At 64.8% G+C, this 111,498-nt stretch carries 110 protein-coding genes (2 of these 110 cut by a window edge); 55 read left to right on the forward strand and 55 right to left on the reverse strand.

The window, feature by feature from the left end; genetic code table 11:
• The 13 genes in view from K2O51_RS09780 to K2O51_RS09840 are tightly spaced (at most 46 nt apart) and all read left to right on the forward strand, a layout consistent with a single transcriptional unit that may run on beyond the window.
• Positions 1-1,600: the 3' portion of an acetate--CoA ligase family protein gene (locus K2O51_RS09780; RefSeq protein WP_041680260.1), read on the forward strand. 572 nt of this gene lie to the left of the window's left edge; only the last 1,600 of its 2,172 coding nucleotides appear in the window; the start codon falls outside the window, past its left edge; it ends in the stop codon at positions 1,598-1,600.
• Positions 1,601-1,628: 28 nt separating this feature from the next.
• The gene (locus tag K2O51_RS09785; protein ID WP_220630143.1) at positions 1,629-2,816 is read left to right on the forward strand and encodes an acyl-CoA dehydrogenase family protein; all 1,188 of its coding nucleotides are present in this window, start codon (positions 1,629-1,631) and stop codon (positions 2,814-2,816) included.
• A gap of 15 nt (positions 2,817-2,831) precedes the next feature.
• Positions 2,832-3,959, forward strand: coding sequence for an acyl-CoA dehydrogenase family protein (locus K2O51_RS09790; RefSeq protein ID WP_220630144.1), 1,128 nt, complete (start codon positions 2,832-2,834; stop codon positions 3,957-3,959).
• 46 nt (positions 3,960-4,005) lie between these two features.
• Positions 4,006-4,992, forward strand: a complete 987-nt coding sequence (locus K2O51_RS09795; protein ID WP_220630145.1) for a Bug family tripartite tricarboxylate transporter substrate binding protein — start codon at positions 4,006-4,008, stop codon at positions 4,990-4,992.
• Between the two features lie 46 nt (positions 4,993-5,038).
• The gene (locus K2O51_RS09800; protein WP_140948750.1) at positions 5,039-6,202 is read left to right on the forward strand and encodes a thiolase domain-containing protein; all 1,164 of its coding nucleotides are present in this window, start codon (positions 5,039-5,041) and stop codon (positions 6,200-6,202) included.
• 5 nt (positions 6,203-6,207) lie between these two features.
• A complete protein-coding gene (locus tag K2O51_RS09805; RefSeq protein WP_373460796.1) occupies positions 6,208-6,642 on the forward strand; it encodes a Zn-ribbon domain-containing OB-fold protein in 435 nt (144 codons plus the stop codon).
• Positions 6,643-6,660: 18 nt separating this feature from the next.
• Complete coding sequence (locus K2O51_RS09810; RefSeq protein WP_140948748.1) at positions 6,661-7,887, forward strand: CaiB/BaiF CoA transferase family protein; 1,227 nt, start codon at positions 6,661-6,663, stop codon at positions 7,885-7,887.
• 15 nt (positions 7,888-7,902) lie between these two features.
• Complete coding sequence (locus K2O51_RS09815) at positions 7,903-8,901, forward strand: DODA-type extradiol aromatic ring-opening family dioxygenase (RefSeq protein ID WP_011300898.1); 999 nt, start codon at positions 7,903-7,905, stop codon at positions 8,899-8,901.
• 26 nt (positions 8,902-8,927) lie between these two features.
• Positions 8,928-9,590, forward strand: coding sequence for an RraA family protein (locus K2O51_RS09820; RefSeq protein ID WP_011300897.1), 663 nt, complete (start codon positions 8,928-8,930; stop codon positions 9,588-9,590).
• Positions 9,591-9,595: 5 nt separating this feature from the next.
• A complete protein-coding gene (locus tag K2O51_RS09825) occupies positions 9,596-10,258 on the forward strand; it encodes an RraA family protein (RefSeq protein ID WP_011300896.1) in 663 nt (220 codons plus the stop codon).
• Positions 10,259-10,260: 2 nt separating this feature from the next.
• Positions 10,261-10,923 (forward strand): 4-carboxy-4-hydroxy-2-oxoadipate aldolase/oxaloacetate decarboxylase, encoded by a 663-nt coding sequence (locus tag K2O51_RS09830; RefSeq protein ID WP_011300895.1) that lies wholly within the window; start codon positions 10,261-10,263, stop codon positions 10,921-10,923.
• Between the two features lie 16 nt (positions 10,924-10,939).
• Positions 10,940-11,710 carry an enoyl-CoA hydratase/isomerase family protein gene (locus K2O51_RS09835; protein ID WP_011300894.1) on the forward strand — a complete coding sequence of 257 codons (771 nt, stop codon included), beginning with the start codon at positions 10,940-10,942 and terminating at the stop codon, positions 11,708-11,710.
• Between the two features lie 14 nt (positions 11,711-11,724).
• Positions 11,725-12,147, forward strand: coding sequence for a PaaI family thioesterase (locus K2O51_RS09840; protein ID WP_140948747.1), 423 nt, complete (start codon positions 11,725-11,727; stop codon positions 12,145-12,147).
• Between the two features lie 25 nt (positions 12,148-12,172).
• Here K2O51_RS09840 and K2O51_RS09845 read toward each other — a convergent pair whose 3' ends face one another.
• From K2O51_RS09845 to K2O51_RS09945, 21 genes are all read right to left on the reverse strand, one after another.
• A complete protein-coding gene (locus tag K2O51_RS09845; RefSeq protein WP_011300892.1) occupies positions 12,173-13,171 on the reverse strand; it encodes a transketolase family protein in 999 nt (332 codons plus the stop codon).
• Entirely contained in the window at positions 13,168-14,013 is an 846-nt protein-coding gene (locus tag K2O51_RS09850; protein WP_011300891.1) for a transketolase, read from the reverse strand. Before K2O51_RS09850 ends, K2O51_RS09845 begins: the two co-directional genes overlap by 4 nt.
• 58 nt (positions 14,014-14,071) lie before the next feature.
• Positions 14,072-15,400: an MFS transporter gene (locus K2O51_RS09855; RefSeq protein ID WP_011300890.1), complete on the reverse strand. Its 1,329-nt coding sequence runs from the start codon at positions 15,398-15,400 to the stop codon at positions 14,072-14,074.
• Between the two features lie 84 nt (positions 15,401-15,484).
• Positions 15,485-16,234: an SDR family NAD(P)-dependent oxidoreductase gene (locus K2O51_RS09860; protein WP_011300889.1), complete on the reverse strand. Its 750-nt coding sequence runs from the start codon at positions 16,232-16,234 to the stop codon at positions 15,485-15,487.
• Between the two features lie 170 nt (positions 16,235-16,404).
• Entirely contained in the window at positions 16,405-17,295 is an 891-nt protein-coding gene (locus tag K2O51_RS09865; protein ID WP_011300888.1) for a LysR substrate-binding domain-containing protein, read from the reverse strand.
• Between the two features lie 92 nt (positions 17,296-17,387).
• Positions 17,388-18,605 carry a c-type cytochrome biogenesis protein CcmI gene (ccmI, locus tag K2O51_RS09870; RefSeq protein ID WP_140948745.1) on the reverse strand — a complete coding sequence of 406 codons (1,218 nt, stop codon included), beginning with the start codon at positions 18,603-18,605 and terminating at the stop codon, positions 17,388-17,390.
• On the reverse strand, positions 18,602-19,093 hold the full coding sequence (locus K2O51_RS09875; RefSeq protein WP_140948744.1) for a cytochrome c-type biogenesis protein: 492 nt from the start codon (positions 19,091-19,093) through the stop codon (positions 18,602-18,604). Before K2O51_RS09875 ends, ccmI begins: the two co-directional genes overlap by 4 nt.
• Complete coding sequence (locus K2O51_RS09880) at positions 19,086-19,625, reverse strand: DsbE family thiol:disulfide interchange protein (RefSeq protein ID WP_011300885.1); 540 nt, start codon at positions 19,623-19,625, stop codon at positions 19,086-19,088. The genes K2O51_RS09875 and K2O51_RS09880 overlap by 8 nt, the downstream gene beginning before the upstream one ends.
• Positions 19,622-21,643 (reverse strand): heme lyase CcmF/NrfE family subunit, encoded by a 2,022-nt coding sequence (locus tag K2O51_RS09885; protein ID WP_220630146.1) that lies wholly within the window; start codon positions 21,641-21,643, stop codon positions 19,622-19,624. Before K2O51_RS09885 ends, K2O51_RS09880 begins: the two co-directional genes overlap by 4 nt.
• Positions 21,640-22,119 carry a cytochrome c maturation protein CcmE gene (ccmE, locus tag K2O51_RS09890; RefSeq protein ID WP_011300883.1) on the reverse strand — a complete coding sequence of 160 codons (480 nt, stop codon included), beginning with the start codon at positions 22,117-22,119 and terminating at the stop codon, positions 21,640-21,642. Before ccmE ends, K2O51_RS09885 begins: the two co-directional genes overlap by 4 nt.
• On the reverse strand, positions 22,116-22,262 hold the full coding sequence (locus K2O51_RS09895; RefSeq protein ID WP_086004457.1) for a heme exporter protein CcmD: 147 nt from the start codon (positions 22,260-22,262) through the stop codon (positions 22,116-22,118). The genes ccmE and K2O51_RS09895 overlap by 4 nt, the downstream gene beginning before the upstream one ends.
• Complete coding sequence (gene ccmC, locus K2O51_RS09900; RefSeq protein ID WP_011300882.1) at positions 22,259-23,050, reverse strand: heme ABC transporter permease CcmC; 792 nt, start codon at positions 23,048-23,050, stop codon at positions 22,259-22,261. The genes K2O51_RS09895 and ccmC overlap by 4 nt, the downstream gene beginning before the upstream one ends.
• Positions 23,051-23,052: 2 nt before the next feature.
• Positions 23,053-23,721: a heme exporter protein CcmB gene (gene ccmB, locus K2O51_RS09905; RefSeq protein WP_220630147.1), complete on the reverse strand. Its 669-nt coding sequence runs from the start codon at positions 23,719-23,721 to the stop codon at positions 23,053-23,055.
• A gap of 7 nt (positions 23,722-23,728) precedes the next feature.
• On the reverse strand, positions 23,729-24,409 hold the full coding sequence (ccmA, locus tag K2O51_RS09910; protein ID WP_425332967.1) for a cytochrome c biogenesis heme-transporting ATPase CcmA: 681 nt from the start codon (positions 24,407-24,409) through the stop codon (positions 23,729-23,731).
• Positions 24,410-24,412: 3 nt separating this feature from the next.
• Positions 24,413-25,000, reverse strand: coding sequence for a NapC/NirT family cytochrome c (locus K2O51_RS09915; RefSeq protein WP_011300879.1), 588 nt, complete (start codon positions 24,998-25,000; stop codon positions 24,413-24,415).
• A gap of 21 nt (positions 25,001-25,021) precedes the next feature.
• On the reverse strand, positions 25,022-25,528 hold the full coding sequence (locus tag K2O51_RS09920; RefSeq protein ID WP_220630148.1) for a nitrate reductase cytochrome c-type subunit: 507 nt from the start codon (positions 25,526-25,528) through the stop codon (positions 25,022-25,024).
• 31 nt (positions 25,529-25,559) lie between these two features.
• Entirely contained in the window at positions 25,560-28,055 is a 2,496-nt protein-coding gene (gene napA / locus K2O51_RS09925; RefSeq protein ID WP_011300877.1) for a periplasmic nitrate reductase subunit alpha, read from the reverse strand.
• Entirely contained in the window at positions 28,027-28,365 is a 339-nt protein-coding gene (locus K2O51_RS09930) for a chaperone NapD (RefSeq protein WP_220630149.1), read from the reverse strand. Before K2O51_RS09930 ends, napA begins: the two co-directional genes overlap by 29 nt.
• A gap of 92 nt (positions 28,366-28,457) precedes the next feature.
• On the reverse strand, positions 28,458-28,622 hold the full coding sequence (gene napE, locus K2O51_RS09935; RefSeq protein WP_041680544.1) for a periplasmic nitrate reductase, NapE protein: 165 nt from the start codon (positions 28,620-28,622) through the stop codon (positions 28,458-28,460).
• 228 nt (positions 28,623-28,850) lie between these two features.
• A complete protein-coding gene (locus K2O51_RS09940) occupies positions 28,851-29,402 on the reverse strand; it encodes a hypothetical protein (protein ID WP_181184341.1) in 552 nt (183 codons plus the stop codon).
• 155 nt (positions 29,403-29,557) lie between these two features.
• On the reverse strand, positions 29,558-32,299 hold the full coding sequence (locus K2O51_RS09945) for a winged helix-turn-helix domain-containing protein (protein WP_220630150.1): 2,742 nt from the start codon (positions 32,297-32,299) through the stop codon (positions 29,558-29,560).
• A gap of 255 nt (positions 32,300-32,554) precedes the next feature.
• Here K2O51_RS09945 and K2O51_RS09950 point away from each other — a divergent pair, with 255 nt between their 5' ends.
• The 10 genes from K2O51_RS09950 (at position 32,555) to K2O51_RS09995 (ending at position 43,507) form a co-directional block, all read left to right on the forward strand.
• Complete coding sequence (locus K2O51_RS09950; RefSeq protein ID WP_140948737.1) at positions 32,555-34,111, forward strand: long-chain-fatty-acid--CoA ligase; 1,557 nt, start codon at positions 32,555-32,557, stop codon at positions 34,109-34,111.
• A gap of 36 nt (positions 34,112-34,147) precedes the next feature.
• Positions 34,148-35,335, forward strand: a complete 1,188-nt coding sequence (locus K2O51_RS09955) for a lipid-transfer protein (RefSeq protein WP_220630151.1) — start codon at positions 34,148-34,150, stop codon at positions 35,333-35,335.
• A 20-nt stretch (positions 35,336-35,355) separates the two neighbouring features.
• The gene (locus K2O51_RS09960; RefSeq protein ID WP_220630152.1) at positions 35,356-35,799 is read left to right on the forward strand and encodes a MaoC family dehydratase N-terminal domain-containing protein; all 444 of its coding nucleotides are present in this window, start codon (positions 35,356-35,358) and stop codon (positions 35,797-35,799) included.
• A gap of 10 nt (positions 35,800-35,809) precedes the next feature.
• The gene (locus tag K2O51_RS09965; protein ID WP_220630153.1) at positions 35,810-36,226 is read left to right on the forward strand and encodes a MaoC family dehydratase; all 417 of its coding nucleotides are present in this window, start codon (positions 35,810-35,812) and stop codon (positions 36,224-36,226) included.
• A 50-nt stretch (positions 36,227-36,276) separates the two neighbouring features.
• The gene (locus K2O51_RS09970) at positions 36,277-37,107 is read left to right on the forward strand and encodes an SDR family NAD(P)-dependent oxidoreductase (RefSeq protein WP_011300868.1); all 831 of its coding nucleotides are present in this window, start codon (positions 36,277-36,279) and stop codon (positions 37,105-37,107) included.
• Between the two features lie 18 nt (positions 37,108-37,125).
• Positions 37,126-38,274, forward strand: a complete 1,149-nt coding sequence (locus tag K2O51_RS09975) for an acyl-CoA dehydrogenase family protein (RefSeq protein WP_220630154.1) — start codon at positions 37,126-37,128, stop codon at positions 38,272-38,274.
• 99 nt (positions 38,275-38,373) lie between these two features.
• Positions 38,374-39,375 (forward strand): Bug family tripartite tricarboxylate transporter substrate binding protein, encoded by a 1,002-nt coding sequence (locus K2O51_RS09980; RefSeq protein ID WP_011300866.1) that lies wholly within the window; start codon positions 38,374-38,376, stop codon positions 39,373-39,375.
• An 81-nt stretch (positions 39,376-39,456) separates the two neighbouring features.
• Positions 39,457-40,371 (forward strand): TauD/TfdA dioxygenase family protein, encoded by a 915-nt coding sequence (locus tag K2O51_RS09985; RefSeq protein ID WP_140953294.1) that lies wholly within the window; start codon positions 39,457-39,459, stop codon positions 40,369-40,371.
• 30 nt (positions 40,372-40,401) lie between these two features.
• On the forward strand, positions 40,402-41,850 hold the full coding sequence (locus K2O51_RS09990) for an aldehyde dehydrogenase family protein (RefSeq protein WP_220630155.1): 1,449 nt from the start codon (positions 40,402-40,404) through the stop codon (positions 41,848-41,850).
• A gap of 16 nt (positions 41,851-41,866) precedes the next feature.
• Complete coding sequence (locus K2O51_RS09995; RefSeq protein WP_011300863.1) at positions 41,867-43,507, forward strand: GMC family oxidoreductase; 1,641 nt, start codon at positions 41,867-41,869, stop codon at positions 43,505-43,507.
• Positions 43,508-43,580: 73 nt separating this feature from the next.
• Here the strand turns inward: K2O51_RS09995 and K2O51_RS10000 are convergent, their stop codons facing one another.
• The 4 genes from K2O51_RS10000 to K2O51_RS10015 form a co-directional block, all read right to left on the reverse strand.
• Entirely contained in the window at positions 43,581-43,916 is a 336-nt protein-coding gene (locus tag K2O51_RS10000; RefSeq protein WP_049796504.1) for a hypothetical protein, read from the reverse strand.
• Between the two features lie 415 nt (positions 43,917-44,331).
• Entirely contained in the window at positions 44,332-45,552 is a 1,221-nt protein-coding gene (gene serA / locus K2O51_RS10005) for a phosphoglycerate dehydrogenase (RefSeq protein WP_049796503.1), read from the reverse strand.
• Positions 45,553-45,687: 135 nt separating this feature from the next.
• Positions 45,688-46,203, reverse strand: a complete 516-nt coding sequence (locus K2O51_RS10010) for a hypothetical protein (protein WP_011300860.1) — start codon at positions 46,201-46,203, stop codon at positions 45,688-45,690.
• A 93-nt stretch (positions 46,204-46,296) separates the two neighbouring features.
• Positions 46,297-46,752: a universal stress protein gene (locus tag K2O51_RS10015; protein WP_011300859.1), complete on the reverse strand. Its 456-nt coding sequence runs from the start codon at positions 46,750-46,752 to the stop codon at positions 46,297-46,299.
• Between the two features lie 263 nt (positions 46,753-47,015).
• Between K2O51_RS10015 and K2O51_RS10020 the strand changes: the two genes are divergently transcribed.
• Positions 47,016-47,846 carry a universal stress protein gene (locus K2O51_RS10020; RefSeq protein WP_011300858.1) on the forward strand — a complete coding sequence of 277 codons (831 nt, stop codon included), beginning with the start codon at positions 47,016-47,018 and terminating at the stop codon, positions 47,844-47,846.
• A gap of 32 nt (positions 47,847-47,878) precedes the next feature.
• Here the strand turns inward: K2O51_RS10020 and cysK are convergent, their stop codons facing one another.
• Both cysK and K2O51_RS10030 read right to left on the reverse strand, forming a co-directional pair.
• The gene (cysK, locus tag K2O51_RS10025; RefSeq protein ID WP_011300857.1) at positions 47,879-48,796 is read right to left on the reverse strand and encodes a cysteine synthase A; all 918 of its coding nucleotides are present in this window, start codon (positions 48,794-48,796) and stop codon (positions 47,879-47,881) included.
• A 97-nt stretch (positions 48,797-48,893) separates the two neighbouring features.
• Complete coding sequence (locus K2O51_RS10030; RefSeq protein ID WP_011300856.1) at positions 48,894-50,633, reverse strand: cation:proton antiporter domain-containing protein; 1,740 nt, start codon at positions 50,631-50,633, stop codon at positions 48,894-48,896.
• 133 nt (positions 50,634-50,766) lie between these two features.
• On the opposite strand from K2O51_RS10030, the gene K2O51_RS10035 reads away from it, so the two are divergent.
• The 6 genes from K2O51_RS10035 (at position 50,767) to K2O51_RS10060 (ending at position 55,017) form a co-directional block, all read left to right on the forward strand.
• Positions 50,767-50,910: a hypothetical protein gene (locus K2O51_RS10035; RefSeq protein ID WP_166487092.1), complete on the forward strand. Its 144-nt coding sequence runs from the start codon at positions 50,767-50,769 to the stop codon at positions 50,908-50,910.
• 58 nt (positions 50,911-50,968) lie between these two features.
• Positions 50,969-51,565 carry a hypothetical protein gene (locus K2O51_RS10040; RefSeq protein WP_041680257.1) on the forward strand — a complete coding sequence of 199 codons (597 nt, stop codon included), beginning with the start codon at positions 50,969-50,971 and terminating at the stop codon, positions 51,563-51,565.
• Positions 51,566-51,643: 78 nt separating this feature from the next.
• The gene (locus K2O51_RS10045; protein ID WP_011300854.1) at positions 51,644-52,117 is read left to right on the forward strand and encodes an OsmC family protein; all 474 of its coding nucleotides are present in this window, start codon (positions 51,644-51,646) and stop codon (positions 52,115-52,117) included.
• 193 nt (positions 52,118-52,310) lie between these two features.
• Complete coding sequence (locus tag K2O51_RS10050; RefSeq protein WP_011300853.1) at positions 52,311-52,574, forward strand: hypothetical protein; 264 nt, start codon at positions 52,311-52,313, stop codon at positions 52,572-52,574.
• 311 nt (positions 52,575-52,885) lie between these two features.
• Positions 52,886-54,070, forward strand: coding sequence for a thiolase family protein (locus tag K2O51_RS10055; RefSeq protein ID WP_011300852.1), 1,185 nt, complete (start codon positions 52,886-52,888; stop codon positions 54,068-54,070).
• A 14-nt stretch (positions 54,071-54,084) separates the two neighbouring features.
• Positions 54,085-55,017 (forward strand): 2-dehydropantoate 2-reductase, encoded by a 933-nt coding sequence (locus tag K2O51_RS10060; protein ID WP_011300851.1) that lies wholly within the window; start codon positions 54,085-54,087, stop codon positions 55,015-55,017.
• A 208-nt stretch (positions 55,018-55,225) separates the two neighbouring features.
• Here K2O51_RS10060 and K2O51_RS10065 read toward each other — a convergent pair whose 3' ends face one another.
• The 5 genes from K2O51_RS10065 to K2O51_RS10085 all read right to left on the reverse strand — a co-directional run bounded on the left by K2O51_RS10065 (position 55,226) and on the right by K2O51_RS10085 (position 59,983).
• Positions 55,226-56,278, reverse strand: coding sequence for an alpha/beta fold hydrolase (locus K2O51_RS10065; protein WP_011300850.1), 1,053 nt, complete (start codon positions 56,276-56,278; stop codon positions 55,226-55,228).
• 145 nt (positions 56,279-56,423) lie between these two features.
• A complete protein-coding gene (locus K2O51_RS10070) occupies positions 56,424-57,125 on the reverse strand; it encodes a 2OG-Fe(II) oxygenase (RefSeq protein ID WP_373460983.1) in 702 nt (233 codons plus the stop codon).
• Positions 57,126-57,153: 28 nt separating this feature from the next.
• Positions 57,154-58,230, reverse strand: coding sequence for a bifunctional DNA-binding transcriptional regulator/O6-methylguanine-DNA methyltransferase Ada (ada, locus tag K2O51_RS10075; protein ID WP_181184553.1), 1,077 nt, complete (start codon positions 58,228-58,230; stop codon positions 57,154-57,156).
• Between the two features lie 130 nt (positions 58,231-58,360).
• A complete protein-coding gene (locus K2O51_RS10080; protein WP_011300847.1) occupies positions 58,361-58,828 on the reverse strand; it encodes an ABC transporter substrate-binding protein in 468 nt (155 codons plus the stop codon).
• Positions 58,829-58,996: 168 nt separating this feature from the next.
• Positions 58,997-59,983, reverse strand: coding sequence for a zinc-dependent alcohol dehydrogenase family protein (locus K2O51_RS10085; protein WP_011300846.1), 987 nt, complete (start codon positions 59,981-59,983; stop codon positions 58,997-58,999).
• A gap of 93 nt (positions 59,984-60,076) precedes the next feature.
• Between K2O51_RS10085 and K2O51_RS10090 the strand changes: the two genes are divergently transcribed.
• Positions 60,077-60,943: a LysR family transcriptional regulator gene (locus K2O51_RS10090; RefSeq protein WP_140953261.1), complete on the forward strand. Its 867-nt coding sequence runs from the start codon at positions 60,077-60,079 to the stop codon at positions 60,941-60,943.
• Positions 60,944-60,948: 5 nt separating this feature from the next.
• Here the strand turns inward: K2O51_RS10090 and K2O51_RS10095 are convergent, their stop codons facing one another.
• From K2O51_RS10095 to K2O51_RS10110, 4 genes are all read right to left on the reverse strand, one after another.
• Positions 60,949-61,884: a pyridoxamine 5'-phosphate oxidase family protein gene (locus tag K2O51_RS10095; protein ID WP_140953260.1), complete on the reverse strand. Its 936-nt coding sequence runs from the start codon at positions 61,882-61,884 to the stop codon at positions 60,949-60,951.
• A gap of 30 nt (positions 61,885-61,914) precedes the next feature.
• Complete coding sequence (locus K2O51_RS10100; RefSeq protein WP_140953259.1) at positions 61,915-62,526, reverse strand: glutathione S-transferase family protein; 612 nt, start codon at positions 62,524-62,526, stop codon at positions 61,915-61,917.
• A gap of 165 nt (positions 62,527-62,691) precedes the next feature.
• Positions 62,692-63,591 (reverse strand): LysR family transcriptional regulator, encoded by a 900-nt coding sequence (locus K2O51_RS10105; protein ID WP_011300842.1) that lies wholly within the window; start codon positions 63,589-63,591, stop codon positions 62,692-62,694.
• Between the two features lie 97 nt (positions 63,592-63,688).
• A complete protein-coding gene (locus K2O51_RS10110; RefSeq protein WP_011300841.1) occupies positions 63,689-64,387 on the reverse strand; it encodes a hydrolase in 699 nt (232 codons plus the stop codon).
• Positions 64,388-64,733: 346 nt separating this feature from the next.
• Here K2O51_RS10110 and K2O51_RS10115 point away from each other — a divergent pair, with 346 nt between their 5' ends.
• Positions 64,734-65,699 (forward strand): DnaJ C-terminal domain-containing protein, encoded by a 966-nt coding sequence (locus tag K2O51_RS10115; RefSeq protein ID WP_220630156.1) that lies wholly within the window; start codon positions 64,734-64,736, stop codon positions 65,697-65,699.
• Between the two features lie 53 nt (positions 65,700-65,752).
• Here the strand turns inward: K2O51_RS10115 and K2O51_RS10120 are convergent, their stop codons facing one another.
• Both K2O51_RS10120 and K2O51_RS10125 read right to left on the reverse strand, forming a co-directional pair.
• A complete protein-coding gene (locus K2O51_RS10120; RefSeq protein ID WP_011300839.1) occupies positions 65,753-66,493 on the reverse strand; it encodes an SDR family oxidoreductase in 741 nt (246 codons plus the stop codon).
• An 85-nt stretch (positions 66,494-66,578) separates the two neighbouring features.
• Positions 66,579-67,154, reverse strand: coding sequence for a TetR/AcrR family transcriptional regulator (locus K2O51_RS10125; RefSeq protein WP_011300838.1), 576 nt, complete (start codon positions 67,152-67,154; stop codon positions 66,579-66,581).
• Between the two features lie 83 nt (positions 67,155-67,237).
• Between K2O51_RS10125 and K2O51_RS10130 the strand changes: the two genes are divergently transcribed.
• A complete protein-coding gene (locus tag K2O51_RS10130; RefSeq protein WP_220630157.1) occupies positions 67,238-67,828 on the forward strand; it encodes a 2-hydroxychromene-2-carboxylate isomerase in 591 nt (196 codons plus the stop codon).
• 158 nt (positions 67,829-67,986) lie between these two features.
• On the opposite strand, the gene K2O51_RS10135 is transcribed toward K2O51_RS10130, so the two are convergent.
• Genes K2O51_RS10135 through K2O51_RS10150 form a run of 4 tightly spaced genes read right to left on the reverse strand, consistent with a single transcriptional unit; the run spans position 67,987 to position 71,333 of the window.
• Positions 67,987-69,246 carry an NAD(P)/FAD-dependent oxidoreductase gene (locus K2O51_RS10135; protein WP_220630158.1) on the reverse strand — a complete coding sequence of 420 codons (1,260 nt, stop codon included), beginning with the start codon at positions 69,244-69,246 and terminating at the stop codon, positions 67,987-67,989.
• Positions 69,247-69,277: 31 nt separating this feature from the next.
• Positions 69,278-69,592 carry a non-heme iron oxygenase ferredoxin subunit gene (locus K2O51_RS10140; protein WP_220630159.1) on the reverse strand — a complete coding sequence of 105 codons (315 nt, stop codon included), beginning with the start codon at positions 69,590-69,592 and terminating at the stop codon, positions 69,278-69,280.
• Between the two features lie 12 nt (positions 69,593-69,604).
• Entirely contained in the window at positions 69,605-70,075 is a 471-nt protein-coding gene (locus K2O51_RS10145) for an aromatic-ring-hydroxylating dioxygenase subunit beta (RefSeq protein ID WP_220630160.1), read from the reverse strand.
• Positions 70,076-70,079: 4 nt separating this feature from the next.
• Positions 70,080-71,333, reverse strand: coding sequence for an aromatic ring-hydroxylating dioxygenase subunit alpha (locus K2O51_RS10150; protein WP_220630161.1), 1,254 nt, complete (start codon positions 71,331-71,333; stop codon positions 70,080-70,082).
• Between the two features lie 108 nt (positions 71,334-71,441).
• On the opposite strand from K2O51_RS10150, the gene K2O51_RS10155 reads away from it, so the two are divergent.
• Complete coding sequence (locus K2O51_RS10155) at positions 71,442-72,344, forward strand: LysR family transcriptional regulator (protein ID WP_220630162.1); 903 nt, start codon at positions 71,442-71,444, stop codon at positions 72,342-72,344.
• A 54-nt stretch (positions 72,345-72,398) separates the two neighbouring features.
• Here the strand turns inward: K2O51_RS10155 and K2O51_RS10160 are convergent, their stop codons facing one another.
• The 4 genes from K2O51_RS10160 to K2O51_RS10175 all read right to left on the reverse strand — a co-directional run bounded on the left by K2O51_RS10160 (position 72,399) and on the right by K2O51_RS10175 (position 79,142).
• Entirely contained in the window at positions 72,399-75,908 is a 3,510-nt protein-coding gene (locus tag K2O51_RS10160; RefSeq protein WP_220630163.1) for a pyruvate carboxylase, read from the reverse strand.
• A 355-nt stretch (positions 75,909-76,263) separates the two neighbouring features.
• A complete protein-coding gene (locus K2O51_RS10165; RefSeq protein ID WP_011300830.1) occupies positions 76,264-77,535 on the reverse strand; it encodes an MFS transporter in 1,272 nt (423 codons plus the stop codon).
• A gap of 91 nt (positions 77,536-77,626) precedes the next feature.
• Positions 77,627-78,682 carry a beta-keto acid cleavage family enzyme gene (locus tag K2O51_RS10170; RefSeq protein WP_220630164.1) on the reverse strand — a complete coding sequence of 352 codons (1,056 nt, stop codon included), beginning with the start codon at positions 78,680-78,682 and terminating at the stop codon, positions 77,627-77,629.
• Positions 78,683-78,734: 52 nt separating this feature from the next.
• Positions 78,735-79,142, reverse strand: coding sequence for a carboxymuconolactone decarboxylase family protein (locus K2O51_RS10175; protein ID WP_011300828.1), 408 nt, complete (start codon positions 79,140-79,142; stop codon positions 78,735-78,737).
• Positions 79,143-79,308: 166 nt separating this feature from the next.
• Between K2O51_RS10175 and K2O51_RS10180 the strand changes: the two genes are divergently transcribed.
• Positions 79,309-80,346 carry an AraC family transcriptional regulator gene (locus tag K2O51_RS10180; protein ID WP_011300827.1) on the forward strand — a complete coding sequence of 346 codons (1,038 nt, stop codon included), beginning with the start codon at positions 79,309-79,311 and terminating at the stop codon, positions 80,344-80,346.
• Positions 80,347-80,459: 113 nt separating this feature from the next.
• On the opposite strand, the gene K2O51_RS10185 is transcribed toward K2O51_RS10180, so the two are convergent.
• Complete coding sequence (locus K2O51_RS10185; RefSeq protein WP_220630165.1) at positions 80,460-82,262, reverse strand: sulfatase family protein; 1,803 nt, start codon at positions 82,260-82,262, stop codon at positions 80,460-80,462.
• A 496-nt stretch (positions 82,263-82,758) separates the two neighbouring features.
• Between K2O51_RS10185 and K2O51_RS10190 the strand changes: the two genes are divergently transcribed.
• Positions 82,759-83,643, forward strand: a complete 885-nt coding sequence (locus tag K2O51_RS10190; RefSeq protein WP_220630166.1) for a sensor domain-containing diguanylate cyclase — start codon at positions 82,759-82,761, stop codon at positions 83,641-83,643.
• A 31-nt stretch (positions 83,644-83,674) separates the two neighbouring features.
• Here the strand turns inward: K2O51_RS10190 and K2O51_RS10195 are convergent, their stop codons facing one another.
• Positions 83,675-84,670, reverse strand: a complete 996-nt coding sequence (locus K2O51_RS10195; RefSeq protein WP_011300824.1) for a zinc-dependent alcohol dehydrogenase family protein — start codon at positions 84,668-84,670, stop codon at positions 83,675-83,677.
• A 486-nt stretch (positions 84,671-85,156) separates the two neighbouring features.
• On the opposite strand from K2O51_RS10195, the gene K2O51_RS10200 reads away from it, so the two are divergent.
• The 5 genes from K2O51_RS10200 (at position 85,157) to K2O51_RS10220 (ending at position 88,857) form a co-directional block, all read left to right on the forward strand.
• Positions 85,157-85,993: a universal stress protein gene (locus tag K2O51_RS10200; RefSeq protein WP_011300823.1), complete on the forward strand. Its 837-nt coding sequence runs from the start codon at positions 85,157-85,159 to the stop codon at positions 85,991-85,993.
• A gap of 78 nt (positions 85,994-86,071) precedes the next feature.
• Positions 86,072-86,515: a universal stress protein gene (locus K2O51_RS10205; protein WP_011300822.1), complete on the forward strand. Its 444-nt coding sequence runs from the start codon at positions 86,072-86,074 to the stop codon at positions 86,513-86,515.
• Between the two features lie 103 nt (positions 86,516-86,618).
• Positions 86,619-87,215, forward strand: coding sequence for a hypothetical protein (locus K2O51_RS10210; RefSeq protein WP_235679749.1), 597 nt, complete (start codon positions 86,619-86,621; stop codon positions 87,213-87,215).
• Position 87,216: 1 nt separating this feature from the next.
• Positions 87,217-87,861 (forward strand): hypothetical protein, encoded by a 645-nt coding sequence (locus K2O51_RS10215; RefSeq protein ID WP_140951477.1) that lies wholly within the window; start codon positions 87,217-87,219, stop codon positions 87,859-87,861.
• A 201-nt stretch (positions 87,862-88,062) separates the two neighbouring features.
• The gene (locus K2O51_RS10220) at positions 88,063-88,857 is read left to right on the forward strand and encodes a bestrophin-like domain (RefSeq protein WP_041680255.1); all 795 of its coding nucleotides are present in this window, start codon (positions 88,063-88,065) and stop codon (positions 88,855-88,857) included.
• Between the two features lie 72 nt (positions 88,858-88,929).
• Here the strand turns inward: K2O51_RS10220 and K2O51_RS10225 are convergent, their stop codons facing one another.
• Entirely contained in the window at positions 88,930-90,468 is a 1,539-nt protein-coding gene (locus K2O51_RS10225) for a thymidine phosphorylase family protein (protein WP_220630167.1), read from the reverse strand.
• Positions 90,469-91,131: 663 nt separating this feature from the next.
• On the opposite strand from K2O51_RS10225, the gene phaZ reads away from it, so the two are divergent.
• Both phaZ and K2O51_RS10235 read left to right on the forward strand, forming a co-directional pair.
• Positions 91,132-92,466, forward strand: a complete 1,335-nt coding sequence (gene phaZ / locus K2O51_RS10230; RefSeq protein WP_166487090.1) for a polyhydroxyalkanoate depolymerase — start codon at positions 91,132-91,134, stop codon at positions 92,464-92,466.
• A gap of 112 nt (positions 92,467-92,578) precedes the next feature.
• Positions 92,579-92,773, forward strand: coding sequence for a hypothetical protein (locus K2O51_RS10235; protein ID WP_041680253.1), 195 nt, complete (start codon positions 92,579-92,581; stop codon positions 92,771-92,773).
• Between the two features lie 69 nt (positions 92,774-92,842).
• On the opposite strand, the gene K2O51_RS35640 is transcribed toward K2O51_RS10235, so the two are convergent.
• Both K2O51_RS35640 and K2O51_RS10240 read right to left on the reverse strand, forming a co-directional pair.
• A complete protein-coding gene (locus tag K2O51_RS35640) occupies positions 92,843-93,112 on the reverse strand; it encodes a cupredoxin domain-containing protein (RefSeq protein ID WP_342394088.1) in 270 nt (89 codons plus the stop codon).
• Positions 93,113-93,135: 23 nt separating this feature from the next.
• Complete coding sequence (locus K2O51_RS10240) at positions 93,136-93,906, reverse strand: GntR family transcriptional regulator (RefSeq protein ID WP_041680251.1); 771 nt, start codon at positions 93,904-93,906, stop codon at positions 93,136-93,138.
• Between the two features lie 169 nt (positions 93,907-94,075).
• On the opposite strand from K2O51_RS10240, the gene K2O51_RS10245 reads away from it, so the two are divergent.
• The 11 genes from K2O51_RS10245 to K2O51_RS10295 all read left to right on the forward strand — a co-directional run bounded on the left by K2O51_RS10245 (position 94,076) and on the right by K2O51_RS10295 (position 106,767).
• The gene (locus K2O51_RS10245) at positions 94,076-95,572 is read left to right on the forward strand and encodes a class I adenylate-forming enzyme family protein (RefSeq protein ID WP_140951485.1); all 1,497 of its coding nucleotides are present in this window, start codon (positions 94,076-94,078) and stop codon (positions 95,570-95,572) included.
• Positions 95,572-96,351 (forward strand): citryl-CoA lyase, encoded by a 780-nt coding sequence (locus K2O51_RS10250; protein WP_220630686.1) that lies wholly within the window; start codon positions 95,572-95,574, stop codon positions 96,349-96,351. The genes K2O51_RS10245 and K2O51_RS10250 overlap by 1 nt, the downstream gene beginning before the upstream one ends.
• Before the next feature lie 71 nt (positions 96,352-96,422).
• Positions 96,423-97,382, forward strand: a complete 960-nt coding sequence (locus K2O51_RS10255; protein ID WP_011300811.1) for a VOC family protein — start codon at positions 96,423-96,425, stop codon at positions 97,380-97,382.
• A gap of 66 nt (positions 97,383-97,448) precedes the next feature.
• Positions 97,449-98,108: an alpha/beta hydrolase gene (locus tag K2O51_RS10260; protein WP_011300810.1), complete on the forward strand. Its 660-nt coding sequence runs from the start codon at positions 97,449-97,451 to the stop codon at positions 98,106-98,108.
• A 16-nt stretch (positions 98,109-98,124) separates the two neighbouring features.
• Positions 98,125-99,183 carry a maleylacetate reductase gene (locus K2O51_RS10265; protein WP_220630169.1) on the forward strand — a complete coding sequence of 353 codons (1,059 nt, stop codon included), beginning with the start codon at positions 98,125-98,127 and terminating at the stop codon, positions 99,181-99,183.
• A gap of 29 nt (positions 99,184-99,212) precedes the next feature.
• A complete protein-coding gene (locus tag K2O51_RS10270; protein ID WP_011300808.1) occupies positions 99,213-99,560 on the forward strand; it encodes a YciI family protein in 348 nt (115 codons plus the stop codon).
• 379 nt (positions 99,561-99,939) lie between these two features.
• Complete coding sequence (locus K2O51_RS10275) at positions 99,940-100,914, forward strand: WD40/YVTN/BNR-like repeat-containing protein (RefSeq protein WP_220630170.1); 975 nt, start codon at positions 99,940-99,942, stop codon at positions 100,912-100,914.
• 29 nt (positions 100,915-100,943) lie between these two features.
• Positions 100,944-103,337, forward strand: a complete 2,394-nt coding sequence (locus K2O51_RS10280; protein WP_220630171.1) for an efflux RND transporter permease subunit — start codon at positions 100,944-100,946, stop codon at positions 103,335-103,337.
• Between the two features lie 48 nt (positions 103,338-103,385).
• On the forward strand, positions 103,386-104,969 hold the full coding sequence (locus tag K2O51_RS10285) for a DUF1302 family protein (RefSeq protein WP_011300805.1): 1,584 nt from the start codon (positions 103,386-103,388) through the stop codon (positions 104,967-104,969).
• Between the two features lie 14 nt (positions 104,970-104,983).
• The gene (locus K2O51_RS10290; protein WP_011300804.1) at positions 104,984-106,243 is read left to right on the forward strand and encodes a DUF1329 domain-containing protein; all 1,260 of its coding nucleotides are present in this window, start codon (positions 104,984-104,986) and stop codon (positions 106,241-106,243) included.
• 68 nt (positions 106,244-106,311) lie between these two features.
• On the forward strand, positions 106,312-106,767 hold the full coding sequence (locus K2O51_RS10295; protein WP_011300803.1) for a nuclear transport factor 2 family protein: 456 nt from the start codon (positions 106,312-106,314) through the stop codon (positions 106,765-106,767).
• 42 nt (positions 106,768-106,809) lie between these two features.
• On the opposite strand, the gene K2O51_RS10300 is transcribed toward K2O51_RS10295, so the two are convergent.
• From K2O51_RS10300 to K2O51_RS10310, 3 genes are all read right to left on the reverse strand, one after another.
• Positions 106,810-107,487, reverse strand: a complete 678-nt coding sequence (locus tag K2O51_RS10300; protein WP_011300802.1) for a hydrolase — start codon at positions 107,485-107,487, stop codon at positions 106,810-106,812.
• Between the two features lie 95 nt (positions 107,488-107,582).
• On the reverse strand, positions 107,583-108,464 hold the full coding sequence (locus K2O51_RS10305; protein WP_011300801.1) for a pirin family protein: 882 nt from the start codon (positions 108,462-108,464) through the stop codon (positions 107,583-107,585).
• A 191-nt stretch (positions 108,465-108,655) separates the two neighbouring features.
• A complete protein-coding gene (locus K2O51_RS10310) occupies positions 108,656-109,561 on the reverse strand; it encodes a LysR family transcriptional regulator (RefSeq protein ID WP_140951500.1) in 906 nt (301 codons plus the stop codon).
• 150 nt (positions 109,562-109,711) lie between these two features.
• On the opposite strand from K2O51_RS10310, the gene K2O51_RS10315 reads away from it, so the two are divergent.
• Positions 109,712-110,668, forward strand: coding sequence for a LysR family transcriptional regulator (locus K2O51_RS10315; RefSeq protein ID WP_140951502.1), 957 nt, complete (start codon positions 109,712-109,714; stop codon positions 110,666-110,668).
• 28 nt (positions 110,669-110,696) lie between these two features.
• Here K2O51_RS10315 and aceE read toward each other — a convergent pair whose 3' ends face one another.
• A protein-coding gene (gene aceE, locus K2O51_RS10320) for a pyruvate dehydrogenase (acetyl-transferring), homodimeric type (RefSeq protein WP_220630172.1) crosses the window boundary here: on the reverse strand, positions 110,697-111,498 show its 3' portion. It continues 1,874 nt past the right edge of the window; only the last 802 of its 2,676 coding nucleotides appear in the window; its start codon lies off the right edge, out of view — the gene reads right to left on this strand; the stop codon is at positions 110,697-110,699.

Genomic DNA, 111,498 nt, shown 5'->3' on the forward strand with positions numbered 1-111,498 from the left:
TGCCAATATGCGCGATGCCTTCGTCGGCCGCGGCCTGCCGCTGACCGCGGTCGTCTCCACAGGAAATGAGGCATCGCTGGGCGCGGAGGATTTCGTTGCGCACTACATTGACGACCCGCAGACCCGCGTGCTGGCCGTGTACGCCGAACAGGTGCGCCGCCCGCGCACGTTCCTGGCGCTGGCGCGCAAGGCGCGCGAGGCCGGCAAACCGATCGTGATGCTGATGCCTGGCCGCAGCGAGCGCGCCCGCGAAGCGGCCCAGTCCCACACCGGCGCACTGGCTGGCGACCACGCCACAGCTTGTGTGGCGCTGGCACGCGAGGCCGTGGTACTGGTCGATACCCCTGACGAGCTTGTCGACGCTGCAGCCATCCTGCTGCGTTTCCCGGTGCCGCCTGCTGGCGGCCCGGCTTTTATGACCGGGTCCGGCGCGATGAAGAACGTCGCGCTGGACTTCTGCGACGGGCTGGGGTTGGAGCTGCCGCCACTCGGTGCGCAGACAACGGCAAGCCTCAAGGCGATGCTGCCGGACTATGCCGTCGCCGAGAACCCGCTCGACTACACCACCATCGGTGTACGGCAGCCCGGTCTGGTCGGCGAGGTCCTGCTGACCATGCTGTCCGATCCGGCCGTGGGCAGCATCGTTCTCAGCATTCCGGCGGGCCCCGAAGTGGCCCAGCGCGACAAGGCCGAGCACATCGTTCCGGCGCTCGCCCGAGCCGGCAAGCCGGCCGTGCTGGTCGTGACCGGCGACAGCGGCCCGATCGAGCCGTTCTTTGTCGATGCGATCCGCGCCAGCGGCGTACCGTTCTTTCGCTCGCCGGACCGTGCCCTGCGCGCGCTTGCAAGAGTCTCCGCATATGGCGAGGCGCTTCAGCGCGCCGGCCGAGCGACCCAATCCATTCCGGCGGCGGTGCCGCTACCCGGCACCGTTCCGCCTTCGGGGGTGTTCGCGGAATACCAGGGCAAGGCATGGCTGGCTGCTGCGGGACTGACTGTGCCCGAAGGCGCGCTGGCGACGAGCGCCGATGATGCGACCGCGATCGCCGCGCGCATCGGCTACCCCGTCGTCATCAAGGCGCAGGCGAGCGAACTGCCGCACAAGAGCGATGTTGGCGGCGTGATCGTCGGCCTGGCCGATGAAGCGGCGCTGCGTGCGGGCTGGGATCGCCTGCAGCAGAACATCGCCACGCATCGTCCGGGCCTGACGCTGGATGGTGTGCTGGTCGAGGCCATGGGACCGCGCGGGCTGGAGCTGGTAGTCGGCGCGAGGCGTGACGCCGGCTGGGGACCGGTCGTGCTCGTGGGCCTCGGCGGCGTGTGGATCGAGGCGCTCAAGGATGTGCGGCTGATCCCGGCGGATCTTGCCGAAGCCGATGTCGTGCAGGAGCTGGGCCGGCTGAAAGCCGCGTCGCTGCTGCGCGGCATCCGCGGTGCGGCAGCGGTCGACGTGGCGGCGATCGCGCGGGCCGTGACGCTGATCGGCGCGCAGATGCGGGCCAATCCCGCGATCACCGAGATCGACGTCAATCCGCTCGTGGCCTATCCCGACCGCGTGCTCGCGCTCGACGCGTTGGTCGTCTGCGCCCAGGAAGTCTGAAACCCGGCCTGAACCCACGGCATATATCATGAAGCTGACTTTTTCCCCCGCCGACGAGGCGTTCCGCCAGGAGGTGCGTGCGTTCGTCAAGGCGAACCTGCCCGCCGATATCCGGCGCAAGGTCGAACTGGGCCTGCGCCTGGAGCACGCCGACTACGTGACGTGGTTCCGCATTCTCGAAGCGCGCGGCTGGCTCACGCCGGGCTGGCCCGTCGAGCACGGCGGACCGGGCTGGAACCACGTGCAGCGCTATATCTTCGACGAAGAAACCATGCTCGGCGGCGCGCCGCGCATCATCGCCAGCGGCATCCAGATGCTGGGCCCGGTGCTGATCGCATTCGGCACGCCCGAGCAGAAGGCGAAGTACCTGCCCGATATCCGCCAGAGCAATACGTGGTGGGCGCAGGGCTTCTCCGAACCCGGTGCGGGTTCCGATCTGGCGGCGGTGCGGACCACCGCGGTGCTGGACCCGGACGGCAAGCACTTCGTCGTTAACGGCCACAAGGTGTGGACTTCGTATGCGCACTGGTGCTCGATGATGTTCGCGCTGGTGCGTACGGACCCGAACGCGGCCAAGCCGCAGGAGGGCATCTCGTTCCTGCTGATCGACATGAACACGCCGGGCGTGCAGGTGCGGCCCATCCGCATGCTCGAAGGCGGCACCGACCTGAACGAATGCTATCTCGACAATGTGCGCGTGCCGGTGGAGAACCTCGTCGGCGAACTGCACAAGGGCTGGTCCTATGGCAAGTACCTGCTTGGCCATGAGCGCACCGGCATCGCGGGTATCGGCTCATGCAAGCAGCAATTGCAGCGGGCCCGCGAACTGGCCGCCAGCCAGGGGCTGGACGGCGATCCGGTGCTGCAGTCACGGCTTGCGCAATTCGAAATCGAACTGCTGGCGCTCGAGTTCACCGCACTGCGCCTGCTCAGCGCCAACCAGCAGAGCCGCGTCCCGGCGGTGGAAGCGTCGATGCTGAAGGTGCGCGGCACCGAACTGCGCCAGGCCATCTATGAGCTGCTGGTGGAAATCGCGGGCCCTCAGGCGGTGCCGTTCGAAGAAGCGGCGCTGCGCGGCGAACTGGACGAACCTGCCAGCCCGCCCGAACTGTCGGCGCTCGCCGCGAACTACCTCGACGCGCGCAAGCTGTCGATCTACGGCGGCGTCAATGAAGTGCAGCGCAACCTGATCAGCAAGGCCTTCCTCGCCGCCTGACAACGTACCGAGACCATGGACTTTTCCCTTAACGACGAACATATCGCGCTGCGCGACGCGGTGCGCCGCTTCTGCGACGGCGAATACCCGGCGCATCGGCGCGGCGATGCCGAGACCGAAGGCGAGGCCGCCGCTCGCTGGACCGCAATGGCCGACCTGGGCCTGCTAGGCCTGCCGCTTTCGGCAAATGTCGGCGGCAGCGAGCAGGGCCCGACAGAAATGATGCTTGTGGCCCAGGAACTGGGCCGGGCGCTCGGCGGCGGTGCGTGGCTGTCAAGCGTGGTGCTCGCCGGACAACTGCTCGACCAGGCGGGCACGCCCGCGCAACGGCAGCAATGGCTGCGGGCACTGGCAGCGGGGCAAACGCGTCTGGCTCTGGCCATCAACGAGGCCGATGCCCGCTATGACCTGTCTCGCGTCAGCACGCAGGCGCGCCGCGACAGCGAGGGCTGGGTCATCGACGGAACCAAGACGCTGGTGCTCGATGGCGCGCAAGCCGATGCCTTCCTCGTGGCGGCACGCACCGCCGGCGATGTCGCGGATGAACAGGGCGTGACGCTGTTTCTCGTTCCGGCCGATGCGCCCGGACTGTCTGTGCGCGAGTTCGGCACGCTCGATGGCCGCAGCGCGGCGCACCTCACGTTGCGCGAAGTCAGGGCGGACGAAAACGGGGTAGTCGGTCAGCCCGCCGCCGCGCTGCCCGCCATCGTCGCCGCCACCGACCGGGCCAACGCCGCACTGTGCGCGGAAGCCGTCGGCGCGCTGGAGGCACTGCTCGACCTGACCGCCGAGCAACTGAAGACGCGCAAGCAGTTTGGCACGCCGCTGGCAAAGTTTCAGGTGTTGCAGCACCGCGTGGCGGACATGCTGATCGCGCTCGAACAATGCAAGTCGATGGCCTGCGTGGCCGCCATGGCGGTGGCCGACGGCGACCCGGTGCAGCGTCGCCGGCTGGTGTCGGCGGCCAAGGTGATGGTCGGGCAGGCGGGCCGGCAGGTCGGCCAGTGGGCCATCCAGATGCATGGCGCGATGGGCATGACCGACGAATGCCGCGTTGGCCATTACGCCAAGCGCCTCATGGTCATCAACCAGCTGTTCGGCGACGCCGGGCATCACCTGGCTTGTTTTGCCCGGCAGGCCTGACCAGCGCCTGACCGGATCACACAAGAAATACACAGGAGACAAAGACATGGCCCTCATCCGTACCTTCAGATCCGCCTGCGGCGTGCTAGCGCTGGGGCTCGCGTTCGCTTGCGGCGCGCAGGCGCAGGAAAAGCAGCCGATCAAGTTCCTGGTCGGCTTCCCGCCCGGCGGCTCGACCGATACCGTCGCGCGCGTGCTCGCCGAGAAGCTGCAAGGCGAACTCGGGCAGACCGTGATCGTCGACAACCGCCCCGGCGCCGGTGGCCGCGTGGCGACCGGCATACTCAAGCACAGCGCTCCCGATGGACTGACCTACATGGTCGCGCCGAATGCGACCGCGATCTTCCCGACGCTGCTGTATCCGCCGGCCACGCTCAAGTACGACCTGCTGACCGACCTGACACCGGTCGCGGTGGTGATTTCGTATCCGCTGGCGCTGGTGGTCAGCACGCAGACAGGCGTCACAGACATGAAGGGCTTTGTCGAGTGGGTGAAGGCGCATCCCGGCAAGGCCATGTTCGGAACCGCCGGCCTGGGCGGGCAGACGCACTTCACCGGCCTGCAGTTCGGCAAGGCGATCGGCGTGTCGATGAATGTCGTGCCCTACAAGGGCAACGGCCCGCTCATCACCGATCTGCTGGGCGGGCAGCTTGCTGCCGCCGTGATGACCGCCGGCGATATCCTGCCTCACGCCAAGAGCGGCAAGGTTCGAATTCTCGCCGTATTCGGCGCGGCGCGCTCGCCGCTGCTGCCGGGCGTGCCGACCGCGACCGAGCAGGGCGTGGCCGTCGACAGCGGCGAAGCCTGGGCCGGCATCTGGGCACCTGCACGGACGCCGAAGGCAGAGCTTGATCGCATGCAGGCGGCGCTGGGCAAGGTACTGGCCATGCCTGATGTGCGCACCACGCTGCAGCAGCGCGCCACGCTTCATCCCGACTTCCGCCCCGCCGCTGAACTGGATCGCCTGCAGCGCAAGGAACTTGCCTACTGGGGCCCCGTCATCAAGGCCAGCGGCTTTACCCCTGACCAGTAATCCGGGCGCAACGCCAGCCATCTCCACCTAGTTCCTGCCTTTCATCATGACCCTGAACGGATCCGCCTATATCGTGGGGGCCTACGAGCATCCCACGCGCAAAGCCGATGACCTGTCGGTCGCGCGCCTGCATGCCGATGTGGCGCGCGGTGCGCTGGCCGACGCCGGCCTCACCGCCGCCGATGTCGACGGCTACTTCTGTGCCGGCGACGCGCCGGGCCTGGGGACGACCACGATCGTCGAATACCTGGGCCTGAAGCCGCGCCATGTGGATTCCACCGAATGCGGCGGCTCCGCGCCGATCCTGCACGTTGCGCATGCGGCCGAGGCCATTGCCGCGGGGCGCTGCAATGTCGCGCTGATCACGCTGGCCGGACGGCCGCGTGCGGCGGGCGCCGCGTTGGCGCTGCGGGCGCCGGACCCGGATGCGCCCGATGTGGCCTTCGAACTGCCATTCGGCCCGGCCACGCAGAACCTGTACGGCATGGTCGCGAAACGCCATATGTACGAGTTCGGCACCACCAGCGAACAGCTCGCATGGATCAAGGTGGCGGCGTCCCATCACGCCCAGCACAACCCGCACGCGATGCTGCGCAATGTGGTGACCGTCGAAGACGTCGTCAACTCGCCGATGGTGGCCGACCCGCTGCACCGGCTCGACTGCTGCGTGATGAGCGACGGTGGCGGCGCGCTGATCGTCGCGCGACCCGAGATCGCGCGGCAGCTCAAGCGCCCGCTCGTGAAAGTGCGCGGCACCGGCGAAGCGCCCAAGCATGCAATGGGCGGCAATATCGACCTGACCTGGTCGGCCGCTGCATGGTCGGGCCCGGCTGCGTTCGCGGAAGCGGGCGTCACCCCAGCCGACATCAAATACGCGTCGTTGTACGACAGCTTCACGATCACCGTGCTGATGCAGCTGGAAGACCTGGGCTTCTGCAAGAAGGGCGAGGGCGGCAAGTTCGTCGCCGACGGCGGACTGATCTCCGGCGTGGGTCGCCTGCCGTTCAACACCGATGGCGGCGGCCTGTGCAACAACCATCCGGCCAACCGCGGCGGCGTCACCAAGGTGATCGAGGCCGTGCGCCAGCTGCGCGGCGAGGCGCATCCCGCGGTGCAGGTCAGCAATTGCGACCTGGCCCTTGCCAGCGGGATCGGCGGCGCGCTCGCGTCCCGCCATACCGCGGCCACGCTGATTCTTGAAAGGGAATGACCAACATGAGCACACCTGCCACGCCTGCCACCGCCGCCGCCAAGGCGCCGCCCGCCGTCCCGCGCAAGATCGCCGCGCCGCGCACGCTGCCGGAAAGCCAGCCGTTCTGGGATGCCGCTGATGCCGGGCGCCTGCTGCTGAAGGTCTGCCTGGACTGCCACGCGCCGCACTACTACCCGCGCGACATCTGCCCGCACTGCCAGTCCGACCGCACCGAATGGCGCGACGCCAGCGGCTTCGGCACGATCTATTCGTTCAGCACCATGGGCAAAGGCGAGGCGGCCTGGACGCTCGCCTACATCCGGCTCGACGAAGGCGTGACCATGATGAGCAATCTCGTGGACTGCGATCCGCGCGAAGTCGAGATCGGCCAGCGCGTCAGGGTGGTGTTCAAGCCAAGCGACGGCGGCCATGCGGTTCCGATGTTCACCCCGGCATGATGCACTGAGGCAACGACCATGGCAGACATCAGACAAGTCGCGCGCGACGCTGGCGCGCGCAAGGGGCCCCTGTCCCGCTTCACCATTCTTGATGCTTCGCGTGTGCGCGCAGGCCCCACCGCGGTGAGGCTGTTCGCAGACATGGGCGCACGCGTGATCAAGCTCGAGATTCCGGCGGGCGCACCGGGTGGCGACGACATGATCGGCGGACGCGACCATAACCGGGCGGACTACGAGAACCTGCACCGCAACAAGGAAAGTCTCACGCTCAATATGAAGACGCCGGAGGGCGTGAAGATCCTCCACGAGCTGGTGAGCCGCGCCGATGTCTTTATCGAGAACTACCGCCCTGACGTGAAGCACCGGCTCGGCATCGGCCCGGATGCGCTGCGCGCGATCAATCCGCGCTTGGTCTACGCGAGCATATCCGGCTTCGGGCAGGACGGTCCCTACGCGGGCTGGCCCGGGTTTGACTCCATCGCGCAGGGCATGGGCGGCCTGATGAGCGTGACCGGCAAGCCGGGCGAGGGCCCGATGCGCGTCGGCATTCCGCTTGCGGACCTGTGTGCCGGGCACTTCTGCGCGATGGGCATCCTCACTGCATTGCTCGAGCGCGAAGCATCGGGCGAAGGGCAGTGGGTGCAAACGTCACTGCTCGAAGCCCAGATCGCGATGCTCGACTTCCAGGCCGCGCAGTGGCTCGTGGACAAAAAGATCCCGGAGCAGACCGGCAACGAGCATCCGCTGACCGTGCCTACGGGCGTGTTTGCAACGAGCGACGGCTACCTGAACATCGCCGCGATCGGCCAGACCATGTGGAAGCGCCTGTGCGAGGCACTGGACGTGCCGCACCTTATTGACGAGCCTGGCATGGGTTCCGACCCTGAGCGCGTGCGCAGTCGCGACAAGGTCAATGCCGCCATCGAAGCCGCGCTACGCACGCGCACCACCGCCGAGTGGACCGAACGGCTGCTCAAGGCCGGCGTGCCGTGCGGGCCTATCCATCGTGTCGACCAGGTATTCGCCGACGCGCAGGTGAAGCACCTTGGTGTGGCCTGGCCGATGCAGCACGCCGAGCTTGGCGATGTCGCGCTGGTCGGCCAGCCGATGCGCCTGTCGCGCTATCCGCGCGATCTGCCGCCGCAGCCGGCGCCGGAGCAGGGCGCCAACACCGACGACATCCTGCGCGAGCTTGGCTATAGCGCCGGGCAGGTCGAAGCACTGCGCGCCGCCTACATCGTTTGAACGAAGGACATTCCCATGGCAAGACTCGTCGCCGCTTTTGGCTCTTCCCACAGCATCATGCTGGTTTGCCAGCGTGAAGACTGGCAACACGGCTTCCGCCAGGTCGACCCGAAGAACCCGCACTACTTCGACCGGGCGGGCAACCCGACCACCTACGAAGCGCTGCTCGCGATTGCGCCGGACGATGCCGAATCCATGGTGACGCCCGAGCGCATGGGCGAGCGCTACGACCAGGCCGAGGCGGCCATGGACCAACTGCGCGACCGCATCCGCGCCGCGCGGCTCGACGTGCTGCTGGTGGTCGGCGATGACCAGACCGAGCTGTTCCGCACGACCAACAACCCGGCCTTTGCGATCTATTACGGCGACACCATCCGCAACGCGAAGCGCGAGGAAAGCCCGTCCGACGGCTGGTACAAGAAGGCCCGCATGGCGCGCCAGGAGCCTGACGCAGATCGGGACTATCCGGTCAACGCCGACATGGGCCGCTGGATGATCCGCGAACTGTGTGATCGCGACTTCGACATCGCCGCGATGGACGGACTCGAGCGCGGGCAGTTCGAAGGCCATGCGTTCTCGTTCATCCATCGCCGCTACCTGCAGGAGTTGGACCTGCCGGTGGTGCCGGTCATCGTCAACACTTTCGACCCGCCGAACCAGCCCACGCCGCGTCGGTGCATCCAGCTTGGCGCCGCGCTGCGCGAACTGATTGCCGCGTATCCCGAAGACCTGCGCGTGGGCGTACTGGCCTCGGGCGGCCTGAGCCACTTCGTGGTGGATGCCGAACTGGACAACGCGATCATCGACGCGATCCGCAGGAAGGACACCGCCTTCCTGGCCTCGCTCGATCCGCGCCAGCTGCAGGCCGGCAGCTCGGAGATCCGCAACTGGCTGATCGCCGTCGAAGCGGTGCGCGACCTCGATCTGGAATGGACTTCCTACGTGCCGGGCTATCGCACACCCGCCATGACCGGCACCGGGCTGTGCTTTGCTGCCTGGCGCACCCTCGACTGAACTGCTGAAACGAACCCGCAACGACCATGAGTGAAACCGAATCTAACGTACAAAGGCTGCGCCGGCTCGACTGCTGCGCAGTGTCAGACGCGCTCGACAAGCTGCAATTGCCGGGCACCGTCACGGGCTTGCCGCAGCGCTCCGGCGCCGGGCGCATTGCCGGCCGCGCCATCACCGTGAAGCTCGGCACCGGCGCGCCGCCGCCGGGACCGACTCGGCATCTCGGCTGCACGGCCATCGAACAGGCGGGCCCGGACAACATCATCGTCGTCGAGCAGCGCACCGGCGTGGAGGCCGGCAGCTGGGGCGGACTGCTGTCGCTTGGCGCCAAGGTGCGCGGCGTCGCCGGTGTCGTGGCCGATGGCCCGGTGCGCGATATCGATGAAGCGCTCGATTTTGACTTCCCGGTGTTCAGCCGTGCACTGACCGCGTTCACCGCGCGCAGCCGCGTGGTGGAGCAAGGCACAAACGTGCCGGTGCAGATTGGCAACGTGACGGTGGAAGAGGGCGATTACGTCGTCGCGGACCGCAGTGCGGTGATCTTCATCGCCGCGCGCGACATTGCGCGTGTGCTGGAGACCGCTGAAGCGATCGTGCGCAAGGAGGCCGTGATGGCGAAGGCCATCCTGGGCGGCACGCCCATCGGAGATGTCATGGGCGGCAACTACGAACACATGCTGAAGGGTTGAAAGAGATGAGCGAGCAGCAAGATATCAACGTCGCGCGCGCCGCGAAGCTGGACACGGCCACGCTGAGCGACGCGCTGGACAAGCACGGCATTGCAGGGCAGTGCTACCGCATCAAGGCGCGCGGAGAGGGCTTTGCCACGGCAGGCCGCGCCTTTACCCTGTTGTACGGCCCGGCGTCGAATCCGCCGGGCACTGTCGGCGACTACATCGACGACGTGCCGCCGGGCAGCATCCTCGTACTCGACAACGGCGGGCGCGAGAATGCCACGGTGTGGGGCGACATCCTCACCGAGATCGCCCACCGCCGCGGCATTGCCGGTACGGTCATCGACGGCGTATGCCGTGATGTCGCGCTGTGCCGCAAGCTCGGCTATCCGGTGTTCAGCAAGGACCACTGGATGCGCACGGGCAAGGACCGCGTGCAGGTCGAAGCGACCAATGTGGTCGTCAATATCGGCGATGCGCGCGTGCAGCCCGGCGACATCCTGCGTGGCGATGCCGACGGCGTGGTGGTGATTCCACGTGAGCATGAGGCTGCGGTACTCGATACCGCCGAACAGATCGAACACGCCGAGAACGCGATCCGCGAAGCCGTGCGCGGCGGCATGCGCCTGGACGAGGCGCGACGCCAGTTCCGCTATCACCAGCTGCAGACGAAGGGAGCCTGATCATGGCGGAACACGACGCAACCAGCACCACGATCCGCGACTTTGAACGCGTAAGCGCCGGGATCATCAATGACGCACGTGCGCTGCCCACCGCCACGCTGCATGAAGCGGGCGGCAAGATCGGCGTGGTGTCGCCGGCCATCAAGCCCGTCGCACCGGAGTTCCGCATCTGCGGCCCGGCGCTGACGGTCCATTCGCCGGGCGGCGATAACCTGTGGCTGCACCGCGCCATCGACATCGCGCAGCCCGGCGACGTACTCGTGGTGCATGTGAGCGGCGCGTATGACCATGGCTACTGGGGCGAGATCATGACCACCGCGGCCAAGGTGAAGCAACTCGGCGGCCTCATCATAGACGGCTGCGTGCGCGACGGCGTGCTACTTGACGAGATTGGTTTCCCGGTATTCGCACGCGGCCTGTGCATCCGTGGCACGGGCAAGGACTATGGCGCGATCGGCTGGCTCAATGCGCCGGTGCTGATTGGTGGCGCGCGTGTCGAAGCGGGCGACCTGGTCGTGGGCGACCGCGACGGCGTGGTGGTCGTGCCGCGCAAGCGCGCAGCCGAGGTCGTCGGCAAGGCGCAGGACCGCGAGGCGACCGAAGCCGCCATTCTCAAGCGCGTGGAGGCAGGCGAGACCACCATGCGGATCTACGGCTTTCACTGAACCGGAGCCGGATGCCATGAGCGAGACTTCGCAAGGACAGGCGCCTGAACTGACCGTCGGTGGTCACGTCGCCGTCATCACGCTGCGACGCCCAGAGGTGGCGAACCGGCTGGAGCCGGAAGACCTGGACCTGTTGCTCAGTTATCTGGAGACCGTGAACGCGGACAGCCAGATTCGCGTACTGCGCCTCGAAGGACAGGGCCGTCATTTCTGTAGTGGCTTCAACATCGGCCGGCTCGGCGGTGCCGATGTGGGCGAGCGTTTCGAGGCACTCGCCAACGCATGGGAGCACGCGCGGCCGGTGACCATCGCGGTGCTGCATGGCGGTGCGTACGGCGGGGCCACGGATCTCGCGCTCGCTTGTGATTTTCGCTTCGGCGCGGCCGCCACCGAGATGTCGGTACCAGCCGCGCGCCTGGGGCTGCTGTTCTATCGCGGCGGCATGGAGCGTTATGTCACTCGCCTTGGCCTGGCCACGGCCAAGCGCGTGCTGCTGATGGCTGACAAGTTCAACGCGGCCGAGATGCTGGCCTGTGGTTACCTAGACCGTCTGGAAGACAACCCCGAGGCGCTGCGCGCGCTAGTGCAGCGGTGGAGTGCAGAGTTGGCTGGCATGGCGCCGCTGGCACTGCTCGGCATGAAGAAGCACATGAACCGCATTGCGCGCGGTGAACTCGATACCGTCGAACTCGCCCGCGATATCGCCGCGGCCGATGCCTCCGACGATCTGCGCGAGGGTGCGCTGGCCTGGCGGGAAAAGCGCGCGCCGCGTTTCAACGGCCGCTGATGGGAATGTACTGAATGAGCCAAGACAATTATTTTTCCCGCATGCTGCGTGGCGAGGCGCCCGTGCCGGCCGTTGCCGGCACGCTAGGCGGCGTGATCCGCGCGGTCGATCTGGAAGCGGGGTCGCTTGAATCCGACTACGTTGCGACCGACGCGTTCCTCAATCCGGTGGGCCAGGTGCAGGGCGGTATGCTCGGAGCGATGCTCGACGACGTGACGGCAATGCTCGTCACCGCGACGCTCGAAGACGGCGCGTCCTGCTCGACGCTGAACCTGAATCTGTCGTTCCTGCGGCCGGCACAGGCCGGTCCGCTGCGGGGCCGCGCACGGCTCGAGCGGCGGGGACGCAATGTCTGCAACGTGGTGGGCGAACTGAGCCAGGACGGCAAGCTGGTGGCGACGGCCACGGCGACATGCATGGTGGCGCGCCGCGCGTGAGTGCGGCGCGCCACCACGCGGCCGGTTACACCAGCCAGCCTTTGATGTTTGCCGCCATGACTTGTGTCGAGATGCCATAGCGGTCATGCAGCGTGGGCAGGGCGCCGGCATCGAGGAACAGGTCAGGCAGCGCCACCTGACGGAACGGCGGATGCACGCCCGCTTGCATCAGCGCGGTCGCGACGGCTTCGCCGAGGCCGCCGATCACGGTATGGTTCTCCGCGACCACGACCAGCCGGCCTGAACGCCTGGCTTCGCGCACGATGGTCTCGGTGTCGAGCGGCTTGATCGTCGGCACATGCAGCACCGCCACGCCGACGCGATCCTTCTCGAGTGCCTTGGCCACTTCAAGCGCCCGCATGGTCATGATGCCCGACGAGATCACGAGCACATCGGCGCCGTCGCGCAGCAGTTTTGCCTTGCCGAGCTCGAACTTGTAGTCGTACTCGTCGAGTACCACCGGCACATTGCCGCGCAGCAACCGCGCGTACACCGGGCCCGCATGGGCCGCGATGGCGGGAACCATCTGCTCGATGTCGGTGGCGTCGCACGGGTCGATCACCGTCATGTTGGGCATGGCGCGCATGAGCGCCAGGTCTTCGGCGGCCTGATGGCTCGGTCCGTAGCCCGTGGTGAGGCCCGGCAGCGCGCAGACGATCTTCACGTCGAGGTTGTCCTCGGCGATGGTCTGGTGCATGAAGTCATAGGCACGGCGCGTGGCGAACACCGCGTACGTGGTCACGAACGGTTGCGCGCCTTCATGCGCGAAGCCCGCGGCCGCGCCCATCAGCAGCTGCTCGGCCATGCCCATCTGGTAGTAGCGCTCGGGGAATGCCTGCGCCAGGATATGCAGGTCGGTGTATTTGCCGAGGTCGGCAGTCATGCCGATCACGTTGGACTTCTGCTTTGCGAGTTCCACCAGCGCGTGGCCGAACGGGGCCGAACGTGTCGCCTGTCCTTCACCGGCGATCGAGGCGATCATTGCCGAGGTCTTCAGCTTCGGCTTGCCATTGTTGCTGCTCATGCTTGTCTCCCGGCTTCCAGAGCCTGCAGGGCGAGTTGCCATTCGTGGGCATCGACCCGGATGAAGTGATTCTTTTCGCGTTGTTCGAGGAACGGCACGCCGCAACCCATGCGCGTGTCGCAGACGATCATGCGCGGTTGTTCGCCCGGATGCTTGCGTGCGGTATCGAAGGCCGCCGCGACCGCGTCGATGTCGTTGCCGTCGACGCGCTGCGTGAACCAGCCGAAGGCCTGCAGCTTTTCGACCAGCGGCTCGAACGCCATGATCTGGCTGGACGGGCCATCGGCCTGCTGGTTGTTGACGTCGACGATGCCGATCAGGTTGTCGAGCTTCCAGTGGCTGGCCGACTGGATGCCTTCCCAGATCGCGCCTTCATCGAGTTCGCCGTCGGAGAACAGCGTGTAGACGAACGCATCCGATCCCTTGCGCTTGAGGCCGAGGCAGCGGCCCACGGCAATGGTCAGGCCCTGGCCCAGCGAGCCGCCGGACATCTCCATGCCCGGCGTGTAGCTGGCCATGCCGGACATGGGCAGGCGGCTGTCGTCGCTGCCATACGTTTCGAGTTCCTCCATCGGCAGGATGCCGGCTTCGAGCAGCGCGGCGTACAAAGCGATCGCATAGTGCCCGTTGGACAGCAGGAAGCGATCGCGCCCTTCCCAGTCCGGCTCTTCCGCGCGGTAGCGCATGGCGCCGAAGTAGGCGACGGCCAGGACATCGGCGATATCGAGCGCCTGCCCAATGTAGCCTTGTCCCTGCACTTCGCCCATCAGCAGGGCGTTGCGCCGGATGCGGTAGGCGCGTTCGGCGAGGGGCACGGCCACCTCGTTGGTTGCGTAATGCATGTTGTCTCCTGTGGATTGGGTAGTCGGAGCGAAGGGAAAGCCTGTGTACATGGCTGGCTCAGCGGTTGACCGATCTGGCCGGCACGAGGAAGACGAGCAGTGCACCCACGACCACCGTGGCCGAGATGAAAAGCAGGCCCGCGGTCGACTTGCCCGTCAGGTCGTTGAGCCAACCCACGATGGCGGGCGAGAAGAATCCCGCCAGGTTGGCGACGCAGTTGACCGCCGCGATGCCTGCCGCCGCCGACATGCCGCCCAGCAGCGCAGTCGGCAGCGCCCAGAACTGCGAGGACGAGGCCAGGATGCCGGCTGCCGCCACGCACAGGCACAGCAGCGAAGCTTCCACGCCGCCCAGCAGCGGCAGCGTTGCGAAGCCCGCTGCCGACACCAGCATCGGCACAGCCAGATGCAAGCGACGCTCGCGTCGACGGTCCGCGCTTGCGCCGATCAGCGGCAGCGCGACGATGGCGCAGAGATAGGGCAGCGCCGTGAAGATGCCAACCCACAGCGGATCAGCCACGCCGGACTTGCGGATGATCGTCGGCAGCCAGAAGGTCAGCCCATACTGCCCGAGTACGACGCAGAAGTAGATAGCAGCCATCAGCCACAGGCGCCGGTCGGCCAGGAACGCGCGGATCGACAGATGCACGTGCTTCTGTGCGTTGTCCCCTTCGATGTTGCGCTCCAGCAGCGCCTTCTCGGCGTCGGTCAGCCACTTCGCGCTGCGGATGCCGTTGTCGAGGTAGAGCAGGATGGCGACGCCGAGTACCAGCGAGGGCAGCGCCTCGATCAGGAACAGCCACTTCCAGCCATCCATGCCTGCAGTACCCTGGAATGCGTGCAGGATGTAGCCCGAGAGCGGCCCGCCCACGATGCCGGCGAGCGGAATCGCCATGAAGAACATCGACAGTGCCTTGGCGCGCCGCTCGGACGGGAACCAGTACGTCATGTACAGGATCACGCCCGGGGCGAAGCCCGCCTCGGCGACGCCGAGAAGGAAGCGCAGGACGTAGAACTGCGTGGGCGTGCTGACAAAGGCAAAGCTCGCGGAGATCACTGCCCAGGTCAGCATGATGCGGGCCAGCCATTTTTTGGCGCCGACCTTGTGCAGGATGACGTTGCTCGGAACCTCGAAGATGAAGTAGCCGAGGAAGAAGATGCCGGCCCCGAGGCCATAGATGGTCTCGCTGAAGTGCAGGTCGTTGAGCATCTGCAGCTTGGCGAAGCCGACGTTGACCCGGTCCAGATACGCACCGAGGTAGCACAGCATCAGGAACGGTATGAGCCGGCGAACGACCTTGGCGTAGGTGCTGGACTCGAACGTGGCCGCATCGACGTGCGGCGTCGCTTCGCCCGCGATGGGCGAAGTGGCGTACTTGGTCTTCATTGTTGTCTCCTGCCATGTGCGCCGGAAGTCTCCGGCTGCACGGGCGTCTGATGGTCCGCCTCTGTGGGCGGCTTCAATGGAAATTTAGTGGATCAGCATGCCGCCGTTGACATCGAGCGTGATGCCAGTCAGGTAGCTCGACAAGTCGCTCGCGAGGAACAGGCAAGCGTTGGCGACATCGCCGGCATCGCCAAGGCGGCCCAGCGGAATGCCCTTGATGATGTCGGCGCGCATGTCCGCCGTCAGCTTGTCGCCGGTGATGTCGGTCTGGATCAGCCCCGGCGTGATCGAGTTCACGCGGATGCCGTCGCCGCCGAACTCGCGCGCCATGGCCCGCGCCAGGCCCAGCACTCCCGCCTTGGCCGCGCTGTAGTGCGGGCCACCGAAGATCCCGCCGCCGCGCTGCGCCGACACCGAGGACATGCAGACGATGCTTCCGCGCTTCTGCTCCTTCATCTGCGGCAGCACCGCCTGCGACATGTACAGCGTGCCGCGCAGGTTGACGTCGACCACGGCGTCGAAGTTGGCCGCCTGGATGTCGAGCGTGCGTAGCGGCTGCGTGATGCCGGCGTTATTCACGAGGCCGTCGATGCGGCCAAAGCGTTCGACCACCGCCAGCGCGGCGCGCTCGCAAGCGGCCTTGTCCGTGACGTCGCAGGCCAGCCCGAGATGGCGCGGGCCGAGTTCGGCGGCGGCAGACTGGGCCTCTTCGAGCTTGAGGTCGAGGATCACGACATGGGCGCCCTGCGCGGACAGCGCGCGCGCAGTGGCTTTGCCGATGCCGCGCGGGGAAGCGGCCCCAGTGACGATGATGACTTTGTTTTCGACCAGCATTCCTTGTCTCCTGACTGTTGAAATGATGGGTCGAGTTTGGGCGACGGCGAGCGCCCGATCAACGCGGTCCGCCTCAACTATGCCTGAGAAATTTTCAGTTATCGGCTGATCCGGCGGGCATGGGAGGTGGCTCATCAGGCGCACTGGTGCACCTGCCCGAGCCGGTACCGTCACAAGTCGTCGGCGAGCAGTTCGCGGTCGATCCAGGCAAGGAACCGCGCGACGCGGGGCAGGTCGCCGTTCTGCGCGGGATAGACGACGTGATGCGCGCCGACCTCCACTGCGTGGGTCGGGTCCAGCACGGGCACCAGCCGGCCGCTGCGCAGCAGCACCGAAGCCAGCAGCGTGCTTTCGAGGGCCACGCCAAGGCCAAGCGCCGCAGTTTCGAGCGACATGTAGGACCGGTCGAACGAGAAGTCGAAGGTCTTGCGCACATGGTTGATGCCAAACCGCGCGAACCATTGCTGCCATTGAACCAGCGGGGTTTCGGAGCAGATCAGGCGCTGCCCGAGCAGGTCTTGCGGCGTCTGGATGCCGTGCTGGCGCAGGTAATCCGCGGAGGCCAGCGGCGCGATGAATTCCTTGCGCAGCGTCTTGACCTGGAGGTCGCGCCAGTGCGCGTAGCCGTGCCGGATGTCGACATCATAGAAGCCGCTCGTGAACGATATGTCCTCATACGAGCACGACAGGTTCAGCCGGATGTCGCCGTGCTCGGCCTGGAACGACGCCAGCCGCGGCAGCAGCCACATAAGCCCGAAGCTCGGACTCGAATGCACGCGGAGGATTTCCACGTCGGGCTGGCTCGAAGCGCGTTCGGTCGCACGATTCAGGTCGGCCAGCGCGCCAGTCACCTCGCGCAGGTACTGTTCGCCCACCGGCGTCAGCACCAGTCCGCGTCCCTGTCGGAAGAACAGCGGTCGCCCGATCACCGATTCCAGGTTGCTGATCTGATGGCTTACGGCGGAGGCCGTCAGGCCCAGCTCTTCCGCCGCGCGGCTGACGCTCTTGGTTCGTGCAACGCTTTCGAAGGCGATGACGGCCTTCATCGGTGGAATGCGCATGTCTGCAGTACAGGCCCGGAAGGCGGCGATGGTTTCCTGAGGATTGCGGCATTCTACTTCCGCGGCTCGTCAGGCGGCGCGCGACGGCTGCATCAACGTGCATCGGTGCCCATGGCACCGATGACGATGCGCACATCTCCGGTACCGATCCGCACAGGACCCACCTGGCCCACGAGATCCCCCGCCTGCGGCATCGCATTGCCGCTTGCCGAAATGCGCGCCTCCACCATGACTTGTTCCTGTCCCGACAGCTTGCGCTCGGGCGTGAGCGCAAGCGAATCGTCCAGTGTGAAATGCAGCGGCAGGTTGCGAACGGTCCGGCGCAGCACGGCCAGCGGCATGCGCGAACCATCGACGGTGCGCGCATAGACAAAGACTGTTTCATCGGGACCGGGCTTGCGGCTGGCATCGGGCGCGAGTGTGACGGTTCCGCTGATGCTGCCGTGGGTGGCTACGGACGCCCTGGTGTCGCCACGCGCCGCAGCCAGGTTGGCCGCGACCCGTGCGGCGGTCTGCGAATCCGGCGGCAGCAGACGATAGAGGTGTTCCCAATAGCTGATGGCCTGAGCGGTCTCGCCGCGTTCGGCGGCTGCGCTCGCGGCCAGCGCCAGGCCCTTCGGGTCATCAGCATCGAGCGCGAGCGCGCGCTGGATCTGCTCAGTCGCCGGTCCTTCGAGCGAGCCGCCATTGAGGCTGGCGAGCACATCGGCATAGTCGGAGCGCAGTGCCGCCACGTCGGGCGCAAGGACAACCGCCTTTGCGTAAGCCGCGGCGGCATCGTCGTAGCGCTGCAGCGCAGTGTAGGAACGCGCGAGCATGGACCACCCCTCGGGATCCTCAGGCTTGTCGTGCAGGCGTGTCGCGAGCTGGTTCACCATGCCTTCGATCTGCGCGACGCTGAGTTCGTGCTGGCCGTCTTCGATGCCGTGCATGTCGCTGGCATTCCAGAGCGCGACGGGGTTGCCGAGATGCAGGTAGAGCAAGATGGCTGCGCTTGGCAGCACGGCGAGCAAGGCCGCGGCGAGCAACGTGGATGAACGCTGGCTGCGCACCGTGATGGATTGGTCACCCGTGTCGTCGAGCAGGCGGCGAGCAAGCTCGTTGCGCGCGTCCGCATGGCCTGCAGGGCTCAGCGTGCCGGCGCGCAGATCGGTGTCGAGTTCGCTGAGCTGGTCACGGTATATCTCGCGCAACGCCGGGACAGGGCGGTCCGAGACGGTTGTGCCGGAGGAATGGCGCAATAGCGGCCATAACAGACCCGCCATGGTCACGGCCATCAACGCTGCGGCAAGGAACCAGAAGGTCGTCATGGCGGCGATAACGGTGGCAACGTGTCGATCGAACGCGGGGACCGCTGCGGTGGCTGTTCATCAAGCAACTCCGCCAGCCTGCGGCGTTCGGCGTCGTCCAGGGGACCCGCGGGTGCAACGCGGCGCGCGCGGGGGCGCCACAGGGCCGCCAGCACGACGAGCAACAACAGCAGCGGGCCAAACCACAGCAGCCAGGTCAGCGGCTTCAGCGGCGGCTTGTAGAGCACGAAATCGCCGTAGCGCTGCACGAGATACTGCTTCACGGCTTCGTCGCTGGCGCCCTGCCTTAGTTGCTCGCGGATCTGCCGGCGCAGGTCGACGGCTAGCTCTGCGTTGGAGTCGGCCAGCGTCTGGTTCTGGCAGACGAGGCAGCGCAGTTGCTCGGAGAGCGCGTGGACGCGTGCGTCGAGTTCTGCGTCGGTGAGCGGTGCGGCAATGGCACGCAGCGAGAGCGCCAGCACGCAGCACGCGAGCGTCGGCCTACGCATGGCCGTCCCCCTTCTGCAGAGATTCCAGCAACGGGATCAGCTTGCGCTCCAGCACCTCCTGCGTCACCGGACCGACCTGCTTGTAGCGAATCACGCCGGCCTTGTCGATAACAAAGGTCTCCGGCACGCCATACACGCCGAAGTCGATGCCTACGCGCCCGTCGGCATCGACCAGCGACGCCGCATACGGATTGCCCATGCGCCGCAGCCAGTCGCGCGCGGCGCTGTCCTGATCCTTGTAGTTGAGCCCGTACAGCGGCACGCGCGAGCGCGCCGCGAAGTCGACGAGCACCGGATGCTCAGCGCGGCACGCTGTGCACCACGATGCCCAGACATTGAGCAACCACACCTTGCCGCGCAGATCAGCCGCGCCGAGCTTCTGGCCGTCCTCGTCAAGCACCGGCAGCACGAATGCTGGCGCGGGCTTGCCGACCAGTGGCGACGGGAGCTCGCGCGGATCGTGGCGCAAGCCCGCGGCCAGCGCCACAGCGAGCGCCAGGAACACCGCAAGCGGCAGCAGGAAGCGCGTCATGCCTGCGTCTCCTCGCTGCCAGCGAGCGCCAGTGCGGGCGCCTGAGGCTGGGGGACATTCGCTTCCGGTGCCACAGCGCTGGCAGCCTGCCGGTGCAGCCGGTAGCGCCGGTCACAGGCCGCGAGCAGCCCGCCGATCGCCATCAGCACGCACCCGCCCCAGATCCAGTCGACGAACGGCTTGACGTGGATGCGCACGGCCCAGCGGCCTTCGCCGAGCGATTCGCCGAGCGCCACGTAGAGATCGCGTGTGAAGCCGCTGTCGATGGCGGCCTCGGTGGTCGGCATGTCCTGGCTGCGGTAGATGCGGCGTTCGGGCATCAGCGTGGTGATCGTCTTGCCGTGGCGCGACACGCTGATGATGCCGCGCAGCGCTTCGTAGTTCGGGCCCGTGGCGGAACTGACGCCGCCGAAGCGGAAGTCATGATCGCCGACGGCGACGGTCTCGCCGGGCTGCATCGGCAGCTCACGCAGGCTTTCCTGGCTGCTCACGAGCGTCACGCCCGCGATGAACACGCCCACGCCAAGGTGAGCCAGCAGCATGCCGAAATAGCCGGCCGGCAGTTGCCGCAGCGCGGCCAGCCGGCGTCCGCGCTGGTTGCGCAGCCTTGCGGCCACGCTGGCGGCCGCGCTCGCAGCGCACCAGGCCGCGAGTAGCAAGCCAAGTCCGGTCAGTGCCGATGCATTGCGCAGGATCAGCAGCAGGCCGACACCAATGGCGATGCTGGCCGCGGCTGCCCAGCGCAGCCGGCGCGCCATGTCCGGCAAGTCGCCCTGCCGCCAGCGCGCGAGCGGCGCGGCGCCCATCAGCAGCACGGCGGGCGCCATCAGGGGCACGAAGACCTGCTCGAAGTAGGCCGGGCCCACCGAGATCTTGCCGAGACCGAGCACATCGACCAGCAGTGGGTAGAGCGTGCCCAGCAGCACCGTCGCCGCCGCGATGGCCAGCAGCACATTGTTGGCGAGCAGGAAAGTTTCCCGCGACAGCAGGCTGAACGCCGTGCGCCGAGCGAGTCGCGGCGCGCGCCATGCAAACAGCGCGAGCGCCAGGCCGGTCACAAGACCCAGCAGCGCGAGGATGAAGATGCCGCGCTTCGGGTCGACGGCGAACGCGTGGACCGAGGTCAGCACACCCGAGCGGACCAGGAAGGTGCCGAGCAAGCTCAGCGAGAACGTGAAGATCGCGAGCAGCGCGGTCCAGGCGCGGAACGCGCCGCGTTTCTCCGTCACCGCGAGCGAATGCATCAGCGCCGTGCCGGCGAGCCACGGCATGAACGATGCATTCTCGACCGGATCCCAGAACCACCAGCCGCCCCAGCCCAGCTCGTAGTAGGCCCATGCGCTGCCAAGCATGATGCCGAGCGTCAGGAACATCCAGGCCACCGTGGTCCACGGCCGCGCCCAGCGTGCCCACGCGGCGTCGAGGCGCCCTTCGAGCAGCGCCGCGACGGCAAAGGAAAAGGTCACGGCAAAGCCGACGTATCCCATGTAAAGCATGGGCGGATGGAACACCATGCCGGGGTCCTGCAGCAGCGGGTTAAGGTCCCGACCGGCCATTGCCGGCGGCAGCAGGCGGATGAACGGATTGGACGCGAACAGCAGGAACAGCAGCAAGCCACTGCTGATGGCGCCCATCACGCCGAGCACGCGTGCGACCACGGGCAGCGGGAGGCGGCGGCTGAACACCGAGACCGCGAGGGACCACAGCGCCAGCATCAGCGTCCACAGCAGCATCGAGCCCTCATGTCCCCCCCAGACGGCGGCCAGCCGGTAGGCGAGCGGCAGGTCGCTGTTCGAATTTGCGGCGACGTAGCGCACGCTGAAGTCATTGCCCGCGAAGGCCAGCGTCAGTGTCACGTAGGCCAGCACTATCAACGCGCACTGCACGCGCGCTGCAGGCCTGGCGACAGACATCCACGCCGCATTGGCACGCGCCGCGCCGGCCAGCGGCAGCAGAGCCTGCATCATGGCGGCCAACAGCGCCACGATCAATGCAAAGTGTCCGAGTTCCGGGATCATCGCTGCGTCTCCCGTTCGCCTTCCGCTAACTGGCTCGCCATGCGGCGGTTGACCTGTTCCGCCTGCTTCAGCGCATCGGCGGCTTCGGGCGGCATGTAGTTTTCATCGTGCTTGGCCAGTACCTCGCTGGCGACGAAGGTGCCGCTGCGGTCTAGCGTGCCACGCGCGACCACGCCCTTGCCTTCGCGGAACAGGTCCGGCAACAGGCCGCGATAGACCACCGGAACTTCGCGCGCCTTGTCGGTGACGATGAAGCGGACGGTCATGCCGTCGCCTTCACGGCGAATGGAGCCGGGCGCGACGAGACCGCCGAGCCGGAAGCTTCGCGAAGCCGGCGCCTCGTGCGCGGCAACCTGGCTCGGGCTGAAGAAGAACACGAGGTTCGAGCGAAATGCATTGAGCACGAGCGCGAGCGCGATGCCCGCGCAGGCCAGCGCGGCCAGCAGCATGCCCAGGCGGCGCTGGCGCGGCGTCATCGCGGCGTGTGCCGTGTGGCGCTGGCACGGCTACGCCGCGCCAGCAGGACAAGTTCCACGCCGATCAGCGCGAATGCCACGCCGAATGCGCCGGCAATATAGCCTGCGTGGCCGGTCAGCGAAGACAACGTGAATTCGCTCATGGTGCAGTCTTCCGAAGTTCGGCCGGCAGCGTGCCGGCTTCGCCGCGCTCGCGCAGGATGCAACGCACGCGCACCAGCGCCACGGCGATCGTGTACATCCAGCACGCGAGCGTCATCACCAGCATGCCGGCCAGCATGGTCGCGGCCATCGAAGGCGCTGCGGTCAGGCTGATCGACGCGCCCTGGTGCAGCGTGTTCCACCATTGCACGGAAAAATAGATCACCGGAACATTCGCCATGCCGACCAGCGCGAGCACGCCGCAAGCGCGCTCGGCCCGCCGGGTCTCGTCGATGGCGGCCTCCAGCGCGATGAAGCCCAGGTACAGAAACAGCAGGATCAGCTCCGACGTCAGCCGCGCATCCCAGACCCACCACGTGCCCCAGGTCGGCTTTCCCCACAGCGCGCCGGTCCACAGCGCAATCGCGGTGAACAGCGCGCCGGTCGGCGCCAGCGCCGAGGCCATCATGGACGACAGGCGCGTGCGCAGCACCAGCGCCAGCGCGCAATAGCCGGCCATGACCAAGTAGATGAACATCGACATCCATGCGGCCGGCACGTGGATGAAGATGATGCGGTAGACCTCGCCCTGCTGCGCATCGGTGGGCGCCACGACGAAGCCGATCCACAGTCCGCCCACGAGCAACAGCGCGGCGGCGGCAAAGAACCATGGTGCGAGCCTGCCCGCGAGCGGATAGAAGCGCACCGGCGCGGCGAACGCAAGCCAGCGCGATCGCCGCATGCCAGGCCGGTCGGCGACCGCGTGGGTGGGGTGCAGCGGTTGGCCCATGTCTACTCCATGGCGATGCGCAGACCCGCCGCGGTCGCGAGCGGGCACAGGAACAGCGACAGCGCCAGGCATGCGCCCAGCAGCGAGAATTGCGGCATCACATCGAGCCCGGCGTCGGCCGCGACGCCCGCGCTGGCGCCGAACACCAGCACCGGCACGCACAGCGGCAGCACCAGGACGCACAGCAGCACCGCACTGCCGCGCACGCCCAGCGTTAGCGCGGCGCCGACCGCGCCAATCAGGCTCAGCGCCGGCGTGCCGACCAGCAGCGATGCCGACAGCAGCAGCGCGGACCCGGCGGGCAGGCTGTACTGCTGCGCCAGCAACGGCGTGAGCAGCAGCAACGGCAGCCCGCTGGTCAGCCAGTGCGCGCAGATCTTCGCCAGCACCAGCAAGGCCAGCGGTTGCGGCGAAAGCAGCAGTTGGTCGAGGCTGCCATCGGCGTACTCCTGAGCGAACAGCCGCGACAGCGACAACATCGATGCGAGCAGCGCCGCCACCCACAGGATGCCCGGCGCGAGCGCGCGCAGTTGCTGCGGCTCGGGGCCGATCGCAAGCGGGAACAGGCTCGCGGCGATGACGAAGAACACCACGCTGCCGAGCAGGCTGCCGCGCCGCCGCCAGGCGAGCGACAGGTCGTGCATGACGATGGCGCCAAGGGTTGCGAGCATGGCGCGATCAGGCGGGGGGCAGCGCATGCGCGCCGCCAAGTTGCAGTACTTCCCCGCCGCCGGGCAACAGCCGGTGCGTGGCGATCACCGCCATGCCGCCGTCGCGGAGGTGCTCGTCAAGCAGGTCGTGAAAGCAGGCGGCCGATTCGTCATCGAGCGAGGTGAGCGGTTCGTCGAGCAGCCACAACGCACGCCGGACCAACGCCAGCCGCGCCAGCGCGACGCGGCGGCGCTGGCCTTGCGAAAGCGTCCGTACTGGGACATGCATGGTCTTTGCGATGCCAAGCCGCGCGAGCGCCACGCGCACGGTCTCGTTCGTCGCGTGCAGGCCAGTGAGCCGCGCAGCGTAGCGCAGGTGTTCGTCCGCAGTCAGGTCGGTATCGATGCCGTCAGCATGGCCGACGTAGGCGAGCGACTGCAGGTAGGCCGGATCGCCTGCGCGAACGCATTTGCCGAGCCAGCTCACGCTGCCGCTAGCCGGTTGCAGCAGTCCGCTCAGCACGCGCAGCAGCGACGACTTGCCGCTGCCGTTCGGGCCCACGACCTGTATCACGCCGCCTGCGCTGACGCTGAAGTCGATGCCGGTAAAGACAGGGCGCCCCCCACGAGAAAACGCAAGATCGTTGGCCCGCAGCACCGGGCCAACGGCAACGCCATTACAGGAGAGCCCGGAAGAGGGAGTCGGCACGCGCTACTGTTCCCCGGCTTTCGACACGTCGGGCAGGTGGTGGGCAATGCCCTTGTGGCAATCGATGCAGGTCTTTTCCTTGTTTTCCAGATAGGTCGAATGCATGGCCTGTGCGCGCGGGCTCTGGCGCGTGAAGTCCATCGACTGGTAGTCGTGGCAGTTGCGGCATTCAAGCGAGTCGTTGGCCTTGAAGCGTGCCCACTCGTGCTGGGCCAGCTCCAGCCGGTGCGCGAGGAACTTCTCGCGCGTATTGATCGTGCCAAAGATCTTGCCCCAGACCTCTTTCGACGCCTGCATCTTGCGCGCCATCTTGGTGGTCCAGTTGTGTGGCACATGGCAGTCCGAACACTTGGCGCGCACGCCGCTGCGGTTGGTGAAGTGGATGGTGCCCTGCAGTTCCTGGTAGACGTTGTCGCGCATCTCATGGCAACCGGTGCAGAATTGCTCGGTATTGGTCAGCTCCAGCGCGGTGTTGAACGCGCCCCAGAACATCACCCCGGCAATGAAACCGCCCAGCGTCAGGAAGCCCAGGCTGAAATAGGCGCTGGGCCGGTTGATGGTCCGCCAATAGCGCTTGATGAGATCCAGCATGGCGCGCACCTGTCTTGTTGGTTACTTGCCCGCGCTCTTGGCGCCGGGCTTGCGCTTGAGCATCGTTTCCACATCGACGAAGTTATTGCCGACCAGCGGCTTCGCGTCGGCCTGCGGTACATGGCATTGGGTGCAGAAATAGCGCCGTGGCGAGACATCGGCCAGCACATTGTTGTCGCGATCCATGTAATGCGTGATGCTGACCGGAATGGCCTGCGTCTCCTCGGTCCGCGTGCGTGCATGGCAGAACATGCAGCGGTTGAAGTCCTTGTCAAGCTGGTAGCCGTCGATCTTGTGGGGGATCGTCGGCGGCTGCATGGTGTAATTGCGCGTGCGCCGGATGTCCTTGTTCTCGGTCGGGTACAGGATCGGGGCCTTGGTCTCGTTGGCCACGGGCGTAGGACCACGCATGGCGTCGACCACGCCCTGCGCGCCGGCGGGCGCGGCCGCGAACATGGCACATGCAAATGCCGCCAGCAGCCAGGTACACAAGGCCAGCAGCGGTGCCCAGGATCGGCTCGGCTTCATGGCGTCTCCTTTTGTGGATTGGCGTGGGCGGCTACACCTTGACGATCTTCACCGCGCACTTCTTGTAGTCGGTCTGCAGCGAAATCGGACAGGTCGCGTCGAGCGTGACCTTGTTGATGAGCTGGCTTGCATCGAACCACGGCACGAAGACCAGGCCACGCGGCGGCGCGTCGCGGCCGCGTGTCTCCACGCGCGAACGCATGCGCCCGCGCCGCGACACCACTTCCACCTCGACGCCGCGCCGCAGCCCCATGGCCTTGGCGTCTTCGGGATGCATGAACACCACCGCGTTGGGGAAGGCCCGGTAGAGTTCGGGCACACGCCGCGTCATCGAGCCGGAATGCCAGTGTTCCAGCACGCGCCCGGTGGCGAGCCAGAACGGATATTCCTTGTCCGGCGATTCCGGTGGCGGCTCATACGGCAGCGCGAAGATCACGGCCTTGCCGTCGGGATTGCCGTAGAACTGGAAGCCGGTACCGGCCTTGACATAAGGATCGCTGCCTTCGCGGTAGCGCCAGCGCGTTTCCTTGCCGTTGACCACGGGCCAGCGCAGGCCGCGTTCCTCGTGGTAGCGGTCGAACGGTGCCAGGTCGTGGCCATGCCCGCGGCCGAAGCTCGCGTATTCCTCGAACAGGCCCTTCTGCACGTAGAAGCCGAAGGCCTGGGCCTCGGCATTGTGGTATTCGGTGCTGACTTCCTTGATCGGGAACTTGTCGACCTGGCCGTTGCGGTACAGCACGTCGAACAGCGTCTTGCCCTTGTATTCAGGTTTCTTTGCCACGAGTTCGGCCGGCCAGACTTCCTCGACCTTGAAGCGCTTGGAAAACTCCATGAGCTGCCACAGGTCGGAGCGCGCATCGCCCGGCGCATCGACAAGCTGGTGCCAGAACTGCGTGCGGCGTTCCGCGTTACCGTAGGCGCCTTCCTTTTCCACCCACATCGCGCTGGGCAGGATCAGGTCCGCCGACAGCGCTGTCACGGTCGGGTATGCGTCCGAAACAACGATGAAGTTGGCGGGGTTGCGGTAGCCCGGCAGGGCTTCCTCCATGATGTTGGCCGCCGCCTGCATATTGTTGTTGACCTGCACCCAGTACGCATTGAGCTTGCCGTCCCGGAGCATGCGGTTCTGCAGCACGGCGTGGTAGCCGGGCTTCTCGACGATGGTGCCTGGTGGCAGTTTCCAGATGCGCTCGGCTTCCTCGCGGTGCTTCGGATTCGTGACCACCATGTCGGCTGGGAGCCGGTGCGAGAACGTGCCGACTTCGCGCGCGGTGCCGCACGCGGACGGCTGCCCGGTCAGCGAGAACGGGCTGTTGCCCGGCGTGGCGATCTTGCCGGTCAGCAGGTGGACGTTGTAGACCATGTTGTTGACCCAGCTGCCACGCGTATGCTGGTTGAACCCCATGGTCCACAACGACATCACCTTGACGTTGGGGTCCGCGTACAGCTCGGCAAGCTGCCTGAGCTTGTCCTTCGGTACGCCGGAGAGCTTGCTGACGTAGTCGGCGTCGTACTTGGAGACGAACTTGGCGAAATCATCAAACGTGATGGGCTTCGAATCGCCCGGATTGGCCGCGTTCTTTGCGGCCTTCTGCAGCGGATGGTCAGGCCGCAAGCCGTAGCCGATTTCCGTCACGCCTTCCTTGAACACCGTGTGTTTGTTGACGAAGTCCTTGTTGACCTTGTTGTTCTGGATGATGTAGTTGGCGATGTAGTTCAGCATCGCCAGGTCGGTCTGCGGCGTGAAGATGATCGGGATATCCGCCAGGTCGAACGAGCGGTGCGTGAAAGTGGACAGCACCGCCACGCGCGTCTTCGGGTGGCTCAGGCGCCGGTCCGTGATGCGCGTCCACAGGATCGGGTGCATCTCCGCCATGTTCGAGCCCCACAGCACGAACGCGTCGGCGGCCTCGAAATCGTCATAGCAGCCCATCGGCTCGTCCATGCCGAAGGTGCGCATGAAGCCCTGCACTGCAGACGCCATGCAATGGCGTGCGTTTGGGTCGATATTGTTGGAACGGAAGCCCGCCTTGTAGAGCTTGGACGCCGCGTAGCCTTCCCAAACGGTCCACTGGCCGGAGCCGAACATGCCCACCGCGGTCGGGCCTTTCTCCTTGAGCACGCGCTTGAACTGGCGCTCCATCTCGTCGAACGCCTGGTCCCACGTGACCGGCGCGAACTCGCCGTTCTTGTCGTACTTGCCGTTCTTCATGCGCAGCAGCGGCTTGGTGAGCCGGTCCTGGCCGTACATGATCTTCGACAGGAAGTAGCCCTTGACGCAGTTCAGGCCCTTGTTGACCTCGCACTGCGGATCGCCCTGCGTGGCCACCACCTTGTTGTCTCGCACGGCCACGGTGACGCCGCAGCCCGTGCCGCAGAAGCGGCAGGGCGCCTTCGACCACTTCAGCTTCGTGACTTCGCTGTCGGTGACGAAGTTGGCGGCCTCGGTGCCAAGCGGAATGCCAGCAACCGATGCTGTCGCTGCGATGGCAGTCTGTTTAATGAAATCCCGACGAGAGACTTTCATCGTCGATCTCCTCGTTCATGGCTTCGGCGTCTTCGTTGTGCTGATAGACCAGGGTGGCCGACAGCACGCCTTCGAGCTGGTGAAGGCGGGTCAGCTGCGCGGCAATGGCGCGGGAGGAGGGGGCTTCGACGGTGACGACCAGCTTGCCGGCTTCGCTGGCAGCATGGATCTCCACGCCCGTCATGGCTTCGACGGCGGCGCGCACGCGGCTCACGCTGTCGGGATGCGCGTACACGACAATCCCGGCGATATGCCATTCCTCGCCGGCGGAGACCGGCCCGATGGGTATAAAAGATCTTGCAGCTGGCATTCGGTAACTCCAGCTAAAGGCCGTTTAATTCTGTGTTGCAGCCTTTTTATGGTCGCCTTTGTTGCACTCTCTCTGGCGAGAGGGTTGCGGACTCAATGCGTAGGAGGGCCGCTGATGAGTTGGCTCATCCAGACAATGAAGCCGTAACCGGCTACGGTGATGACCGACAGCACCGGTACCATCACCGCGGTAAGAAACAGGAAGCTGCGCAATTCTTCCTTCTTGCGCTGCGGATCTTCGATGCCGCCTTTTTCCATCATGGCTTGATGTAATGGGTGGGGCCTTTCATGCGGCAGGCTTGATATGTGTTACCCATTAAACAAAGCAGGCGCCAAGGTGTCAAGACTGCACCTGCATGCAGCCCCGCAGAATGTTGGGACACGCGCGTCAGTTCATCCGGATCGGGCCATATTCTTGCTGCGGCAGGCGCAGCCCGATGGGCTCCGCTGGCGGTGTGGCGCAAGCGTCTCGCAGACGGCTCCGCGTCAGTATACGTCGTGCATTGCGCCGCTCCGGGCCACAGCCACGGATAGTGGCTTGCCGTGTTCGGGGGGCACGGCGGGGCGCATTGCAGCAAGCGCAGCGAGGTCAAGTTCGTCGAGCCGTGCATCGCGCCAGGCGGCGCCGTCCCAGTGCTGGAAGCGCAGTTCAGCCAGCGGCACCTGCGCCAGCACGCCGACCCAGTCGGTCGGGGTGGCGCCGCGGCGCAGCCCGGCCGAAACCATGGCCATGGCTTCCGGGATGTCGATATCGGCCAGGCGCGTGACCGCGGGCCATGGCACAAGACGGTTGTCCGACGCCGGCAGGCCAAAGCGGAACACGCCGTCCTTCTCGGGGAAAGCGGTCTTGGCGGCGGGGTGGCGTTTCCAGCCGGTCCTGGCGGTCGACGGCTCCCACGTCTGCTGGCGTGAAAACCACAGCACGCCGAGCGACGCCGTGGCGTGCAGCGACCTTGCGGGAATCAGCAAGCCGGATTCCGCGATGGCTGGCAACCTCGTGCCGACCGTGTAGTGCCAGACGAAGTTGGTGGGTTTCATGATGTCCTCCTGTTCGACACCTCCAGCTTGGGCGCGAATCCTTGCCTGGACAAGCAAGTTCATGAGGCATTGTGCAATGCGGAATAGTGAGGCGGCGTCGGCGTCGCGCTGCAGGAGGGTCCGTGCGCCGATGTGCGCCGACCGGCCTTTTCGCTTCACGGGATCAGGCCGCGGGAGCGCCCGATAGCGACAGCCTCCGTGCGGTTCTGCGCGCCGAGTTTGGCGTTGATCTTGCGCAGGTGTGACTTTACCGTCAGTTCGGAGAGAAAGAGCTTCTCCGCAATCGCGCGGTTGCGCAGGCCCGCCGACAGCATCTGCAGCACTTCCAGTTCGCGCGCCGTAAGGCTGTCCGACAGGCCGGCTACCAAAGCGGGTTCCGCTTCGGTGGCGACAGGCGCGCCCGGCAGCTTCGCCAGCAGCCGCGTGACGAACTGCGGGGCAATGCCCAGGCCCGCCGCCTGCGTCTGGTATGCCGAAGCCCAACTGCGTACCAGCATGGCGATCCGCTCACCTTCGTCGAGGAACGTGCGTACAAAGCCTTCGTGGCTGGCGAGCCGCAGCGCTTCAGTGATTTCCTGCAACGCCTCGTCGCGCCGCGCGAGGCCGTCGAGCGCCGTGGCGCGCAGGATGCGTAGTTTGAGCAGGCGCCAGAAGCGCTGGTGCGCAATGGCAGCGCCGATGGCTTCGTCCAGTGCGGCGAGTGCCACCGCATGCTGTCCCTGCGCAATTTCCAGGCGGCGCCGCGTGATCGACGGACGTTCGATGTCGTTGGCGTGTCCGGCCGTATCACGGGCTTCCCAGCCGCCATACAGATCGACGGCGCGCAGCGCCTGTTCGGCGGCGTCGAGCCGGCCTTCGAGCGTGGCTACGCGGGCGCGCTCTATCCACGCCGAGCACACCGACCGTTCTGCATTGACCTGCTGACCGAGCTGTTCCAGTTCTGCCAGCACGCGCAGCCACTGCTCCTTGTCGCCGCGCAGCAGCGCCAGTCGCGCGCTCAGCACATGGCAGCCGATCACCGAGTCCGGCGGGCCGTTGGCCTTGGTGTAGGGCAGCGCGTCGGCGAGCAGCCGCGCCATTTCGTCGAGTGCATCGTTCTCGTACAGCGCCAGCGACCACGAGGTGTCGATCGCCGGCTTGTCGCCGGTGATGTCCCCGCTCGCGTCGTTCCACGTGCGCGTGGAGGCGGTGTGAAAGCGCGCCAGCGCGTTGCCAAGGCGGCCATGCACCAGATCGATGAGGCCTTCCAGGCAATCGGCGATGCTGCGCATGAATACCGAACGCTCATCGGCACCGCGCTGGATCGCGCGCGACAACACGCTGCGCGCGTCGTCGTAGCGGTGGGTGCAGATCAGGCTGTAGGCCAGCGAGTTGGCGAGGATGCAGTACTGGAACAGGTCGTCGGGCCCAAGCCGGTTGATCTGGACCATGCTGGCCTGGCGGCAGGCCTCGACCTGGTCGGTCATGACCAGCAGCACGCAGCGGATCGTTTCCGCTTCCACGGCGAGCCGCTCGCTGCCACCGCTGTCGCCAAGCGCCTGGATCGATTCGACGGCCTGCAGGGCATCGGCGTAGCGTCGGTTGAGCAGCAGCGCCCACGCACGTGCGAGCCTCAGGCGCGGATGGCGCGCCAGCGCTTCGGGGCGGATCGGGTCGAGCCAGCGCACGAGCAACCGGACGCGGCCCGCGCTCAGCAGCGCATCGGCCTGCCGCGCGATCTGGGGCAGCGCTTCGTCGTGCAAGCCGGCCTGTAGCAGGTGGTCCACCGCCGGCACCGGCCGGCTCTGCTCGAGGTACCAGCGGGCCGCGTCCCGGTGCAATTCCGTCGCGCGGCCCGGTTGCTGCAAGTCCAGCCGGTGCTGCAGGAAGCTGGCAAAGAGCTGGTGGTAGCGATACCAGGTGCGGTCGCCGTCCAGCGGGAACAGCAGCAGGTTGGCGCGCTCGAGGTAGTCGATCATTGCGCGGCTGTCTTGCCGGCCCGTGACAGCGTCGCACAGCGACGCGCTGAGTTGGCCCAGTACGCTGGTTTCGAGCAGGAACGACCGGCAGGCATCGCTCTGCTGCGCGAGGATGTCCTCGGCCAGGTATTCGGCCAGTTCAAGGTTGGTGCCCGAGAACGAGGCGACGAATGCCGCGTGGTCCGTGCGTGTCTGGAGGGACAGCGTGGCCAGGTAGATCGCGGTGGCCCAGCCTTCGGTGCAGCGGTGCAGCGTGGCAATCTCGCTGTCGCGCAGCGGCAGGTGGCAGCGCTCGCGGATCAGCGCAGTGGCTTCTTCGAGCGTGAAGCGCAACTGCGCGGGGTGGATCTCGAGCAGGTGCCCGCGCGCACGGATGCGTCCCAGCCCGATTTCGGGCGTGACGCGCGAGGCGATCACCAGCGTGCCGCACGGCGGCATGGCTTCGACGAGTTGCTGCACGAAGTTCAGCACCGATGCGCTTTGGACGGTCTCGAAGTCGTCGAGCAGGATGCTGAACGGCAACACGGCGCTGGCCACCTGTTCGATGATGCGGTGCGCGAGCCGCGGCCCGGTCGTGTCATCGGCGGGCGCGGTGCCCCGCGCGGCCTTGCGCTTGCCATGCAGAGCCTGCAGGCCGGCGTCGAGGTGGACCAGGAACCGTTCGAGGTCGTTGTCGCCGCCGTCCACGCGTAACCATGCCGTGCTGCGCTGGCGCGCCGCGCATTGGACGGCGTATTGCTGCATCAGCGTGGTCTTGCCAAAGCCGGCGGCCGCGCGAATCAGGATCAGCCGCGCCGCGCTGGCATCAAGCATGCCCTGTACGAGCTGCGGCCGCGGCAGTGTCGCCGGTCCGCTGGCTGGCGGCACCAGCTTCGACGCCACCAGCCCGCGCGAGGGCGGGCGGGCAGGCAAGGGGATGTCCTCTACTCCTTTGTGCATGGCTTATCCGACGCGTCTGACTACAGTTTTGCCTGATTTGTGATCAATTCTACGCATACTGGCCATCGGATTCAGGAAAAACGCGATTGTTCCACGCCTGCGTACGCCTGTCGTAGTTCTTTCGAACGATTCGGCGTCCGCCGGGATTTTCCTCCCTTCGACGGACGACAGCCGACAGGGCGGCTCCTAAAGTGGCCGACTACAGCGGGGCGCCACGTCCTCCCCGCCGCCCACGCACTCCGGAGACTTCGCAGTATGTACCTGACCCAAGGGCTGCATCGCTGTCTGCAGCAAACGCCTGATCGCACGGCCACTATCTTTCGTACCCGCCGCCAGACCTTTCGCCAGCTTGGCGACCGCGTCGCGCGCCTGGCCGGCGCACTGCGCCAGCTGGGCATGGCCGAAGGGCACCGCGTCAGCATGCTGGCGCTGAACTCGGACCGCTATCTCGAATACATGCTGTCGGTCTGGTGGGGCGGCGGCGTGCTCAATCCCGTCAATACCCGCTGGAGCGTGCCCGAGATCGTCTACTCGCTTGACGATTGCGACACCGGCATCCTGATCGTCGACGACCACTTCCTGCCGATGGTGCCCGGCATCGTTGCGAGCGCCAGCCGAAAGCCGGTGCTGATCCACGTCGGTGACAACTCCACGCCCGACGGCATGCTGTCGTACGAGCGGCTTGTTGCCGAAGCTACGCCGGTCGAAGACGCGCAGCGCGGCGGCGACGACCTGGCCGCCATCATGTACACAGGCGGCACCACGGGCAAGCCCAAGGGCGTGATGCAGTCGCACATGAACCTGTGGTCGTCGGCGATCTCGCGCATGGCGCAGTATCCGTGCCCCGAAGACACCATCACGCTGCATGCGTGCCCGCTGTTCCACACCGCGGCCATGGCCAAGGCGGTGACGCTGTTCGTCGCCGGTGCCACGCATGCGCTGATTCCCGCCTTCGATGCGAAGGAAGTGCTCGACACCATGGTGAGGGAACAGGTCAATGAAATCCTGCTAGTCCCGACCATGCTGCAGGCGGTGCTCTCGCATCCCGATTTCGCGAGCCATGACCTGCGCGGCCTGCAGCGCATCAACTATGGTGCCTCGCCGATCAGTGCTGGCCTGCTCGATGCTGCGCTGGCCGCGCTGCCGCAGGTGCAGTTCTTCCACGCGTACGGACTGACCGAGGCCGCTCCGGTGGTCTCCGTCAATCCGCCCGTCAATCACGGCCCGGAGGGCCGTGCCAGCGGCCTGTACCGCTCGGCTGGCCGCGCCGGGTACGGCGTCACGGTCAAGATCGTGGACGATCAGGGCGTCGAAGTGCCGCGCAATACCGTCGGCGAAATCATCGTGCGCGGCCCGAACGTCATGCAGGGCTACTGGAACAAGGCCGCCGAGACCGCGGCCACGCTGCGCGATGGCTGGCTGCATACCGGCGACGGCGCATACATGGATGAAAACGGCTACCTGTTCATCGTCGACCGACTCAAGGACATGATCGTGAGCGGCGGCGAAAACGTCTACTCGGCGGAAGTCGAGAACGTGCTCTCGCGCCATCCGGCGGTGGCGTCGTGCGCCGTGATCGGCGTGCCTGATGCGCGCTGGGGTGAGGCCGTGCATGCGGTGATCGTGCTCAAGCCCGGCGCGCAGGCCGACGAGGCCGGCCTGCGCGAGCACTGCCGCCAGTTTATCGCGGGCTACAAATGCCCGAAGAGCATCGAATTCCGTGCCGAGATGCCGCTGTCCGCGGCCGGCAAGATCCTCAAGCGCGATCTGCGCTCCCCGTACTGGAAAGACAGCACCCGGCAGGTCAACTGAGGCGGCCGCCTTCTTTAATTCTCAGAGGAAATCGACATGAGCAACAAAGTGGTAGTGGCCGGCGTCGGCATGATCCCGTTCACCAAGCCTGGCGCCAGCGATGACTATGGCGTGATGGGCGCCAATGCGGCCAAGGCCGCGCTGGCAGATGCTGGCATCGACTACGCGCTGGTAGAGCAGGCCTACGTTGGCTATGTGTTCGGCGATTCGACGTCGGGCCAGGCCGCCATCTACGGCGTCGGCCTGACCGGCATTCCGGTCATCAACGTCAACAACAACTGCGCCACCGGCTCGACCGCGCTGTTCCTGGCGCGCCAGGCCGTGGAAAGCGGCGCGATTGAATGCGCCATCGCGGTCGGCTTCGAGCAGATGGTGCCGGGCGCGCTCAAGGGCGCTTATACCGACCGTCCTGGCCCGATGGAACGCTTTGCGAACACCATGGCGCAAGTCCAGGGCTTCGACGAGCAGGCGCCGCGCGCGGCGCAGTTCTTCGGCGGCGCGGGCCGTGCGTACATGAAGGAATACGGCATCCGCCCGGACACCTTCGCGCGCATCTCGGTCAAGGCGCGCCAGCATGCCGCGCGCAACCCGTTTGCAGTGTTCCGCAATACCGTTACTCTGGAAGAGGTCATGGCGGCGCCGACCGTGTTCGACCCGCTCACACGCCTGCAGTGCTGCCCGCCGACCTGCGGCGCTGCCGCCGCGATCCTGTGCACGGAAGCGTTCGCGCGCAAGCATGGCCTCGACACGCGCGTGAACATCGCCGCGCAAGCCATGACCACGGACCGCAACAGCACCTTCGACGAAGGCGACATGCGCAAGGTGGTGGGCTACGACATGACCGCTGCCGCAGCGAAAGCCGTCTACGAGAAGGCCGGTGTTGCGCCGACCGATATCGACGTGGTGGAACTGCACGACTGCTTCACCGCCAACGAGCTGATTACCTACGAAGGCCTGGGTCTGACTCCGGTCGGTACTGCCGAGAAATTCATCGTCGATGGCGACAACACCTACGGCGGCCGCGTGGTTACCAATCCGTCGGGCGGCCTGCTGTCCAAGGGTCACCCGCTGGGTGCCACCGGCCTCGCGCAATGCGCCGAACTGGTCTGGCAACTGCGCGGCAAGGCCGGTGACCGCCAGGTCGAAGGCGCGCGCCTGGCGCTGCAGCACAACCTCGGCCTCGGTGGCGCCTGCGTGGTGACGCTGTACGAACGCCAGCAATAAGCGGTAAAGGAAGCACAGAGATGATCGACAAGATCCATATCGGCGCGCTGATCTCGCGCCATTCCGTTGACGTGGAGGCCGGACGCCTGCGCTTCTTCGCCAAGGCGACGGGCCAGAATGATGCGCGCTACACCGACCTGGCTGCGGCCGAGGCCGCGGGCTATCCGGACCTGCCGGTACCGCCCACTTTCCTGTTCTGCCTCGAAATGGAATCGCCCAATCCGCGCGCCATGATCGAGCGGCTGAACATCGATATCGGCAAGGTCCTGCATGGCCAGCAGCATTTCGAATACCACCGAATGGCCTATGCGGGCGAGTGCCTGACCTTCGAAACCCGCGTGGCCGACATCTACGAAAAGAAGGGCGGCGCACTGGAGTTCGTGGTGCGCGAAACCCGTGTGACTGACGCCAAGGGCGACCCGGTCGCCGACCTGCGCAGCACCATCGTCGTGCGCAACAGCTAAGGAGACAGCCATGCAGACCCTCCGGTTTGATGAGATCGCGGTCGGCACGGAGCTGCCGTCCTTTACCGCGCCGCCGCTGAACCGCCTCACGCTGGCGCTGTACGCCGGTGCCTCGGGCGACCACAACCCGATCCACGTCGATATCGACTTTGCGCGCAGGGCAGGCATGCCTGACGTATTCGCCCACGGCATGCTGTCGATGGCTTACCTCGGCCGTCTGCTGACCAACTGGGTGTCGCAACAAGACATTCGCAGCTTCTCGGTGCGCTTTGCCGCGATCACGCATGTCGGCGACGAGATCGCGTGCACCGGCACGGTTGTGGAAAAGGATGACGTTGCGCGCACCGTGCGCGTGGCACTGGAGACCCGCAACCAGACGGGCGAAATCAAGCTGTCAGGCGATGCACTGATCGCCCTTGCCGCCTGAGGCGGCCGGACAGCCGGGACATTCAACAGATCAGCAAAGGAGTACAGGAAATGAGAAAACTCGTCGACAAGGTCGCTATCGTTTCGGGTTCGGGCCGCGGCATCGGCCGTGAAATCGCGCTGAAGCTCGCCAGCGAAGGCGCAGCCGTCGTGATCAACGACCTCGACGCGGAACCGGCACAGGCCGTGGTGCAGGAGATCGTCGCCGCCGGCGGCAAGGCCGTCGCGTGCGTGGGCAGCGTGACCGAAGCCGATTTCGGCACCCGCTTCGTCGGTACCGCGCTGCAGACCTTCGGTCGCCTGGACATCATCGTCAACAACGCCGGCTACACCTGGGACAACGTGATCCAGAAGATGACCGACGAACAGTGGTCGGCCATCATGGACGTGCACGTGACCGCGCCGTTCCGCATTCTGCGCGCCGCCGCTGACTACTTCCGCGAAGCCGCCAAGAAGGAAGCCGAGGCCGGCCAGGAAGTGTTCCGCAAGGTGGTCAACATCTCGTCGGTATCGGGCGTGATGGGCAACGCCGGCCAGGCCAACTACTCGGCCGGCAAAGCCGCCATCAACGGCCTGACCAAGGCACTCGCCAAGGAGTGGGGCCGTTACAAGGTCAACGTCAACAGCGTGGCGTTCGGCCTGATCAAGACGCGCCTGACCGAGGCCACGGCCGGCTCGGACAACACCTCGACGCTGAACATCGGCGGCAACGAGATCAAGGTTGGCGTGAATCCGCAGCTCATGAAAAATATCGAAGCGATGATCCCGCTGGGCCGTGGCGGCACGCCGGTCGAAGCTGCGGGTTCTGTGTACCTGCTGTGCATCCCCGAGTCGAACTACATCACCGGCCAGGTGCTGATCTGCGGCGGCGGCCGTCCCTGATCGAAGCGGAGCAAGAGCATGGCATTCAATCAACGTCCCTGGATTACTGACGACCTGGCGATGTTCCAGGACGGCATCCGCAAGTTCATCGAACGCGAGCTGGTTCCGCACGAGGATCGCTGGTGGAAGCAGCAGCACGTCGACCGCGAGATCTGGCGCAAGGCCGGCGAGATGGGCATGTTGTGCGCGAGCATTCCCGAGGAATACGGCGGTGGCGGCGGCAACTTCGCGCATGAAGCAGTCATCACGCTCGAGCAGTCCCGGGTGGGCGTCAGCAGCCTTGGCACTAACGTCCACAGCGGCATCGTCGCGCATTACATCCTGCGTTATGGCACCGAGGCGCAGAAGCAGAACTGGCTGCCGAAGATGGCCAGCGGCGAAATAGTCGCGGCCATTGCCATGTCGGAGCCCGGTGCGGGATCGGACCTCAAGAGCATCAAGGCGCGCGCCGTCCGCGACGGCGACCAGTATGTGCTGAACGGCTCGAAGACCTTCATCACCAATGGCTTTCTGGCCGACCTGATCCTGGTGGTCTGCAAGACCGATCCGGACAAGGGTGCAAAAGGCGTGTCGATCGTCGTGGTCGAGACCGAGAACCTGCCGGGCTTCCGCCGCGGCCGCATCCTTGAAAAGATCGGCCAGAAGGGTCAGGACACAGCCGAGCTGTTCTTCGACGACGTGCGCGTGCCCTGCACGAACCTGCTGGGCACGGAAGAAGGCAAAGGCTTCTACCAGCTCATGCAGCAGCTTCCGCAGGAGCGCATGATCATCGCGCTGGGCGCGTTGTCTGCGATGGAACGCGCGGTGGAACTGACCACCGACTACGTGCGCGAACGCAAAGTGTTTGGCGCGACGCTGCTCGACATGCAGAACACCCGCTTCAAGCTGGCGGAGTGCAAGACCAAGGCTGTCATCGCGGGCGCATTTGTCGACGACTGCATGGCCAAGGTCCTGCGCGACGAGCTCGATCCCGAGACCGCCGCCATGGCGAAGTGGTGGGGCACGCAGACGAGCTGCGAAATCATCGATGAATGCCTGCAGCTCCATGGCGGCTACGGCTACATGATGGAGTACCCGATCGCGCGCATGTACGTGAACGCACGCGTGGGCAAGATCTACGGCGGCTCGAACGAGATCATGAAGGAGATCATCGCGCGCACGCTCTGACCTTAGCGGCACCGCAGGACCATGGCTGCATGACCAGGCCCGCCAGAGGCCGGCTGCAGCCGCGAATCGGTAGAACCAATGAAAAATGGAGACAGCAAGATGCAGCAGCAAAGGCGAAAGGTTTTGCAGCAGTTGGCGCTCGGTTTGGCAGGCGCGGCATTCGGAGGCGTCGGCCTCAATGCGCGGGCCCAGGCCAACGCGGCCGGGTTCCCATCGCGCGCGGTGCGCGTGGTGTACCCGTACCAGGCGGGCGGTACCGGCGACGTGGTCGCGCGGCAGATTGCCGAGGGCCTTGCCAAAGCCTGGGGCAAGCCGGTCATCGTTGACAACCGGCCCGGCGCCGGCGGCATGATCGGTGCTGACATGGTCGCCAAGGCCGACCCGGACGGCCATACGCTACTGCTGACGCTGACCGGTATGGTGCAGGCGCCAAGCCTGTACAGCAAGGCGCCGTACAACCCGGTGCGGGACTTTGCGCCGGTTTCGGAGCTTGCCACGTCGAACCTTGCGCTGGTGGTGCAGCCTTCGCTCGGGGTGAGCAGCGTGAAGCAGCTGATCGAATACATCGGCAAGCAGGGGAAGCCGCTGGCGTACGGTTCCTATGGCCTGGGCTCGAGTGGCCATTTGCAGATGGAGATCTTCGGACGCAACGCGAAAGTGGCGCTCACACATGTGCCCTACAAAGGTGAGGCGCCAATGGTCAACGACCTGCTGGGCGGACAGCTTCCGGCCGGCATGATCGCCGCAGTCAGTGCGCGCCAGCATGCCGCCGCGGGCAAGCTGCGGGTGCTCGCTGTTGCAGGCGCAGCGCGCTCACCCATGCTGCCTGACGTGCCGACGTTTGCCGAGGCTGGCGTGCGTGGACTCGAGCGGCAGGGATGGGTGGGCATGTTCGCGCCCGCTGCAACGCCGCGCGCCATCGTGGAAAAGGTGTCGGCCGACGTCAACCGCACGTTGACCAACCCCGATTTCCGCGCGCGCATGGTCGATCTTGGGATCGTGCTCAAGGGAAGCACGCCGTCGGCTTTCTCCGATGTCGTCAAGGCCGAGCAGGCCTATTGGGCCGAAGCGATCCGTGCTTCGGACATCCGCCTGGACTGATTGCGCCAGCATGCAGTGAATCGCTGGTGCGGCAGATCGAGCCCGCGCCGGCCAGCAGCCCACCGAACAAAAGGAGATGATATGACCCGTAGCAATGCCGCCGTTCAACTTAGCGATGCGTCCGCCGAACCTAACACCCTGAACTACCACGGCTTCACCATTACACGGTCGACGCCGACCATTGGTGCCGAGGTCGGCGGGATCGATCTGGCCGAGACGCTCGACGACGCCACCGTGGCCGCGCTGCGGCAAGCGCTGGTGCGCCACAAGGTGCTGTTCTTCCGCGACCAGGACATCACGCCGGCACAGCACGTGCAGCTCGCACGCCGCTTCGGCGAACTCGAAGTTCACCCCGTCTTTCCGCATCACGAGGACCATCCCGAATTGGTGCTGCTGGGCGGAAGCAAGGACATGCGTGGCCGCGAGAACATCTACCACTCCGACGTCTCGTGGCGCGAGGTGCCGTCGATGGCGTCGATGCTGCGCTGCGTGGAGTGCCCCGACACCGGCGGCGACACGATCTGGGTCGATATGGCACGTGCCTACGCGGCCCTGCCCGACGCCGTCAAGGAGCGGATCGACGGCCTCTATGCGGTTCACGACATCATGCCCGGCTTCGGCGCACGCATGACTCCGGAGGAACGTGAAGTCAACCGCAAGAAGTTCCCTGCGGTCACGCACCCGGTCGTGCGCACGCATCCCGAGAGCGGTGAAAAGATCCTCTACGTCAACGAAGGATTTGTCACGCATCTCGCGAACTTCGGCGAGAAGGTGCAGTTCCGCGTGGGCTTCGATTTCCGCTATGGCGAACTCGATCTGCTGCAGTACCTGTTCCGCCAGGCCGCCGTGCCCGAGTACCAGGTCCGCCTGAAATGGCGGCCCAACACCATTGCGTTCTGGGATAACCGTTCCACGCAGCACTACGCCGTGCAGGACTATTTCCCCGCAGTACGCCGGATGATGCGCGCGACCATCATCGGCGATAAACCTTTCTGAAGCGCCCCCACTTTCAGGAGTTAACGCTCGATGCACAATCTCAATACGTTCTATATCGGGGGCGAGTGGGTTAAACCCGCTGATGGCGCCACGTTGGCGGATCTCGTCAACCCGGCGACGGAGGCCGTGATCGGCACGGTCGCCATGGGTGGCGCGGCCGATGTCGACCGTGCCGTGGCGGCCGCGCGCGACGCGTTCGCATCGTGGTCCAGGTCCAGTCGCGAGGAACGCCTGGCCCTGCTGCGCCGCATTTCCGACGGCTACAAGGCGCGCATCGGGGAGATTGCCGAGGCCATCAGCACGGAGATTGGCGCGCCAATCTGGCTGTGCCGTGAATACCAGGCCCCGATGGGCTTGGTACAGATTCAGGCAGCCATTGCAGCGCTCGAAGCGTTCGAGTTCGTCACCGTCAAGGGCACGACCCAGGTCGTGCGGGAGGCGGTCGGCGTGGCCGCGCTGATCACGCCGTGGAACTGGCCGGTCAATCAGATTGCCGCCAAGGTGGCGCCGGCGCTGGCGGCCGGATGCACGATGGTGCTCAAGCCATCGGAAATCGCGCCGCTCGACGCGCGCATCTTTGCCGAGATCGTGCAGGAGGCCTGCCAGGCCACATCGACGCCCGCAGGCGTGTTCAACATGTTGTTTGGCACGGGTCCGACGGTCGGCGCGGCGTTGTCGCGCCACCCCGATGTCGACATGGTGTCCATCACCGGCTCCACGCGCGCTGGCGTAGACGTGGCCATGCAGGCCGCGCCAACGGTGAAGCGCGTCGCGCAGGAACTTGGCGGCAAGTCGCCCAACGTCATCCTCGATGATGCCGATCTCAAGGCTGCGGTCTCTCAGGGCGTGGTGAGCTGCATGCTGAATTCCGGCCAGACCTGCACGGCGCCGACGCGCATGCTGGTACCACGCGCGCAATACCAGATGGCCATCGCGATTGCGCAAGCGACGGTGCAGGCGCTGACTGTCGGTGATCCGTCTTCGCCTGACAGCAAGCTGGGGCCCAGTTCCAACCGTGCACAGTACGAACGTGTCCAGCGCATGATCGAAGCCGGTATCCAGGAGGGCGCACGCGTCGTGGCCGGTGGTCCGGGCCGCCCGGAAGGACTTGCGCAGGGCTTTTACAACCGCCCGACGGTATTTGCCGACGTCAGCAACGACATGACCATTGCCCGGGAGGAGATTTTCGGGCCGGTGCTGTCGATGATTCCTTACGACAACGAGGCTGAGGCAATCCGTATCGCCAACGACACGCCTTACGGGCTCGCTGCCTATGTCTGGTCGGGCAACCCGGCACGTGCGCGCCGCGTCGCTGGAGAACTGCGCGCGGGCTCCGTGCAGATCAACGGTGCGAAGATGGACTTTGCCGCGCCGTTCGGCGGCTACAAGACGTCGGGCAACGGCCGCGAGTTCGGCGCGTACGGCCTGGCCGAGTTCCTCGAATACAAGTCGGTCGCAGGCTGCACCGTGGATGAATGAAGGAGTGACCGATTACATGGAAACGTTTGACTATCTGGTGGTGGGTGCCGGCTCGGCAGGCTGCGCCATTGCATCAAGGCTGGCCGAAGACCCCGCCGTGACGGTGGCCCTGATCGAGGCCGGGCCGACTGATCACCATATGAGCATCTGGATGCCGATCGGCATGGCATCTACCGTGCGCAATGCCGGCCCACGCAACTACGGCTACTACACCGTGCCGCAGCCGGGCTTCAACGGGCGGCAGGGTTACCAGCCGCGCGGCAAGGGTCTGGGCGGCAGCTCGTCGATCAACGGCATGGTCTATATCCGCGGTCACCGCAACGACTACGACGACTGGGCGCGCCTGGGCTGCACCGGCTGGGGATATGAAGACGTGCTGCCGTACTTCCGGCGCAGCGAACATCACGAGGACTACAGCGGCCGGGACGATAACCGATGGCACGGTGGCACGGGCCCGCTGCGCGTAAGCAACCTGCGCTCGCCCAGCCCGTTTTCCCGGCGCTTTATCGACGCGGCAATCCAGGCTGGCTATCGGCCCAATAGCGATTTCAACGGTGCGGATCAGGAGGGAGCGGGCTTCTACCACGTCACCCAGCATCGTGGCGAGCGCTGGAATTCGGCGCGCGCCTACCTGCATCAGGGCAACGCGGGCGACAAGACTCTGAGCGGAGGCCGCAGCAACCTTTCGGTGCTGGTCGAGACGCAGGTGCTGCGTATCAACTTCGACGGCAGGCGGGCCACGGGACTGACCGTTGTGCGCGGCGGGGTGGAGCAGAAGCTGGCGGCACGGCGCGAAGTCATTGTCAGCGCCGGGGCCTTCAACTCGCCGCAGTTGCTGCTGGCGTCCGGCGTAGGCCCGGCGCGCGAGCTTTTTGACATGGGGATTCATGTTGTAGCCGACCTGCCTGGCGTAGGTAGGAACCTGCAGGACCATCCGGATGTCATCCTGAACAAGCAGGTGCATTCGCTGGACCTGTTTGGCCATTCCTTTGGCGGCTTTGTGAAGCTGTCGATGGAGTTGCTGCGCTATCGCCGCAAACGCACCGGCATGCCTAGCAGCAATTTCGCGGAGGCCGGCGCTTTCATCAAGAGTCGGCAGGGACTTGCGGCCCCTGATATTCAGCTGCATTTCATCACGGCACTGCTCAATCACGGCAGCGACAGGAAGAAGCTGGGTCATGGCTATTCCTGCCATGCCTGCGTGCTGCGGCCGAAGAGTGTTGGAGAAGTACGATTGCGTTCCCCGGACATGCGCGAAGCACCGGTCATCGATCCGCGCTTCCTCAGCCATGAGGAAGATATGACCGTCATGGTGGCAGGCGTGCGCGCAATCCGCCGCATCTTCGCGCAGCAGGCGCTGGCCAGCGCCGGCGGCCGCGAGCTGTTCACCGACGAATTCGGGCCGGGCGACGGCGACCAGCAAGCAATCGAGGCTTTCGTGCGCGAGCGGACCGACAGCGTCTACCACCCGGTCGGCACCTGCAAGATGGGTGTGGATGACATGGCCGTGGTCGATCCCGCCTTGCGTGTGCGTGGTGTGCAGGGCTTGCGCGTGGTCGATGCATCGATCATGCCGACGCTGGTGGCAGGCAACACCAATGCGCCGGCGATCATGATCGCCGAGAAGGCGGCAGACCTGATCCGCGCCGGCGACTAACGGGACGGCACTGCAATCGTCTTGCCGGCCCGCAGTGCCGTGAGGTGCTGCGGGCCGGGGCGTCGGGCCGGCTTCAGAGATAGGTAGCCACAACCACGTACGTGTTCGTGGCGCCACGGCGGCCAATCGGCTCCAGCCGCAACTGGGCCGCGCCCACTCGGGCGCTTGCGGCCTTGCCAAGGGCCGCCGCGCGCAACGCCTTGCTGACCGGGCGCCCCGCCGGCGTCAGGCAAGTGGCGTTGACCCCTTGCGCGTCCGCCTCGAACCCGCACGAGGGCTCGGTGATCGCACCCTGGAACGTGATGGTGCCGGACTGCGCGGCCGCACCGCCCGCGATACCTGCCGCAACACACAACGACAATCCGACCCGTCGCGCCCATGCCGGCACGCGCCTTTCCTTTGCGTCCATATCGATTCCCTCCATGGTGGATGCCACCTGACTGTTGCCGTGTGGCGCGGAGCGCGACCGCTGTCAGTGCTCCTGTCGCCAATAGCGGCGTGCCAGGACTGGGCTTTAGTAATTCCCTTAAAAATATTGCAGCCTGTTGACTTCTGATGCGGTCCGGCGGTGTCAGTTGCCGGCGACGGCCTGAAGAGTAGCGTTGCCGCTGAAGCCATTTGGCGCCACCGGGATATCGCCGGGCAAGGCGGGCGGCTACGCCTCAGCCCATTCTTATCGGCCCCGGCTGATTTTCGTGCGCAGCGGAGGACGATGCGGGCAGGCTCTCGGAAAAGAGGCGTCATCCGCCGTCTGGCCTCATGCGTTGCATGCGGCCAGACGGCGGATGTGGTGCGACAGGAAAAATCGGTGCGAAGGGGTGGGGTTAGCGCACCAGCAGCCGCGAACGTACGAATCCGGCATGCGTGCGCAGCGATTCCATCAGCACGTCGGACGGCACGCGGTCGAGATCCGTGACGACGTAGCCGGTATGGCCGCGCGTCTGCAGGTGCTGGCCGTTGATGTTGACGCCATCCTGGGCCAGCAGCGTGTTCAGTGCGGCTAGCGCGCCCGGAGCATTGCTGTGGATGTTGAGCAGGCGTGCCGGCGCGTGCAGCGGACCGGGATCGACTTCGGGAAAGTTGACGGCGCCAATGGTGCCGCCGGTGTTCAGGTAGTTCAGCAGCTTGGCGGCTACCTCTGTGCCGATGTTCTCCTGCGCCTCTTCAGTGCTGCCGCCGATGTGGGGCGTCAGCAGGACATTCGGAAGCTGCTGCAGCGGACTGACGAATGGATCGTTGTTCGTCTTCGGCTCTTCCGGGAACACGTCGATTGCCGCGCCGCCCAGGCGCTTGTCGCGCAGTGCCGCCGCAAGCGCATCGATATCCACCACGGTGCCGCGCGATGCGTTGATCAGGATCGCGCCCGGCTTGAAGCAGGCGAGCACGTGGGCATCGATCATGTTGCGCGTGCGGGCCGTAGCGGGCACGTGCAGAGTGACCACGTCCGCCTGCGACACGGCTTCTTCGAGCGTACCGGCGGCACGCGCCGAGCCGAGCGACAGCCGGGCCAGCACGTCGTAGTACACCACCCGCATGCCCATCGACTCCGCCAATACGCCGACCTGAGAGCCGATATTGCCGTAGCCGACGATGGCGATGGTCTTGCCGCGCGCCTCGAACGCGCCGCTGGCGCCCTTGGCCCACTTGCCGGCATGAGCTAGCGCATTCTTCTCCGGGATCTTGCGCAGCAGCATCACGGCCTCGGACACGACCAGCTCGGCCACCGACCGCGTGTTCGAAAACGGCGCATTGAAGACCGGGATGCCAGCCGCGGTCGCGGCGTCCAGATCGACCTGCGAGGTGCCGATGCAGAAGCAGCCGATGCTGAGCAGCGCGGGCGCGCTGCGGATATCGTCGCCGCGCAGGTGCGTGGCAGAGCGGATGCCGACGAGGTCATGGCTTGCCAGCACCTGGCGCAGTTCGTCGCCGGCCAGCGCGCCGGTGCGGCGCTCGACCGTCAGGCCGGCCTCGCCAAGGCGCGCCGTGGCGCTTGCATGGATGTTTTCGAGCAGGATCGCAGTCGTCACGTTCAGTTTTCCGCGCAAGAATAGGACTCGGAGAGAACAAGGTGCGCGCCGGCAGCCTCTGCTGCGGCGCGGCAATGTCTATTCTGCGCGAAAAAGCTGCCGCGGTCCCGGTGCCCCTTCCGCCAACGTTGGCACCATCGGGAGCCGCTCAGCCTACCGGGAGCGTCCGCGTCGGTCGCCGCCGAGCGGGTCGACGATGATCATGCTTTGCTGCAGCACGCCGTTGTCGTCGAAGTAGCAGCTGAAATGGGCGGTCTGGTAGCCGTCCTTGTACATCCGGTAGGTCCAGGCCTCGCGCTTCATCAGCGGGTAGTACTGCGTGGGCTCGCGTGGCTTGCCGAAGCGCTCGAGCACTTCCTGCTTGGTCCAGACTCCGACCTGCGCCTGATAGATTTCGGCTTCCGTCAGCATTTGCCGATAGCTGACGAGCTTGCCGGTCGCGTCAAAGTCCGCGGCATAGACCGTGTGGCCGAGCGGCTGCCCCGAGTAGAGCCAGCGGGACGTGCCGTTCGGAAACCTGAAGGTATCGGTGGGCTCCCCCAATGTACCGCGAACGGCACCTTGGTCGCTGCCGATCAGTCGCTGGCCGGTCTGTTCCGGTTGCAGCGACGCGCAGGCGCTCAAGGCAAGGGCTGCCATGCAAGCCAGTGTGGCCAGGCGGATTCGCATCGTGCGCTCCCGCGGGGAAATCCCGCATGCCCGGATTGTCCGGCCTGTGGCACGGCGTGCGCAATAGCGCCGGCTGCAGTCGGCGGCGCGGGACTAGCCCTCGACCTCGCTGCGGATCAGCAGCACCGGGCGGTTGGATTTGCTCACCACGCCCTCGGAGACGCTGCCCATCAACAGACGCCGTACGCCGCGCCGGCCGTGGGTGCCCAAGACGATCAGGTCTGCGTTCCAGGTATCGGCCTGCGCGACGATGGTTGACGAAATCTGCCCGGGTGCCACCGGCTTTTCGATCAGTTGGGTCACATGCCTGACGCCGGCTGCATCGAGCCTGCTCGCGGCCTCGGCAAGGACTTTGTTGCCGAATGTCAGGATACCTTGCATCAGGGCCTTGGCGTCGAAGTAGGCGACGTCGAAAAACGCGTCGCTGTCGTCGGCGACGAACAGGGCCTTGACCTCCGCCCCCGTGGCCTTGGCGATTGTGATGGCCTGGCTCAACGCCAGGTCGGAAGACTGGCTGCCATCTACGGCGAGCAGGATGCGTTGATACATGGCGGATCTCCGGAGTGTGACGGCGGATGGTCAGGAGTGGCAAATGGTTGCCGGTACGCGTGAACGCGTTGGATTCAGCGTAGGTGCATCTGAAGGTGTCGGCTTGATGTGCATCAAGGCTTGCTGCGGCAGACGCGGCATCACGGTTCGGTCGTGCCGCATTGATGCCCGTCAAGCACCTTGGCCGGCAAATGCTTACACTGGTTCACGTCCCAGGCGGTCCGCAGCGTCGCACTCACGCCTTTGCAAGGAGCAATGAACCGATGGACTACAAGACAATCCTTGTCGCGCTGGGCGACGATCCCGCGCGCGCGGCGCGCTTGCACGCCGCGCTGGTCCTGTGCCGGCACTTCGGGGCGGGGCTGGTCGGGCTGACCGCAACGGGCACGCAGCTCGAGCCGTTCCGCGGCGCCGGCGACGAGGCCGGCAAGTACGCCGAGCAGGCGGCGGCAAGCTTGCAGCGCATCGTGGATGAGAACCTGGCGGCGCTGCAGGCTGCGGTCACGTCATCGGGCAGCGGCATGAGGTGCCGGCACGCGGTGGTCGAGGCGGAGACGGGCTGGGCGCTCGCGATGGAAGGCCGATTTGCGGACCTGGTTCTGCCGCCGGCTTTGCAGGCTGGCGACAACGCCCCCGCACTGATGGCCGAGGAAGCCGAGTACGCGCTGCTCAATACGGGGCGTCCGATGCTGCTGGTACCGGCCGGTGCCACGCTGGCACCGCAGGGGCATGCATTGGTGGGCTGGGATGGCAGCCAGCCAGCCGCGCGCGCGGTGAGCGATGCGCTGCCGCTGCTGGCGCAGGCGTCCTATGTAACCGTGGTGGTGGTGGCCGGCGCCAGTGGCGAAGACGAGAAGGAAGCAGGCGGGGAACGGCTGCTGCAGTGGCTGGCCGCGCACGGGATCGAGGCCTGGCTGCGTGTCGAACGTGGCGGACAGCCCGGCGATGAACTGCTGCGGCTAACCTATGAACTCGGTGCCGGCCTGTTGGTGGCAGGCGGCTACGGCCGCAGCCGCCTGCGCCAACGCGTGCTGGGCGGCACCACGCGCACGCTGGTGCGGCGCGCCGGCGTGCCGCTGTTCATGTCGCACTGACGATTGCCAGCGCGTTGGCGCGCGGTAAAGCCTCAGGCCGGCAGGAAGCCCTCGACCGTCAGGTAACGCTCGCCGGTGTCATAGTTGAACCCGAGCACGCGGGCGCCGGCCGGAAGTTCAGGCAGCTTGCTCGCGATCGCGGCCAGCGTCGCGCCCGACGAAATGCCAACCAGGATGCCTTCTTCGCGCGCGCAGCGGCGCGCCATCTCGCGCGCTGGTTCGGCATCGACCTGGATCACGCCATCGAGCAGGTCGGTTTTCAGGTTCTCCGGGATAAAACCGGCGCCGATGCCCTGGATCGGATGCGGCGCGGGCGCGCCACCCGAAATCACCGGCGATGCCGTCGGCTCCACGGCGAACACCTTCAGTTGCGGCCATTTCTGCTTGAGCACCTGCGCGCAGCCCGAGATATGGCCGCCCGTGCCCACGCCGGTAATCAGTGCATCGAGGCCTTCCGGGAAGTCCGCCAGGATTTCCTGCGCCGTGGTGCGCGCATGGACGTCGATGTTGGCCGGATTCTCGAATTGCTGCGGCATCCACGCGCCGGGGATCGAGGCGATCAATTCCTCGGCGCGGGCGATCGCGCCCTTCATGCCTTTCTCGCGCGGGGTCAGGTCAAAGGTCGCGCCGTAGGCGAGCATCAGCCGGCGGCGTTCGATCGACATGCTGTCCGGCATCACCAGGATCAGCTTGTAGCCCTTGACTGCCGCCACCATCGCCAGGCCGATGCCGGTATTGCCGGAGGTCGGCTCGACAATGGTGCCACCGGGTTTGAGCACGCCACGGCGTTCGGCGTCTTCCACCATCGATAGCGCGATACGGTCCTTGATCGAGCCGCCCGGGTTGGACCGCTCCGACTTGATCCAGACTTCGTGGCCGTTTCCGAACAGCCGTCGGATGCGGATATGCGGCGTATTGCCGATGGTCTGCAGGATGTTGTCTGCCTTCATGTTGTCTCCGGAGGGTTGTGCGGGCGCGGCGAACCGCGGCGCGAATGCGTGTCAGACCGGGATTCTATTAAAGTTCACAGAGCCTTGGTCGCATGCGTCATGCAGCGTGGCCCGCGGCATGGCCATCGGTGTATGCCTGCGGCCCCGGCGCGAAGCGCTCCAGCACATGGGCCGTCATGCCCCTGGCCAGTTCTTCCTCGCCGTAGAAGACCGTGCCGATTGCCTCCTTGCGCAGCATGACGGACTCGTCTTCATTGTGCGTACGCAGGACGATCTCAATCGAGGGATTGAGCGTGCGGGCGGTATCGGCCATCTGCCTGACATCGATTGGATCGGCAATGGCGACCACAAGCATGGCGGCACGCGCGATATGGGCCTGGATCAGGACGGCGGGATCGGCCGCGTTGCCCGAAACCGCCGCAATACCGCGATTGCGCAGGCTCTCCACCAGTTCGCGGTTCTGCTCCGCGACCACGAACGGAATGCCGCGCGACTGCAGCGCGCTGCCGATGCGACGCCCCACGCGGCCATAGCCGACCAGCACGACCTGGCCCTCGAGATACTTGCGCTCGGTCGTCATCGGCAATTCAGCGTACGGGTCGCCACGCTGCTCCAGGCGCCGGGCCAGTGCCGAGCGTTTGAGGACCCAGCGGCGGAACGGCTCGTTGAGGGCGAACAGCACCGGGTTCAGCGCGATCGAGATCAGCGCACCCGCCAGCACCAGGCTCATGCCCTCGGCCGGCAGCAGGCCGAGCGAGAGCCCGAGCCCGGCCAAGATGAACGAAAACTCGCCGATCTGCGCGAGGCTGGCCGAGACAGTCAGCGCGGTATTGAGCGGATAGCGGAACGCCAGCACCAGCGCGAACGCTGCAATCGACTTGCCGACGATGATGATCGCCACCGTGCCAAGCACGTGCAGCGGCTGCTCGATCAGGATTGCGGGCTTGAACAGCATGCCCACCGAGACGAAAAAGAGCACCGAGAACGCATCGCGCAGCGGTAGCGATTCCTGCGCCGCGCGGTGGCTGAACTCTGACTCGCGCATGACCATGCCGGCGAAGAAAGCGCCCAGCGCGAACGAGACACTGAACAACTGGGCCGCGCCGTACGCAATGCCGATGGCCGCGGCGATGACTGACAGCGTGAACAACTCGCGCGAGCCCGTGCGCGCGACCAGCCACAGGAACCACGGCAGCAAGCGGCGGCCCGCCACCAGCATCAGCGCGATAAAGGCACCGACCTGCAGCAGCGTCAGCGCGATGGTGGTCCACAGCGGCCGGGTCTCCGCCGCGGCCGATGCGTCCGAGCCGCCCAGAATGCCCGCCAGCGGCGGCAGCAGGACCAGCACCAGCACGGTGGCCAAATCTTCGACCACCAGCCAGCCCACCGCGATGCGGCCGTTCATGCTTTCCAGCACGCCGCGCGTCTCCAGCGCCTTGAGCAGCACGACCGTACTCGCACAAGAGAGCGAGAGCCCGAAGATCAGCCCGCTGCCCCAATGCCAGTCCCACATCCATGCAACCCCAGCGCCGAGCGCCGTGGCCAGCGCCATCTGCACCACCGCGCCAGGCACGGCGATGCGCTTGACCGCCAGCAGGTCTTTGAGCGAGAAGTGCAGCCCCACGCCGAACATGAGCAGCATCACGCCGATCTCGGAAAGCTGGGAGGCCAGATGTACGTCCGCGACAAAGCCGGGCGTGCCCGGTCCGATGATGATGCCGGCTACCAGGTAGCCGACCAGCGCCGGCACTTTGACCCGCTCGGCCAGGAAGCCGAGAACCAGGGCAATGCCGAACCCGGCGGCAAGCGTGGTGATAAGAGGGATGTTGTGTTCCATGCAGGACGAAGGGAGTGGCGGATTGAAAACGGGGCGGTCCTGCGGCGGAGCCCGGCAGTCCGGTTGCCGGTCGGGCAAGGGTGGGTCTGCCGTGCGCCGGCAGACATACCAGGCCCCTTCATGATAACGGCAGATGGACGAAGCGCTGTCGAAAGGGCAGATTCAGGCGCATGGCGAGTCTATGGCGAAGCATGGCGCGCCGGCCGTGCTGTGGGCCAGCGTGTGGCGCAGGCAAACGTTGCGTTCGGAAATTGCAGATGGTGCGCGGCCCGGTTAGCGGCGATGATCGGTGCCGATATCCTGCTACCGGCTGTTTTCCGAGTCTTCCGTCCACCATGCGCGTCCACCTGCAGTCCTACTCGCACGTCAGCCTGCATCGACTGTTCCTGGCGTTCCCGCTGACCATCGTGGCCACGCATGGCAGGTCGGTCGTCAGGCGGCGCGGCCACGAGCGGCTGCTTGTGCCGGGACACGATGTCACGATCGAGCCGTTCGAGACCATCGACATGCATCTGGACGGCAGCAGCGGCCAGCCGTCGTCGTGCACGTTCGAGATCAGGCGCGGCATGCCCGGCACGCCGCAGGATGCGTTGCACCAAAGGATTTCCAGGCGCGTTTTCCTGCAGCCCCAGTATGCATGGAGCGCGGGCTTCATCGCCGAACGTATCGACATGCCCGCGACGCAGCTGCGCCGCCTGCTGTTTTCGCAAGGCACGGCGCTGACGGACCTCTGCCGTACGCAGCGGCTCATGCGCCTGCTGTTCGAAGCCATGGCGGGCGACGTAGCCATGGCGGACCTGAAGCGGTTCGTCGGATGGCCACCCAACGGTGATGTGGAGTCGGCTTTCTATGATCGCTTCGGCGTGTCCGTACAGACCGCGAGGCGGCTGGCCAGTCATCGGGTACCCGAACTGAGGCGCTCCATTGCCTGAGTGGATTGCGTCTCTCCGGCAGCAACCGCCCTATGCAGTCATACTGGCGCATTCACGGAATCGGCGGAGGACGCTGACATGGCAGATCGAGAGCATCACTATCGGGTTTCGGTCGAGTGGACCGGCAACAAGGGCAGCGGCACGTCGGGCTACCGCGCGTATGCGCGCGACTACGTGATTCGCTCCGGCGCCAAGCCGGTCATTCCGGGCTCATCGGATCCGTCCTTTCTCGGCGATGCGGCGCGCTGGAATCCGGAGGACCTGCTCGTGGCCTCCGCCGCGGCGTGCCACAAGCTCTGGTACCTGCATCTGTGCGCCAACGCGGGCATCGTCGTGCTTGCGTATGTCGATGATGCGGAAGGCACGATGATCGAAGCGCAGTCCGGCCGCTTCACAAGGATCGTCCTGCGGCCGCGCGTCACCGTGCGCGCGGGCGACGACCTGGAACTGGCTGCGCGGCTGCATCACACCGCCCACGAACAATGCTTTATCGCCAACTCGCTCAATTTCCCGGTGCTGTGCGAGCCGACCTTCGAGCAGGCGCCCGCTTAGAGCAAGCGTCGCGGTCCCGCTGTTCGGACCGCCCCGACGCTTTGTGCGCCTGTTGGCCGTTGCCCACCAAAATCAGCCTCTGACAGCTCGTTGCGTACACCTGAGCGCGCGCGCAGTCGGTGGCATGGCATCTGCATAGTCAAGGGCGAACGTCGTATCCGCCGTTCGCTTTCCATGACTACAGGAGATTCCCATGTCCACGCTACTGATCGAAAACCTGCCGCGCGTCCGCGAACTGGACCGGGCTGCCCGTGCCGCCATCCGCGGCGGCGTTGCCTACATGCCTGCTTCCATCGCGGTGGGCGAGCCCGACCCGAACGGGCACCTGCCGGGGCCGTCGATGCCCTCGATGCCTCCGCTGCCATCGTTCCCGCCGATGCCTCCGATGCTGAAGCTGCCCGAGTTTCCGGCGGGATTCCCGTTCCAGCCCAAGCCTCGTCACATTGTGCCGCTGTAAGCACCTGTCCCTCCTCGGCCGCCTCGATACGCGTCAAGCGTGCCAGGGCACGTGAGCGACCGCACCATGGACATCGTCTGGAGTGACTGACCATACCGGCAGGGCACCCGGGCGATGTCCATTCCTTCTTGAGGCGCAAGGAACTCACTTTCCGAAACTCCTATTGCTTTCATTATGAAAGTTCGGCTAGAGTTGTTACTAGCATGATGATAGTAAGTGGTAGCTGAACCGACGCTGCTGCTATGTCAGTGCCATCCGGTGCCGCTTGTGGCGCCCGCAACCGTCGTCGACGTCCGTAGGAGGGTAGTTTCATGAATACGCGCGAAGTGGTGTTGTGTCACCCGGTTCGCACCGCGATTGGTGCATTCAACGGCACCCTGAAGGGCACGCCTGCGGTTGAACTCGGGGCCGCGGCAATCGGAGAGTCGCTCAAGCGTGCAGGCATCGATGCCGGCCGCATCGGCAGTGTGGTGTTCGGCAACGTGATTCAGGCCGGCAACCGCATGAACCCTGCACGGCAGGCCGCCATCGGCGCGGGCTTGCCGGTATCCGTCCCGGCCATGACCGTGAACCGCGTGTGCGGGTCCGGTGCGCAGGCCATTGCAACGGCCGCGGACGAGGTCAGGCTTGGCTATGCCGACGTCGCCGTCGCCGGCGGCATGGAGAACATGGACCGTGCGCCTTACCTCGTGCCATCCGGCCGCTGGGGGCAGCGCATGGGCGATACGGTCATGCATGACAGCATGCTGTTCGACGGGCTGCAGGATGCGTTCTCCGGCCTGCACTCGGGCTGGCATACCGAGGATCTCGCCACCCGCTACGAGCTCAGCCGCGATGCACAGGACCGCTGGGCCGAGCGGTCGCAGCAGCGCTTTGCGCGAGCGCAGGCGCAGGGCCGATTCGCGTCGCAGATCGTTGAAGTCGCCGTGAAGGCCAAGGGCGGTACGGCCGCGTTCAAGGTCGACGAGGCCAATCGTCCCGATACCACCCTCGAGACGCTGGCGCGACTGAAGGCGGCATTTCGTGAGGGTGGAACCATTACTGCCGGCAATGCGCCCGGCATCAACAGTGGTGCCGCTGCCATGCTGGTGGCCGAACGCGCCTTTGCGGAAAGCCAGGGCATGAAGCCGATGGCTAGGCTGGTTGCCTACGGTGTCGGCGCGGTGGAACCGGGATTGTTCGGGCTTGGCCCCGTTCCTGCCGTGCGCCAGGCGCTCGAGCGCGCACGCTGGACGCTCGGCGATATCGAGCGTATCGAGATCAACGAGGCCTTCGCTGCCGTGCCGCTCGCAGTCGCGGCCGAGTTGGGCCTGCCCCACGACATCATCAACGTGGACGGCGGTGCCATTGCGCACGGGCATCCGATCGGTGCGACCGGTGCGGTGCTGACGACGCGGCTGCTCCATGCGATGCAGTCGGACGGCATCCGGCGCGGCATTGTCACGCTCTGCATTGGCGGCGGGCAGGGCATTGCGCTTGCCATCGAATCTCTCTGAACAGACGAGACCTTATGAAGATACTTGTGCTGGGCGCGGGCGCCATGGGCGGTTACTATGGCGCGCGCCTGATCGAGGCCGGCGCGGACGTCACGTTCCTTGTGCGCGCGGGACGTGCCCGGGCGCTGGCGGAACACGGGCTGGTCGTGCGCAGCGCGCTTGGTGATTTCAGGCGCGCCGTGAAGACCGTGCAGGCGGGCGCAGTCAGGCCCGAGTACAACCTCGTGCTCATGGCGTGCAAGGCCTATGACCTCGAAGACGCCATGCTCGCAATCGCGCCGGCCGTCGGCAGCGACACGGCCATCCTGCCGCTGCTCAATGGAATGTCCGCCTATGACCAGCTCGACGCGCGCTTCGGCGGGAAGCGCGTGCTTGGTGGTGTGTCATACATTGCGACGACGCTTGCGGATGACGGAACCATCGCTCACGCCGGCAGCAACGACCGGCTGATGGTGGGCGCGCGCGCACCCGAAACGCATGATATTGCCAGGGCGCTCCACGAGCAGTTTTCCCGCTCGGCGGGCACGCGCGAACTGTCATCCGATATCGTCCAGGAGCTCTGGAACAAATGGGCGATGATCGCCGCCGGCGCGTTGATGACCTGCCTGATGCGCGGCAACGTCGGACAGATCATGCGGACGCGCGACGGCCGGAGCCTGACGTTGCAGGCGATTGCGGAGTGCGGGGCTGTCGCGGCACTGAGCGGCTTTCCGCTTCCAGAGGCGGTCGCCAATGCCGTGAAGAGCCGCCTGCTCGATGAATCGTCGACCTGGGCCGCCTCGATGATGCGCGATATCGCACAAGGCAGGCGCCAGATTGAGGCCGATGCGATTGTTGGGGATCTCGTCGCGCGTGCGGCCGTGCTCGGGCATGAGGTGCCGTTGAGCCGCATGGCTTATTGCCACCTTCAGGTCTATCAAGGCCAGCGCGCTGCGGAACGGGTCTGAGCCACGTGTGACGACGGCGGGTACGACCTGGCACTTGCCAGCGGCTCGTCCCCCCGTATCGCACTAATCTTCCTTCTTTTCCTCGCGCATTGCCCGCGGCATGCCGGTCCATACGCACCGGTGCCCGGCACTGCCGAGCTCCGATGCGAGCGCCGACAGCGTCATGGCTATCAGAACAAAGAGCCTTCGCATCGCCAGCCACCGCTTGTCAGTGCGTGTCGACGTCCAGCACCGCCTGTGCAAACGCTACAGGCGCTTCCTGCGGCAGGTTGTGGCCAATGCCGCCGGTCAGGTGCCGGTGCTCGTACCGGCTTGTGAACTTGCTGGCATAGGCGCTGGGCTCAGGGTGAGGCGCGCCATTGGCATCGCCTTCCATGGTGATCGTCGGCACGCGGATGGCAGGTGCGGTCGCGAGCTTCCGTTCGATGTCGTCGAATCGTGCATCGCCGGCGGCCAGCCCCTGTCGCCAGCGGTAGTTGTGGATGGTGATTTCCACGTGGTCGGGGTTGTCGAACGCGGCGGCGCTGCGCTCGAACGTGGCATCGTCGAAGTTCCATTGCGGCGAGGCGAGCTTCCAGATCAGCTTGGCAAACTGCCGCGTGTACTTCTGGTACCCCGCGCGGCCGCGTTCGGTCGCGAAGTAGAACTGGTACCACCACTGCAGTTCGGCTTCGGGCGGCAATGGCTGCTTGCCGGCTGCCTGGCTGCCGATCAGGTAGCCGCTGACGGACACGAGTCCGCGGCAACGGTCTGGCCACAGCGCGGCCATGATGTCGGCGGTGCGTGCGCCCCAGTCGAAGCCAGCCACGACGGCGTTCTGGATGCGCAGCGCGTCCATCAGCGCGATCATGTCGACCGCGACGGCGGACGGCTGGCCGTTGCGGAAGGTATCGGGCGACTGGAACGTGGTCGCGCCATGGCCGCGCAGGTAAGGCATGATGACGCGATATCCGCGTGCCGCCAGCAATGGGGCGACATCGACAAAGCTGTGGATGTCGTAAGGCCAGCCATGCAGCAACAGCGCGACGGGCCCGTTGGCGGGGCCCGCTTCGGCGTAGCCGACGTTAAGCACGCCGGCATTGACGTGCTTGATCGGTGCGAAGGTGGTATGCGTTCCGGGCAGGGCAGAGGGCAGGGGCGAGGCTTTCGCCACGCTGGTCTGTGCCTGTGCTGCCTGCGAAAGGCCAAACTGTGCTGCGGCCAGCGTGGCGGCCGCAGCACCCAGAAACCCCCGGCGGGGCAGATCGACTTTCTCCGACATCGCGTTCTCCTGTGTGCTGAACAATCTGTGCACGAGTCTAGGAGGCCGCCGCATGCGGCATGTGTCGAAGTTCCTGGGCTTTGTATCGCCATGTATATGGCGCTGACCAGCGCATACATCGATACAAAAAGATGCCTTTGCCGGGTCACCGCCCTTGTGGGGCGTTATGAAACGATAGCTCCACGCCGATGCGGTCGCCTGCACGGACGCGGCTGATCGCATGCCGAAGGTTGACGCGATAGTGCCCGCCTGCTCCCTTGTGAGGGCGCCGGGCTGTGCTGATGATAGCCATGTCGCCAATCCCCAGCGGCACCACCGCTGGCCGCGACTGCATGCGCGGGCGCTGCTCGGTCATCACGAATTCACCGCCCTGGAAATCCACGCCCGGTTCGCTGAGCAACGCGATGACCTGCAGCGGGAACACATGTTCGCCATCGGCACGTTGATGCAAGGCGAGATAGTCCCCAGAACGAAGGCGATGCAGGCAGGACAGCGGCTGCGATTGACCGGCTTCCCGGTTGTGCTTGATGAACTCGCGCAGTTCCCGAGGGTAGCGGTAGTCGATATTCATCAGTGCGTTCCACCGGTTCGCGATGGGCGCGAGCTTGCAATACAGCGCCGTGCGCCAGTCCGCCCACGGATCGGGAAGCACACCGCCGAGACAGACCATCTCGCCGCGCCCGAGGCCGGCCGATTCCAGTGAGTGGTGGTGGAAGGCGCCCGATTGTCCTGCGTCACGGCCGAGCTCCCTTGCCTGCTCCGGCGAGAGCAGGCCGGGCAGCCCGGCATACCCGTCCTGATCGAGTTGTGCAGCGATCTCCTGCCAGTCCAGCCGGTCGAATGTCATAGCGGAGGAGGGCATCGCATCGTCCCGGTCAGGCTTCGGCTTCGCGCCGCAGCAGTTCGCGCTTGCGATCCACGCCCCAGCGATAGCCAGCGATGTCGCCATCGCGGCGGACGACGCGGTGGCACGGAATCGCGATGGCAATGTGGTTGGCGCCGCAAGCCTGAGCGACGGCGCGCGTGGCCGTGGGCCTGCCGATACGTTCGGCGATCTCCGCATAGCTCACGGTCGTGCCGGGCGGGATCTCGCGCAAGGCCTGCCAGACGCGTTCCTGGAACGCGGTGCCACGGACGTCGAGCGGCAGGTTGAGACCGATGGATGGCGCCTCAACGAAGCCGACCACCTGGGCCACGAGATTTTCGAAGCCGGCATCGCCACCGATCAGCTGGGCATTGGGAAACTGGTCTTGCAGCTCGCGCACGAGCGCATCCGGGTCATCGTTGAGCAGGATCGCGCAGATGCCGCGCTGGCTTTGCGCGACCAGGATGGCGCCTAGCGAACACTGGCCGACCGCGAAGTGAATCACCGCGCCGGTGCCGCCGGCGCGGTAGTCGCGCGCGCGCATGCCGAGCAACTGGTCGGAGGTTTCGTAGAACCGGCTGTTGGAGTTGAAGCCGGCATCGTAGATGGCCTCCGTCACCGATGCGTTCGGCGTGCCAAGGCCCGCGCGCAGCCGGCGCGCGCGGTAGGCCGATGCATAGGCCCTGGGCGTCAGGCCGGTCTCGGCCTTGAAGACGCGATGCAGGTGGAACGGGCTCATGCCGGCGCGCGCGGCCAGTTCGTCAAGGCTGGGGACGGTGTCCGAAGCTTCGATCAGTCGGCAGACCTCCGCCACGAGCGCAGCGCGCCCGGCGGCCGCGCTGGTCCGGTCGGCGCGAGCACGGCGGCTGGCTCGGTATCCGGCGGCTTCGGCCGCTGCGGGCGTATCGAAGAACTCGACGTTCTCGCGCTTCGGCAGGCGCGCGGAAGCACTGGGACGGCAATAGACGCCTGTCGTGCGCACGGCGTAGACAAAGTATCCGTCAGCGGCGGCGTCGCGCGCCTGTACTGCCTGCCAGCGCGATGCTTCGCTCGCGTACATGGCGGTGCCGGTGCCTTTCGCGTTCATGGTGCATGTCCTGGAAGGGTCGATCACAGTGCCAGAATAGGCCCGGATTCGATCGCAAGAACTCCGATTCTTGCGGACTAATTTCCCACAAATCCTGGACAACGGGCAGACGCCTGATGTATCCGCCAGGCTACCTCTGGCCGGTGGCTGTGCGCCAACGCATGACGAATGCACGGTATTCGGCGATGTCCAGATGCCGCGTCAGGTCCGCGTCGTTCGGGATCGGCCGCATGCCGGCGCCCAGTTGCGCGGCCAAATGTACGGCGGTAATGTCGCCGCCGACGTCACCGCGCACGGCATACAGCCCGGCGCGCTGTGCCATGAGCGCTTGTCCGCGCCGCGACAGCGTGTAGTCGACCCATAGCCGCGCCGCATTCGGGTGGCTCGCGCGCTGGCTGATGAGCTGGATGCGCAACAGCGCGAGCGTGTAGTCACTCAGGAAGGCCCAGCCGATGCCGGCGTCCTTGCGCGCCTGGCTAACCGTGTAGGCGCCGAGCACGTTGTAGGCAATCGTCATGCTGCCGCTGGCCACATGTCGCAGCATGGCGGCGGTGGTCGTCGCGTACCTGGCATCGACCCTGCCCAGGCCAGCGGCCATGTCCCAGAAGGCTGGCCATGCCCGGGCGTCCTGTGCGGCCAGCAGGAAGCCCAGGCCGGATCTTCAGCAGCGGCGCCGCGATCACTACGTCGATACTGACGGAGTATATGTTGCGGGGGAGGCCCGTGGCGAGGAGATTTGGGTCTCCAGTCCCCCGTCGCACCACCCCTACCGGACGTCCACCACCACCTTGACCCGCCCGGTGCCTGCCGCAACAACTTCATAGCCGGCTTCCGCCGTGCCGAGGCCGAAATGGCGCGGATCGACCACGGGTTTCAGCGCACCGGCTTCGGCCAGACGCGTGGCTTCACGCAGCATTTCACCGTGATGCGCGCGGTGTTTGCCGGTCAGCAAGGGATAAAGCGTAAACACCCCGGAATAGCTTGCCTCGCGAAACGACAGCGGAGCCAGCGCATGCGTGCCCCAGCCGAGTGCGCTGACAACGTGGCCGAAGTGCTTCACCGCGGCAAACGAGGTATCAAGCGTCGCACCGCCCACCGTATCGACAACCAGATCGAACCCTTCGCCCCCGGTGTGGGCCTCGACATAGGCTTCAACCGGCTGCGCACGGTAGTCGATCGGCGTGGCGCCGAGTTGCCGGACGAGATCGAGGTTCGCTTCGCTGGCGGTGGCGAACACTTCGGCACCAAGCGCGCGTGCCAGTTGCACCGCAATATGGCCCACGCCACCAGCGCCGCCCTGGACAAGGACGGTCTGACCAGCCTGCAGATGTGCGCGGTCGACGATGCCGGCGTAGGCGGTGATGAAGGCAAGCGGCAACGCGGCCGCCTCGCGCATCGACAGGTTCGCCGGTTTATGTGCGAGCAGCGCCGCATCGACAGCGGCGTATTGCGCGAGCGAACCCTGGATGCCGCCGACGCCACCGGTCATGCCGTAGACCTCGTCGCCGGGTTTGAACGCGCTGACGCCAGCGCCGACGGCCTCGACCGTGCCAGCCATGTCGATGCCGAGGACCAGTGGCAGCGGGTGCCGCGCATGCGCTGCGGCACCGGCGCGGATCTTGGTATCGAGAGGATTGAGGCCACTCGCCGCGATACGTACAAGTACCTGGCCCGGAGCGGCGTCAGGGCGCGGCACGGTGGTGAGTTCGAGGGGGCCGTTGTGCCGGGTCAGCACCAGTGCTTGCATGGACATCGTGATCTCCTTGGAAACAGTGAACAGTGGAGTCATCATGGTTCATGCGAATTTGCATGTAAATTGACAGAATTGAATAACCGTCAGTCAAATATGAATGAAAGGCTCGAGTGGAGCGATTTGCGCATCTTTCTGGCAATCGCGCGTGCCGGCACGCTCGGTGCCGCGGCGAGGAGGGTCGGCCTGACGCAGCCGACCATGGGCCGGCGCTTGCGCGCGCTGGAAGCGGCGGTCGGTTACATGCTGTTCCACCGTACCAGCGATGGCTTTGTCCTGACGCAGGAGGGCAGCGCCATACTTGCCTACGCGGAACGCATGGAAGACGAGGCGCTGGGTCTTGCTCGGGCGCTTGCAGGAAGCGATAACGCGCTGACGGGCCTGTTGCGCGTGACCTCGTCGGACTGGTTCGGTATTCATGTGCTGACACCGGTTTTTGCGCGCTTCCTGGCGCATCATCCGCGCGTTGCGCTGGAGTTAGTGACTGACGCCCGCCAGTACAGCCTGACCCGGCGCGAAGCCGATCTGGCGTTCCGCATCACGCCATTCGAGGAGCCGGATGTGATTCAGCGCACGGTGATGCACATGGACTACGCGCTGTACGGTCATGTTGACCTTGAAGTGCCGACCGCGGGCGATGGTGAAGGCATCGCACTCATCAGCATGGACACCGCCTTTGGCATGCTGCCCGATGTGGCATGGACTGCGCGCATGCTGCCACGCGCCCGCACGGTGTTCCGCAGCAACAACCGCGGTGTGCAGGCGCGCATGTGTGCGGAGCGCGGGGGCTTTGCGGTGCTGCCGTGCCCGCTTGGCGATGCCACACCCGGCCTGCGCCGCATCGATCTCGGCGAAGCGCCACCGGGGCGCGATGTCTGGATGGGTTGCCACCGTGACTTGCGGCGGCTCACGCGTCTGCAGGCGCTGATGGCAATGACGACGGAGTGCCTCGGGCTACCCTGACGGGACTACTCATCTGCAGCATCCCCGGCACGCGCCCAGCGCATCGGCAATGCCGCCTCGCGCCGCACGATCTTTTCGGGGAAGAAGCGCCACAGGCGCTCGGCGCCCTGAAACGCAGCGATCTCGGGGGAGTCGACGATGACCTCCACGCGGCCCGACATCTGCAGCAGTTCACCGGTGTCGAAGTCGGCAAACGTGACGCCGGCCGTCGGATTCACCATGAAATTGCCGAGCGTGTTGAAGAACAGGTTGCCGGCGAAATCCGGAATGGTGAGACCGCCATCTGCGTCAATCCGCACGAAGCCCGGTTCGCCGCCGCGATGCGACACGTCGACCTGCCGGCCGGCTTCAGGCCGGTCCGCGTAGGACGCCACGAAGAACGCGTCCGCCGAGGCGATCAGCGCGCGAGCGCGCGAGTCCAGCGCGCCCATGGCCAGCGGGGCGATTGTGGTCTGCTCGGACGGATCGCGCGTGAAGCGGAACGCGCGTTGCTGGATGTAGCGCGGGCAGTTGCCGAAACTCTGCACCACGTCGATGCGCAAGTCCGCGCCGTCGCGGTCCGCTCGCCGCAGCACGCCATTCATGCGATTTCGCCGGCGCGTCATCAGGTCGATGCCGAGGAGGCCCAAAGGCTGGCCGTCTTCCATGCCTGCATCAGCCGGGTCGGCGGCTTCCCGTGGCAGGCGCAGCTCCAGGATGCGGGCATCGGGCGATTGCAGAAAACCCGGCCGCCCGGCGCGCAACGTTGCCCACACGCGCCCGTCCGGCGCCACGGTGCCGAGCACGACGAACGGCATCTGCGCGAAGAACTCGCGGTGCTGGTCCGGCATGTAGTCGCGCATCACGCGCCGGCCAACATCTTCCATCTTTGCCGCGACACCGACACGGGCTTGCAGCGCGAGTTCGCCCGCGTGCCAGGGGAGGCTGGGGTTTGTGGACATGTGCGGACTCCGGCGGACGAGGTAGCGTTTTCAGGCTTCGAGCCCGGCCGGGCTCTTCCTGAACTCGATAAAGCCAGGCAGCGCTTCCACGGCCGCAAGCCAGCGCCTGACATTGGCGTACTCCGCCAGGTCGACAAAGCCTTCCGGCGCGCGCGCGATATAGCTGTAGAGCGCCACGTCGGCAATCGTCGGCTGCGCCGCGGCGATCCATTCGCGGCCTTCGAGCGCGTCGTCCACGCGCTTGATGACCACGTGGGCACGGGCGATGACTTCCTCGCGGTTCAGCGGCGCGCCGAACACGGTGATCAGGCGCGCGGCGGCGGGGCCGAAGGCAATATCGCCCGCGGCCACGGACAGCCAGCGCTGCACGGCGGCGGCAGCGGCCGGCGCTTCAGGCAGCCAGTCGGTCCTGCCGAACTTGCGGGCCAGGTAGACCATGATCGCGTTGGAGTCCGGTACCACGGTGTCGCCGTCGACGAGGACCGGCACCTGCCCGAACGGATTGAGCTTGAGGAATTCGGGCGACTTGTGCTGGCGCCTGGCCAGGTCGACCTCGACAGGCTCGGCATGGACATCGATCAGCGACAGGAAGAGGCGGGCGCGATGCGAATGGCCGGACAGCGGGTGGTGGTAGATCAGCATGGAAGAAGCCCCTTTTGCGACGGTGATGGTGTGCGCCGCTGCCGGCCTGCATTCTTGCCGCCGGCGCGCGGGATGTTCTGCTGCAAACCATCTTAGGTGCGCGAACGGCCACGAGAAATGGCCTGTCCGTGAAGGGACTCTTCTGGAAACCAGAATAATGGGGCGTCAGTTGATGGTCTTGTCGGCGCGCAGCCGTTCGATCGCAAGATCGAGGAACGCGCGTACTTTCTGCACCGCGTGGCGCCCTTCGCGATGGATCACATGGATCGGAAGCGGCGCAGGTTCATAGTCGGCGAGCACAGTCTGTAATCGCCCATCCCGCAGTTCACCAGCGATCTGGTACGACAGCACCCGCGCCACGCCGAAGCCTGCCACTGCCGCGGCAATGGCGGAGTCATTGGTGGTGGTGGCCATGCGCGGGGCAATGCGCGTGAACACCGGTTGATCGTTGTGGTGAAAGCGCCATTCCGGCAGTGTGGAGATGCCGGTGGTCTGTATCAACGTGTGGTGGGCAAGGTCATCCGGTGTTCGCGGCACGCCATGGCGAGCGAGGTAGTCGGGCGATGCACACACCACGCGCCGCACGCGGCCGACCGGAACGGCCTGCAGCGACGAACTCGGCAACTCGCCGATGCGCACGCCGACGTCGATGCCCTCGTCGACAAAGTTGACCACGCGGTCCAGCAGCAGGCAGCTGACGCCGACCTCGGGATAGCGCCGCAGATATTCGACGACGATCGGCGTGACGTAGCGCGAGCCGAACAGGACCGATGCGGTCACCGACAACTGGCCGCGCGGCGCCGCATGCGTCCCCGTGACGGAAAGTTCGGCCTCTTCAATCTCGGCCAGAAGGCGTCGGCAATTTTCGAAGTAAGCGGTCCCGGTCTCAGTGGGCCGCACCAGCCGCGTGGTACGCGTCAGCAGCCGCACGCCAAGGTGGGCCTCCAGTTCCGTGATCACACGGCTCACGACGGACAACGATACATCGAGCTTGCGCGCAGCGGCCGTGAAGCCACCGGTCTCCACGACCGTGACGAAGGTCTTCATGGCCTGCAGCCGATCCACGCGTGCTCTCCGGGGTTGGTTTGTCGCGAGTATATCGGGATGCAGCAAAGGGGCCGTAGCCCCTCCTGTATTTGCAACTCAGGCGGCGTGCCGGTGCTTAGTGTTCGATCACCGGCGCATGGACCGGCGCAATCGAAGCGTGTGTCGTCGCCGTGCGCTGCGCCGCCTTGTGCACCATCGTGTAGGCATAGTCGATGCCCATGCCGTAGGCGCCCGAGTGTTCCTTGGCCACACCGATGACGGCGTCGTAGGTTTCGCGGTTCTTCCAGTCGCGTTGCCATTCCAGCATGACCTGTTGCCAGGTCACCGGTACCACGCCGGCCTGGATCATGCGTTGCATCGCATAGTCGTGCGCTTCCTTCGTCGTGCCGCCGGACGCGTCCGCCACCATGTAGATCTCGTAGTCGCCTTCCAGCATCGCGCTCAACGCGAAGGTGGTGTTGCAGACCTCCGTCCACAGCCCGGCCACAACGATCTTCTTGCGGCCGTTCGCGGCGAGCGCGTCACGCACCTTCTGGTCATCCCACGAATTCATCGAGCTGCGTTCGAGCGTTTCCTTGCCCGGAAACACGTCGAGCAGTTCGGGATACGTGAAGCCCGAGAACGATTCGCTTTCGACCGTGGTGATGGTGGTCGGCACCTCGAAGATCTTCGCCGCCTTCGCCAGGCCCACGACATTGTTCTTCATGGTCTGGCGGTCCATCGACTGGACGCCGAACGCCATCTGCGGCTGATGGTCGATGATGATGAGCTGGCTATTGCGCGGGGTCAGGACTTGCAGCTTGGCGTTCGACATGGCGTCTCTCCTAAATGGAAAATTCAATTGGTTTGAACTTCAGATCTGGCGGGGTACTTGCTGTGCTCTTCGCCATGGGCAGAACTATAGCCAGGGTCGCCTCGAAGGAATGGTACCGTTGCTGTAATAGTTCATCAAAAAAATTGAATTATAGAAGGTGGCGTATGTGCCTCACGACCCCTCCCTCAGTTGGGGTGAATTTCGACGCGCTGGTGCCGACAAACCGTGGGGGCATTGCCTGCGCGCAATGTGCATCGATGCCGCGCCGGTGAAACAAGCCGCAGCCTCGGTCAGGTCGCCCCGGCGGCCCGGAAAACATCACCACGACGAGAACCATAACTCAGGGATGGATAGCGACTACTACCGAGTACTCGGGGTTCGACGTGCGGCTTCACAGGCCGATATCCGCAATGCCTATCGCCGCCTGGCCATGCGTTGGCATCCGGACAGGAATCCCGACACGGCCGAGCGTGCGGAAGCGGTCTTCAAGTCGCTGCAGCAAGCCCATGCGGTGCTGAAAGACCCGGTGGCCCGCGCTGCCTACGACGCGCAAGTGGCACAGCCGAGGCGCAATGACGGCCCTCCGGCGGCGCCGGACACTGCGCACAACCCGGGTACACCGGGCGCGGACTACGTCTGCGAGACGACGATTCCGCTTGAAACAGCCGTTCTCGGAGGCATTGCGTTGACGAGAGTCAGCGAGTCTCCGGCCTGTGTGCACTGTTCGGGAAAGGGGCAACAGGCTTCGAACTGCGCGACCTGTGAGGGCCGTGGTTCACTCGCCCGACGTTTCCGGCAGGTGCCATGCACTGACTGCAAGGGTGCGGGTCAGCGAACGCGTCGTTGCGATGCCTGCCGGGGGCTCGGGACGACCCGGGTGGCAAAGCTGCTGCGCGTCACGGTTCCCGCGCATACCAGAGATGGCACCGTGCTTCGCGCCAGGGGCCTCGGAGGGGAATCCGTCGACGGCGGGCCCAGGGGCAACCTGCTTTGCAAAGTCAGTATTCGTGCAGACCGCGTCTTCCGCATGGACGGACTGGATCTTCAGCGTGAACTGAAGATCGACTTCGTGGTTGCCATCCTGGGCGGGCAGGTGCCGTTGATGCGCTTCCGGAACTCCCTCGTGGTGGAGGTGCCGCCAATGACGCGCAGTGGCGCGCTGATCCGCATAGCGGGGCAGGGGCTGCAGGATCCAAAGCGCCGGCGGTCTGGAGACCTCGTGCTGAAAGTCATGATCGATCTGCCGGCGAAGATGCGCATGCCCGACGAGCGGCAGCGCGCGGTGTTGCGCGAGATCGCTCGTGGATATTGATCGGGGCGAGGCCGCTTGCCGTTGCCCCTCATCCTTCGGCTGTGCGCGACGTCTTACCAGCGTTCCATGTAAGGGCGCAGGTCCAGCTCAAAAGTCCAGGCATCGCGCGGCTGGCTATGCAGGTACCAGTAGTTCTCTGCGATGTGCTCGGGGTTCAGGATGCCATCCTGGTCCTTGAGCGCGTAGCGTTCGGGAAACGTATCGCGGATGAACGCGGTGTCGATGGCGCCGTCCACGACCACATGCGCGACGTGGATGTTTTGTGGGCCCAGCTCGCGGGCCATGCTTTGCGCCAGCGCGCGCAGCGCGTGTTTTGCCCCGGCAAACGCGGCAAAGTTTGCCGCACCGCGCAACGCGGCCGTGGCGCCCGTGAACAGGATGGTGCCCCGGCCGCGCGCGACCATCCGGCGGGCCGCCGCCTGGGCGTTGAGGAAGCCGCTGAAGCAGGCCATCTCCCAGATCTTGAAGTACTTGCGCGGAGTCTCTTCGAGGATGCTTGAAGGTACGTTGGCGCCAATGTTGAACACGAGAACCTCGACCGGCCCATGCTCGGATTCGATCTGCTCGAACAATGCCGCCACCGCGTCTTCCTTGCGCGCATCGCTGCCGTAGCCAAACGCCTGGCCGCCTTCGGCGCGAATACTGTCGACGAGTGGTTGCAGTTTGTCCGCGTCGCGGCGAGTGACGCAGGCGATATAGCCTTCGCGGGCAAAACGCCTGGCAATGGCCCCGCCAGTGGAATCGCCTGCGCCAATCACCAGGGCAACCTTGGGCTGCGATTGGCTGGATGTCATGGAGTCTCCTTTGGTCTACGTCCGTTTAGTGAACGAACGTTAAGTTACGGCTCGCGAGGTGTCAAGCAACTGGAGCCGGAAGCGATCAGCCTTTTGATTCGGTGGCGGTCGGGATTGTCTTGCCGAGGAAGCGGCGGCTGGCAGCCAGGATTTCCTTGCGCGTCTTTTCGCTTTCGACGGTGCGGGCCAGTACCAGCGCGCCGACCAGTTGGGCGATCAGGGCCCAGGCTGCGTCGCTGTCGCCCGTGCGCGCGCTCCAACTCTGTTGCGTATGCTTCAGGCCGCGCTCGACCTGTTGCCGCACGGCAGGGCCCGCGCGCGCGATTTCGGCACCCAGGGTCGGGAGGATGCAACCCACCTCCGGCGTGACTGCGTGAAACGAGCTCAGATAGTCCCGCACGCACTTTGCCACGTGGTTTTCCGGGGACTCCTTGTCGCCTGCCATCATGTCGCTGCTCTTCTGCATTTCGAGTTCGACGATGGCCTCGAACAATTCCTGCTTGGAACCGAAATGGCTGTAGAACGCACCGCCCGTCAACCCGATGGAGGACATCAGCGCGTCAACGCCCGTGGACGAGAATCCTCCCTTCTTGGCGATCGCGCTGCTCGCATCGAGCAGCTTCTTGCGGGTCTCTTCCTTGTGGGTCTTGGTGTAGCGCATGGCAGCGGACTGGCAGTTGACATCAACTGAACCATAGCATATCGTCCGTTAACTAAACGTACGTTAAATAAAAGGAGGATGACGTGACCAAGACGGTGGAGTTCTACTTCGATGTGGGCAGTCCAGCCTCCTACCTGGCCTGGACGCAGCTTCCCGCGCTCTGTGCGCAAGCCGGCGCGCAACTCGTCTACAAGCCGATGCTGCTGGGCGGCGTGTTCCAGGCCACAGGCAATGCTTCGCCGGCCGCGGTGCCGGCGAAGGGGCGCTACGTCTCGCACGACCTGGCCCGCTTTGCGCGGCGCTACGGCGTGCCGCTAGCGCAGAACCCGCACTTTCCCATCATCACGCTGATGCTCATGCGCGCAGCCACCGCGGTCCAGTTGCGCGAGCCGGAGCAGTTCGACCATTTCCTGTCCACGGTTTTCCAGGCTATCTGGGTGGATTCGCTCAACCTGAATGACATGGGGCTGACCGCGCAGACGCTCGCGCGCGGCGGGTTCGACGCAGGTCAGATCGAAGCATGGGTCAGCGATCCCGAGATCAAGGCGGCGTTGAAGGCCACCACCGACGAGGCGCTGCAGCGTGGCGTCTTCGGCGCACCGACGATGTTCGTCGGGCAGGAGATGTTCTTCGGACAGGACCGGCTGGACTTTGTACGGGAAGCCCTAGGCTGACCGACGTGTTGCGCCGGCCACGCCTGCAACGCGTGCCGAACACCAGTATGGCTCGTCCGGATCCGACTGGATCGACGAGGAAGCCTGTCGTTGCAGGCGCCGCTCACCGCGTGCGCACCACTCGTGCGATCAGGCTCGGTGGTGAAGCGTCGTCGGCTTCAGGCAGAAAGCTTGCCCATGGGAACATCCGCGTCGGCAAGTCGCTTCACATCTACCGGCTTGCTCTGCTCGATCAGCCTGCGCGCGAAACGGAGGTCGCGGGCGGCGTTGGCGCCCAGCGCGGCCTTGATGACATCGTCTTCGAGGTAGAACAGCGCGAAGCTGTTGTCTCCCGGCATGCCGCGCGTCACGATGCGGTGCGAGGGCAGGGGGACGCCATAGATCTGCAGGTTCATATCGTATTGATCAGACCAGAACCACGGCAGCGGCTGATAGACGACCGGCAGGCACAGCGCGGCGCGTGCCGCAGCGATACCTTGCTCCTGCGCGTTGTGCCACGATTCCAGCCGCATGCGGCGGCCAGCCCACGGGTTTGGCGTCACGGCGACATCGCCCGCGGCAAAGATGTCGGGGTCGGACGTGCAGCAGCGCTCGTCGACAATTATGCCGCCGTCGCAATCCAGCCCTGCGTCACGCGCCAGATCATCATTCGGCACCAGACCCACCCCCGCGACGATCGCATCGCAAGTTAGCGTGTCCCCATCGGCAAGCGTCAGGGCGGGCCGTCCGTCGGCGCCTCGGGCGATACCAGAGATATGAACGCCGAGTCTGATGTGCACGCCATGCGTGGCATGCAGCCCAAGCAGATGCTCCGAGATCTCCGGCGGCACGGAGCGTTCGCACAGCCGGCCTTGTGCCTCGATTACCGTCACCTCTGCGCCTCTCTGGCGCGCCGTGGCGGCGACTTCGAGTCCGATCCAGCCACCGCCGATCACGGCCACGCTGCGGCCCGGTCGAAACTCTTGTGCGAGCGACAGCGCGTCACCAATGGTCCGCAAGGTATGGACGCGGGCCCGATCCGCGCCCGGGACAGTGAGCGTGCGGGCGCGGCCGCCGGTGCACAGGATCAGCTTGTCGTAGGCCAGCGTCTTGCCATCCGTCATCTCCAGCCGTTTCGCATGGCGGTCGATGTGGTTCACCGGTATGTCCGGCCACCACTCCAGCCCGAGGGCCTCGAACGCGTCTGGCCTGAGCAACTGCGTGCTGGAAGGCTCCGCCTCTCCTGCAAGCACGGCTTTGGACAATGGCGGCCGCTCATACGGAGGATGGCTTTCATCACCAATCAGCACAAGCCTGCCTGTGAAGCCTTCGTTGCGCAGCGTCTGGGCGGCCCAGCCGCCGGCCTGGCCTGCGCCAACGATGACGATCGTGCTGGTCGGCACGTTAGCGGTCGCGCCGCGTGGTTGTTCGTCATGCATGCGGAGTTCCTCTGGTTCTGACGCAGGCGTGTTAGCCGAGGTCCACGAAGACCTTGCCGCCCTCGATCCGCACGGGATAGGTGCGGATGCCCGCGGTCAGCGGCGCGCACATGGCGGCGCCGTTGCGGATGTCGAACCTGCCCTGGTGAAGCGGGCACTCGATCTCGTGCCCCTCAAGGAAGCCTTCGCACAGGCGTGCGTGGCCGTGCGTGCAGATGTTGTCGGTCGCATAGACGTCGCCGTCCACGCTGTACAGCGCGATCTCCTTGCCTTGCACGGCCACGGCGATCACGTCGTCCTGCGGCACGCCGGACAGCGCCGCTGCCTCGATCCAGGTTTCGGTCATGAGGGCTCCTTGTCAGATGGGGTAGATCAGCGAGTTGGGGATCATCTCGCTGTCGAATATGCAGAGGCGTGACGCGAACTTCCAGCCTTCGGCCGTCCGTGCGATGGTGTCGAGATAGCGGCCGACGTTGTACACATCGCTCATCTGGTCGGGTTTGGTGCGCAGCACGGCATAGTTCGTCTCCGCGACGATCTTCTCGCCGGTGGCCTCGCGGATCAGAGGCGTCCCGACGATGTGGCGCTGATAGTAGGGATCGTGAAACAGCGTCTCGCGAATGCCATAGATGCGGTCCTTGAGCATGCCCTTGCCTTCGAGCGAGAGCGTGGCGAGTGGCAAGCCACGCTCGTGGTTCTCGCGGGGCTGGACGCGATAGAGGCAGTCGTCGGTGAAGAAGTCAGGCCAGCGGTCCCATTCGCCGCTGTCCACGACACTGGTGTAATCGGCGTGCAGCGTGAGCAGCGCGTAATAGTCAGTGAAGTTCATGGCGTCAGACCTCCATCACCTTGCGCCAGTAGGCGTACATGCCGCGGATCAGGGTTTCGGTGACCATGTGGTCGGTGTTCTCGGCGGTCTTGCCGCCAAGTTCGGCGATCACGCGATGCCATGGCTTTTGGGAGAAGCCTTCCTGCGAGCATTCGATCGCTTCGCCATCGTCGGCTGACACGAAGCCCGCCGGCCCGAACAGGTTGGCCTGGCGCAGGCGGCGCCGCGTCATCTCGTCCGTGTCGTCGTCAAAGCCGAAGTGCGTCCACACGAAGTCGAACGAGTCGGGGCCATTGGGCTGGATATGGCGCGTGGAAACCGAGTTGACCTGCTGCTGGAAGATCACGCTGGGGAAGACCGTCATCATCACCGCGGTGGGCTCGCCCCACCATGGCTCGTGGACGATGTCGAGGATGCGGTCATCGTTCAGCGCCATCTGGTCCTTGAAGCTGGAGACGCCCGAGGTCACGTCGCTTTTTCCGCCCTGGCCGCGCGTCGATACCATCGCCGCATGGCGGAACGCGTTATCCATCACCAGGCGCGACTTGTTGTCCGCGCGCCAGAGTCCGAACGTGACAAACCAGGTGTGGAGAAGGCCGGGGTGGTAGGGATCCTTGATGTTTTCCTGCATCAGCTTCCAGTTGCCCGGAATACGCTGCTTGTTGTAGCCGAGCACCTTCAGCTTGCGGCCATTGAAGAGTCGGTCGAAGTAGCCGAGGATGTCCGGCCCGAGATAGTCCTCGAGCGGCTGGACGTCGTGGTCGAACGAAGCAAACACGACACCGCCGCGCGTCGCCACCTTCAGTTGCGTCAACCCGTGCTCCTGCGGCTTGAAGTCGACCGGCATGCCGCCATTGACCTTGCCGTCCTGCTTGACGCCGCGGCGCAGTGGCACACCTTGCAGGTTGCCCTTCAGGTCATAGTTCCACTGGTGGTACGGGCAATGGAAGTCCTTGCGGTTTCCGCTGCGTTCCCTGCAAAACTTCATGCCGCGATGAGCGCAGACGTTTTCGACGACGTTGATGTCGCCGTCCTGGTCGCGAACCAGGATGACGGACCGTTCCCCTACCGTGGTGCGCTTGAAGTCGCCGGCATTCGGAATCTCGGCCTCGAGCCCGACGTAGTTCCAGTGACCCTTATAGAAGCAGCGTTCGAGTTCACGCCGGTACAACTGGGCGTCCGTGTAGACGCGGAAGGGGATGCGGCTGATGCTGTCGTCAGCCCACACCCGACCAGCCTGGGACGAGTCGGTTCGCATGGTTGTCTCCGTATTGCTTTCCGTATGCGAAGGATCATGGAGCGCCGCGCAAAATAAACCAATAGAATCCGGTCTATAGTCAATATTCACAGAATCAATAAGACTTCCATGGAGCTGAGAGACGTCGATCTGAACCTGCTGGTTGTTTTTGAACAGTTGCTGCGGCAGGGCACCGTTTCTGGCGCCGCCAAGGCCATGAATCTCAGCCAGCCGGCCGTGAGCAATGCACTGGCCCGCTTGCGTACGCTGTTGGGGGATCAGTTATTTGTGCGAAGCAGCAAGGGGATGCTGCCAACGCCGCTCGCGCTGGAGTTGGCTGAGCCCATCAGCTTTGCGCTGGAGTCACTGCAGGCGACGCTGAGCCAGAAGCGCAGCTTCGACCCCGAGCACAGCACTCGCGCGTTCCGTGTCGCGATGACCGATATCGGCGAGGTTCATTTCATTCCGCCCTTGATGGGTGCGCTGGGACAACGCGCACCTGGCGTGACGCTGGCGACCGTGCGCAATACGGCGGTGGACCTCGCGGCGGACATGAGTCAGGGGAAGATCGATCTGGCGGTCGGCCATCTTCCTGAGCTCGGCAGCGGGTTCTTTCAACGGCGCCTGTTCCGACAGCGCTATGTTTGCCTGTTCCGCCCCGGGCATGCGCTGGACAAGAAGAAGATCAGCATGCGGGACTTCGAAGCGGCGGAACACGTGGTGGTGACGGCAGCGGGCACAGGGCACGCCCGGGTTGACGAACTTCTTGCCGAAGCGGGCGTGAACCGGCGGGTTCGCCTGCACGTCCCGCATTTCGTGGCGCTGGCGGACATCATCGCCACCACCGATCTGGTAGCCACGGTGACCTGGACCTTTGCGGAACGATGTGCCCGGTACTTCGGGCTTAAATATGTCAGTCACCCGTTTGCGCTGCCCGAGATACAGATCAATCTGTTCTGGCATGCCAGGTACCATCACGACCCGGCAAACCAGTGGCTGCGCAATCAGTTTGTCAAACTGTTCGCGGGTTAGAGATGGAAAAGCGGCAGGCAGCCAGCTGAGACGCTGGCTGGCTGCCGCCCGGGGTTACTCCGTTCCCTTCAGCTCGATCAGTAGATCCTTCGCCGACACCCGGTCACCAGACTTCACATGCACGGCCGCGATCTCACAGTCGCGCTCAGCCGCGATGTGGGTTTCCATCTTCATGGCTTCCAACGCAATCAGCGTCGTGCCCGCCGCCACGCGTTGGCCCGGCTGGACCGCTACGGTCACGATCGAGCCTGGCATCGGCGCGGCGATATGCAGCGGATTCTCAGGGTCCGCAACCGGACGGCTGTGGCGTGACGTACCGGCCTGCACGGTGCTGCGCTGCTCGATCACCGCCGTGCGCGACTGCCCGTTCAGTTCGAACTGGACCTTGATGTTGCCCTCTTCCGCGTCGGCATGCGTGCCCTGCAGCGATACCAGCAGCGTCTTGCCCGGCTCGATGTCGATGCCCACTTCTTCCTGTGGCTGCAGGCCGTACAGGAAGGCCGGCGTCGGCACCACCGAGGTATCGCTGTAGGTGCGCACGTGCGCGTGATAAGCAACGGCCTGCTTGGGATACATCAGGTACGACGCCAGCTGGCGGTCGTCGACAGGCTGTTCGCACGCCGCGCTGGCTTCGGCGCGCGCTGCCTCGAGGTCAACCGCCGGAATCTGGTCGCCCGGGCGGTAAGGCGCGGGCGGCTCGCCGCGCAGCACCTTGCGCGACAGTTCCGCGGGGAAGCCGTCGGGCGGGAAGCCCAGCTCGCCCTTGAACAGCGAGACCACCGATTCGGGGAAGGCAACTTCGCGGGCCGGATCGCAGACATCGGCAGCGCTCATGTCGTTGGCCACCATCATCAGCGCCATGTCGCCGACCACCTTGGAGGTCGGCGTCACCTTCACGATATCGCCGAACATCTTGTTGACGTCGGCGTACGCGCGCGACACCTCGGTCCAGCGATGCTCGATGCCGAGCGAACGTGCCTGCTCGCGCAGGTTGGTGTACTGGCCGCCGGGCATTTCGTGGCGGTAGACATCGGCGGTACCCGCGCGGATTTCCGACTCGAACGGCGCGTAGTAGCGACGCACGCCTTCCCAGTACATCGACGCCTCGTGCAGCCGCTCCAGGCTGAGCCCCGGGTCGCGCTCGCTGCCGGCAAGCGCCGCCGCGATGCTCGACAGGTTCGGTTGCGAGGTGAGTCCGCTCATTGCATCCAGCGCACCATCCACTGCATCGCAGCCCGCCTCGATGGCGGCCAGCGCGGACGCGGCCGAGATGCCGCTGGTGTCGTGGGTATGGAAGTGCACGGGCAGGCCGGTCTCTTCCTTGAGCGCCTTGACCAGCGCGGCCGCGGCCTGCGGACGGCAGATGCCGGCCATATCCTTGATGCCCAGCACATGCACGCCGGCCTGCTTCAGTTCGCGCGCGATGCCGACGTAGTACTTCAGGTCGTACTTGGGACGGGAGCCGTCGAAGATGTCACCGGTGTAGCAGATCGCGCCTTCGCACAGCGCGCCGCTTTCGCCCACGGCATCGATGGCCACGCGCATATTGCGCACCCAGTTCAGGGAATCGAACACGCGGAACACGTCCACGCCGGCGCTGGCGGCCTGGCGCACGAAGAACTTCACCACGTTGTCCGCGTAGTTGGTGTAGCCGACCGCGTTCGAGCCGCGCAACAGCATCTGGAACAGGATGTTCGGCACCCGCTCGCGCAGTTGCTCGAGACGCTGCCACGGGTCTTCCTTGAGGAAGCGCAGCGCCACATCGAACGTCGCGCCACCCCAGCACTCCATCGAGAACAGCTGCGGCAGTTCGCGCGCGTAGAACGGCGCGATCGGCAGCATGTCGGCGGTGCGCATGCGCGTGGCGAACAGCGACTGGTGCGCATCGCGCATGGTGGTGTCGGTCAGCAGCACCCGCTTCTGCTCGAGCATCCATTGCGAGAACTTCTCTGCACCAAGCTCGCGCAGCAGATCGCGCGTGCCGGTCGGCACCGGGCTCGTTGCGTCTACCGAGGGAAGCACGGGTGCGGGCAGCGGCAAGGACGGCAGCGAGCGGCCCGCCATTTCTGGATGGCCATTGACGCAGACATCGCCGAGATAGTGCAGCAGCTTGGTCGCGCGATCCTGCCGCTTGGTGAACGCCAGCAGTTCGGGCGTCTTGTCGATAAAGCGCGTGGTGACGTCACCGGCCTTGAACGATGGGTGGTTGATGACGTTCTCGAGGAACTGCAGGTTGGACGCGACGCCGCGGATGCGGAACTCGCGCAGCGCGCGGTCCATGCGCCGGATCGACTCGGGAGCAGTGGGCGCCCAGGTCGTGACCTTGACCAGCAGCGAATCGTAGTAGGGCGTGATCACCGCGCCGCCGTAGGCGGTGCCGGCATCGAGCCGCACGCCGAAGCCTGCGGCGCTGCGATACGCGGACAGGCGGCCATAGTCGGGCAGGAAGCCGTTCTCAGGGTCCTCTGTGGTGATCCGGCATTGCAAGGCATGCCCGTTCAGCGAAATCCCCGACTGTTCCGGCACACCCGCAGCGCGCACCACGATCTTGCCGTCAGCGTCGCGCGTGTTCTCGGTCATGCCGATATGGCCGCCTTCAGTGATGCGGATCTGCGCCTTGACGATATCGACGCCGGTGACCATCTCGGTGACCGTGTGCTCGACCTGGATGCGCGGATTGACTTCGATGAAGTAGAACTGGCCGGAGTCGGCATCCATCAGGAATTCGATCGTGCCCGCATGCGTGTAGCCGACCGCGCGCATCAGCCGCATCGCCGCGTCGCACAGTGCTGCGCGACCGGCGGCGTCGAGGTATGGCGCAGGCGCCCGCTCCACCACCTTCTGGTTGCGCCGCTGCACGGTACAATCGCGCTCGTACAGGTGCACCAGGTTGCCATGCGTATCGCCGAGCGCCTGCACTTCGACGTGGCGCGCATTGCGTACCAGTTTCTCGACATAGACCTCATCGTTGCCGAACGCAGCCAGCGCCTCCCGCCTTGCCGCCGGCAGCAACGTTTCGAGATCCTGTTCATTCTCCAGCATACGCATGCCGCGTCCGCCGCCACCCCAGCTCGCCTTGAGCATTAGCGGATAGCCGATGCCGGCTGCCAGGCGCTTGCACTCGTCCAGATCTTGCGGCAACGGGTCGGTGGCCGGCATCACCGGCACGCCCGCCTCGATCGCGGCATTGCGCGCCGCGACCTTGTTGCCGAGCTTGCGCATGACATCGGGCGACGGGCCGATCCAGCGGATACCGGCATCCATCACGGCCTGCGCGAAATCAGGGTTCTCCGAGAGGAAGCCGTAGCCCGGGTGAATGGCGTCGACCTTCGCCTGGCGCGCAATGCGCAAGATGTCGTCGATATCGAGGTAGGCCGCCAGCGGCTTCTTGCCCTCGCCGACAAGGTAGCTTTCATCGGCCTTGAAGCGATGGAGCGCGAGCCGGTCTTCCTTCGAATAGATCGCAACCGTGCGGATGTTCATCTCGGCGGCGGCCCGCATCACGCGAATCGCGATTTCGGATCGGTTGGCAATCAGCAGGGATTTGATTGGGGTGTAGTTCATAGCGCACAAAGGAAGGGTCGGCCAGGGTTCAGGTGGCCCTCATGGTCAATCGGGTGCGGTGGTCCGCCATTGGGTCGAATAAGCGGAGGTTGGTCGGGGCATAGCGCAAGAAGCAGGCCAAGGCCTGCTGTCATCACAGCTCTTTGATTTTTATGGAACTTTTTTGGAGGGATGGGACCGGGTGTTTCGCTAATGAAATGCAAGATTTCACTGGTGAAATTGAACGGCCATCAGGCGGCCGTTCCATACGCTTAGAGGCGAGGCAGGAGACGGCGCCCGATAGGCCGCGTGATGTCGCGTAATACCATGTCCGCACAATCCGAGGCAGTCGCGGATCGTCCGTCTTCAGTGTTCCTCATTGCACCCATTTCACAGTGCTGCCAGAAATGTGCTGCCGGCTCGAAGCGCGCGCGGCAAACGCGAAGAGCAACGCTGAACTGATCCCGAGTACGTCGGTTGCCAGCAAGATATGAGTGATGGGCATTGGCATGCCGCGCGCACCGAAGTCGTCGATCGCCCAGCCAACCGCCAGATTGCCGATGGCGATCGCAAACACGTTGATGCAGAGCATCGAGAAGCCCGAGATGGTCGATCGGGTCTGCTGCGGAACCATGCTCACGATCGCTGCGTTCACAGGACCATACAGTGCCAGCGGCAGGAAGAAGCCCGCACACATCCCGACATAGAAGATGACGGAGCCAGGGGCGGCGAAGCGGTAGGCAATCATCGGCGCCGAGCAAAGCGCGACGAGCAGGGCCATCAATGTCGCCTGCGAACCCGGCAGGCGGCGGCCCAACCGGTCGCCCAGCACACCACCCACCACGGAGCCAAGCGTGCCGAACAGGAGTTGCAGCATGCCGATGTTCGTGGCGATACCGGTAGCATCCATGCCCCGCTCCCTTGCCAGCCACAGTTGCGTGAACGCGAGCCCGGCGAAGAGCATGTGTACGAGCACGAAGCCGGCGATGATGAGGCGCAGCGAAGGGCGTTCGCGCAAGACGGCCATGATACTGGCCACTTGTCGCACGAAAGGCGCGCCGCGCTCCTGATGTGCCTGTTGATCGCGCTCGTCTTTCAGGAACGCCAGCACGATGGCAATGCCCACGCCGATGGCGCCCAGCACGTAGAAGGTGTTGCGCCAGCCGTGCGATGCGCCGAGCGTGCCGGCCAGCAGGAAGCTGCAACCGATTCCCATTGGGATGCCCATGAAGAACACACCCATGGCTGAGCTGCGGCGCTTCTCCGAAAACAACTCTGCCAGCAAGCCGACGGCGGCGGGCACCAGGGCGGCTTCGCCGCTCGCAACGAAGAAACGCGCCATGACCATTTGCTCGAAGCTTTCCGCATGGCCCGATGCCCATGTGCAGGCACTCCACACGAGCACGCCCGCAGCGATGACGCGCGTACGGCTGAACCGGTCGGCAAGCGCACCCATGAACAACGCCATGACGCCAAAGCTGAGCACCCAGACTGCGCCAACCAGGAAGCCATATTGCGCATTGCTGAGCGCCAGGTCAGTGGTGATCTGCGGCGAGAAACCCAGCAGCATATTTCTGTCGATATGCGCCAGCAGGTGGATCGCGAGCAGGCCGGTGAGCACGGCAGAGGGGCGGTCTTTCCACGACATCGTTGTCTCCACTTGTTTGCTTCGGCGCGCACAACGGCGCGTCCAGGGCAACCTGCGGTGCGTTGCCGCGAGGTTGCACGAGTCGTGCCGGTCAGGCTGCCTTGCGCGGTGGCACACCACGCTGCTCCGGCTGCCGGTTAGGCACCATGCCGAGCCGATTCAGCGTCTCTTCCGTGCTGCTCCAGCGAGTGCCGGTCTGGTAGATCCGGTGCGCGTCCGTGCCGCTGGCGATTTCACGGTTCAGTTCGCGAGCGATGTTCACCATCTTTTCGATCTGCTGCACCGACGTCGCGCGCTTGCCGTCCGGCCCGTAGAGCGTGTCTTCAATGCCGACTCGCACGTGCAGGCCCATCGCGATGGCCATCGTGTTCAGTGGCACGACGTTCCGGTTCAGTGTCTCCACCGTCAACACGGCGCCGTCCGGGGTACGGCGTGCGAATTCGACCATGTCGGCGGGGTGCAGGCCGGCGGCGCCGCCACCGATCGCCACGTAGTTCAGAACGAGAGGGCCGGTGTACACGCCTCGACGGATCAGGCGCTCAACCGTTTCCAGTTGTGTCAGGTTGCCGAGCATGAAGTGGGGCTGGATGCCATTCGCAACGAGCCGCTTGATGTGTTCAACATGCCAGGACGGATTGGATGGCACGATCATGTCGCGGTACGCGGCCTGGAGGGCGGGATTGGCGAGCGAAGTACCCGCCACGTCCGCTTCGGTCATCAGTTCCATCACGTTCATCTGGCTGGTGTTGATGGCCACAGTCACCTGATCGGGGCGCGGGCTTAGTTCGGCCAGCATATGACGCGTATCGTCGTTCAGCCACTTTGCTGCCTGGTTATCGTTTTCCGGCGCAAACGAGATCGAGCCGCCCACCTGCAGCACCATCCCGGGCACGGCTTCGCGCAGGCGTGCCAGCATTTCATTGAACATGGACAGGCGCTTGCTGCCTTTGCCATCGGCCTCGCGCACGTGCACGTGCAGCACCGTAGCGCCGGCGTTGTAACAATCGACGGCCTTCTGCACCTGCTCGTCCATGGTGACAGGGATATCGTCCGAGTCGCCCGGCAGCCATTGCGGCCCATATGGCGCAACCTGGATCACGAGCTTTTCCTGGTTTTCGGGCAGCAGTGAGTCATCGAGGAAGTGCATGCTTGTCTCCTTGGTTTGAAGGCTGAGGGTAGGTCTTGGTGTTGGGCGGCATTCAGGCGGCTTGCCGGTCGGCGACGCGCTTTTCCTGCTCAAGGGCCGCCATCTCTTCCAGAAGAATCGGCGCACCCAGACTGATGCTGTGAATCCCCAGCACGCTGACCGCTTGCAGCACAGCGACAATCTCTTCCTTGGTGGCGCCTAGTTCGAGGGCCTTGCGGATGTGGCGCCGGGTGCCGGGCGCGTACATGTGCGTGCAGGATGCGTCCACCGCAATGGCGAGGAACTCCAGCACCTTCGGTTCGAGCACACCTGGCAGGACGGGGTGCATGCCCATCGCCATGAATTTCTCGGCCCAGATCGGGTCCAGTTCGGCAATGGGGTCCCAGGCGGGGTTCCAGGTTCCGCTTGTCCGCAACTGATCGCAGACAGGCGTTGCGCTGGTCTTGGGCTCATTCTTCATGGGTCGACTCCTCTCAAGTTTTGTGCCGCTTATTTGTGCCGCTCATGCCCTGGACACGTTCAATCGCGACCCCTGAAGTCTGGATTATTGGCTGGAATGAATTTGACCAAATACGGCATCAATTTTACAATTGACGACATCTGGGGCGAGAGACGGAGACGTGCCGATGGCCTATCAGTTGCGCAGTGCCGCACTCACGAACTATGTCGAAGTCGCGCGCGCCGTCGGGCTTGATCCTTACCAGCAATTGCGCGCTGCGCGGATCAGCCGATCCGTTCTGCTCGATCCCGACATCCGCATTCCGGCCCAGGCTGTCAGCCGGCTGCTGGAGTCCTCGGCGAACGCTGCAGGAATCCAGGACTTTGGCTTGCGCATGGCCGAGACACGCCAGCTTTCGAACCTTGGACCGCTGGCATTTGCCATGCGGCAGGAGCCCACATTGCGTCGTGCGCTCGAATCGATGGCCCGTTATCTGCGCCTGCAGAATGAAGCGATTGCCATGCGTATCGAGGAAGCGGAAGGCCTCGTCATGCTCAGGCAGGAAGCGCTGACGGGCGTTGCCGGATCGCTGCGCCAGTCCACCGACCTGGTGGTGGGCGTTCTGTACCGCGTGCTGGCCCTGGTCCTCGGTCCAAAGTGGAGGCCCCGCAGCATCTGCTTTTCCCACGCAGCGCCGGGCAGCACGGCGATGTACTTGCGTCTGTTTGGCATGCCCGTCCTCTTCAACCAGGAGTTCGACGGCATCATCTGCGTGGCGTCGGATCTGGAAGTTCCGCTGCCATCCTACGATCCGACCATGGCAAGGCAGGTGCAGCAGTACCTCGATACGATGCTTGCCCAGTCCGACGCGACCATCTCGGACAAGGTGAGGCGGCTCGTTCTTGCCTTATTGCCGTCGGGTGCCTGCACGATCGAGCGGGTAGCTCAGCACATGGGCGTGGATGTCCGCACCGTGCAGCGTCGCCTTGCCAACTATGACGAGACGTTCTCTGCGATCGTCACCGCGACGCGCGTTGATCTGGCGACTCGTTACCTCGAGAATCGTGAACGCCCGCTGTCGGAGGTTGCAACGCTGTTGGGCTTTGGCTCGCTCAGCGCTTTCTCCCGCTGGTTTGGCGGGCACTTTGGTTGCAGCGTTTCAAAATGGAGAGCCAAGGGCTTTGCCAAAGCCGTCAAGAAGGAGGGAGCCGGGCGATCGCATTGAACGAGCGTGCGGCCCATGCTGAGCAGAGCCGACGTTCGACCGTCCATACGCCACGGACGAACAGCGTCTCCTTGCCTGACAGGCGACCCTCCCGCCGGTGGCCGCCTGACACATCACGCTCCGGCCATGGTTTCCGGTGTGACTTCCCATCCTGCATCGATGCCGCCAGGAAGCATCTGCCCGCGGTCTTCGCCGACCTCCGCATCGATCAGGCGATTCAGCTTCTCGTTCATGGCGACGACAAGCTCGCGGTATCGGCTGTCGGCGGCCAGATTGTGCATTTCGAACGGGTCGGTCTGCACGTCATACAACTCCACGTCATTGAACTGGTCGAGTTCCTCCAATGTCCTGGGCCGGTTATGCTGCTTTGGCGAGAAGTAGCGGGCAAAGGTGTAGCGTCCATCGAACACCGAACGCACGGCGCCGCGCTTCATCAGGTCGGGCCGCACGCCTGTGCTCTTGAACTGGTCTGGCTTGCCGCCCTTTTGCAGGTAGTCCACGGCCTTGTAGAGGAAGTCGCCGTCGAGGTAGGCCAGCATGTTGTAGCAGAACAGCGCGCCGTCGCGAATCGCATTCGCGTCAGCTTTTTCCGGGGCGCTTAGCAGGCCTGAAAAATCCTTGCCTGCAAGGCCCTTGACCAGCGTCGCGCGTTTGTCGGCATTCACGCCACTCATTGCAACCAGGGTCGGCGCGATGTCCAGGTGCGAGGTGACGGCGCGGCATTGCCTGCCGCCCGGATAGGCCGGATGGGAGATGATCAGCGGTACGTTGTTCTGCTCGCGATACGAGACAGCCCCCTTGGCGTGGAGCTGGTGGGCCCCATCCATGTCGCCGTGGTCGGACGTCAGGATCACGATGGTCTTGTCGGTCAGGCCGGCCGCGTCGAGTTCGGCCAGTACAGACGCGATATTGCGATCGACGTCGCGCATGCAGTTCAGGTAATAGTTGTGGCGCCGCCGCCAGCGCGCCTCCTCGTTAGGAATGGCGCCGACCATAGCGTCGTGCGAGCGCAGGAAGTCCCGGTGGGCGGGCGGACGCCCGGGTGCGTCGAGCGGCTGTGCGTGGCTGGCCGGAAGCGTGAAATTCCACTGCTTTGCATATAGCGGGTCGGCCGGATCGCGGGCGACATGCGCAAGGCCGCGTGTTGCCTGAACTTTGGTTCCGGGTGCGTCGGTGTCGTAGAACATCACGTCATGCGGGTTGACGAGGTTCATCGCCAGAAACCATGGCTTGCCCTGGGCCGCAAGATCACGGCCTTTCCCGCGCAGCCAGCTCGTCCCCATGGCGGCAATTACCCCGTCGTGCAGGTAGCCGCCACTCGTGTGGGCGATGATATCGCCAATCCCGATGTAGTCCGAGAAGCCATAGGCCTCCATTTCCGCGGTAAATATCTTCGTTGGCGTGCCAAGCTTGTTAACGGTCTCGAACTCCTTGGTGAGATGCCATTTGCCTTTGTACGCGGTGTAGTAGCCTGCGTCGCGAAGCATGTCACCAAGCGTCGGTATGTCGGTCGACATGCTGGTGATCCACGGAAAATTGGTGTTGTCGAACATCCGCGTCTGCTGGATGTGCTGGCCCGTATAGAGTACAGACCGCGACGGCGTGCAGACGCACGAGTTGATCTGGTGGTTCAGGAAGGTCGTGCCACGCTTCATCAAGCGTTCATGTGCCGGCAGGCTGTAGCCCACCGGCAGTTCTCCCGGCCGAAAACGACGCTCCTGATCGACAACGATAAGAAGAATGTTGTACGGGCCTGCCGCATGGCTTGCGGTGGACGGCCCGGCGCTATGTGTACCGGGCGCTGCAGCCTGGGCGTTGTGGGCCCCGCCAAGGCCAAACGCCGCGGCGCCCAGGCCGGCAGCGCGCAGAAAGTCGCGCCGAGTCAGCGCCGGTTCGGGACTTTTGTCGTCTTCCATCTCGATTTCCCCATCGATAGCATCCCGCTTGGGGGGACTTCCGGATTACGACCTACATTTCGCCCAAGCACGCCAATGGAGCCTATCAATATCATTCCGGGTCAACAAGCCGGCGTTCGAATGCCGCGGCGCACGGAATGTTGGCCATCGCACTGAGCACGAAACGCGAGCCGCGCCGCAATGTGGTTGCCAAGGGCTATCGGCTTTGGCGGCCAGATTTACCTATCCATGTGATGCCTGCCTGGCTCCAGCTGTGTGCTTTGTCACTCGCTTGCTGCGGGATGCCTATGTTGCATAACGGCATTTTTTTGGCGGAGTTTCCCTGTCCGATGCCTTAAAAGCCCCTTCCACGCAAAATGACCCCCTGTTTTATAAGACCATGCTTTGAGTGAGGCCCGCCGTTGTTCATTGTGGGGGCGAGTGTTGCCGCCGTGACCATGGCATGCGTTGCCGCAGTCGCCCTTTATGAAATGCGTCTGGCGACGGAACGGTACTGATGCGGCGTCCCTACAAGCGTGAGGATATCGGTCAGAGCATTGCCGGTGCCCCGTCGTTCGAGCCGCTCATCCAGTCCGACAATGGTTCCTACATTGGCACCGCGACGCTGGATGGCGCGCAGCGCCTCTACAGTTTCAGGCGTATCGGAAAGTATCCATTGATCATTGTTGTGGGCCTCGCAATCCAGGACATCTACGCGCAATGGACGCAGCGTGCCTGGGCTATCGGTGGCGTTGTGACGGTGCTTGATGTGCTGATTATCTGGATGTCGGTGATGTTTGCGAGGCTGTTCCGGAAGCGGCTCGAAATGGAGAACCGGCTTCACCTGCTTGCTACGGCGGATAGCCTGACCGGGGTCGGCAACCGCCGCGTCCTGAGTTCGACGCTGGAGACAGAGTGGAAGCGGGCCAGCCGGGACGGCAGGAACCTGTCCGTACTGATGCTCGATGCCGACAACTTCAAAGCGCTCAATGACCGGCACGGCCATGCTATTGGTGATGAAGCGCTAAAGGCGATTGCGCAATGCATTACCAAGAATATCCGTCGCCCGGGAGATTTCGTTGGCCGTTATGGTGGCGAAGAGTTCTCTGTGTTGCTGACAAGCACGGACATGAACGGGGCAATCAGGATTGCGGAGAACATTCGCGCAGCAGTGATGGCAACGGAGTTGACAAGTATGGGCGCGCGGCCTGTTCCGCTGAGCGTGAGTATTGGGGTGGCGACTTTTGACGGCAAGAATGCTCGCGCGGAATCTTCTGAACAGCTTCTGCGCCAGGCCGACCGCCGTCTCTACCAGGCAAAGGCTGCTGGTCGTAACACGATCATGCCGCGCCAAGCGCATGGCCAGGCGGCGATGGTCGGGGATCCCCACCCGAGTACCTGAAAGCCGCGGCCAATCCAGTCGGAAGAAGCCGTCACACGCGGAGCACCGCCGCCCCGGCCAGACGGCCAGCGCGCAGGTCATCCAACGCCGCATTGGCACTGGAAAGAGGATAGGACGTGGTACGAATATGCAATGGCCACGTGGCTGCCGCTTCCATCAGGCCGTGGCCGTCGGCACGCGTCAGGTTCGCTACGGAGACGATCCGCCGTTCCTCCCATAACAGTCGATACGGGAAGGAAGGAATGTCGCTCATGTGAATGCCCCCGCAGACCACAGTGCCACCCTTGTCGACAGCCGCCAGCGCTGCAGGCACGAGGGCGCCGTCGGGGGCAAAGATCAAGGCAGCGTCCAACGTGGCGGGTGCCTTGTCCTGACTGCTGCCCGCCCAGGCAGCCCCGACATCCGTGGCCAAAGTCTGGGCGGCTTGGTCCCCGGGCCGCGTGAAGGCGTAGACGGTCCGGCCTTGCGCCACCGCGATTTGCGTCACGATATGTGCGGCGGCGCCAAATCCGTAGATGCCGATACGTTGTGCATCCCCAGCCGAGCGCAGTGTCCGGAAGCCGATGAGGCCGGCGCAGAGCAGCGGCGCTGCATGCTCGTCGTCATACGTTTCGGGAATGCGAAAGCAATAGCTGGCATCGGCGACCACGTACTCGGCATATCCGCCGTCACGGGTATAGCCGTGGAACTGGGGTGCATCGCAAAGGTTCTCCCGCCCGCTCAGGCAGAAGCGGCACTGCCCGCAGGTGTGCCCCAGCCATGGCACGCCGACCCGCGCGCCGATTGACAGTCCAACGACACCGGCGCCGAGCGCATCGACGCGACCAACGATTTCATGGCCCGGGATCAGCGCGGGCTTGGGCGAGGAGAGGTCTCCATCCACCACATGCAGGTCCGTACGGCACACGCCGCACGCCGCCACGCGGATTCGCACTTCACCGGCTCCCGGGACCGGCACTGGCACCCGGCGGTCAGCTAGGATTGGACTCCCGCCGTCGAAAACCATTGCACGCATCGTCGCGTTCATGATGCCTCCTTCGTCAGGTTTTCGAAAACAAAGCGCGGCCGCCGGAATGCAGCCGTGAAACCGTCGCAGGCGTGACAGACATAGAGGCCGTGGTCATCGCAATACTCGGGAATCGAAAAGGCAACAAGGAGCGCTGCCTCCGAATGCTTCGACTTTGGATACAGGCTATGACAAAGCTTCCAGGCCCGGTTGCGGCAGATCAATGAGCTGTGGACGGGTGGTGCAACGTGGACCGCACCTGAAGTCTTCTAGGTCTTGATCAGACGTCACCATGGCGAAACATCGATCGAAGTTGCTCTACCGCAAGGCGATCACCGCTTCAGCACCTACTTTTGATAAAGCAGGTAGTCGTCAGATGGCGGTGCCACACAAGGAAGGGCCGCTGCATCGGTAACTGTCTATGCGATAGAAGTCGCGGGGTACGGCTCACCGTTTTGCAGGCCAGGGCCTTTGATTGTCGTTCGACCCTCAGGATAAGGAACGAGCATGAACTACAGCAGCATTCTGGTGCATCTGGATCGCAGCAGGCATATGACAACCCGGCTGGCGCTGGCGACCCAGCTGGCGAGTTCCCATGATTGTCCGTTGATCGGCCTCCTGGGCAGCTTCATTCCCGATCCCGCATGGTTCTACCTGATGGACAACGCCGCCGACTATATCGAAAGGGACAGGCAGCGGCGCCGGTTGATCGGGGAGCGTACTCGTCATCAGTTCCTGGAAACGACAAAGGATCTTGGCGCTGGCGTGGAATGGCGGGCAGCGGAGCACGACGTCCTTTCCACGGTGCTGCGGGAGTCGCGCGAAGCCGGCCTGATCGTCGCGGGCCAGTATGACGCCAATGGCGAAGAAGGCCCGCTTGCCACGCAGGTGCTCGAAGCGTTGCTGCTGGAAAGCGGACGGCCGGTACTCGTCGTTCCGTGTGACGGGCAGTTCAAGACAACAGGGGCGCGGGTGATGGTGGCATGGAATGGCAGCCGCGAAGCGGCACGGGCCTTGCATGATGCGCTGCCGCTCATTGGCGGAGCGACGGCACGCATACTGTGCGCCCAGACTGCTGCCAAGGAAGCACGTCCGGACGCCACGCCGGTCGCCCATGCGGTGCGCGTCCTGGAACGACACGGTGTGACGGTGGAGGTCGAGCACGGCCCGGGCGGTTCCGACCTGACCATCGGGGAATTGCTGTTGTCCCGTGCCGCCGATTTCGATGCTGACCTGATCGTGATGGGTGCATACGGCCATGGGCGCATGCGGGAGCTTGTGCTCGGAGGCGTCACGCGCACGCTGCTGTCTTCCATGACGGTGCCCGTATTGTTCTCGCATTGAAATCCGGATCCGGATATTGGACCGGTGAATGTCCCGGCGATGGCGCCTTGCGGTTCGGGCATGCAGCAGGAGAAGGCAATGTACACAAGGATTCTGGTGGCGATAGACGGAAGCCAGTGCGGCGATCTTGGCCTGGCGGAAGCTATTGGGCTGGCCGCGGCGAGCGGTGCCGAGCTGGACATCGTGCATATCGTCGATGGCGGATACGAAGAGCCGGACGTGCGTGCAGGTCTGGTCCGGGCAGGGCACAAGCTTCTGGCCGAGGCGCAGGCGAAAGCCGAAGCGCAGCAGGTGCGCAGCCAGGCAATCCTCGTCGACCAGATCCTCGAGCTTGGCGATCTCGGCAAGCAGGTTCAGCAGATTGCCGAAGAGCGCGGCGCCCAGATCGTGGTAGCGGGTACGCATGGCCGCTCGGGCATCGGTCGGGTATTGATGGGTAGCGTCGCGGAAAGCCTGCTGCGCCACGGCAGCTTGCCCGTATTGCTGGTCAAGGCAGGCGGACATGGCGGTGCGGCCTCCTGATTCCAGTCCGGGCGCAGCCAGCACGGTCGGCAGGGTGGAGGTACTGGCAGACCGGGGCGAAAGCCGGGGCGCGGTGCTCGATGTGGTGGACCGCGTTTCCGAGATGTGCTTTGGTTTGTTCATGGCCCTGACGTTTGTCGGCGCGGTCTCGTCGGCGAGTGCCGGCGCCGGCGCGAGCAGGACCATGCTGCATGCCGCGCTGGGCTGCAACCTGGCGTGGGGGCTGGTGGATGCAGTCATGTATCTCGTACGGACGATCGCCGGAAGAGGGCAGCGGCTTACGCTCGCCATGGCCATCAAGCATGCGTCCGACCGGCCGACCGGCATCCGCCTCATTCGCGACGCGCTTCCACCGGGCATGAAGGCACTGGTAGCAGACGCGGAGCTGGACGCCATTCGCGCGAGGCTGGCCGCCGCTGGCCTGCCGGCGCGCCCGCGGCTGTATTGGGCCGACCTGCGCGGGGCCGTGCACATCTTCTGCATCGTGGTGTTGAGCACGTTTCCCGTGGCACTGCCTTTCGTGCTGATGAGCGATGTGCCGAGTGCGTTGCTGGTTTCGCGTGTGTTGACGCTTGGCATGCTGTTTTTTGGCGGCGCGGCGCTCGGTCATTACGCAGGGTTCGGGGCCATGCCGGCCGGATTGGGCATGACGGCTCTGGGCGTGGCCCTGACCATTGCGATCATCGCGCTGGGCGGCTGAAGTGCGGACCTCCCCACTGCCGCTGCTGGCCCTGTTCGCCGCGGCAGCATTACGGGCCCAGACGCCAGGCCCATCTCCCGGGCTGGCTAGCGGTTGGGATACGCCTGATCCGTGGACCTACTCCGCAGCGGCCTACTGGAACATGCCTCGCGAGGGCGCGAGCTACGCCAGCGGCATATTCAGTGCAGACCACGGCCAGCTTCACCTCGAGGCGAGGGCCAACTATGAAGCCATGCATTCGCAGTCGGCATTCATTGGCTGGACGTTCTCGGGAGGCGAAAAGCTTCGTGTGAGCGCCACGCCCATTATCGGCGCGGTCGCCGGGGAGGCACACGGACCCATCGCCGGCCTCGAGGCGAGCGTAGCCGCGGGCAAGCTGGACTATTACCTGGAAGCGGAGTACCTGCCTGCCCATGCTGGCCGTTCCGGCTATCTCTATGCCTGGAGCGAACTGGCCTATCGACCCGTCGAGTGGATACGGCTCGGTATCGTCATGCAGCGCACACGGATCTATGGCGGCGACAGGGACATCCGGCCCGGAGGGCTCGTCCAGTTGACCGTGCGTAACTGTACGGCGGGCGTCTACTGGTTCAATCCCGGCGCCGAAGCTCAGGTCGTGATGCTGTCGCTCGCGTTCCGCTTCTAGCCCGCTTTGCCGGGCTTGCGCTGCGTCAACGGCCGCCTTCTGCGCTCTCCTACGCTGTGTGAAGACCCATGTCATTTGGAAGGGCGGAGGCCCTTCTTGCCATGCGCACTGCGGCAGGGGTGTCTTTACGGACTGTCCGACGATCATCTGCCCGTCGGCGCATCCGCGCATTTACGCAGAGTGAATAACGACGAACAAACCATGGATACCACCATCAAGGACTACCCCGTTCTGGTTTTCGTCGTCACCTTCGGCCTGTTATGGCTGGCTGAGAGGATCGGCGCCAAGGCCATCCGCGGTCCAAGGAGTCCATCTGCCGATGCGCGGCAGGACGTAGGCGTGATTCAGGCCGCCGTGCTCACGCTGCTCGGTTTGCTGATCGGCTTCTGCTTTGCCATGGCGGTCAGCCGCTACGACCAGCGCAAGCTTTACGAAGAGGCAGAGGCAAACGCCATCGGTACGGAGTATGTCCGCGCGGGACTGTTGCCGGCGGCCGATGCGGAGGCTGCGCGCGCGCTGCTTCGCGAGTACCTCCGGTGTCGGCTGGACTTCTATACGAACCATGATGCGGCCAGCCTGAAGAAGACTGACGTCGCGACAGCGGCTTTGCATGCCAGGCTGTGGGCGGTGGTGGAACGCAACGCCGCAGCCAATCCGAACGTTATCGTGGGTCTGACTGTGGCGGGGATGAATGAGGTCCTGAATGCGGAAGGCTACACCCAGTCGTCGTGGTGGAACCGGATCCCGAACTCTGCCTGGATGCTGATGCTGGTCGTGGCGGTGTGCAGCAATGCCCTGGTGGGATACGGCCTGCGCAAGGCCGAATCGGCGCGCTACCTGCTGCTGGTATTGCCCATGGTGGTTGGCGTTTCGTTCGCGCTGATTGCCGACATCGACAGCCCACGTGGCGGATTGATCCGCGTGGAGCCGTACAACCTCATGCGCCTGGCGGCTTCAGTGCCTGCCGGCCCCGCAAGCTTCATGGATCCAAGGTGAAGGCACGACGTTGATATCGACTTACAGCGGAAACGAGAGCATGTACATGTCGGACGAAGCCGGCTGCGGCGTTCAGTGCGGCTCGATAGAGACCGCAGGGTGCGCCAGCGCGTAGCTGCACGAGTAGTCCAGTTCGCCGGAGGCCTGGGCATGGACCGTGAACAGTGGTTGACCGGCCCGGACTTCGTCGTTGACCCGTACCCGCATCTCAAGGCCCGCGACCTGCCGCATCGGGGCGCCGGCCAGCTTTGCGGTGCGGGCAATGTGGCGGTTGTCGATGGCGATTACCCTCCCCGCGTGGGGAGCGACGATGTCGCGGCGAAAAATGGCTTCGCCCGGCACGCGCAAGCCGCCCTGCGCTTCGCAAATCGCCTGGAACTTGCGCCAGGCCGCGCCACTGTCGAGTAGCTGGCCAGCGGCTTTTTCGCCAGCGCCCCTGGGTGCCGCGCCACAGAACTCCAGCAGCGCGCCGGCGAGCATGACCGAGCGCTCGCGCAGGTCGGGCGGCGCCGCCACCGTGCGCTGGAGTACCGCCAGGATGTCTCGCGCCTCCAGCGCGGGGCCAATGCCCCTGCCAAGCGGCTGGGTGCCGTCGGTCCGAACCATGAGGATGTGCAGGCCGAACGCCCCCGCCACATGCCGCATCGCGGCTTCGAGCCGCTCCAGGTCCCTGTCCTCGCGCACCTTGGCTGTGGGACCAACCGGCACATCGATCAGGATGTGCGTCGAGCCTGCCGCAACCTTCTTGGACAGGATGGAGGCAACAAGCTGCGCGTCGCTGTCGATATCAAGCGCGCGTTCCACGCGGATCAGGATATCGTCGGCGGGACTCAGGTTCAGTGCGCCACCCCAGACCAGCGACGCCCCGACTCGCTCCACGACGTGGCGCAGTTCCGCCGCACTGAGCGCCACGCGGGTCAATGTCTCCATCGTGTCTGCGGTACCGGCTGGAGAGGTGATCGCCCGGGAAGACGTCTTCGGCAAGACCAGGCCTCCTGCCGCCGCTATTGCCACGACAATGGGTGTGGTCCGGTTGCCGGGCAGGCCGCCGACGCAGTGCTTGTCGGCAACGACGGCGTGGCTCCATGACAGCCGCTCGCCCGAGTGCACCATGGCACGTGTGAGGTCCACGGTTTCCCGCCGGTTCATGCGGCCATCTGCACATGCGGCAAGGAACGCGGAGATATACACATCCGGGTACCGCCCCGCCGAGATATCGCTGATGATGGAATCGATCTGGGCGCCGTCGAGCCGGCGGCCGTAGATCTTCGCACGCAAGGCGCGTACGGATTCCAGGGCCGGCGCGTGACTGACGGCCACGACATCGCCGGCGCGAGCCTCCAGTGCCTGTGCAGCGCTGGCCGAAAGGCTTGCCTCTCCGGTATCGAGCAATGGCGCACCGACCAGGTTCAGCGTGGCAATGAGGCTTGCCTCGCCGATCCGCACCTGCACCCGTGCTTGCGCGGTAAAGCCTTCGGCGCGGCACACGGGGCAGTCCGGGTGTAGATAGATGACATGCTCCTGCCAGGTATCGATGCCGAGGGGTTTGAAAATCAGCGGCTCGGATCCCTGACCTTCCCCGGCAGCAAGTTTCAGCTCGTTTGCCTGCATTGCGCTTTCCCCTCCGATCGGCATCGGACGTGTGAAGGCATGTACCTATCGCAGATAGGGCAGCTCGATCCAGGCGTTCGATATGTTTGCCCTGTACCCGATTCAGTCCCTCCTGCTGGAAGCGGGACAGCGTCCGGCTCTCGGTTTTCAGGCTCATGCCCAGCTAGCTGCCGACCTGCCTTAATGATTGTGCGCGCTCATGTGCCCAGTATCGTCATTGACCGTGCATTTCGAAATCAGGCTGGGCTGAGCCTGCTGTCAGGCTTGCCGCGCGCCTTGTCAGGTTTCCCTGACAGTGCAGACGAACACGTATCGACGCCGTGGTGTCCAGAGGCGGACGTGTTGAACTGGCCGGTGTTGACGCGCTCTGCCGCCTGGCTTCTCCGCTGCGGATGATCGTAGGGGGAAGCCGATCCTGTCGTTGTCAACCTCAGCGCCCGCGCAGCGGCGTGGATCTCTTGTGAGAAGCGGCTGGATGTGGTGCCTGGGGCGACCCACATGTTCGAGGAGCCGGGCGGCAAAGCTTGCAGCCGCATGGTTTGTTCGCCATTTCGCTGCAGCGCAAGCGGGAAGGGGCCCATAGCGCCCTTGCTGTCAGCGCCGTCGAGGCTGACTCGGCGAGGAGAAGTGGGGCGAAACGCAGTCGCTCGGAACGATATTGCGTTGCCGCACGCGGGGCCGCATCTGTGGATTATCTTGATGTCAGGCGCGACCACTTCAATGAGATGCCTGGAGACACCAAGGCACTTTCGCGTAATGGTCGACGGCATCCGACACAAACAGATTAGCGGCCGGATTCCCTCTGGCAGCCACAGCATGAATTCCTCAATGGGCAGTCTGGATAACTTTTCGGCGGCGGCGGCGTGGGCGCCGATGGGGTCATTCTTGTCGGCCATGTGCGGCGCGCAGTTCGCCTACGCCTACGAACTGTTCCAGAGGTCGATGCGCCAGTTCGGGCCGCCGTCATACCATCTGGACACTGTCTGCCAGGACGGCAAACACGTGCCGGTGACAATGACCGTCGTTGCCGAGACCCCGTTCTGCCGTTTGCTGCGCTTCTCGGTGGGCGACGGTCACGGCGTACGCCGGATGTTGTGCGCACCGCTTGCCGGGCACCGGGCAGTCGTGGTTCGCGACGCCATCGAATCCATGCTGCTTGACGCGGACGTCTATGTCACCGACTGGATTGATGCACGGGACGTACCGCGCGAAGCCGGCCACTTCGGCCTGGCAGACTGCGTATTGCTGCTCGAGCAGTTCATGACGCTGCTCGATCCGGCGCGCCTTGATGTGGTGGCGATCTGCCAGGCGACCATTCCGTGCATTGCGGCCGTTTCTCGCCTGGCATCCGGAGATGCGCCGGAAGTGAGGGCGCTGGTACTGATGGGCGGCCCGCTGGATGCAAGGCTTCACCCGACCAGACTCGGCGACATCGCGGCCATGATGCCGCTGCCAGTGTTTCTCGCCCACTGCACAGGCGCCGTGCCGCACGAATATCGCGGCGCGGGACGTATCGTGTATCCGGGCTTTCTGCAATTGCCCACGCTGGCATGTGGCCAGCCGGAGCGCCTTTCGGCGATGGTGTTCGCTGCGCTTCAGGGGCCATGGCCGGGGTCCCGGGCGCAGGCAGATCTGCGCCATGCAGCCGTAGCGGGGTATGTGGCGATGATGGACATGCCGGTTGAATTCGTGCTCGATACCATGCGCATCGTCTTCCGCGAGCACCTGTTGCCACGTGGGTCGTGGTACGTCGGAGGAATGCCGGTGGATCCGGCAGCCATGCGGACAACACGGCTACTGACGGTTGAAGGGCAGCTCGATACGATCACCGGCGCCGGGCAGACCCACGCCGCGCAGACGCTGTGCCGTGGTCTGGAACGACGGTTGTGTACGCAAGTCACCGTTCCGGGTTGTGATCACTATGGGTTGTTTTCCGGCCCGGTGTGGCGAAGCCGCGTTTATCCCATGCTACGGAGCTGGCTTAACGCGCCGGCGTGACACCGGCGATCCTGACGTGAAGAGAGGCTCTTGCGGAGAGGGTCGAGGCAGGCCCATTGGCACTGCCTTCCGAATCCTTCAAGCTCGTCGTCTCGTGCTACGATCCGCCCAAATGAAAAAGCCTATCTACTACACCTGCCAGAACCAGTCCTGCGGAACCCGCTGGGAGTCCACCGAAGTGGTTGTCGTCAACGAGGGCCAGGGCCCGTTGTTCCGCTGCCCGATCTGCGGCGCCCGCAATGTGCTGGCCGCGCGCGAAGAGGGCGGCGTGACCGTCTATCGTCAACGGCGGACGACAGGCTCCTGACGCAACCCTGAGCCAGAACGGCGGCCAGCGTCCGCGGTCCGCAGGCTTTCGGGGCGCCATGGCCGTCTTCTACTTGACCCGCAACATCCCCTTCATCGTCGGACGGAACGTGCAGATGCAGGGATATTCCCCTTTCCGGGTTGCCTTGTATCGCCAAGATTCTCCCGGCGCAATGCTCTTCGAGTCGAACCGGCCGGCGTGGGACGTCACCGTATGGGGGAATGGATCGTTATTGACCCAGACAACGGTGTCGCCCATGTTGATGGCCAGTTCCGGGGGGGCGAGTACGCCGTAGCGTCCATCGTGATGGTTGCCCCAAGCAAAACCACGCTGTCGCATCCGCCAATGTTTGGGAGTAGTGATTACCTGACATCCTGGGTCAGCTGGTAGCTCATCAAATAGCTGAACCGGCTTGCCGGATGGACGCCAGTGGTGACAGCGATAACCTTGTCGCGGAGAAAGTACGTGCGGATGATGCGCAATCCGGCGGAGCGGTCTTCGACCTGCAGCAGTTCGGCCTGTGCATCGGCGATCAACAGCCCCTGCAACTCCTGCTCGACGCGGGTCACCTTGATGCCATATTCCTTCTCGATCATCGTATAGACGGGAACGCTCAGGACTGCGCCTAGTTCCGGCAACCTGCTATAGGCCTGGTCGACATAGATGTCCACCAGGGCGATAGGCTCGCGCTTGGCGTCCGCCCCATACCGGATCCCGGCGATATGCAGCCATTCGGCCCCCACGTCGCTGCGCAGCAGTCTGGCCTGGGCCGGATCCGCCTGGATCCGCTCGCAGGAAGACGTTCGCAGCGTCGTGCCCTTGGCATAGCCAGCCAGGTCGGCCGGCGAGTCCATGACCTGCATATAGCGTTCCCGCGGCCGGTCCGAGATGACCCGCGTGCCCACACCGGCCTGACGGCTGACCATGCCGAGGCTTGTTAGCTTCTGAATGGCCTGCCGCACGGCGTAGCGGCTCAGATTCCACTGCTCGCACAGCTCCGCTTCCGTCGGAAGGAATTCGCCGATGCGCGGACGCCCGTTGACGATCTCCTGCATCAACGTACGGGCCAGATCCAGGTGTCGCGGTGGCGTGGCCGCAAGCGAGGGCGGGTAGACGTCGATCTCGTTTTCCATGGGTTTTGCCGTGCTGGCGCCGATTCCGGTAACAGCCGACATGATAGCGCAAGCCACAGGGTTTCTACTAATATTCGAATATTCGAACAAAGTCCTATAGTGCTGTCATCGCGGCGGTGACTATTCCGTTCGCATCGCACGACTTATCGATATCCGGAGATCACTGAGCATGTACCCCATCGACTTCCTGTGGCGAGCAGCGCGCCGGCACCAAGACCGGGTCGCAATCATCAGCCCCACGGGCAACCTGACCTTTGGCGAACTGGCTGACGTCGTACTGAGGCGGGCGGCGGTGCTGACTGCGATCGATCCCAAGCCGCGCAGCCGGGTTTGCGTGGGGGCGGCGAATTCGGTCGATCATCTGGTGGCCATCCTTGCCATCCTGGCTGCCGGCAAGGTATGGGTACCGCTCAACCCGCGGAACGGCGATCCGGAACTGCGGCGCATCGTGGCGTTCGTAGAGCCTTCGCTGGTGCTGGCCGATCACGAGATGGCCGCACGGCTGGCGGACATTTCCGCAAGCCTGTATGCCCTCGATGTGCTCGAGCGCCATTCGGGTGATACCGCAAGCGTCATGATGGGGCCGTACTCGCGCCACGGCGTCGACCTTGGCGAGGCGCAGGCCATCAAGTTCACGGGCGGTACCACCGGGGTACCCAAGGGCGTGATCCAGCCCATGCGTGCATGGAACACCAATATCGCCACGCAGATCCACGAACTGGCACTGACGCCGGACGACCGCTACCTGGTAGCTGCGCCGATCACGCATGGCACTTCGACCTATATGCTGCCTTTGCTCGGTGCGGGTGGCGCTCTGATTTTCCCGGAGTACGGCAAGGCGCCGGCCTTGCTTGATGCGGCGGAGCGGCACCGGGCGACCCTGTTCTTCGCGCCTCCCACGCTGATCCTGGCGTTAGTGGAAGAGCAGCGTTACGCGCCCCGTCCGCTGAAGGATTTGCGTTACCTGGTTTACGGCGGCGCGCCGATGCGCCCGGAGCAGATTCGCGACGCGCAGTCGGCCTTCGGCCAGGTTCTGTGCACCTCGTTCGGCCAGACCGAGGCGCCGCAGATCATTACCTTCCTGTCACCGTCCGAAATGACCGGAGAAAACCTCGCCTCGGTCGGCAGGCCGTCGATCCTGACCCGCGTGGCCATCGTCGACAAGCAAGGCCAGCCGCTGCCGGCCGGGGAGGAGGGCGAGATCGCCGTGCGAGGCGACCTGGTCATGAGCGGCTACCTGAAGGCAGAGGAAGAGACCCACAAGACCCTCGTCGATGGCTGGCTGCGCACCGGGGACGCTGGCGTGCTGGATGAGCGCGGGTATCTCTTCCTGCGAGACCGCATTCGCGACGTGATCATTACCGGCGGATTCAACGTCTATCCGAGCGATGTCGAGGTGGTGCTGTCCGGGCATCCGGCGGTGGCCGATTGTTCCGTAGTCGGTGTGCCGGATGCCAAGTGGGGTGAGGCCGTACACGCCGCGGTGCAGTTGCATCCGGGCATGAGCGTCGACGCGGAGGATCTGATCGCGCTCGTCAAGCGCGAACTGGGTTCTGTCAAGACACCCAAGCATGTCCACCTGTTCGAGGCGCTCCCGCGCAGCGCGGTCGGCAAGGTACTGAAGCCTGCCGTCCGGGAAATCATTCTGAATCACCGGAGCCAATGATGGCCAATACCAACGCGAAAGCCGCACCCGGCACGAAGCTGTGCCACTACACGGAGCACGCGGTCTACTACGGCGAAGACGATCTGGTAGTAGATCTGCTCGGCCGCGCCAGCTTTGTCGATGTCTTCATGAAGCAGACGTTCGGCAGGGCGCCGTCGCCGGCGGAACGGCAAATCGTCGAAGCCGTGCTGGTCACCCTCATGGAACATGGCATGACGCCAAGCGCGATTGCTTCGCGCATGATCTACGCAAGCTCGCCGGAGAACCTGCAGGCCGGCGTCGCGGCCGGCCTGCTCGCCGTTGCCAGCCAGTTTGTCGGGACCATGGAGCCGGCCGCTGCCTTGCTCGACCGCATCGTGGCGGCGGGCGCAGACGGGCTTGCCGAAGCGAAACGCATTGCCAGCGAATTTCGCGCCGGCCGCCGCGCGGTGCCGGGATTCGGCCATCACCTGCACCGGCCGGACGATCCGCGCGCGATCGCGCTGCTGGACCTGGCGCGCGAACTCGGTACGTATGGTCAACGATGCGCCGCGCTGGCATGGCTTGCCACCGAAGTGGACGAGGCCGCGGGACGCCACATCACCATCAATGCCACCGGCGCGATTGCCGCCATCCTCGGCGATATCGGCATTCCCGCGGCGCTGATGCGCGGTTTTGCCGTGCTGAGCCGGGCTGCAGGACTGATCGCGCATATCGCCGAAGAACAGCGCGACCCATCCGGCCGATTTATCTGGAGCCTGGTGGATGACGCCATGACGGGCGCGCTTTCGCCCACCTGAGCCAGGACGACGGCGCGAGGCCCGCGACGGGCATCGTGCCAGCGGGGCACAACAAACCATTGGAGACAATCATGACCCAAGCTACACCATCCATCCAGCGCCATCACCACATCACGCTGAGCGTTGGCACAGCCCAGGAAGACTATGACTTCCATACCAAGGTGCTCTCTCTCAAGAGCGTCAAGAAGACTTTGATCTATGACGGCGGCACGCCGTTCTACCACCTCTACTACGGCAATGATGTCGGCGAAGAAAGCACGCTGATCACCTGCTTCCCGGTGGCCCATTTCGGCCGCAAGGGCACGCGCGGTACGGGTCAGATCGGCAGCCTGGCGCTCTCGGTGCCCGCGTCCGCCATTCCGTTCTGGGACAAGCGCCTGCGCGACCACGGTTTCGAAGTCCGCCGTTCCGAGCGGTTCGGCGAGCAGGTGCTGGCGTTCGCGCATCCTTGCGGCATCGAGTACGAGCTGATCGGTATCGCCGATGATGCACGCAAACCGTATTCCAACGGCGAAGTTCCTGCCGAGCTGGCGATCCGCGGGCTTCACACCATCGCGGTGAATGTGCGCGAGATGGAGCCGTCGCAGGAATTCATGGATGCCGGCTGGTCGGCGCGTGAAGTGGCGCGCGACGGCAAGTACGCGCGCTATGCATTCGGGGAGGGCGGCTCCGGTAAGTTTGTGGACTATGCATTGGAAACGGCCATGCCGCAGGCTAGCTGGACCTATGGCTCCGGCACGGTCCACCACTGTGCGTTCCAGGTCGACGACCATGCTGCGCAGGACTACTTCAAGCGCAGGCTTGAGGGCCTTGGCTTCACCGACACGTCGGAACGCAAGGATCGCGGGTATTTCGAGTCGATCTACGTACGCACCCCGAGCGGGGCCCTGTTCGAGGCTACGGTGTCCAAGCCTCACGCTTTCCTGATCGACGAACCGTACGAAACGCTTGGCGCCGAGGTGCAGGTTGCGCCGCAGTTCGCCAGCCAGCGCGAAAGCATCCTGCGCTCGCTGGAAACGCTGAAGTACTGAACCCCTCGACGGGCCACCCCATCCTGTGTCGTGGCTTGAACGAATGCCTGATACGGCAGGAACTGTATGCCAGAACTCAACCCACACCTCGCTGCGCCACTGAGCGTGTTTGGTGCGCCGCCACGGGACGCGGCCATGGCGGCAATCCTGGTGCATGGCCGCGGCCAGTCGCCTGCACTGATGAAGGAGATGGTCGCGGACCGCTGCGGGCGGTCTGACATCGCCTGGTTTGCTCCCGCCGCGGCAGACGGCACCTGGTATCCGGAGCGTTTCATCGAGCCGTTGTCACGGAACGAACCCCAGCTCTCACAAGCGCTAGAGCGCCTGGAGGTGCTGTCCCGCGAGCTGGTGACGCTGGGCTTCCCGTACGAGTCGCAAGTGTTGATCGGTTTCTCGCAGGGAGCCTGTCTTTGCAGCGAATTCGTCTGGCGCCAGGACCGGCGCTATGGCGCGCTGATCGCCTTCACGGGCGGGCTGATCGGACCACCGCAGATGCCCAGGCAAGTGGTGCCGGCGCGCCTGCGAACGATGCCGGTGCTGCTTTCCACCTGTGCGCAGGATCCGCATGTGCCACTGGACAGCGTGCAGGAATCCGCCCGGCTGTTCCGTACCGCGGGCGCTGACGTCAGGCTGGTGGTGGAGCCGGGGTGCGAGCACGCGATCCGTGACACCGAGCTTACGTTCGCAAACATTGCAATGGCGCGTTGCGCGCCGCAAGCAGACTGAAACGGGAGTTGTCCGCATGGAGCCGTTTGTCCACGAAACGCGCGCATCGCGCGTGGTCTTTGGTCCCGGGGCCCGCCGTTCACTGCCGCGTGAACTCGGGCATCTGGGGATCGCACGGGTGCTGGTCCTGACCACGCCGGAACAGGCCGCGCTCGGCCGCGAGGTTGCCGGATTGCTGGGCGACCGCTCGGTTGGCGTGTACAGCAAGGCCGTGATGCATGTGCCGGCCGAGGTCGCGCGGGCGGCGGTGGCCACTGCGGCGGGACTCGGCGCGGACGGCTGTATCGCGGTGGGAGGCGGCTCGACCATCGGCCTGGCGAAGGCCATTGCGCTGGAGTCCGGCCTGCCGATCATCGCTTTGCCGACGACCTATGCCGGCTCCGAGATGACGCCGCTGTATGGCATCACGGAAGCGTCGATCAAGAAGACCGGACGAGACTGGCGGGTCATGCCGCGTGCCGTGGTCTACGATCCCGAACTGACGCTCACGCTGCCAGCCCCGCTCAGCATGACCAGCGGTATGAACGCCATGGCGCATGCCGCGGAAGCGCTGTACGCGCCAGATGGCAACCCGGTCTTCAGCATGATGGCGGAAGAGGGCATCCGCGCCCTGGCCATGGCGCTACCGCGCCTGCGCGAAGCGCCACAGGACCTGGGCGCCCGCAGCGATGCGTTGTATGGCGCATGGCTGTGCGGCACCGTCCTGGGCAATCTGCAGATGGGCTTGCACCACAAGCTGTGCCATACGCTGGGCGGCAGCTTCAACCTGCCGCACGCGGAAGTCCACACCGTCATCCTGCCTTATGCGATGGCCTACAACGCGGCCTCGGCGCCGCAGGCCATGGTGCGCATCGCGCGCGCGCTGGGGCGCGATGCCGCGCCGGCGGGAATGTGGCAGCTCGGTTCTGCACTCGGGGCGCCGCGCTCGCTGCGCGAGATCGGCATGCCGGCCGACGGCCTGGACCGCGCGGCGGACCTGGTGGTGGCCAGCCCGTATCCCAATCCGCGCCCGTTCGAACTGGCGCCGATCCGCGCGTTGCTGCAACGTGCGTACGACGGCCACATGCCGGGCTGATATTCGCGGACAGGAGGAAAGGAGTCACCATGTCATACATCGTTCGCGGTTATTTCCGCCCAGGCGTGGGGGAAGCACGGCTGAAAGTCCGGCCGGAGCATATTCGCCATGTCATCTCCGCGCTTCCGGGCATCGTCTGTGCGGGCGCTCTGTGCGGAGAAGACGGGCTTCCCCGCGGCCTGTTCCTTGTGCTGGACTGCGAGGAGCGGGAGCAGGCGGAAGCGTTCATCGCCAATGAGCCATACAACCGTGCCGGCCTCCTGGAGCACTGGGAGGTGGAACCGCTGATCCAGTTCGCCCCGCATCCGAATCCAGGCATCCTGCATGAAGAGCTGGAGAAGGCAATGAAAGCAGCCAGCCGAGCTGCGACTGGCTAAGGCTCGCGCCAAGCCGCTACGGCGGGTTCCGCAAGGGCTGCCTATCCATTCAAAACAAAGCGAAATGCTGGTGCATTGTTTGCACCGCGCGTCCGCAGGAGACGTCATGTTTATGCCATCCATCCATCCGGCCGGTCGCCATATCGGCGCCTGATCCCGCCTAAGCGCCTTCACGAAGGCATGCCGCGACCGCGCGCGCGGCAATCCTGCAGGCCTTCGCCAAGTCAAGCAGAAACGACGCAGAACCTCCCTGCAGGGTGGCCTGCGCCCTAAGCCAATGTGCTGCTCGCCGGCAGGACCCTGTTCGCCTTGCGTTCGGTCCGCATGCCATCCGCAGCGGCATTTTTCCGTCGAAGTCCTCACGATGAAGCAGTGAATCATGGAACGAATCAAACGCATCATCCTGTCCGGCATGCCGATCGTCATCATCGGCGCGCTGCTGTATGCCGGCTTGTTCGTCAAGCCAAAGCCGGTCGGGAGCACGGTAGAACAGCCGCTCATCGAGCGGGGGGACGTCTTCTACGGCATTGCCACGCTGCCCGACGGCGGGCTGTGGGCCGCCGGTTCCAACGCCAAGATTCTTTATAGCGCGGACGCCGGTACCAACTGGCGCAGGCAGGTCGTCCCTGGCAATGAAGCGCTGCAGGACATCGCCGCGTGGGACAGCCGTCGCGCCGTCGCGGTCGGCAACGAAGGCGTGGTCTTCACCACGGACGACGGGGGGCATAGCTGGACGGCGGCGCAAACGCCGAAATCGGCCTTCGGCAACAAGCTGATGCGCGTGCAGGCCAGCCAGGACGGAAGTGCCTGGGCGGTCGGCAGCGGCGGCGTGCTGATGCGCTCGCGCGACTACGGGAAACGCTGGGAATCGGTCGGGCAGGGCGAGGATGCCGCCTGGAACGGCATCGCGATCCAGGGCCGGCGCGGATCCATCGTGGGCGAATTCGGGCGCATCCGTATCACCACGGACGCCGGCGACAGCTGGACCAGCGTCGCTAGCCCCGTCAAACACAGCCTGATGTCGGTGCGCTTCAACGAGGCGGGACAGGCCGTGGCGGTCGGCCTTCACGGAACTGTGCTGGTCAGCGACGACGGCGGCGCGACCTGGAAGCCGGCGCAAGCGACCACGGATGAGGATCTCTTCGATGTGGCCTGGGATGGCAAGCGATGGATCGCCGTGGGCGACAAAGGCGTGGTGCTCATAGGCGGCGAGGCGGGGAGCGACCCGGTCAAATGGCGGCAGACGCGTCTCGCCCCCGAGGATCGGGGCTGGTACACCGGGGTGCGGGGGCAGAACGGCAAGTACTACGTCGCCGGATCGCGGCTCGGCGCCAAAGACGCAGGCGCCCTGTAAGGCGCCAAACAGAGTATTTGGAGGAAGACATGAAAAGAATGCTGGACAGCAGGCTCGAACGCTTTGTCGAGTCCTGCATCAACCGACGCGCCTGGGTCGCGGGGATATTCTTCCTCGTGACTGCCGCGATGCTGGCGATTGCGACGAAAGTGGAGGTCAGGACGGTCTTTGAAGACCTGCTGCCGCGCAGCCACCCCTATATCCAGGTGCATGAACAGTACAAGCACGCGTTTGGCGGGTCGAACGTGGTCAGCATCGTGCTGGAAGCCGAGCGCGGGGACATATTCAGCACGCCGTTCCTGAACAAGGTTAAGCAGGTCACGACTGCGTTGCAGCAAGTCGATGGCGCCAACCAGTTCCAGATCGTTTCGCTGGCCTCTCGCAAGCTCAAGGAGATTCGCGGCTCCACCGATGCCATCGACTCCAACCCTCTGATGTGGCCCGATGTGCCGCAAGACCAGGCCGGAATCGACAAACTGAAACAGGCCGTCCTGAACAATCCGCTAGTCTATGGCGCCTATGTCTCGCGTGACCTCAAGTCGGCACTGGTGACGGTCGATTTCTATGAGAACGCGGCCGACTACAACAAGATCTTCCCGCAGGTGATGTCGATCGCCGATTCGGTGCGTGGCGACGGTGTTCGCGTACGCGTGACCGGCGAGCCGATCCTCTACGGCTGGGTCAAGCACTTCCTGCCCGAAACGTTGCAGATCTTCCTGTTCACCATCGGCTGCCTGGTGCTGCTGCTGTTCCTCATTGCTCGTACCTGGCGCGGCACGCTGCTGCCACTGCTGGCGGGCGTCAGCAGCGCGGCATGGGCGTTGGGTACGGCGCGGCTGCTCGGCTTCAATCTGGATCCGCTGGTGATCGTTATCGCATTCCTGATCACAGCTCGGGCGATTTCGCACGCCGTGCAACTGGTGTCGCGCTTCGACGAGGAACTCGCCACGGGCGTCCCGACGACCCGGGCGGCAGCGAAGGCCAGCATGTTGCAGCTCTTCAAGCCGGGCATGCTGGGGGTGGTTGCCGACGCCGGTTGCATGATCGTGGTGGTGCTGACCCCCATCCCGCTGATGCACAAGGTGTCGATCATCGGCACGGTATGGGTCATGACTATTGCAATCAGCGCCTGCGTCATGACCCCGGTCCTGCTGTCGTGGGTGCGCTACCCGCGCGGCTACGCCCACGGGCTGGATCTTGGCCGCTACCTGGATCGCGTCCTGGACATCTGCGTGCGTACGGCCACGACGCGGTGGCGCTATGCGGTGCTGACCGCGACAGTTGCCGTTTTCGGCGTATCCGCCTGGTATGCCGCCCGCATTCAGGTCGGCGATGCGCAGCCCGGTTCGCCGATCCTGTGGCAGGACTCGTCCTATAACCGCGACGCGGCCGCAATCAACCGCCAGTTCCAGGGCGCCGACCGACTCTACGCGGTGTTTTCGGGACGCAAGCCGAACGCGGTGAAAGAACCGCACGTACTCGAGAGCATGACCGGACTGCAGCGCTATATGGCGGCGCAGCCCGAAATCGGAGGAAGCATGTCGATTGCCGACGTCATTCCAATGGTGCGGCGCGTGTTGAACGAGAACAATCCGCGCTACCTCGAGCCCGGCCGTACTGCGGAGGAGAACGGGGAGCTGATGTACATGTTCGTGTCCGGCTCCGACCCGGGCGACATGGCCCGCTTCACGGACACTCAATCGAAGGATGCATCGGTGACCTTCTTTTTCCGCGACCACCGCGGGGACAGCATCCGCACGGCCATGGCGCGGCTCAAGGCCTACGTCGATGCCCATCCGCTGGCCGAAGGAACATACCGCTTGGCAGGCGGACTGGTCGGCGTGCTGGCGGCCGTCAACGAAGTGATCCTGGCCGGGCAGATCGAGAGCATCGCGCTCGCCTTGCTGGTGCTGGTGGTTTGCTGCGCGGTCGCCTACCGCTCGATGACGGCGGGCATCTTCTTCATGGTGCCGGTGATTCTCTCCAACACCATCACTTTCAGCTACATGGCGTGGAAAGGCATCGGCATGAACCTCAGCACGCTGCCGGTGGCCGCGCTGGGCATCGGTCTTGGGGTCGACTACGCCTTCTACATCGTGGATGGCATCAAGGAAAAACTGGCCGAGGGCAAGGACCTGACGGCGGCGACGATTGCTTCGTTGCACGGTGCCGGACGCGGCGTGATGGTGACGGCCCTGACGCTGACCACTAGCGTCGTGCTGTGGTGCGCGTCCTCGCTGAGGTTCCAGGCAGACATGGGAGTGCTGATGGCCATCTGGCTGTTTGTGTCGGCGGTCAGCGCGCTGTTCATCATGCCGGCGATGGTGCTCGTGTTCCGGCCGGCGTTCATCGTCAGGACGGCGGAAAAGCGTGAAGCAGACGGTGTCGGGGACGCTCCCATCCGCGCTATCCCGGAAGTGTAGGCCCCGAATCGATACACAGAAAAAAACCGATATTGGCTGGAGGAGACGATGAAACTGAATCAATGGTACGACCTTGGCAGGAAATCCGGCGCGGCAGGCCTGGTGTTTGCCTGCCTTGCGGGATCAGCCGGTGTCCGTGCTGCACAGGCGGACGAGCCCGCCGCGGCGGGCACTGAAACCCACGACGACAGTGGGACCAACACGGAGAACTACAGCTTCCACCTGGGCGGGTACGCCCGCGCATGGACGTCTTTCAATCTGCAGAACCCGCCGGAGACCAGCCGGAACGACAGGTTTTCGCCATCCATGGTACGGGGCTCTCTGCTGCTGGATGCGGACGCAAAAACCGGACCGGTTGCCTGGAAGGTGGTCGGACGCGCGGACCAGGAGTACAAGACCACCTATCTGCGTGACCTGGAAAATCTCAACCGGCAGAATTCGCCGGGCGGGCCCGGCAGCCAGCTCATGGATCAGTACAACCAGGCCGAACTGCGCGAATACTACGCAGACTTCTCGCCGGTAGACCGCGTGAGCCTGCGCATCGGCAAGCAGCAGGTCGTGTGGGGCGAGACGGACTTCTTCCGCGCGCTCGACCTGGTCAATGGCTTCGACTATCGCTGGAGATCGTTCCTCGAGCGCGAGGGCGATGAACTGCGCAAGCCGCTCTTCCTGGTCAAGGCCAAGGTCGATGTGCCGGAGGCCGACGGCAGCCTGCAACTGCTGTTCCGTCCGGGCATCGACCGCCTGCGCGACGTGGGCAATAGCTACGACCTGTATGGTGGCCGTTGGGCGGGGCAACCCTACAAGGGCGTGGACTTCCTCGCCCCGGGCGCCCTCAACTACAACTATCGCGCGCCCGGCGCGAACGTTGGCGACATGACCGGTGGTGTCCGCTGGGAGGGGATTGCCGGCCCCGTGAACTACTCGCTGGCCTATCTGAAGACCTTCAACAACGATCCTGTCGTCAATTCGGCGTTCGCACCCTCAGGGTCCACCCCGACCGGAGCGCTCGGCGATTTCATTTTCCCCAAGATCGACCTGTTCGGCGCCACGGTCAGCGGCTATGTGCCGGCAATCGATTCCGTGTTGAGCACGGAACTGGTCTATACGCGCAACGCGCCCTACAACGTCGGCACCAACTTCTTCGGTGGCGTACTGCCCGGCTTTGGCGGGATCATCAAGAAGGACCTGGTCACAACCATGGTCCGCATCGACAAGAACCTGAACCTGGCCAGGTTCCTCGGCACCAGCAGGCCATCGTTCTTCTCGGTCCAGGTGTTCGACAAGTGGATCCAGAACTACAAGCGCTCGGATGACATCGTCAACATGGTTGGCTACGGCCGAGCGGCGAGCCAGCACTCGACCATTGCCACCGTCATCCTCGGCCTGAACTACAAGAACGACAAGATCAATCCCCAGCTGGCAGCGGGCGCATCGCTGCAGGGCGGTGGCGGATTCCTGATCCCCAGCGTGGAGTTCGTCTACGGGGACCACTGGAGACTGGTGCTGGAGGCCGATCTGTTCTTCTCGAATCACAAGCGCCAGCCCGGCCAGGTTGAAAGCTCGACCGGCCTGTTCGGATCGTTTGCCAACAATGACCAATTCGTCGCTCGTCTGACGCGACAGTTCTAAGCAGGAGACCAAGCATGCATCCCCTCAGCAAGAAAGCCCTTGCGCTCTGTGCCATCGCCGCGCTGAGCGCCGCAGCGACCATCGTCGACGCGGCTGAATTGCCGGCCGGCACCGTGATCGACAAGGCCAACCTCGACAAGATCAAGAGCGACACGTTTGACGGCCACACGATCGCAAGCTTGCTGACCGACAAGCTGGAATGGCAGATCCGCAATACGGGCCTGAAGATTCCGCTCGGCCATGCCAAGCCCGTGCAGCTCGATCCGAAGTACATCGAAGCGACGAAGAAGAACGCGGGCAAGGCGCAATTCGACGAGAAGTCCCGCGAAGTGACCGGCTGGGTGGCCGGCATCCCCTTTCCTGAAGTCAGCCAGAACGATCCCTTTGCCGGCGACAAGCTGGTCTGGAATTTCTACTACGCCTCGCCGGAGGGCGACGTCATCAACAACAAGGCGACGTTCCTGATGATCAGCGGCGACAAAGGCCTTGAGTCGACCCAGGACTGGCTGTTCGAGCGCTACTACATGAAGGGCCGGATCAGCGGCGACAAGCCGGTGCTGGGCGATGGCAGCATCCTCAGCAAGACATTGTTCGTGGCGACGGCGCCCGAGGACATCAAGGGGGTCGGCACTTTCACCATCCGCTACGACAGCCCCAAGCTAGAGGACAGCTGGGCATACATCAAGTCGGCCCGTCGAACGCGCCGCCTGTCGGGGGGGGCATGGATGGATCCGGTGGGTGGCCTGGATGTGCTGAACGATGACATTTATGTGTGGAATGCGCGTCCGTCGTGGTACCCGAAGGTCAAGCTGGTGGGTCGCCGCTGGATCCTGGCGATCTCGGACGCGAAACTTGGCTACAACGCGTCGAAGAAGGGAACTCCGGAAGAGTGGAAGACGGTAGACCTGAGTAACCCGCCGTACTGGAATCCGGTGCAGACGTGGCAACCGCGCGAGGTCTGGGTGATCGAGGGCACGCCGCCTGCGGAGCACCCCTACGGCAAAAAGGTCGTCTACATGGACGTGAACTATCCACGCGTTTACATGGGCGAGGCCTATGACAAGAAGGGCGAGTTTTGGAAGTTCATCAACTTCCATATGACGCCGTCGGTGGGCGAGGACGGTACGAAGTACTCGTCGTCCATTCAGGGCGACATCATCGACTTCAAGGCTCGCCATGCCTCGATCTATCTCTTCCGTGGCTACAAGCTGAATGAAGCGAAGATCAAGGAAACCGACATGAGCTACAGCGCACTGGAATCTATCGCCAAGTAAAGGACAGGGCGCGCCGGCTCGTTGCCGGTGTGCCTCCGTTTTTTAAGAGATGAGGAGAGGCAGACACCATGGAAACCAGACCGATGACCGATGAGCAGCGCAAGGCCGTTGCACTGGAGTACTTCCGGCGCATGGATCGTGGCGAAAGCGTTGTGGATCTATTCGACGAGCATGCTGCGGTCAACTTCCCGAAGTGGGGTATTGCGCGGGGACGCGCGCAGATCGAATCGCTGTTCCGGGACCTGATGGGTATCCTGGAATCGGTGAGCCACGATATCGCGCATGCCAACATCATCCAGCAGGGCGACATGGTTGTGGTGGAAGGTACCTCGAGCGGTACCATGAAGTCGGGACAGGCATGGCGGGCAGGCGTCACCCATGCGGGCCACTGGTGCGATGTTTTCGAGATCCGGGATTTCCGTATTCAGCGCTGCTATGTGTACCTGGATCCGGATTACGGCGACAACGATACCGAGCGATATCCATGGTTGCAGCGCCAAGCAGCGCCTGGCGAGCGCGGCTGATGCGCGGCGGCATGGCCGCAAAGGCCATGCCGCTGTTGAGGATCAGCGTGCGGAGTCCAGAACCTCGCCGTCCTTCTGCACCGACTGCGCCTTCATATAGCTTTCGATCAGCAGTTGATAGGCGGGGAAGATCTTGGTGTAGACCTCGGCCCACTGCTGCGCATCATCGCGATGCCAGGTGCGCTGCAGTTCGGAGGCGACGGCGGCCGTATCCATTGGCACCACGCCGGCCTGAACCACACGCGCCAGCGTGATTTCCTGCGCCATCTTCGAGTACGTGCCCGAGGCATCGACTACGGCAAACACCTTGTAGCCGTCGGCGACCGCGCTGATCGACGGGAAGGCCATGCACACGCTGGTGATGGTGCCGGCGATGATCAGCGTTTTCTTGCCGGTGGCCTCCACCGCGGCGACGAACTCGGGGTTGTCCCAGGCGTTGATCTCGCCCTTGCGTGCGACGTACTTCGCATGCGGTGCGTTTTCATGGATTTCCGGGATCAACGGACCGTTCGGGCCCTGCGGCACCGAGGCTGTCGTGATGACGGGCAGCTTGCTCAGCGTGGCCATCTTCGCGAGCGCGGCGGCGCGCTGGCGCAGTTCCGGCATGGGCATGTCGCCCACGGTCTGGAACAGGCCGCTCTGGTGGTCGATCAGCAGCATGGCCGTATCGGAGGGATCGATGACCGGACGCTTGCCGTTGAAATTGGCGGGGCTGCTCATGGTGTATCTCCTTGGAACGGTTGGTGCCGGGAAGCCGGCAGGGGGCCTACCGCCAAAAGGCGGCAGAGAAAATCGATAGACGGGCGTCGTGGTAGTCAGATATTCGCGGGCGGACGGACAATCTCGCCAAAGTGACCGCTCTGAAGGTCGCTAAGCGCCTGGGCGATTTCCTGCTCGCTGTTCATCACGAACGGGCCATAGCCGACGATTGGCTCGTCGATCGGTTCACCGGCCAGCAGCAGCGCCACCGCGTCGGTGCTGGCCTCGATGCTGATCCCATTGCCCGAGCGCTCGAGCAGCACCATCTGCGCTTCACCTGCCACTGTTCGTGCGTTGACCTTGACTGTGCCGCGAAGCACGATCAGCGCCGCATTCCATCCTTCCGGAACCGGCAGTTCGCTCAGGCTCCCTTGATTGAGGCGCAGGTCCCATACGTTCATCGGCGTGAAGGTACGGGCCGGTCCGGCTCGGTCTCCAAACTCGCCTGCGATCACGCGCACTGTGCCTGCGCCGTCTGGCAGCATCACAGCGGAAATGTCGCGGTCATTGATGGCCTGATAGCCGGCCGGTGTCATCTTGTCCTTTGCGGGCAGGTTGACCCAAAGCTGCACCATCTCCAGCGCGCCGCCGGATTCGGAGAAGGCCTTCGAGTGGAACTCCTCGTGCAGGATACCGGCGCCCGCCGTCATCCACTGCACATCGCCGGGGCCTATCGTTCCTCCTTGGCCTGTGGAATCGCGGTGTGCAACCTCGCCCTTGTAGACGATAGTGACCGTCTCGAAGCCTCGGTGGGGGTGCACGCCAACGCCACGCGGCTGGCTGGTCGCGCTGAAGTCGGCCGGACCGGCATAGTCGAGAAGCAGAAAGGGGCTGAGTTGCTTGCCGTGGCTCTGATAGGAAAACATTGAGCGCACCGGAAAGCCGTCACCCACCCAGTGGGGACGTGGAGCGCTGTAGACGCCAAGGACTCTTTTCATTTGCTTCTCCTATTGACCGGCAGTGCCGTATCGATGCGAAAAGCATAGAGGTGGATCAGAGTGTGGCGGTAGATGGTGAAATCGGCTATCAGAGTCCCATGGCTGCAACGATGGGTTGTTTGGGCGCCGGGCTGCCGGGGGCAGCAGGCCGCTGAATGGCTCGCGCAGTGCTCTCGACAGGGCGTTGGCGGCTAATCCTCGTCCATCTGTCCGAAACGGTCGGCCAGATGGTCGATCAGCATCCTGACGGCCGGCAACAGGCCGCGCCGCGACGCGAAGACGACATGCAGAATCTCGCGCCGTGGTGCCCAGCCCGGCAACACCCGCACCAGCGAGCCTTCGGCCAATTGATCGCGCACCATCATGACCGGCAACTGGCAGACCCCGACGCCCGCAATCGCCGCGTTGCGCGCGGCGATCATGTCACCGGTGATATAGCGCGGGAGGTGGTGGATGGTGGCTTGCTCCCCATCGGGGCCAAACAGCTTCCACGCGTGGTCGCTCTGCGGGGTGCCGATTGCCAGGCTGGGCCAGTCATGCAGCGCGACGGGAAACTGCGGCATGCCGAAGGCTTGTACCAGTGAAGGACTGGCAATCAGACACTGGCTGCGCTCGGCCAGCGGTCGGATGACGAGGTCGCTGTCCTCAAGCGGGGGCGGCCGAACGCGGATGGCTACGTCGATGGCCTCCGCCACCGGATCGACCCGGCGATTGGTGGCCTCCAGATGGATCGTCACCAGCGGATGCCTTGCCATGAACTCGCCGAGCATGACACCAACGTGCGCCTGAAGTAACGCGACCGGACAGGTCACACGCACTGTGCCGCGTGGCTCGGCGCGTGTGACTTCGATGGCTTCCTGCGCGGCCTCAGCCTGCAACAGCATAGCCTTGCAGTGTTCGTAGTAAATGCGGCCGATCTCGGTAACGGCGAAGCGACGCGTGGAGCGCTGGATGAGGCGCACCCCTAGCCGTTCTTCCAGTATCGCCATGCGGCGGCTGAGCCGTGACTTGGGCATGCCGAGCGCTCGACCGGCTGGGGCAAAACCCCCGTGGTCGACGGCCTGGACGTAGAAGTAGAGGTCATTCAGGTCTTGCAAGTGGCTCTCACCGTTCACATAACAGGACTCTCATGCGCGAATTCAGCATCTAGAGCCACCTTCGTCCTAATACTATGCTTTGTCCATCGAATGAAGCAATAGATGCCCGCCATCCAAAGCTTGCTGGGCGGGCCGGAACGGGGAACAGTCATGTCATTGCGAACCGAGGATATCGAGGCCTATCTTCACGTGGTGGAGCTTGGCGGCATCAGTGCGGCGGCCCGGCGGATGGGTCTGTCGAAATCCGTGATCAGCAAGCGCATCAGCGACCTGGAGCGCGAGCTCGGCGTGTCGCTGCTGCAGCGGTCCACGCGCAGTACCCGGCCATCGGAGAACGGCCGCTACTTCTACGAACAGGCCCGTGCCGCTCTGAGACAGCTCGACCATGCGGCACAAACCGTATCCGACGCTGCCGGTGAACTACGCGGCGAATTGCGCGTGCTGGCGCCGATGACGTTCGGCACGCGCTGGCTGTCGCCGCTGATCGCGGCGTTCGCGCGTGCCCATCCGCGCATGAACCTGATCCTGGAGCTCGACGACAAGCTTGTCGACGTGGGCTACGAACGCTATGACGTCGCTATCCGCATCACGCGCCTTGGCGACAGTTCGCTGATTGCGCGCCGGCTCACGGTGAGCCGGCGGGTGCTGTGCTGCAGTCCCGAATATGCGGCACGCGCAGGCCTGCCACAGGGAATCGAGGACATCGCGCAGCATGCCTGCCTTGCCTACAGCAATTCGCCGCCGGCACACGTGTGGGCGTTTGCCGCCGGTGACGAACATGGCAGTGTCCGGAGCATCGCACCGCGCGGCGTGTTTACTGCCAACAACGGCGAAGTGCTGCGCGATGCGGCCCTGGCCGGACAGGGCCTGGCCGTGCTGCCCCGCTTCATTGTCTGGGACGACTTGCATGCCGGTCGCCTGGTTGAAGTCCTTCCGCATCTGCCGCCGGTAGACGACGGCATCTTTGCCGTCTACCCGCGCAGCGGCTTTGGCTCGGTCAAGCTGCGCACGCTGGTACAGTACCTCCAGGCATCGCTCGCGCGGCCGCCATGGGAAGAGCCGCAAACGGCGGGTTCGCTCCGCCTGCTGCAGGGCGGAGCCAACTGATTCGCTCGGCACGACGCTGCTGCGTGGTTCAGGCAAGCAGCGGATTGCGCTTCTCCGGGTCGATCCCGTACTTGTAGATGGCCTGCCTCAGCACGCCGCGCTCCACCGAGCCTTCTTCGACCAATGCCTTCAGGGCGGACAGCACGATCCAGCGGCGGTCCACCTCAAAGAAGTCCCGCAGCTTCTCGCGGGTGTCCGAGCGGCCGTAGCCGTCGGTGCCCAGTACGGTGTACGCGCGCGGTACAAACGGGCGGATCTGCTCGGCCAGCATGCGCACGTAGTCGGTCGAGGCGATCACCGGGCCGCGCGTGTCGGCCAGGCAATGCTCCACGTGAGATTGTCGCGGCGTTTCGTCCGGATGCAGCAGATTCCAGCGGGCGGCGGCGTTGCCTTCACGCGCCAGTTCGGTGAAGCTTGGACAACCCCACAGGTCGGCTTGCACGCCCCAGTCTTGCTCGAGCATGTCAGCCGCTGCAATGACTTCACGGAAGATTGTGCCTGCGCCGAGCAACTGCACGCGTGGTCCGGTGCCTTCGCCGGCGCGGCGGAACGCATACATGCCTTTCAGGATGTCGTTCTCCGCGCCTTCGGGCATCGCCGGATGCTCGTAGTTCTCGTTCATCACGGTGATGTAGTAATAGACGTCTTCCTGCTCTTGCAGCATGCGGCGCAGGCCGTCCTGGACAACCACCGCCAGTTCGTAGGCGAAGGTCGGGTCATAGCTGATGCAGTTGGGAATGGTGCCGCCCCACACCAGACTGTGGCCGTCTTCATGCTGCAGCCCTTCGCCGTTGAGCGTGGTGCGGCCAGCTGTGCCGCCAAGCAGGAAG

The organism is Cupriavidus pinatubonensis (assembly GCF_019602855.1).
Taxonomy (GTDB): domain Bacteria; phylum Pseudomonadota; class Gammaproteobacteria; order Burkholderiales; family Burkholderiaceae; genus Cupriavidus; species Cupriavidus pinatubonensis.

Excerpts from the sequence above, each read along its gene's own strand:
- K2O51_RS09940 (WP_181184341.1), bottom strand. The coding sequence starts at position 29,402 with ATGAAACCCACCAACTTCGTCTGGCACTACACGGTCGGCACGAGGTTG.
- K2O51_RS09800 (WP_140948750.1), top strand. The coding sequence starts at position 5,039 with ATGACCCTGAACGGATCCGCCTATATCGTGGGGGCCTACGAGCATCCC.
- K2O51_RS10270 (WP_011300808.1), top strand. The coding sequence starts at position 99,213 with ATGTCATACATCGTTCGCGGTTATTTCCGCCCAGGCGTGGGGGAAGCA.
- K2O51_RS10315 (WP_140951502.1), top strand. The coding sequence starts at position 109,712 with ATGTCATTGCGAACCGAGGATATCGAGGCCTATCTTCACGTGGTGGAG.
- K2O51_RS10195 (WP_011300824.1), bottom strand. The coding sequence starts at position 84,670 with ATGAACGCGACGATGCGTGCAATGGTTTTCGACGGCGGGAGTCCAATC.
- K2O51_RS10280 (WP_220630171.1), top strand. The coding sequence starts at position 100,944 with ATGAAAAGAATGCTGGACAGCAGGCTCGAACGCTTTGTCGAGTCCTGC.
- K2O51_RS10100 (WP_140953259.1), bottom strand. The coding sequence starts at position 62,526 with ATGCTGATCTACCACCACCCGCTGTCCGGCCATTCGCATCGCGCCCGC.
- K2O51_RS10300 (WP_011300802.1), bottom strand. The coding sequence starts at position 107,487 with ATGAGCAGCCCCGCCAATTTCAACGGCAAGCGTCCGGTCATCGATCCC.
- K2O51_RS10110 (WP_011300841.1), bottom strand. The coding sequence starts at position 64,387 with ATGTCGAACGCCAAGCTGCAAGTCCTGACCCCGCGCAATAGCCAGCTC.
- K2O51_RS10285 (WP_011300805.1), top strand. The coding sequence starts at position 103,386 with ATGAAACTGAATCAATGGTACGACCTTGGCAGGAAATCCGGCGCGGCA.
- K2O51_RS09950 (WP_140948737.1), top strand. The coding sequence starts at position 32,555 with ATGTACCTGACCCAAGGGCTGCATCGCTGTCTGCAGCAAACGCCTGAT.
- K2O51_RS09995 (WP_011300863.1), top strand. The coding sequence starts at position 41,867 with ATGGAAACGTTTGACTATCTGGTGGTGGGTGCCGGCTCGGCAGGCTGC.
- K2O51_RS09815 (WP_011300898.1), top strand. The coding sequence starts at position 7,903 with ATGGCAAGACTCGTCGCCGCTTTTGGCTCTTCCCACAGCATCATGCTG.
- K2O51_RS10055 (WP_011300852.1), top strand. The coding sequence starts at position 52,886 with ATGAATACGCGCGAAGTGGTGTTGTGTCACCCGGTTCGCACCGCGATT.
- K2O51_RS10165 (WP_011300830.1), bottom strand. The coding sequence starts at position 77,535 with ATGTCGTGGAAAGACCGCCCCTCTGCCGTGCTCACCGGCCTGCTCGCG.
- K2O51_RS10235 (WP_041680253.1), top strand. The coding sequence starts at position 92,579 with ATGAAAAAGCCTATCTACTACACCTGCCAGAACCAGTCCTGCGGAACC.
- K2O51_RS10085 (WP_011300846.1), bottom strand. The coding sequence starts at position 59,983 with ATGTCCATGCAAGCACTGGTGCTGACCCGGCACAACGGCCCCCTCGAA.
- K2O51_RS10125 (WP_011300838.1), bottom strand. The coding sequence starts at position 67,154 with ATGCGCTACACCAAGACCCACAAGGAAGAGACCCGCAAGAAGCTGCTC.
- K2O51_RS10065 (WP_011300850.1), bottom strand. The coding sequence starts at position 56,278 with ATGTCGGAGAAAGTCGATCTGCCCCGCCGGGGGTTTCTGGGTGCTGCG.
- ccmI (WP_140948745.1), bottom strand. The coding sequence starts at position 18,605 with ATGACGACCTTCTGGTTCCTTGCCGCAGCGTTGATGGCCGTGACCATG.
- K2O51_RS09965 (WP_220630153.1), top strand. The coding sequence starts at position 35,810 with ATGCAGACCCTCCGGTTTGATGAGATCGCGGTCGGCACGGAGCTGCCG.
- K2O51_RS09970 (WP_011300868.1), top strand. The coding sequence starts at position 36,277 with ATGAGAAAACTCGTCGACAAGGTCGCTATCGTTTCGGGTTCGGGCCGC.
- K2O51_RS09795 (WP_220630145.1), top strand. The coding sequence starts at position 4,006 with ATGGCCCTCATCCGTACCTTCAGATCCGCCTGCGGCGTGCTAGCGCTG.
- K2O51_RS09810 (WP_140948748.1), top strand. The coding sequence starts at position 6,661 with ATGGCAGACATCAGACAAGTCGCGCGCGACGCTGGCGCGCGCAAGGGG.
- K2O51_RS10045 (WP_011300854.1), top strand. The coding sequence starts at position 51,644 with ATGGCAGATCGAGAGCATCACTATCGGGTTTCGGTCGAGTGGACCGGC.
- K2O51_RS10020 (WP_011300858.1), top strand. The coding sequence starts at position 47,016 with ATGGACTACAAGACAATCCTTGTCGCGCTGGGCGACGATCCCGCGCGC.
- K2O51_RS10050 (WP_011300853.1), top strand. The coding sequence starts at position 52,311 with ATGTCCACGCTACTGATCGAAAACCTGCCGCGCGTCCGCGAACTGGAC.
- K2O51_RS10260 (WP_011300810.1), top strand. The coding sequence starts at position 97,449 with ATGCCAGAACTCAACCCACACCTCGCTGCGCCACTGAGCGTGTTTGGT.
- K2O51_RS10030 (WP_011300856.1), bottom strand. The coding sequence starts at position 50,633 with ATGGAACACAACATCCCTCTTATCACCACGCTTGCCGCCGGGTTCGGC.
- K2O51_RS10200 (WP_011300823.1), top strand. The coding sequence starts at position 85,157 with ATGAACTACAGCAGCATTCTGGTGCATCTGGATCGCAGCAGGCATATG.
- K2O51_RS10290 (WP_011300804.1), top strand. The coding sequence starts at position 104,984 with ATGCATCCCCTCAGCAAGAAAGCCCTTGCGCTCTGTGCCATCGCCGCG.
- K2O51_RS10205 (WP_011300822.1), top strand. The coding sequence starts at position 86,072 with ATGTACACAAGGATTCTGGTGGCGATAGACGGAAGCCAGTGCGGCGAT.
- K2O51_RS09825 (WP_011300896.1), top strand. The coding sequence starts at position 9,596 with ATGAGCGAGCAGCAAGATATCAACGTCGCGCGCGCCGCGAAGCTGGAC.
- K2O51_RS10010 (WP_011300860.1), bottom strand. The coding sequence starts at position 46,203 with ATGCGAATCCGCCTGGCCACACTGGCTTGCATGGCAGCCCTTGCCTTG.
- K2O51_RS09875 (WP_140948744.1), bottom strand. The coding sequence starts at position 19,093 with ATGCGTAGGCCGACGCTCGCGTGCTGCGTGCTGGCGCTCTCGCTGCGT.
- K2O51_RS10275 (WP_220630170.1), top strand. The coding sequence starts at position 99,940 with ATGGAACGAATCAAACGCATCATCCTGTCCGGCATGCCGATCGTCATC.
- K2O51_RS09920 (WP_220630148.1), bottom strand. The coding sequence starts at position 25,528 with ATGAAGCCGAGCCGATCCTGGGCACCGCTGCTGGCCTTGTGTACCTGG.
- K2O51_RS10145 (WP_220630160.1), bottom strand. The coding sequence starts at position 70,075 with ATGAACTTCACTGACTATTACGCGCTGCTCACGCTGCACGCCGATTAC.
- K2O51_RS10060 (WP_011300851.1), top strand. The coding sequence starts at position 54,085 with ATGAAGATACTTGTGCTGGGCGCGGGCGCCATGGGCGGTTACTATGGC.
- K2O51_RS09845 (WP_011300892.1), bottom strand. The coding sequence starts at position 13,171 with ATGAGCAGCAACAATGGCAAGCCGAAGCTGAAGACCTCGGCAATGATC.
- K2O51_RS10140 (WP_220630159.1), bottom strand. The coding sequence starts at position 69,592 with ATGACCGAAACCTGGATCGAGGCAGCGGCGCTGTCCGGCGTGCCGCAG.
- K2O51_RS09960 (WP_220630152.1), top strand. The coding sequence starts at position 35,356 with ATGATCGACAAGATCCATATCGGCGCGCTGATCTCGCGCCATTCCGTT.
- K2O51_RS10090 (WP_140953261.1), top strand. The coding sequence starts at position 60,077 with ATGAATGAAAGGCTCGAGTGGAGCGATTTGCGCATCTTTCTGGCAATC.
- K2O51_RS09865 (WP_011300888.1), bottom strand. The coding sequence starts at position 17,295 with ATGCGCATTCCACCGATGAAGGCCGTCATCGCCTTCGAAAGCGTTGCA.
- K2O51_RS09895 (WP_086004457.1), bottom strand. The coding sequence starts at position 22,262 with ATGAGCGAATTCACGTTGTCTTCGCTGACCGGCCACGCAGGCTATATT.
- K2O51_RS10225 (WP_220630167.1), bottom strand. The coding sequence starts at position 90,468 with ATGCAGGCAAACGAGCTGAAACTTGCTGCCGGGGAAGGTCAGGGATCC.
- K2O51_RS10220 (WP_041680255.1), top strand. The coding sequence starts at position 88,063 with ATGGATACCACCATCAAGGACTACCCCGTTCTGGTTTTCGTCGTCACC.
- K2O51_RS09830 (WP_011300895.1), top strand. The coding sequence starts at position 10,261 with ATGGCGGAACACGACGCAACCAGCACCACGATCCGCGACTTTGAACGC.
- K2O51_RS09785 (WP_220630143.1), top strand. The coding sequence starts at position 1,629 with ATGAAGCTGACTTTTTCCCCCGCCGACGAGGCGTTCCGCCAGGAGGTG.
- K2O51_RS10175 (WP_011300828.1), bottom strand. The coding sequence starts at position 79,142 with ATGAAGAATGAGCCCAAGACCAGCGCAACGCCTGTCTGCGATCAGTTG.
- K2O51_RS10150 (WP_220630161.1), bottom strand. The coding sequence starts at position 71,333 with ATGCGAACCGACTCGTCCCAGGCTGGTCGGGTGTGGGCTGACGACAGC.
- K2O51_RS10040 (WP_041680257.1), top strand. The coding sequence starts at position 50,969 with ATGCGCGTCCACCTGCAGTCCTACTCGCACGTCAGCCTGCATCGACTG.
- ccmC (WP_011300882.1), bottom strand. The coding sequence starts at position 23,050 with ATGGGCCAACCGCTGCACCCCACCCACGCGGTCGCCGACCGGCCTGGC.
- ccmE (WP_011300883.1), bottom strand. The coding sequence starts at position 22,119 with ATGACGCCGCGCCAGCGCCGCCTGGGCATGCTGCTGGCCGCGCTGGCC.
- K2O51_RS10095 (WP_140953260.1), bottom strand. The coding sequence starts at position 61,884 with ATGTCCACAAACCCCAGCCTCCCCTGGCACGCGGGCGAACTCGCGCTG.
- K2O51_RS35640 (WP_342394088.1), bottom strand. The coding sequence starts at position 93,112 with ATGCGACAGCGTGGTTTTGCTTGGGGCAACCATCACGATGGACGCTAC.
- K2O51_RS10185 (WP_220630165.1), bottom strand. The coding sequence starts at position 82,262 with ATGGAAGACGACAAAAGTCCCGAACCGGCGCTGACTCGGCGCGACTTT.
- K2O51_RS09835 (WP_011300894.1), top strand. The coding sequence starts at position 10,940 with ATGAGCGAGACTTCGCAAGGACAGGCGCCTGAACTGACCGTCGGTGGT.
- K2O51_RS10305 (WP_011300801.1), bottom strand. The coding sequence starts at position 108,464 with ATGAAAAGAGTCCTTGGCGTCTACAGCGCTCCACGTCCCCACTGGGTG.
- K2O51_RS10255 (WP_011300811.1), top strand. The coding sequence starts at position 96,423 with ATGACCCAAGCTACACCATCCATCCAGCGCCATCACCACATCACGCTG.
- K2O51_RS09860 (WP_011300889.1), bottom strand. The coding sequence starts at position 16,234 with ATGCTGGTCGAAAACAAAGTCATCATCGTCACTGGGGCCGCTTCCCCG.
- napE (WP_041680544.1), bottom strand. The coding sequence starts at position 28,622 with ATGGAAAAAGGCGGCATCGAAGATCCGCAGCGCAAGAAGGAAGAATTG.
- K2O51_RS09790 (WP_220630144.1), top strand. The coding sequence starts at position 2,832 with ATGGACTTTTCCCTTAACGACGAACATATCGCGCTGCGCGACGCGGTG.
- K2O51_RS10135 (WP_220630158.1), bottom strand. The coding sequence starts at position 69,246 with ATGCATGACGAACAACCACGCGGCGCGACCGCTAACGTGCCGACCAGC.
- K2O51_RS10250 (WP_220630686.1), top strand. The coding sequence starts at position 95,572 with ATGGCCAATACCAACGCGAAAGCCGCACCCGGCACGAAGCTGTGCCAC.
- K2O51_RS10180 (WP_011300827.1), top strand. The coding sequence starts at position 79,309 with ATGGCCTATCAGTTGCGCAGTGCCGCACTCACGAACTATGTCGAAGTC.
- K2O51_RS09980 (WP_011300866.1), top strand. The coding sequence starts at position 38,374 with ATGCAGCAGCAAAGGCGAAAGGTTTTGCAGCAGTTGGCGCTCGGTTTG.
- cysK (WP_011300857.1), bottom strand. The coding sequence starts at position 48,796 with ATGAAGGCAGACAACATCCTGCAGACCATCGGCAATACGCCGCATATC.
- K2O51_RS09930 (WP_220630149.1), bottom strand. The coding sequence starts at position 28,365 with ATGCCAGCTGCAAGATCTTTTATACCCATCGGGCCGGTCTCCGCCGGC.
- K2O51_RS10070 (WP_373460983.1), bottom strand. The coding sequence starts at position 57,125 with ATGACATTCGACCGGCTGGACTGGCAGGAGATCGCTGCACAACTCGAT.
- K2O51_RS09945 (WP_220630150.1), bottom strand. The coding sequence starts at position 32,299 with ATGCACAAAGGAGTAGAGGACATCCCCTTGCCTGCCCGCCCGCCCTCG.
- K2O51_RS10245 (WP_140951485.1), top strand. The coding sequence starts at position 94,076 with ATGTACCCCATCGACTTCCTGTGGCGAGCAGCGCGCCGGCACCAAGAC.
- K2O51_RS10170 (WP_220630164.1), bottom strand. The coding sequence starts at position 78,682 with ATGCACTTCCTCGATGACTCACTGCTGCCCGAAAACCAGGAAAAGCTC.
- K2O51_RS10115 (WP_220630156.1), top strand. The coding sequence starts at position 64,734 with ATGGATAGCGACTACTACCGAGTACTCGGGGTTCGACGTGCGGCTTCA.
- K2O51_RS10210 (WP_235679749.1), top strand. The coding sequence starts at position 86,619 with ATGTGCTTTGGTTTGTTCATGGCCCTGACGTTTGTCGGCGCGGTCTCG.
- K2O51_RS09820 (WP_011300897.1), top strand. The coding sequence starts at position 8,928 with ATGAGTGAAACCGAATCTAACGTACAAAGGCTGCGCCGGCTCGACTGC.
- K2O51_RS09805 (WP_373460796.1), top strand. The coding sequence starts at position 6,208 with ATGAGCACACCTGCCACGCCTGCCACCGCCGCCGCCAAGGCGCCGCCC.
- K2O51_RS10160 (WP_220630163.1), bottom strand. The coding sequence starts at position 75,908 with ATGAACTACACCCCAATCAAATCCCTGCTGATTGCCAACCGATCCGAA.
- ada (WP_181184553.1), bottom strand. The coding sequence starts at position 58,230 with ATGAACGCGAAAGGCACCGGCACCGCCATGTACGCGAGCGAAGCATCG.
- K2O51_RS09915 (WP_011300879.1), bottom strand. The coding sequence starts at position 25,000 with ATGCTGGATCTCATCAAGCGCTATTGGCGGACCATCAACCGGCCCAGC.
- napA (WP_011300877.1), bottom strand. The coding sequence starts at position 28,055 with ATGAAAGTCTCTCGTCGGGATTTCATTAAACAGACTGCCATCGCAGCG.
- K2O51_RS10155 (WP_220630162.1), top strand. The coding sequence starts at position 71,442 with ATGGAGCTGAGAGACGTCGATCTGAACCTGCTGGTTGTTTTTGAACAG.
- K2O51_RS09985 (WP_140953294.1), top strand. The coding sequence starts at position 39,457 with ATGACCCGTAGCAATGCCGCCGTTCAACTTAGCGATGCGTCCGCCGAA.
- K2O51_RS09885 (WP_220630146.1), bottom strand. The coding sequence starts at position 21,643 with ATGATCCCGGAACTCGGACACTTTGCATTGATCGTGGCGCTGTTGGCC.
- K2O51_RS09840 (WP_140948747.1), top strand. The coding sequence starts at position 11,725 with ATGAGCCAAGACAATTATTTTTCCCGCATGCTGCGTGGCGAGGCGCCC.
- K2O51_RS10240 (WP_041680251.1), bottom strand. The coding sequence starts at position 93,906 with ATGGAAAACGAGATCGACGTCTACCCGCCCTCGCTTGCGGCCACGCCA.
- K2O51_RS10120 (WP_011300839.1), bottom strand. The coding sequence starts at position 66,493 with ATGACATCCAGCCAATCGCAGCCCAAGGTTGCCCTGGTGATTGGCGCA.
- K2O51_RS10190 (WP_220630166.1), top strand. The coding sequence starts at position 82,759 with ATGCGGCGTCCCTACAAGCGTGAGGATATCGGTCAGAGCATTGCCGGT.
- K2O51_RS10265 (WP_220630169.1), top strand. The coding sequence starts at position 98,125 with ATGGAGCCGTTTGTCCACGAAACGCGCGCATCGCGCGTGGTCTTTGGT.
- K2O51_RS10035 (WP_166487092.1), top strand. The coding sequence starts at position 50,767 with ATGGACGAAGCGCTGTCGAAAGGGCAGATTCAGGCGCATGGCGAGTCT.
- K2O51_RS09990 (WP_220630155.1), top strand. The coding sequence starts at position 40,402 with ATGCACAATCTCAATACGTTCTATATCGGGGGCGAGTGGGTTAAACCC.
- ccmB (WP_220630147.1), bottom strand. The coding sequence starts at position 23,721 with ATGCTCGCAACCCTTGGCGCCATCGTCATGCACGACCTGTCGCTCGCC.
- K2O51_RS09855 (WP_011300890.1), bottom strand. The coding sequence starts at position 15,400 with ATGAAGACCAAGTACGCCACTTCGCCCATCGCGGGCGAAGCGACGCCG.
- K2O51_RS10015 (WP_011300859.1), bottom strand. The coding sequence starts at position 46,752 with ATGTATCAACGCATCCTGCTCGCCGTAGATGGCAGCCAGTCTTCCGAC.
- K2O51_RS09955 (WP_220630151.1), top strand. The coding sequence starts at position 34,148 with ATGAGCAACAAAGTGGTAGTGGCCGGCGTCGGCATGATCCCGTTCACC.
- K2O51_RS10080 (WP_011300847.1), bottom strand. The coding sequence starts at position 58,828 with ATGGCCGCTGGCCTGGGCAGGGTCGATGCCAGGTACGCGACGACCACC.
- K2O51_RS09975 (WP_220630154.1), top strand. The coding sequence starts at position 37,126 with ATGGCATTCAATCAACGTCCCTGGATTACTGACGACCTGGCGATGTTC.
- K2O51_RS09850 (WP_011300891.1), bottom strand. The coding sequence starts at position 14,013 with ATGCATTACGCAACCAACGAGGTGGCCGTGCCCCTCGCCGAACGCGCC.
- K2O51_RS09880 (WP_011300885.1), bottom strand. The coding sequence starts at position 19,625 with ATGACGCGCTTCCTGCTGCCGCTTGCGGTGTTCCTGGCGCTCGCTGTG.
- K2O51_RS10000 (WP_049796504.1), bottom strand. The coding sequence starts at position 43,916 with ATGGACGCAAAGGAAAGGCGCGTGCCGGCATGGGCGCGACGGGTCGGA.
- K2O51_RS10295 (WP_011300803.1), top strand. The coding sequence starts at position 106,312 with ATGGAAACCAGACCGATGACCGATGAGCAGCGCAAGGCCGTTGCACTG.